Genomic DNA, 113347 nt, shown 5'->3' with positions numbered 1-113347 from the left:
GGCGGCGAGGCCCGAATCAAGAGCGACGAAGAGCAGGTCCATCTCGTCCTCGGCTTTCCCGGCCAGCCCTTCAGCAATGGCGCACATTACCCGCTGCAGATCTTCTCCTCGGTGCTCGGCGGCGGGCTGTCGTCGCGGCTGTTCCAGCAGGTCCGCGAGCAGCGCGGCCTCGCCTATGCGATCGACGCCTTCCATTGGCCCTTCTCGGATTGCGGCGTGTTCGGCATCAGCGCCGGCACCGCGCCCGAGGATGTCGGCGAACTGATCGACGTCGCGCTCGCCTGCCTGCGCCAGGCGGCCGAGGACGTCAGCGAAATCGAGGTCGCGCGCGCCCGGGCGCAGATGAAGGTCGGGCTTCTGGCCTCGCTTGAAAGCCCCGGCGGCAAGCTTGAGCAGATGGCGCGACAGGTGCTGCTCTTCGGCCGCGCCATTCCGCGCGAAGAGCTTGCCGCGCGGCTCGATGCGGTGACCCTGGAAGACGTCCGCGCCGCCGGGCGCTCGCTGCTCGGCCACCAGCCGACGGTCGCGGCGGTCGGACCGCTGCAGGGCCTGCCGCCGGCCCAGCGCCTGCTCCACGCAGCCCGCGTCCCGGACTGAACCGCGATGGCGCTCTTCCGCTTCTCGACGGATCCACCGACGCGCCCGCTGATCCGCACGCAAAACCTCGTGCTGCGCGCGCCTGTTGCAACCGACTACGCCGCCTGGGCCGTGCTGCGCATGGAAAGCCGCGAATTCCTGACGCCCTGGGAGCCTGTCTGGAACGAGGACGACCTGACGCGCACCTCCTTCCGCCTGCGGGTCAAGCGTGCCGCCCGCGAGATCGCGACCGACGAGGCCTATTCGCTCTTCATCTTCGACACGCGCTCGGAAATCCTGCTCGGCGGGCTGACGCTCGGGCTCGTCAGGCGCGGCGTCGCCCAGGCCTGCACGCTCGGCTACTGGATGGGCGAGCGCCATGCCGGCAAGGGCTACATGACCGAAGCCGTGCGCGGCGCCTTGCGCTTCGCCTTCCAGGATCTCGCGCTGCACCGCGTCGAGGCCGCCTGCCTGCCCAACAACGAACCGTCGAAGCGCCTGCTGGAACGGGTCGGCTTCCAAAGCGAGGGCATGGCGCGGGCCTATCTGCGCATCAACGGCTCCTGGGCCGATCATCTGCTCTATGCTGCCCTGTCCAGCGACCGTCTGCCGATGGAAAAGTGACGGTGGGCTGGCCGATTCCTCGCCTTGCCCTCGCCATGAGCCGCCGATACGACTGGTTACTAGATCACGTCGCATTCGGACGGTTCCCTCCGAATGCGACGTGATCGCTTCTAAAAGTTTAGAGCATTGCTCATGCGAAAAACCGGTACCCACTTTTTCGCGCAAGGCTCTAGCATTCGAATGATCGCTTTCCGTCCCAGCTCCGAGCCGCGCTTGTCCCTTCCTGATCGACTTCTCCGGATTGGCCTCGCGCTTGCCGGCCTCGCGCTCTGGTTCGCCGTCGAGACGGCGAGCCCGGCGCTTGCCGTCGAAGCCGTGCGCGTTCCCGTCGACACGCCGGTGATCGACCTGACCAATGTGGTCGAGCGCAACAAGTCGGACGGCGACGTCATCCAGATCTCGACCGCGCCGGGGCCCGACGGCATCGTGCGCCGCATCGCGGTCAGGGCGCGCGAATCCGGTGCGCGGCCGGATTGGATCGTCTTCGCGCTGACCAATGATTCCGACGAGCAGATCGACCGGCTTTTGGTCGCGCCCTTCCACAGGCTGATCGGCTCAGGCGTGATCTGGCCCGATCTCGGCGACCGCCGCATCGAGGCTGTGACCGCGAGCCAGGGCCTCTCCCCCGACCGCGAGGCGAGCCCGGATGCCGACGTCTTCCTGATCACGCTCGACCCCGGCACGACGGTGACCTTTGTCGCCGAGCTGAAATCGCCGAACCTGCCGCAGCTCTATCTCTACGAGCAGGAGGCCTATCGCCAGAAGACCAACGGGCTGACGCTCTACAAGGGCATCATCATCGGCATCGCCGGCCTGCTGGCGCTGTTCCTGACCATCATCTTCGTGGTCAAGGGCGCGGTGATCTTTCCGGCCGCGGCTGCGCTCGCCTGGGCCGTGCTCGCTTATGCCGGGCTCGATTTCGGCTTCTTCCAGCGCATCTTCCCACTGACTCCCGCGATCGAACGCATCTATCGCGCCGGGGCGGAGGTGGTGCTGGCGGCGACGCTGCTCGTCTTCCTCTTCGCCTATCTCAATCTCGCGCGCTGGCATGTGCGCTACAGCCACGTCACCATCGTCTGGATCCTCGGCCTTGCCGGGCTCTTCGGCCTTGCCGTATTCGACGCGCCGATGGCCTCAGGCATCGCGCGGATCTCGATCGCCGCGGTCGCGGCAGTCGGCTTCGTTCTGATCCTGCATCTGGCGACGCATGGCTATGAGCGCGCCGTGATGCTGATCCCGACCTGGTTCCTGCTCGCGGTCTGGGTCACCGCCGCCGGCTTCACCGTAACCGGGCAATTTCAACGCGATCTGGTCGCGCCTGCCTTGTTGGGCGGCCTGGTGCTGATCGTGCTGCTGATCGGCTTCACCGTGATCCAGCATGCTTTTGCGGGCGGCGCGGTGTCGCAAGGCCTGGTCTCGGATACGGAGCGGCGGGCGCTCGCGCTCTCGGGCGCCGGCGACCTCGTCTTCGACTGGGACGTCACCGCCGACAAGATCTTCGTCTCCCCGCAGATCGAGTCGCTGCTCGGGCTGCCGCGCGGCTCGCTCGAAGGCTCGGCCGCGCGCTGGCTCGAACACATGCATGTCGCCGACCGCGATCGTTACCGCGTGACGCTCGACGCGGTGCTGGAGCAGCGCCGCGGCAAGCTCAACCTCGATTCCCGCCTGCGCTCGGCCAATGGCGCCTATCACTGGTTCAACCTCAAGGCGCGGCCGGTCATCGGCTCCGACGGCGAGGTCATCCGCGTCATCGGCACGCTGTCTGATGTCACCGAGCAGCGCACCGCGCAGGAGCGGCTGCTGCACGACGCGGTCCACGACAACCTTACCGGCCTGCCCAACCGCAAGCTCTTCCAGGACCGGCTGGGCGCGATCTTCGGCTTCTGCCGCGCCGACGAGAACATCCGCCCCACCGTGCTCGTGATCGATATCGACCGGTTCAAGCAGGTCAACGAATCCGTCGGCTTCTCCGCCGGCGATTCGATCCTACTGACGCTGGCGCGCCGGCTCGGGCGATTGCTGCGGGCGCAGGACACGCTCGCCCGCATCGGCGGCGACACCTTTGCGATGATCCTGGTCTCGGAGCGCGACCCCGAGCGCATCCTGGCGCTGGCCGAGCTGGTGCGCCGCGCCGTCTCGACGCCGGTGACCTTCGCGGAGCGGGAGATCTTCCTGACGCCCTCGATCGGGCTCGCCCTGTTCGACCCGGCGCCCGCTGCGCGCAAGGACGATGCGCTGAAGAACGCCGAGCTCGCCATGGCCCATGCCAAGCGCCAGGGCGGCAACAAGATCGAGGTCTTCGTGCCGGCGATGCGGACCGACCGCAACGACCGGCTGGCACTCGAAAGCGATCTGCGTCGCGCTATCGAGCGCGGCGAGATCCAGGTGATGTACCAGCCGATCGTCCGGCTGGAAGACCGCACCATCGCCGGCTTCGAGGCGCTGGTGCGCTGGGACCATCAGCGCGAGGGGCGGTTGATGCCGCAGGACTTCCTCGCCATCGCCGAGGAAACCGGGCTGATCGTCGATCTCGGCGTCTATGTCATGGACCGCACGGCGCGCGAGCTGGAAGCCTGGCAGGCGGCGCTCGAGGTCGACCCGCCGATCTTCGCCAGCGTCAACGTCTCCAGCCGGCAATTGCTGCGCCACGACCTGCTGCATGACGTCAAGACCGTGCTCGGCCGCCGGCGCGTGCTGCCCGGTACGCTCAAGCTCGAAATCACCGAGAGCCTGGTGATGGAGAACCCGGAATACGCCGCCCAGATGCTCAGCCGCATCCGCGATCTGGGCGCGGGGCTGTCGCTGGACGATTTCGGCACGGGCTACTCCTCGCTGTCCTATCTGCAGCGCTTCCCCTTCGACACGATCAAGGTCGACCAGAGCTTTGTGCGCCAGATGGGCAACGGCAAGCCGCCGGTGATCCTGCGCTCGATCGTCCAGCTCGCCGCCGACCTGCACATGGACGTGGTCGCCGAGGGCGCAGAGAGCGAGTCCGACGCGATCGAGCTCTACCAGCTCGGCTGCCAATACGCGCAAGGCTACATCTTCGGCCAGCCGATGAGCGCGGCCGAGGCGAGGCGCCTCGTCGGGGCTGCCGCCGCGAGCTCGTCCGAGGCGGCTTGAGGCACGCGCGTCATGCTCGGGCTCGACCCGAGCATCTCGTGCCAGAGATTCTCGGGTCGGGCCCGAGAATGACGGTGAGGCTCAGGCGTGCCCGGCCTGGCTCGACAGGAAGGCCGGGTCGATGCCGATCTTGCCGAGAGCGCGGTGATATTTCGTCTCGATGCCGTCGTCGAAGAGCAGCTCCGGGTCAGCCGCGCAATGCAGCCAGCCATTCGACTGGATCTCGCTCTCGAGCTGGCCTGCAGCCCAGCCGGCATAGCCCAGCGCAAGGATCGCGTTCTCCGGCCCGCTGCCGATGGCGATGGCGCGCAGGATGTCGAGCGTCGCCGTCAGGCAGATGCCGTCATCGATCGGCAGCGTCGCCGATTCCAGGAAGAAATCAGCGGTGTGGAGCACGAAGCCGCGCTTGGTTTCGACCGGCCCGCCGCGCAGCACCTGCATGCGCTCGGCCTGGCTCGGCAGGCGGATCAGCTCGTCCGAGGGAATGACGTCGAGCTGGACCAGGAGGTCCGGGAACTTGGTGTCGGCGGCCGGCTTGTTGACGATGATCCCCATCGCGCCATCCTCGGAATGGGCGCAGACATAGATGACGCTGCGACTGAAACGCGCGTCGGTCATACCGGGCATTGCGATCAAGCATTGCCCGTCGAGATAGCTGCGGCCGCTGACGCGCTGATTTGAGCCAATCTTCATAAGCCCATGCTAGATCACTTTCCCCCGCGCTGGGAACCGGGGGGCGCGCATGAAAATCGGAGATCGCGATTGCGCCCCAATCATGCTGCATCCACTGCACGCATGCACTTCACGCAATCGTTGCCGAAAATGAGTGGACGGTATTCGCTATTTCGCGCCGGAACACATAAGTCAGCATCGTGAAACTCGTTTTGACCTTGCTCGCGATCGCCGCTTCGGCGCTGAGCGCCCCTGCCCTCGCGCAGGAGGCGGTGATGTCGTCCTGGTCGAAGGGCGACAATGCGTCGCTGCGCCTGATCGCGGGCGCGACCGCGCCGTCCGGCAAGCAACGCGTCGGCATCGAGATCGCGCTGGCTCCCGGCTACAAGACCTATTGGCGCAGCCCAGGCGACTTCGGCGTGCCGCCGGTGTTCGACTGGAGCGGCTCGGACAATGTCGGCGGCCTCGACGTGCGCTGGCCGGCGCCCGAACGCTTCCCCGACGGCGTGGGCTATTCGCTGGGCTATGTCGGGGAGGTCGTCATCCCGGTCTCGGTGCAGCCGGTCGACCCGGCCAAGCCCGTCATGCTGATGCTCAAGCTCGACTATGCCGTCTGCGACAAGATCTGCATTCCCACAAAGGGCGAGGCCCGGCTCTGGCTGGAGCCCGGTGTCACATCCGTGACCTCACCACGGCTGGAGCAGTTCGAGGCGCGTGTCCCGGTGCGCGCCAAGCTCGGCGAGCACAAGGACATGCTGTCGATCGCCGAGGCGCGGCTGGATGAAACCTCGCCGGTACAGGGCCTCAAATTCGTGTTGCGCACCCCGCCCGACGGCAAGGTCGAGGATGTCTTCGTCGAGGGGCCCGGCATGTGGTCCTTCGGCAAGGCCATGCTGTTCCCGCAGGCCGACGGAACCGTTCTCGCCAAGGTCAGGCTCAAGGACAGGCCCAAGGGCGCCTCGGGGCCGACGCCGTTCATCGTCACAGTGCGCGGCTCGCCGAATGCGGTCGAGACGCGGCTGGAACTCGACATCCCCGCCGCCAAGCCCTAATTCGTGAACCTCGCGGCGCAAGCCGCAGGCTTCACGGAGAACAGGCGCTATGACCATCAAGGTAGGTGACAAGCTTCCCCAGGCGACGTTCCGGGTGATGACCGCGGACGGCCCCGCCGCCAAGACGACCGACGATCTGTTCAAGGGCAAGAAGGTCGTGCTGTTCGCCGTTCCCGGCGCCTTCACGCCGACCTGCCACAAGAACCATCTGCCGGGCTATCTCAACCACGCCGCCGACATCAAGGCCAAGGGCGTCGACGCGATCATGGTCACCGGCGTCAACGACGTCTTCGTCATGGACGCCTGGTCGAAGGCGACCGGCGGCGCGGGCGTGATCGAGTTCCTCTCCGACGGCAATGGCGACTTCGCCAAGGAGATCGGCCTCTCGCTCGACGGTTCCGGCTTCGGCCTCGGCACCCGCTCGCAGCGCTATTCGATGATCGTCGAGGACGGCGTCGTGACCTCGCTCAACATCGAGGAAGGCCCGGGCAAGGCCGAGATCTCCGGTGCCGAGAATCTGCTGACGCAGCTCTGAGCCTCCCCTGGCCGCGCAGATGCGAGCCCGCGACGCACCGCGTCGCGGGCTTTTTCATGCAGCGGATTCGGGCGGGCTCCTGCCGGACAAGGCTCGGGCCGTTTCGATGCCCATGCCGCGCTGATCGATGCGATCTCGCCTTGTCATGAGACAGCTCCCGAGGAGCGCGCTAGCCTTCGCACCTATCTTGGGGGTCGAGCCATGTCAGACATCACCATCCGCCCGCTCGTTGCGAGCGACCGCGCCGCCTGGGAGCCGCTCTGGCAAGGCTATCTGACCTTCTACAAGAGCGCCCTGTCGCCGGAACTGTACGACCTGACCTTCGCCCGCCTCACCGGCGGCACGGAGCCGATGGGCGGCTTCATCGCCGAGCGCGACGGCAAAGCGCTCGGGATCGTCCACTGGGTGCTGCACCGCACGACCTGGAGCGCGAAGGACATCTGCTACCTGCAGGACCTCTTCACCGTGACCGAGGCGCGCGGCAGTGGCGTCGGGCGCAAGCTGATCGAGGCCGTGCGCGAGATGGCCCAGGCCAAGGGCGCCTTCCGGGTCTACTGGCAGACCCATGAGACGAACCTGCAGGCGCAGGAGCTTTACGACAAGGTCGCGGACAAATCCGGCTTCATCGTCTATCGGCAGGCGCTGAGCTGACGAACTCCGCACGGCTTGTCGCCGTCCCTGCCGCGACCGCGCCAGCCAAGACCGCGCCAGCCAGGACTGCACCGGTCAGCACTGCGCCGGCGCATGGGGGCGTGTGCGTGCATGCAACCCTGGCACTGCTGCGGCCCATTATATGAGGGACACATCCGTCGGACGGCATGGTGCCCGCGCCAGCCGCTCGGACATCCCTCTTTCCGCGGAGCGCAGCTGCGTTCGCGGGCAGCGACAGGCGTCGAGCCATGAAGACAATCGGTTTCCTCTCGTTCGGGCATTGGACGCCCTCGCCGCAATCCCAGACGCGTTCGGCGGGCGACACGCTGCTGCAATCGATCGATCTTGCTGTTGCAGCCGAGGAGCTGGGCGCGGACGGCGCCTATTTCCGCGTGCACCATTTCGCGCGCCAGCTCGCCTCGCCCTTCCCGCTGCTTGCCGCCGTCGGCGCCAGGACGAGCCGCATCGAGATCGGCACCGGCGTCATCGACATGCGCTACGAGAACCCGCTCTACATGGCGGAGGATGCCGGTTCCGCCGATCTCATCGCCGGCGGGCGCCTGCAGCTCGGCATCAGTCGTGGCTCGCCGGAGCAGGTGATCGATGGCTGGCGCTATTTCGGCTATGAGCCGGCGCAGGGCCAGAGCGACGCCGATATGGGGCGCAGGCACGCCGAGGTCTTCCTCGACCTGCTGCGGGGACAGGGTTTCGCCAAGCCCAACCCCCGGCCGATGTTTCCCAACCCGCCCGGTTTGCTGCGGCTCGAGCCCTATTCCGAGGGGCTGCGCGAGCGCATCTGGTGGGGCGCCGGTTCCAACGCCACCGCAATCTGGGCCGCCAAGCTCGGCATGAACCTGCAGAGTTCGACGCTCAAGAACGACGAGAGCGGCGAGCCCTTCCACATCCAGCAGGCCAAGCAGATCCGCGCCTATCGCGCGGCCTGGAAGGAGGCCGGACATGCGCGCGAGCCGCGCGTCTCGGTCAGCCGCAGCATATTCGCGCTGGTGGATGACCGCGACCGCGCCTATTTCGGCGGCGGCAACCAAAGCGACGATCAGGTCGGATTCATCGACGACAGCACCCGCGCGATCTTCGGGCGCAGCTACGCGGCCGAGCCGGACAAGCTGATCCAGGAGCTGGCGCAGGACGAGGCGATCGCTGAAGCCGATACGCTGCTGCTGACAGTGCCCAACCAACTCGGCGTCGCCTACAACACCCATGTCATCGAGATGATCCTGAAGCATGTCGCGCCGGGGCTGGGCTGGAGGTGAGGCTCAGCCATCGCCGTCATTCCGGGCTTGCCCCGCGATCCACCGGAGGGCTCCCGCGCTCTACGAAGGCTTCCGAAGCGGCGCGGCTTCGCCGCTCCGGAATGACGGTCTGTTTCCGTGGATAATCAGCGTGCTCTATACGCCCTCGACGATGCGGAGATCGCGCTCCGCTCCGCCGGCGAGCGCGGCCAGGGCTTCCTGATAGGCCGGGCTGTCATGGGTCGCCTGCGCCTGCGCGACGCTGTCGAACTCGATGAGCACGGTGCGCTCCTGGAGCCCGGCCTCGTAGACCTGTGCCGGCAAGCCGCGCGCCAGGAACCTGCCACCGCCGGCGGCAATGGCCGGGCCAGCCAGCTTGGCATAGGCCGCGAGCGCGTCGGGATTGCTGACCGAGCGATAGGAACTGAGCCAATAGGCTTTGGGCATCGCGAGACTCCGTGGACATGAACCGTTCAGGCCGACGATCCTCTCACAACCTGGTCCGAGCTGGGAAGGGGCGGCGCCATGCCCGTGCGCCCTACCGACCCGGCTTGAATGGCGCCATGCCGGCACGGGCGAGCGCGTCGGCGCGCTCATTCATCCGGCCCGGCATAGCCCTTGACTCGTTTGCACTCGATCTTGTGGCGGCCAAGCGCGCTTCCCCCACTACAGCTCCGAGAGCGAGCCCCAATGCGGCACATGCGCCGCGAGCTTGTCGAGCAGACGGTCGAACTGCTCGCGCTCTGCCGGTGACAGGCAGGACAGCATGGCCGCCTCGCGGGTGCGCAAGGCGGGCGCATAACGCTGATAGAGCGCACGGCCGGCATCGGTGATGAACAGGCGCTGGCGGCGGCTGTCGGCGCTGTCGGCCTGGCGGCGAATGAGCTGCTTCCTCTCCAGCGCTATGACGGCCCGGCTGACGCCCGCCTTGAGATGGCCGGAGAACTCGCAGAACTCGGCCGCCGTGATCCCGTCGCGAAAATGCAGGGCAAGCAGGATGACGATCTCCGGCCGTGTCAGCCCGAACTCCGCCTCGATCCGGCGGAATGACGGCTCGCGGTAGAAGTTCAGGATGTAGCCGATCTTGTATGCGGTCGGGATATCGGTGCCGTTGAGGATGGCCCGCAGCCCATCCTCGCCGTGGCCCGCATCATCGGGTTCTGAAATAGGTCTCATATGAGACTTTTTTGTTGCTGTCATGGCGCGGCAGTCCTACCATCCCCGGCAATGAGAGGACATCGCCTCGTAGCGATCTCCCGGGGAGGATCGCATGAACGTCACGGCTCCTGCCGATTCCCACGTTGTCGCGCCGCCCATCCTGTATGGCCGCGCCTTCTTCAGCGGCACGCCGGCGCATCCGATCTATGTCGACCATCTCCCGGCCATGACGGCGCCGCCTCGCCTGCCGGTCGTCATGGTCCATGGCGGATGCCATACCGGGCAATGCTATCTCGCAGCGCCCGACGGCCGCGAAGGCTGGGCGGCCCATTTCACGGCCGCCGGCCATGACGCCTTCGTCGTCGACTGGCCGGGACATGGGCGCTCTCCGGCTTGCAGGGACCTAGCGCGGCTGTCGACCCGCGACATCGCCGAGGCTCTGCTTGTTCTCCTCGACAGGGTCGGCCCGGCCATCCTGCTCGTCCACTCCGCCAGCGGGCCGATGGGCTGGTGGATCGCGGAGCGCGCGCCACATGCGGTTGCCGCCCTCATCGGCGTCGCGCCGGGGGCTCCGGCCAATATCCTGCCGGTCTTGCCGGACGATCCCGCCGCCGTCGCCCGGCTGAGCCAGGATGTCAGCCTCGGCTGCCCGGTGATGCTGCCGGAGGATCGCCCCGTCACGGTCGATGATGCGTTCATGCGCAGCTTCTGGGCCAATGCGCCGCGCTTCCCGCACGAGGCCTTCGCGCAATATCGGCTCTCGATCGTTCCCGAGAGCGCCCGGCTCTTCAACGAGCGCTTCAACATCGGCGGACGCGGCCTGCGGATCGCCGACCCGGCCGCGCTTGCGCGCGTCCCGATCCTCATCGTGACGGGCGAGCACGACCCGCGCCATCCACGCGCCATGGACGAGGCGACGGCCCGCTATCTCGGCGCCGAATTCGTCTGGCTGCCGGATGAGGGCATCACCGGCAACGGCCATATGCCGATGATCGAGGACAACAGCGACGTCGTCGCCGACCGGCTGATCGGCTGGCTGCGCGGCCGCGGCCTCTGAAAACCGCACTCAATCGAGACGCCGCGGCAAGCGGCCGAAAAAACGGGGAGAAACACCATGAAGACCACTCTGCTGGCCGGAGCGCTGCTGGCGCTGACCGGCCTGGGCACCGCACAGGCGCAGGTCAGCGACGATGTCGTCAAGATCGGCGTGCTCACCGACATGGCCGGCGTCACCGCCGACATCACCGGCAAGGGCTCGGTCGTGGCGGCCGAGCTCGCCGTGAAGGAATTCGGCGGCACTGTGCTCGGCAAGCCGATCCAGATCATCGCCGCCGACCATCAGCACAAGGCCGATCTCGGCACGACGATCGCGCGCCAGTGGTTCGATATCGACAAGGTCGATGCGATCGTCGACGTGCCCAATTCCGCCGTGGCGCTGGCCATCCAGTCGCTCGCCCGCGAAAAGAAGAAGATCGTGATGTATTCCGGCGCCGGCACGACGGCGCTGACCAACGAGCAATGCTCGCCTTACGGCTTCCACTGGACCTACGACACCTATGCGGTGTCGCACGGCACGGCCGCGGCGGTGGTGAAGGCCGGCGGCAGCTCCTGGTTCATGCTGGCCTCCGACTACGCCTTCGGCCACCAGCTCCAGAAGGACGCGACCGATGTGGTGGAGGCCAATGGCGGCAAGGTCGTGGGCTCCGTGCGTCACCCGCTGAACAACGCCGACTTCTCGTCCTTCCTGCTGCGGGCCCAGAGCTCCGGCGCGAAGGTGATCGGCATCGCCAATGCGGGCAACGACACCATCAACGCGATCAAGCAGGCCGGCGAATTCGGGCTGACGGAACAGGGGCAGAGCCTGGCGGCCTTGATCTTCTTCCTGCAGGACGTCCACAGCCTCGGGCTGAAGGCGACCCAGGGCACCTATCTGACCACCGCCTCCTATTGGGATCGGGACGAGGCCTCGCGCGCCTGGTCGAAGCTGTTCATGGAGCGCACGGGCATGATGCCCTCGATGCTCCATGCCGGGGTCTACGGTTCCGTGCTGCACTATCTCAAGGCGATCAGGGAAGCGGGCACCGACGATCCCGATAAGGTCGCCGCCGCGATGAAAGCCATGCCGATCAACGACGCCTTCACCAAGGGCGCGACGATCCGCGGCGACGGCCGTGTCTTGCGCGAGATGTATCTCGCCCGCGTCAAGAAGCCGGCGGATTCGAAGGGGCCCTGGGATTATTTCGAGATCGTCCGGACGATCGCTCCGGAGGAGACTGTCTGGCCGCTATCCGAGAGCAAATGCCCGGCTGTGGCGAAGCCATAGGCGGCACAGGCACGCCTACTCAGCTCACCGCCCCGGCTTGAACGGCGCCATGCCCGCGCGCGCCAGCGCATCGGCGCGCTCGTTCATCTCGTTGCCGGCATGGCCCTTGACCCATTTCCACTCGATCTTGTGGCGCCCGAGCGCAACGTCGAGGCGCTTCCAGAGCTCCTCGTTCTTGACCGGCTTCCGGTCGGCGGTCTTCCAGCCGTTCTTCTTCCAGCCATGGATCCAGGCGGTGATGCCCTGGCGCAGATACTGGCTGTCGGTGTGCAGCGCCACGGTGCAGGGCCGCGTCAGCGTCTCCAGGGCGGAGATCGCGCCCATCAGCTCCATGCGGTTGTTGGTGGTCATGGCCTCGCCGCCCGACAGCTCCTTCTGCATGCCCTTGAAGGAGAGGATCGCGCCCCAGCCGCCGGGGCCGGGATTGCCCGAGCAGGCCCCGTCCGTCCAAACTTCGACCACGTCGCTCATCGCTTCAATCCATAATCCCGTGCATCCGTCACGCGCTGGTGGAAGGCGAGCTTGCGATCATATTCGAGCGGATCGAGCGGCTTCACCAGGGCGCCGGGCGGCACGTTCAGCCAGTCGACCAGTCGCGTCACCAGGAAGCGCAGCGCCGAGCCGCGGCAGAGCTGCGGCAGCGCCCCAACCTCGGCCGGCGTCAGCGTGCGGACGCTCTCATAGCCGGCCAGCAGCGCCTGGCCCTTGGTCAGGTTGAAGGAGGCGTCGGCCTCGAAGCACCAGGAGTTCAGGCAGATGGCAAGGTCGTAGGCAAAGGCGTCGGTGCAGGCGAAATAGAAGTCGATCAGCCCCGAGAGCCTGTCCTTGATGAAGAAGACATTGTTGGGGAAGAGATCGGCATGGATGACGCCGCGCGGCAGGTCCTGCGGCCAGGAACGCTCATGCGCCTCGATCTCGGCCATCACGCGCCGCCCGAGCCCCGGCGAGACCGTGTCGGCCGCCGCGCCAGCCTGCTCGGCGAGAGGCCGCCAGCCCGGCACCGCCAGCGAATTCACCCGCTCCATGCCGAAATCCGCGCCGGCCTGGTGCAGCAGGGCGAGTCCACGCCCGACCTCGGCGCAATGCGTCACGTTGGGGCGGCGCACCGAAATGCCGTCGAGGAAGGTGACGATCGCGGCCGGGCGGCCCGCAAGCTGGCCCACTGCCTGCCCGTCCCGATCCTTGACCGGCAAAGGGCAGATCAGCCCGCGCCTGGCCAGATGCTCCATCAGGCCGATGAAGAAGGGCAGGTCGCCGGCATCCACCCGCTCCTCATAGAGCGTCAGGATGAAGAAGGCCTGCGTCGTGTGCAGCAGGAAATTCGAGTTGGAGACACCCTCGGCGATGCCCTTGACGGCCAGCAGATCGCCAATGCCGTAGCGCGCCACGAAGGCGGCCAGTTCATCATCAGGTACTTCGGTATAGACGGCCAAAGCTCGCTCTCTCTTGCTTGCGCTCACTCGGCCGCGGTCGGCGCCGCTTCGCCACGCAATTCGCGCGGCAGCGGGAAAAACACGTTCTCATCGGCCGTCGAGACCGTCTCGACACGCACGTCGTAACGCTGCGCGAAGGCATCGATGATCTCTTCGACCAGCACCTCCGGCGCACTCGCGCCGGCCGTGATGCCGAGGCTGCGGATGGCGCCGAAGACCGACCAATCGATCTCGTCGGTGCGCAGGACGAGCCGCGCCGCCGGGCAGCCGGCGCGCTCGGCGACCTCGCGCAGGCGCTGCGAATTCGAGGAATTGGGCGAGCCGACGACGATCAGCGCATCGACCTGCGGCGCGACGCGCTTGACCGCCTCCTGGCGGTTGGTCGTGGCGTAGCAGATATCTTCCTTGTGCGGCGCGATCAGATCGGGAAAGCGCGTCTGCAAGGCGGCGACGATCTCGCGGGTATCGTCCACCGAGAGCGTCGTCTGCGTGACATAGGCAAGCGGCTGGCCGACCGGCGGTTGGAGCGCGGCGACATCGTCGAGCGTCTCGATCAAGGTGATCGCGCCCGGGGGCAATTGCCCCATGGTGCCGATCACCTCGGGATGGCCGGCATGGCCGACGAGCAGGATGTGGCGGCCGCGCTTGTGATGCACCTCCGCCTCGCGATGCACCTTGGTGACCAGCGGACAGGTCGCGTCGATGGCGAAGAGATTGCGCGCGCCCGCTTCAGCTGGAACCGATTTCGCCACGCCATGGGCGGAGAAGATCACCGGCCGCGTCGCATCGGGCACCTGCGACAATTCGGAGACGAAGACCGCACCTTTCCGCTTCAGCGATTCGACGACGTATTTGTTGTGCACGATCTCATGGCGGACATAGACCGGCGCGCCATGCAGGATCAGCGCCTTCTCGACCGCGTCGATGGCGCGCACAACCCCGGCGCAGAAGCCGCGGGGGGCACAGAGCAGGATGTCGAGCGGCGGTTTCACGCGCGGATATCGTTCCAGAGAATGAGCGCCTTCTTTCGGGGTGAAAGGGACGATGTCAAGGAAACCGCTCAACGGCGACCGCATAGCCGGGCAGCCATCGCAGCGGGCACGGCCTGTTGACATATAAGTTGATATCAACCTCTTTTTCGTCGCATGCTGGCTGCGATGATCCCGTTCGAGACGACCCTGACGGTCCGTGACCGTTGCCTGTGCCTGCACGCGCAGCGCGCGGCACGCGTTCTGGCGCGGCGCTTCGACGAGGCGTTGCGCCCATACGGCCTGACCAACGAGCAATTCTCGTTGCTGATGGCGCTCAACCGCCCGGTCGCCGCTTCGATCAGCCAGATCGCCAGCGTGCTCGGCGCCGACCGCACGACCTTGACCGCCGCCCTGAAGCCGCTGATGCGCGACGGGCTTGCGACGATCCACGCCGATACCAGGGACCGCCGGGCTCGCCGCGCGGCCCTGACGCGAGCCGGCCATGAGCGGCTCGCGGCCGCACTGCCGGTCTGGCTTGCCATGCACGAGGCTCTGGAAGCGACGCTCGACGCTCCAGACCCGGCACAAACGCGACACGGTCTCACCCTCCTGGCCAGTTGGCCGGGCATGACTTGGCCGGGCATGACCGCAAGTTCGCACAACCAGGAGAGAACGTCATGACGCCCCAGGTCTCCACGCCCCATGTCTCCGCCTTTCGCTGGGTTCCGTCCTTCGCGCAGGGCCATGTCCGCGACCTGCGCGTGCGCTGGGCGCTTGAAGAAGCCGGCATCCCCTATGAGGCGACGCTGATCGGCCGCGACGACCAGACGTCCGAGGATTATCGCGCCTGGCAGCCCTTCGGCCAGGTGCCGGCCTATCGCGACGGCGGCGTCGAGATGTTCGAATCGGGCGCGATCGTGCTCTACCTGTCGCGGAAATCTTCGGCGCTTGCGCCCGTGGACGAGGCCGGCCGCGCCCGCGTGACGACCTGGGTCCTGGCGGCCTTGAATTCGATCGAGCCGCATGTCTCCGGGCTCGCCAGCACCGACATCTTCCACAAGGGCGAGGCCTGGACGATCGAGCGCCGCCCACAGATCGTCGAGATGGTGGTGATGCGCCTGCAGGCCCTGAGCGACTGGCTCGCCGGCAAGGACTATCTCGACGGGCGCTTCACGGCCGGCGATCTCATCATGGCGACGGTGCTGCGCGATGTGCCCGACGACATCCTCGCGCGCTTCCCCACGCTCGAAGCCTATCGCGCGCGCTGCCTCAATCGCCCAGCCTTCGCCCGCGCGCTGGAAGCGCAGATGGCGCCGTTCCGCCAGAACGCGCCGGCCGCCGCCTGACCGGCCGCGGGCGCAGCCTTGGCCTTGCGAGACATCATGGTCGAGGGCGCACGGCCCTCCCCGGCTCGCCATCGGCCAAGTGATCGGGGCTGCCGGCGTGAGCGCGGCGTGTCAGGGCAACGCCAAGCCACATCGGCGGAGCCGACATAGCGCGGCCGGTGCGACGCATATTGCGGCCTCGTGGCGAAAGGTCGATAGGATCGCGACCGAATTCCTGCGGCACGGAACCAGGCTGTGCCCCCTCACTAACCCCTCGCAGAAACGAACGGGCGACCTTAGATTGTCCGCAGGCCGGTTCCGCATGCGGGCGCAGGCCCCATCCCGCCCGCGACGAGTACCTCATGGCCGACGTCTCCCATACCAGCTATCTGCCGCCGATCCTCACCTTCTGCGCCGGCGCCGTGATCGCTGTGCCGCTGTTCCGGCGGGTCGGGCTTTCGGCGGTGCTGGGCTATCTCGCAGCCGGCATCATCATCGGCCCCTCGGTGCTGGCGGTGATCAAGGACCCCGACGCGATCCGCGGCACAGCCGAGATCGGCGTCGTGCTGCTGCTCTTCCTGGTCGGGCTCGAATTGCAGCCGTCGCGGCTCTATTCAATGCGCAAGGACATTCTCGGCGCGGGCCTGGCCCAGATGGCGCTGAGCGCAGGCGTCATCGGCGCGGCGGCCTGGTGGTTTGGCCTGTCCGTCGGCGGGGCGGTCGCGGTCGGGCTGGCGCTGGCGCTGTCTGCGACCTCGATCGCGCTGCAATTGCTGGAGGAGCGCGGTGACGGCAACGAGCCCTATGGCCGGCGCACCTTCTCGATCCTGCTGTTCCAGGACATCTCGATCGCGCCCGCTCTGGCGATCCTGCCGCTGCTGGCGACGACGACCGAGGCCAAGCCCGGCGGCGCCGGCCAGGCCCTGACGGGTCTGGGGATAGCCTTCCTCGCCATCGCCGTGATCGTGCTGGCGGGGCGCTATGTGCTGAACCCGTTCTTCCGCATCCTGGCCAAGACCGGCGCCAAGGAGGTGATGACGGCAGCCGCCCTCTTCATCGTGCTGGGTGCGGCGCTGCTGATGGAACATGTCGGGCTCTCCATGGCGATGGGTGCGTTCCTGGCTGGCGTGCTGCTGGCCGATTCGCATTTCCGCCATGAGCTGGAAGCAGATATCGAGCCGTTCCGCGGCGTGCTGCTCGGCCTGTTCTTCATGGCGGTCGGCATGTCGCTCGACTTGAAGCTCGTGCTCGACAACTGGCTGCTGCTGGCCTTGGCCGCGCCTTTGCTGGTGCTGTTCAAGATCGCGGTCGCGGCCTCGATCCTGCGCGCGTCCTGCTCCTCGATGACGGAGGCCGTGCGGGCCGGCGCCCTGCTCTCGCCCGCCGGCGAATTCGCCTTCGTGCTGCTGCCGCTGGGCGTCTCGCTCGGCCTGCTCGACGAGCGTCAGGGCGCGATCGCGACGGCGCTGGCGGCGATCTCGATGCTGATCGGCCCGGTCGTCGCCAAGCTCATCGACGGCGTCCTGCTCTCGCGCGCCGCGCCCGAGACGATGGAGGAGGATTTCGAGGGCGTGGACGCGCCCTCCGTCGTGGTCATCGGTTTCGGGCGCTTCGGCCAGATCGTGACGCAGGCGCTGCTGCTGCAGCATGTCGACGTCACCATCATCGATTCGGATGTCGAGCGGATCCGCTCCGCCGCAAAGTTCGGCTTCAAGATCTATTATGGCGACGGCACGCGGCTCGACGTGCTGCGCGCGGCGGGGACGGGCAAGGCCCGCATCCTGTGCGTCTGCATCGACAACAAGGATGCAGCCCTGCGCATCGTCGAGATGGCCAAGGCCGAGTTCCCGAATGTGCGCCTGCATGCGCGCGCCTATGACCGCATCCACGCCATCGACCTGATGAAGGCCAATGTCGACTACCAGATGCGCGAGACCTTCGAATCCGCGCTCGGCTTCGGCCGCGTCACGCTCGAAGGGCTCGGGCTGAACTATGACGAGGCGAGCCTGGTGATCGACCATGTCCGCGACCGCGACGCCCAGCGCATGGAGATCCAGTTCACCGAGGGCATCGCCGCTGCGCTCAACAAGGTGCCGCGCGTCACGCCCGAGCCGCTGGTCCAGCCCAAGGGCAAATCCAAGGCGCTCACGCCCGAGACCCAGGAGGTCATCGAGGATGGCGGAGCCGAGGTCGCTGTCGGCGGCGTCGGCGAGCCCGAGCGGTGAGCCCGCGCCCGGCCGGGCCGCAGGCGGTCTTCGTCAGCGGCCCGATCATGCGCCATGTCGCGGTGATGACCGCGACCAGCTCGGCCGGGCTGATGGCGGTCTTCGTCGTCGACCTGCTCTCTCTGCTCTACGTCTCCTGGCTCGGCCGGCCGGAGGCGACGGCGGGCGTCGGCTATGCCACCATCGTCCTGTTCCTGATGATCTCGATCAATATCGGGCTGATGATCGCGGTCACGGCCCTGACGGCGCGCGCGCTCGGCGCAGGCGACCGCGGCAGCGCAAGGCGCCTCGCCGGCTCGACGCTTGCGCTGATGGCGCTGGCGGCGTTGGCGCTGAGCATCATCGTCCTGCCCGGACTGCCCTGGCTGCTGCGCACGCTCGGCGCCCATGGCGAATCCTATGTGGTGGCCTATTCCTTCCTCTGGATCGTATTGCCGTCGAATGTGCTGATGGCGCTCGGCATGGGCTTTTCCGGCGTGCTGCGGGCCGTCGGCGATGCGAGACGCGCCATGTTCGTGACGCTCGGCGGCGGGCTGGCGACCGCAGTGCTCGACCCGCTCTTCATCTTCGGCCTCGGCCTCGGCCCCAATGGCGCGGCCTGCGCCATCGTTCTGGCGCGCATCATCATCGCGGCGGTCGGCTTCCATGGCGCGGTCAAGGTTCACGACATCGTCGCCAGACCCACCTATGCCGCGCTTGCGGAGGATACGGGAAAGACCATGGCGATCGCGGGGCCCGCGATCCTGACCAATCTGTCGACGCCGATCGCCAACGCCGTCTTCGCCGGGCTGATGGCGCGCTTCGGCGATGCCGCGATCGCGGCGCTGGCGATCATCGACCGGCTCGTCCCCGTTGCCTTCGGCGCGCTGTTTGCGCTGTCGGGCGCGGTCGGACCGATCCTCGGCCAGAACTGGGGTGCCGGCCGCTTCGACCGGATGCGGCGCGGCCTGACCGACTCGGCGCTCTTCGCGGTCGCCTGCGTCGTCGTCGCCTGGCTCCTGCTCGTGCTGCTGCGCGGGCAGATCGTCACGATCTTCGGCGCGACGGGACTGACGGCGGAGCTGGTGGCATTCTTCTGCCTGATCGCGGGCCCGATGTGGATCTTCGTCGGCCTGCTCTTCGTCGCCAACGCCGCCTTCAACAATCTCGGCATGCCGCTGCTCTCCACGCTGTTCAGCTGGGGCCGGGCCACGCTCGGCACGATACCGCTCGCCTTCGTGGGAGCCCATTATGCCGGGCCGAAGGGCGCCCTGGTAGGCTGCGTCTTCGGCGCCGTCGTCTTCGGCGTCATCGCGCTCGTCTTCGCCTATCGCGGCATCGCCCGGCTGGAGCGCGAGGGCGCGTCACGGGCAGGCTCGCTTGCCTCGCGAACTGGCGCTGCTATCGTTCCGCTCCAGGCGGCGGCAGACCGCAGATAGATCATCGCATCGCTCCCGCATTTCCGGCGCGATGCCTGAACCGGAGGCGCGCCATGATGAACCTGTTCGAGATGATGCAGCAGGCCCAGAACGGGCAGGCCATGCAGAACATCGCCCGGCAATACGGGCTCAGCCAGCAGCAGACGCAGTCGGCGATCGAAGCCTTGCTGCCCGCCTTCTCGATGGGGCTGCAGCGCCAGACGCAAAATCCCCAGGCCTTCCTGAACCTCGCGCAGATGATGACCGCGACGCCCTTCGGCCAGATGTTCGAGACCGGCGGCGGTGCCATTCCCGCCCATGCCCAGACGATGGGCAACGATGTGCTGAGCCAGCTCTTCGGCTCCAAGGAGATCAGTAACGCCGTCGCCGCGCAGGCAGCCGCGACGAGCGGCGTCGGCCAGGCCATCCTCAAGCAGATGCTGCCGGTGATCGCCTCCATGGTGATGGGCGGGCTGTTCAAATCGGCGAATAATCAGGGCCTCGGCGGCATCCTGGGCCAGTTCACCGAGATGATGCGCGGGCAGATGCCGGGCCAGCAGCCCGCATCGCCCCCGCCCCAGCAGGCGCCCGCCAACCCGCTCGACACCATCCTCGGCGGGCTGTTCGGCAACCAAGCACCGACGGGTCAGGCCCAGGGGGGCGGCCCCTTCGGCGGCGGGCAAATGCCGGGCGGTCAGGCCAGCGGCAACCCGCTCAACCCGCTGGATGGCGGGCTTCTCGGCCAGATCCTGACCGGCATGCTGGGCGGCGCGCAGCAGCCGGACGCCGAGCCCGCGCCGGCCCCGACGAGCCGCAACGCCCAGGCCCAGCCGCAGGAGCAGCCCGACGACGCGCCACCACCCTCCTCGGCGACCGGACCAGGCTCGATCGGGCTCGATGCGTTGAACCAGATGTTCGAGCATGGCCGCCAGGTGCAGGACAGCCACCAGGACGCGCTGAAATCGATCCTCGACGGCATGTTCGGCGGTCCGGGCCGGCGCTGACCTCACCAGAAAGGACGGGCGCCGCCCTGCCGGTCTTGGAACCGAGGCTCGTCAGGCGACGCGGCGCGACTGCCAGTTCGCGTCCTCGCGCGTCATGACCGCGGCGAGCTCGCGCAATCCTTGGGTATCGGCATTGGTGCGGAAACTCGCGACCAGCGCGTTGAGGCGTCGAATCTGATCCGACAAGGCCGTGGCCGAGGCCGCGCTTTCCTCGGCGAGGGCCGCATTCTGCTGGGTCATCTCATCCATATGCGCCACGGTCTGGCTCATCTCGTCGATGCCGTTGGCCTGTTCGGCCGACGCAGCCGAGATGTCGGAGACGGTGGCGGAAACCTTGCGCGAGGCCTCGACGATGCGCTCCAGAACCTCGCCGGCGGAGCGGACGAGACCGACGCCCTGCGCGACCTCCGCGCCCGATTCGGTGATCAGGGCGGTGATGTCCTTGGCCGCTGCCCCCGAGCGCTGCGCCAAGGTGCGGACCTCGGAGGCGACGACCGCAAAGCCCTTGCCGGCATCGCCGGCGCGAGCGGCCTCGACCGCGGCGTTCAGCGCCAACAGGTTGGTCTGGAAGGCGATCTCGTCGATGACGGAGGTAATGTCGGAGATCTTGCGGGAGGCGGCCTCGATCCGCGCCATCGCGTCGACGGCCTCGCCAACGATCACCCCGCCCTTTCGCGCCACGTCCATCGCCTCGTCGGCGAGCGCAACAGCCTGCCTGGAGGCCGTCGCCGAGGCCTTCACCGAGGCCGCGAGCTCCTCCGTGGTGGCCGCCGTCTCCTCCAGCGAGGAGGCCTGTTCTTCCGTCCGCTTCGACAGGTCGTCGGCACCCATATTGATCTCGCGCGCCGCATTCCCGACATCGCCGGATGTCGCCTGGATCGTCCTGACCGTCTCGGACAGATGGCCGACGGCGAGGTTGAAATCGTCGCGCAGCTTCTCGTATTCAGCCGCCACCTCGGCATCGATGCGATAGGTGAGATCGCCCTGCGAAAGCAGATCGAGCCCGTTCGCCAGCAGATCCATCACCTGCCGCTGCTCTGCCGCCAGCCGCTCCTGCTCGCGCGCATGCTCGGCCCGCTCCTGCTCGATCTCCACGCGCTGCGCATCCGAAGCTTCGCGACCTTCCGCCGTTTCGGCCTCGAGGCGCTGGACCGCCAGGCCATTGTCCTTGAAGATCTGGACGGCGCGCGCCATCGCGCCGATCTCGTCCTTGCGGGTCTGGCCGTCGATGGCGATCCGGTAGTCGCCGCCGGCGAGATCGCCCATGCGCTGCTTCAGCAGGTCAAGCGGCCGCGTGATCGACTGACGCACCAGCACCATGGCTCCAACCAGGCCAAGCAGCATGCCGAGCGCCGACAAGGCGAGCACGAGCTGATTGAGCGTCTGGGCCTCGGCGTCGAGCTGGCCGGAGGTCGTTTCCGTATCGGCCTTGACGCTGTCGTTCAGCGTGTCCGCCGCCGTCACGATCTCGCTGATCATCTTGTCGAGCTGCGACATCACGGAGAGGGCGGCGAGATCCTCGTCGCGCCCCGCCATGGCGACGATATCGTCGACCTGCGCCTTCAACGCCGTGAAATTTCGCGCCAGCGCGTCGAAATCCGCAGCCTTCTGCGGAAAGCTGATCTTCGCGTCGGTCAATCGAGCCAGCGCACGATCATAGGACTTGCGCACGTCCTCGATCGCGGTGGTGTTCTGCTTCATGTAGTCGGGATAGGCGATCGACTTGTAGAGATCGCGCGAGATGTCGCTCATCGCGCGGGTGGCGCGGGCCGCATCGAGGATCGCGGTGGCGCGCTGGGAAATCAGGTCGGAATAGGTCTTCTGGATCCGGCCATGTTCGCGACCGCCATAAATGGCGGTCGCCAGGCTGATCGCCCCGATGATGATCAGGGGGATGGCGATTTTCGTCCGAATGGCCAGATCCTGAAGGCGCACCGAAAACCGCATGTCCGACATCCCCGCATCGCAATGATACGCGCTCTCCCGGCGCGGCATGGACAGGAGAGTTTGCCGAGTTTGGTGAATTTTGAGTTAGTCTTGGCTTCTCGGCCGCACAAAAGCGCTCAAATCAGCAGGAAATCAATCAAGCGGCACAAGCATCGGCACGTACGCCGCCGCGGAGGTAGGAATTGCACCCAGGGACGAGACCGGGATGACGCGCCGCCTGCGGCCCAGACACGAAAAAGGGCGGAAGCACGAAGCCTCCGCCCACAGGAACGCGCAGCCCCAAGGGGTCAGGCGCTGCACGCAACCGCTTGCTTGGCGACTGGTTGCCTGGCGACCGGCCCGGCCTTCATGGCGGGAGCCTTCACCTGAGCCTGCCGAACCCCTTCCGCGCGCCGCGCCGAGGCGACGCCCGAACGCGCACCGGAGCGGGCGGCGAGAATGGTCGAGGGATCGTCGAGCCAGGAGGTGGCGAGCGCGCCTTCGACATCGGAACGGACGAGGCCGATATCCTTGAGGCCGCGTTCGTCGAGCTCAGTCAGGCGCAGGACCTCGCGGCGATGGATGATCGCTTTCGTGAGCGACGTTACGCCGGCAAACCCTCGCGCAGCGATGCGCGCAACGACACCCAAAACGGACGCGAACGGCTTCGTGGCAATGGTCAAGATCAGCATAACGACCTCCTAAGGGTCCAAATAACGGGTATTCCCAAGCCCCGCCCGGACGCACCGCTGGCAAGACCTCGAAACTGACCAAAGGATAGCTTTCCGCTGGTCATCAGCCAAACGAATGCTTATGATGCTTTGCAGCACGGATATTGATGATCCAGTTTGGGGGCCGCCATGGCGCATGTGCTCGACGCCGACCAGCTCAAGACCTTCGTCGCCATCGCCGATACCGGCTCCTTCACCCGCGCCGCCGAGATCGTATTCAAGACGCAATCGGCCGTCTCCATGCAGATGAAGCGGCTCGAGGAGCGCGTCGGCCGGCCGCTCTTCGGGCGCGACGGCCGTCATGCCAAGCTGACCGAGGATGGCGAGCGCCTGCTCGACTATGCCCGCAGGATCGTGCGGCTGAACCTCGAATGCGTCGCGAGCTTCACCGATGCCGACCTCAAGGGCCGCATCCGGCTCGGCGTGCCCGACGACTATGCCGACCGCTATTTGCCTGAAATTCTCGCCCGCTTCGCCCGCTCCAACCCGCGCGCCGAGGTCACCGTCGTCTGCGAGCCGACGCCGATGCTGGCCGATCGGATCGCCACCGGCGACATCGACCTCGCCATCATCACCCATGTCGAGAGTCGCGGCCAGGGCGAGATCATCCGCATCGAGCCGCTGCTTTGGGTGACCTCGGCACGCCATGGCGTGCATGAGGAGGACCCGCTGCCGCTGGCGCTCGGCCGCCCGACCTGCAACTGGCGGCAGGCCGCCGTCGAAGCGCTGGAGACCAAGGGCCGGCGCTTCCGAGTGCTTTATGCGAGCTGGAATTCGACGGCGGTGGGCGCGGCGGTGATCGCAGGGCTCGCCGTCTCGGTCCTGCCGGAAAGCGCGGTCAGGCCCGGCATGCGTATCCTGGGGCCGGCAGATGGCTATGCGACGCTGCCATCCTGCAAGATCGGTCTGCTGCGTACGCGCTTTGACCCCTCGGTTCTGTCCAATGCGCTGGCCGAGCACATCATCCAGAGCCTCGACAATCTGCAGAGCTTCAAGACGGCGGCGGAGTAAAGACCGCCGCAACGGTCAAGGTGCCGGTCGAAAGCCTGAGCGATTCCCTCAGGGAGTGGTCAAGCCGGCGGCGACCGACTGGAAGAAGCCGAGCACGGACTGGCCGATCTGCGTCGCCCAAACCACGATCGTGAGCGAGATCAGGCTCACGACAAGGCCATACTCGATCGCCGTTGCGCCGCGCGCATCGCTGGCAAAGTCGGACATGGCCATTCTGATCCGTTCCATGTCTCCGAAATACCGAATAAATTCGGCCAATTCGTTAACATGACTGCCGAAACTGACTGGAATGCCTTACAGCGCAAGCGCCGAGAACAGGGGCGCGATCTCGCCCGACCACTCGCCCTCGAAGCGTGATGCGAGTTGCTGCGCAAGCGTGCGGTCCTGCGCGACGATCGCATCGAGCGGCGCGAGGAAACCCGTCTCGTCCCTACCCGCACCATCCAGCCGGGCCCGCCGGGCGAGGCCACCGCGCGCCAGCGCCAGCACCTCCCGCGCCAGATCGCGTAGCGTGCGGCCGCCGATGCGGGCGGAGAGGCCGGCTTTCGGCACCACATCGCGCAGCGCCTGGCGCTCCTCGGCGCTCCAGCCCCTGACCAGATCCCAGGCCGCATCGAGCGCGACCTGGTCGTAGAGCAGGCCGACCCAGAAGGCCGGCAGAGCATTCAGCATTTCGGGCGGCCCGGCATCGGCGCCGCGCATCTCGAGGAAGCGCTTGAGCCTGACCTCGGGGAACAGCGTCGAGAGATGGTTCGCCCAATCGGAGATCGTGGCGCGCTCGCCCGGCAGTTGCGCAAGCTTGCCGGCAAGCAGGTCGCGGAAGGAGGCGCCGGCGACGTCGTGATAGACCGCGCCGCGCTTGACGAAATACATGGGAACGTCGAGCGCCCAGTCGACATAGCCCTCATAGGACATGCCCTCGTCAAAGGCGAAGGCAAGCATGCCGGAGCGCGCCTTGTCGGTATCGAGCCAGATTTCCGAACGCACCGACTGGAGGCCGTTGAGCTTGCCCTCGGTGAAGGGCGAGGCCGCGAACAAGGCGGTGGCCAGCGGCTGCAGGGCGAGCGAGACCCTGAGCTTCCTGACCATATCGACCTCGGTCGCGAAATCGAGGTTCACCTGCACGGTGCAGGTGCGGAACATCATGTCGAGGCCGCGCGTGCCGACCTTGGGCATGTAGTTCGCCATGATCTTGTAGCGGCCCTTGGGCATCACCGGAGTCTGGGCGCGCGTCCAGAGCGGCGAATGGCCGAGCGCGACGAAGCCGATGCCATGGGGCGCGGCGACCGCCTTGACGTCGGCGAGATGGCCGGCGAGTTCGTCGGCGGTATCGTGCAGCGTTTCGACCGGCGCGCCTGAGAGCTCGAACTGGCCGCCGGGCTCCAGCGAGATCGCGCCGCCGCCTTCGGGGCCGGCAAGGCCGATGATGTGGCCGTCATCGACGATCGGCTCCCAGCCCAGCCTCTCCTGCATGCCTTCCAGCAGATGGCGGATGCCGCCCCGTCCATCGCGTCCCTCATAGGGCACGGGGGAAAGGTCATGCGCATAGAACGGGAACTTCTCGTGCTCCGTCCCCATCCTGAACGCGGAGGCCGGCTTCTCGCCGGCAGCGATCCAGGAAATCAATTCGTTCTTGGAACCGATCGGGGTCGAATCGGACACATCGCGAGCCATGGGCGCTCCGGCAGAGTAAGGCATGCAGCCATGCGGCCGCCCGCGCATTTCGGCGCGGGCGGATCAGGCTCGGGAGCGCCAGACATAGGCGAGCCTCAAGCGCTCGACAACGACCCCCGTCACGCATTGATGCAAGAGTGATCCCCGCGCCAACGCAAGGCGGCGCGGCGCGCCCGGTCGTTAGAGCAGGATGCGAAGAAGTGGGCACCGGTTTTTCGCTTCGATCCTGCTCTCACTTTCAGATGAGAGCCGGATTCAGATTTCAGCTGGGATCACCTTGTGATTGCATCTGAAATCATCCGGTTCTGGCGGGCGTTCGTCAGGCTGCGCCGCGCATGGCCGGCTGCCAGCCCGGCGAGAGGGCGACGCCATCGAGACGGGTCTCGGAGGCCAGCCAATCGACCACGGCGGCAAGCCCCGCGGCCTGCCCCCCTGCCCTCCCCCTAGCCTCCTCGAAGACAGCTAGCTGGACGTCAGCGCTGGTGCCATTCGCCGCCAGCCTGCGGCAATATGCGAGCTCGGCCCTGCAGCCCAGCGCGGCGGCGTCATCGGCCAGGTCGCCGAGCAGCTCGTCGATCAGGCTCGGCACGGAGCGCATGGTCCGGCTCTGGGCGCAGATCAGCCCGCCGTGGATGCCGTAGCGCTGCGCGCGCCAGATATTCTCCGAGGCAATCGCACGCGCCGCCGGCGTGAGCTCCGCATTCAGCCCGCGATGGCGCTGCAGATGGCGGATCAGGCAGCGATACAGCGCAGCGATGGCGAGCGTGTCATCAAGCCTCGTGCAGCTGTCGGCGATGCGCAGTTCGAGCGTCGGATGCTTGTCGGAGGGGCGGATCGCCCACCAGATATAGCTCGCATCCTTGATCGCGCCAGCTGCGACCAGGGTCTCGACATAGCTCCGGTAATCGGCCGCATCGGTGAAGAGTTCGGGCAGGCCGGTGCGCGGCAATTCGGCATAGGCCGAGAGCCTGTAACCCATCAGGCCGGTGCGCTGTCCCTGCCAGAAGGGCGACGAGGTCGACAGCGCCAGGAGCAGCGGCAGGAACGGCAGGATGCGCACCATCAACCGGATGCGCTCGTCCTCATCCTCGATCTCGACATGGATATGCAGGCCGCAGAGCTGGTTGCGGCTGCCGAGCATCTGCAGGTCGCGCATGATCTGGTCGTAACGCGTGGCCTCTGTCGCGCGCTGGCGCGACCAGACGGCGCTGGGATGCGTGCCGCAGGCCAGCAGCAGCATCTCATGTTCGAGCGCGAGCCCCGCCAGACCCTTCCGCAAGGTCGAGAGCGAATGCCGCGCCTGCGCCATCGATTCGCAGATCGGCGTCGCGACCTCGATCTGCGATTGCAGCATTTCACGCTGCACCTCGTCGGGAAAGGCGTCCTGGACCGCGGCGAAGAACTTCGGAGAAACCTTGCGGGCGATCCCGCGGCTGCCGGCATCGGACAGGAAATATTCTTCTTCGATGCCGAAGCGGTTGGCTTCGTTCATGGCGTCATCCTCGTCGGGCAAAGGGCTGCAGGCCGTGCGGAGGGGTGGGCTTGCGCCATCGCGCCCCTCGGCAGGAATCGCGCCACAGCCTGGCGGCCAATGAGTCGAGAATACGGCTCCCTTCGCACAATCGCGAAAACGTCCGAGACGCCCTGGCGTTCCCGACCGCCTGCAGCGCCAAAGCGCCTTCGAGCGAAGCGGCCACCGGCTCGCGTGAAGAAAACGCGTGCCGACAAAGAACTAAAGGCCGTCATGACCCCACCGGCATCAACGACCGGATCGTACATTGCCCTAGCCGCGCGGCCAGTCGCCCAAAACCGCCTGGACGAGCGCGAGCGCCGCAACGGCGGCTGTATCGGCGCGCAAGATGCGTGGTCCCAGCGAGATTCTCAGCGTTTTCGGTCGCGCCAGGATGCGCACGCGCTCGGCCTCGTCGAAGCCGCCTTCAGGGCCGATCAGCACGGCCAGTGGGCCGGGCGCGGCGGCAGCCAGCGCTTTGACGGGGCTCTCCTGCGCCATCGCCTCGTCGCAGAAGATCAGGAGCCTTTCGGGTTCGAGCGCCTCGAGCGCCGCGTCCAGCCCGCATTCGCCCCGGATCTCGGGCAATGACAGGATGCCGCATTGCTCGGCCGCCTCGATCGCATTGGCGCGCAGCCGATCGAGATTGAGCCGCGACACCTGCGTCCTGCGGGTCAGAACCGGCTGCAGCAGGCCCGCGCCCATCTCGACGGCCTTCTGCGCGATATAGTCGAGCCGCGCATGCTTCAGCGGGGCGAACAGGTAATGCAGATCGGGGGCTTCCGGCTGCGGGCGCGTCTGCCGGAGCAGGCCGAGGCTTGCCTGCTTGCGCCCTTCCGCGGTCAGCGCCGCGAGCCATTCGCCGTCGCGGCCGTTGAACACGATGATGGTGTCGTCACTCTTCAGGCGCAGCACGTTGAGCAGGTAATTCGCCTGTTCGCGCGCCAGCGGCAGGCGCTTGCCAATGGCGAGATCGTCGGCGACATAAAGCCGGTAGCGAGCAAAATCGGGGGCGGACATCGGCGCGGTCATCTCCTGTCACCCGCCGCCGCGCCGCCGAACCAGCGCGAAAACCGCCACAATCCAGGCGTAACGGCAAGTGGACTCGCATAGGCGCTTGGCGCTAACACGGTGCGGCTGTTATGAACATTCCGGAGCGGAAGCGCTCCCAGCACGAACAATTCGGAGCAAGACATATGCGGCGCATGAGGACTTCGAGCAAGATCGCTTCGGGAGTGATCGCGACGCTCGGTCTGGCGGCGGTATCGTTGCTCGACGCCGCGCCGGCCGCGGCGCAGGCTTCCGGCTGCGAGCAGATCCAGAAGCTGCTGGCGGAGCGCCAGTCGATCGTGGCCTCGCTGAACTCGTCGTCGAAATCCAAGAAGAAGCTGACCCCGGCGCAAGCCTGCAGCACGCTCGGCCGCCTGGTCGGGAATGGCAATGCGGCGTTGAAATTCGCCAGTGCGAACCAGGACTGGTGCCAGATTCCGGCCAGCTTCGTCGATGGCCTGAAGGCCGACAACGACAAGGCTGCCGGCATCCGCAACAATGCCTGCAACGCGGTCAAGCAGCAGGCGGCGATGCAGAAGCGCGCCCAGCAGCAGGCGCAGCAGCAGGGCGGCGGCAGCCCGTTCGGCGGCGCCGATTCGATCACCGGCGGATCGCTGCGGATTCCCCAGGGCGCGCTCTGACCGCCTTGTAACCTTCGCTCCTGACCCGGCACGGTGCATGGCTTCGACGAGGGATGTGGCTTCGACAGCGGATGCTCCGCTTCCCGACGCCTTGACGGACCATTGGGTCGATACGCGGGCGCCGCGACGTTTCAGGCCCTATCTCAAGCTTGCGCGAATCGAGCGCCCGATCGGCTGGCAGCTTCTGCTTCTGCCCTGCTGGTGGTCGGCGGGCCTCGCGGCGATCACCGACAGACAGGCCTTCCCCAACCCCTGGCACTGCCTGCTGTTCCTGATCGGCGCCGTGGTGATGCGCGCCGCCGGCTCGACCTTCAACGACATCGTCGACCGCAAGCTTGACGCGCAGGTTGCGCGGACACGCGGCAGACCGCTCCCCTCCGGCCAGGTCTCGGTGCAGGCGGCGGCGCTGTTCATGGTCGGGCTCTCGCTTGTCGGCCTGCTCGTGCTGCTCCAGTTCAACCGGTTCACGATTCTGACCGGCATCGCCTCGCTGGCGATCGTCGCGATCTATCCTTTCATGAAGCGCATCACCCAGATGCCGCAATTCGTGCTCGGCCTGGCCTTTTCCTGGGGCGCGCTTCTCGGCTGGAGCGCGGTCTTCGGCCGGCTCGATGCCCCGGCCTATCTGGTCTATGCGGCGGCGATCCTCTGGACCATCGGTTACGACACGATCTACGCGCTGCAGGACATTGAGGACGACATCATCGCCGGCATCAAGTCGAGCGCGCGCTATTTCGGGCGATATGGCCGGGAGGCGATCGGAGCCTGCTTCGGTTTCGCCGCGCTGCTGATCGCTGTCGCGACCTGGCTGGTCGGCGGCGGCGTCTTCGCCTGGCTCGGCGTCGCGGGCTTCGCGGCTCATCTTGGCTGGCAGGTTTCGCAGATCAGCGCCGTGACGCCGATGCTGGCGCTGCGCCTGTTCCGCTCGAACTGGCACGCCGGACTGCTGCTGGCGGCCGGCTTCGCGCTCGATGCGCTGGTTCGGTTCGGCCTGTGAACGCCCCGCGCTTTACCGCGCTGGCGATGCTGGATCGCCGGCGATCACGCCCTCGACGATGATACGGCATGTCTGACGTTGCCCTGCGCGACATAACCGCGGCGACGGTCCGCGCGATCTGCGCGCTGGAAGTCCGGCAGGATCAAAAGGGCTTCGTCGCGCCCAATGCCATCTCGATCGCGCAGGCGTATTTCGAGCCCGCGGCGCGCTTCAAAGCCATCTACGCCGCCGAAACTCCGGTCGGTTTCCTGATGTGGCGCCCGGGTTCCGAATCCGGCGTCTGCTATCTGTGGCGCTTCATGATCGACCACAGGCACCAGAGGAACGGTTACGGCAAGACGGCGCTGAAGCTGCTCTTTCAAGCGCTGCGCGACCAGAGATTCCACCTGCTGAAAACGAGTATCGTGCAGGGGAGCGCGGGGCCCCTGGAGTTCTATCGCTCGCTCGGATTCAGGGAGACGGGGGAGACCGTGCCAAACGGCGAGAGCCTGCTGCTGCTTTCACTGTTGATGCATGGAGGGCCCGGCCGGGCCTTCAATCCGTCAGGCGCTCACCGGCGACGACGACCGGGCGTTCGCCGAGACGGCCGGTCTTGCGCCGCACCAGGAAGCGCGGCCGGCGACCGTTGAGGAAGGAATGACGCCGCCTGATCCGCACCGGGCCGAGCGCGAGCCGGCCAAGCTGCGGATAGGGCTCCGAGATCACCCCATCGCTGGTCTCGATCAGCAAGGGCAGGCCGCTGGCGCGGCCGCAATCGCGCCAGAGCGCCACCACATCGTCCTGATCCAGCACCGCAACCGTGATCGAGCGGCCGTCGCCGGCCGTCAGAGCCAGTTCGAAGCGCTCGTCCTCGCGTGCGGTATTCGTCATGCGCATCGCGATGCCGCGCCATCCGGCGCCGCCGCGCAAGATCCTGACCGAGGCGATGCGTTCGACCCGCGGCGCGTCTGGCTGCGCCGGCATCGGGTTTTTCGGAACGGTGGTCGTGTGTGTCGGGCGGCCGGAGAGACCTGACGCAAAGCCGGTCTCTCCGGCAGCCGGCGTGACGCTGGCCATCGGTATAACGCCTCTCTATGTCCCTGCCGCTACGGAGCCCTCTGTGCAGTCCGGGGCTCTCGTGCTTGCAGGTCGAGATTGCGTCCAAGCTCTCTCCGAGCGCTTAAGCGGTTGGGTTAAAGGAGCGTGTTTCTCGGCCTGAATGCCGCCGAATGGCCTGTTTCATGCATGATGATTGACGGAATCTTTCGGTGCGCGAGCGCATTTTCGGCTTGTGTCCGCAGGCTCCGCATTCGATACGGAAAGCATCATGAACAGGCTCCCGATGCCCATCGCCTCAGATCTCCTGCCGGCGGTTCGCGCAAGCTGCATCGCAGCGGGCGAGATCGCGCTCGCGCTGTTTCGACCCGGCGAGAAGACCGCGGCGCGGACCTGGTCTAAGAGCGGCGGCTCGCCCGTCACCGAAGCCGATATCGGCGTCGACACCTTCCTGCGCATCCAGCTCTCGGTCCTGCTGCCCGACGCGGCATGGCTCTCCGAGGAAACCGTCGACGATGCCCTGCGGCTGTCGCGCCGCTTCGTCTGGGTCGTGGATCCGATCGACGGCACGCGCGCCTTCATGGGCGGCTCGCCGGATTGGGCCGTCTGCGTCGCCCTGCTCGACGAGGGCGTGCCGATCCTGGGCGCGGTGCATGCGCCGGCCTGCAACGCAACCTATACCGCCATAAGCGGCGCCGGGGCCTTCCTGAACGATGCGGCAATCTCGGTTTCGAAAGTCGCGAGCCTGAAGGAGGCGCGCATTGCCGGCCCCAAGCCGATGCTCGACGCGCTGGCGAGGCTGGAAGCCTTCGAGCCCGCCGACAAGATTCCTTCGCTCGCGCTCAGACTCGCGCGGATCGCCGACGGCACGATCGATGCCGGACTGATCTCGCCCGACGCGCGCGATTGGGATCTCGCCGCAGCCGACCTGATTCTGAATGAGGCCGGCGGCCGCATGACCGGCGGCGAGGGCCAGCCTGCTATCTACAACCGCGAGACGCCCGTTCACGGCATGCTCGTCGCCAGCAGCAACGGCCTGGCGGAGCCGCTGCTGAGCGCCTTGCAGCGCCTGCGCGACGGACAGCCGCAGCGCATCTGACCTTCAAGCAGTCTAGAGGCTGTTATGAGCCATGAGGCCGATTTGATGAGGTCAAAACGGCGGAGATGGGAGGAGCATTGCGCCGGCGCTACCGTTGGTATCGGCAAGCGATGCGACGCTGCAGCTCCGTCGTTTTCACCTCACCGCAGGGCGCGGCGCTTTTGCGCGACTGCGGCGGCGTTCTTCCTGGCAAGCCGGAGGGCTTGCGCCCTCGAACTCCTGACATTCGCGCAAAATCGCCTGCGTCAAATCGGCCCCATGGATCACAACGGCCTCTGCGGACCGGGAATTGCAGAACGCAGGCCGTTCGGCACTCGCGCCATCGGCGTGAATGGCTTATCTGGTGCCGCAATCGGACGCACATGGCTGCAGGAATCGATATGGAACAGGAACAGAAACAGCTTCTCCATCTCGTCTTCGGCGGCGAGCTGAGCTCGCTCGAAGGCATCACCTTCAAGGATCTCGCCAAGGTCGACGTCGTCGGCGTGTTCCCGAACTATGCCAGCGCCCATGCCGCCTGGAAGGCGAAGGCACAGGCGACCGTTGACCAGGCGCAGACCCGCTATTTCATCGTGCACCTGCACCGCCTGCTCGATCCCGAACCCGCCAAATCCTGAACCGTCAGGCAGCGACAGGCGCGCTAGAGCCGGATCAATGCAAAAAAGCCGGTTCCCGCTTTTTCGCATCCTGCTCTGGCGTTCCTGGTCAGATCGCGGCCTCAATCTTCCCTTATCGGTTCAATCATCAGCAATGGGCTTTTCCCTTCTCAAGACACGCGCGGCGCAAGAGACGCTCGGCCGGCTCCTGGCCGGCTATCTCAAGCTCGTGCGCCGCACGAACCGGTTCGTCGTCGAGCCGGCCGACATCTATGAGAAGGTGCGCCCCGAACTGCCATTGATCATTGCGATGTGGCACGGCCAGCACATCATGATTCCGTTCTCCCGGCCGGACTGGATGCCGGCCTGCTCCCTGGTCTCGCGCCATGGCGATGGCGGCTTCAACGCTGTCGCGTTGCGCCAGCTCGGCATCGGCGCGATCCGGGGTTCGGGCGCCCTCGGCAAGAAGATCCGGGAGAAGGGCGGCGCCAGCGCCTTCCTGGCCATGATGCGGCGGCTGGCCGCCGGCGAAACCATGGTGCTGACCGCCGACATTCCCAAGCGCGCCCGCATCGCCGGCCCCGGCATCATCGCCCTGGCGCGCGCATCGGGCCGGCCGATCCACCCGATCGCCGTCGTCACCAGCCGGCGCATCGATTTCAAGAGCTGGGACCGCGCCTCGATCGGCCTGCCCTTTGGGCGCGGCGCGATCGTCGTCGGCGAGGCGATCCGCGTCGAGCGGGAGGCGGATGAGGCGACCTGCGAGGCCGCGCGCCTCGCCCTGGAAGCCGGGCTCGACGCCGTTCATGCCCGCGCCTATGCGCTCATCGGCGCGCGCGACCCTGGCGAAGGGCTGAGGCAGGCGCAGCCGGCCGCACGGGCGACCGCAGGCGAAGCAGCATGATCGGCAAGGGCTCCATCCTGCAGAGCTACCGCGTGATGAGCGCGCTGCTCGAGCCGGCGGCGGCCGGGCTGCTGCTCTGGCGGCGGCGGCGCGGCAAGGAAGACCCGACGCGTTTTGCCGAGCGGCGCGGCTATCCAGGCGTCCGGCGCCCCGACAAGACCCTGGTCTGGCTGCATGGCGCCAGCGTCGGCGAGACGGTGACGCTGCTGCCATTGGTCGAGAAGCTGAAGCGGCGCGGGCTCGCGGTGCTGGTGACCTCGGGCACGGTGACCTCTGCGAAACTGCTCGCCGCGCGGCTGCCGGCCGGCGTGATCCATCAATATCTGCCGCTCGACGTGCCACGCTATATGCGCCGCTTCCTCGACTATTGGCGGCCGGAACTCGGCCTGATCTGCGAGTCCGAGATCTGGCCCAATCTGATGATCGAGGCGCGCAAGCGCGCGATCCCGCTGGTCCTGGTCAATGCGCGCATGTCGGAGCGCTCCTTCAAGCGCTGGTACAAGCTGCCGCAGACCTCGCGCTATCTGCTCTCCTGCTTCGAATCCTGTCTCGCCCAGTCCCAGGGAGACGGCGAACGCCTGGCGCAGCTCGGCGCACCCCGGGTCAGCATCGCCGGCAATCTGAAATTCGACGTGCCCGCCCCGCCCGCCGATGCCGACACGCTGGCGATCCTCGACGGGTTGACCACCGGGCGGCCCGTCTGGATCGCGGCCAGCACCCATCCGGGCGAGGACGAGCAGGTGATCGCGGCGCATCTCGGCCTCAAGGCGCATCTGCCGAAGCTGCTCACCATCATCGCGCCGCGCCACCCCCAGCGGGGCGCCGAGATCGACGCGCTGGCGCAGGCCAACGGCATCGCGACGGCGCAGCGCTCGCAAGGCGGCATGCCGGAGCGCGATGTCGAACTCTACATCGCCGACACGGTCAACGAGCTCGGCCTGTTCTACCGCCTCTCGCAAGTGGCCTTCATCGGCGGGTCGCTCACGCCCGTCGGCGGCCATAATCCGATCGAACCGGCCAAGCTCGGCTGCGCCCTGCTGCACGGGCCCTATGTCCATAACGCCTCCGACGTCTTCGCGGCCTTCGACCGCGGCGGCGGCGCTCGCGAGGTCGCCGATACGCAGGCGCTGGCCGGCGCGGTGCATCGCTGGCTGAGCGACCCTGCCGCGGCCCGGCAAGCGGCGCGCGCGGCGGCCCAGACCAGTCACCAGCTCGGCGGAGCGCTCAACCGCACGATGCAGACGATCGAGCCCTTGCTGATGCGCGTCGCGATCGGCCAGCGCGAGACGGCGTCCTGATGCGTTCGCCGGAATTCTGGTGGCGGCCACGCCCCGGAGCGCCGGCGCGTCTGCTCCAACCTTTCGGCTGGCTCTATGGCGCGATCACGCGCCTGCGCATGTGCAGGCGCGGTGCGAATGCCGGCATCCCCGTCATCTGCGTCGGCAATTTCGTCGCTGGCGGCGCCGGCAAGACCCCGACCGCAATCGCATTGGCGGCGCTGCTGCGGAGCCTGGGCGAGACGCCCTTCATGCTGACGCGCGGCTATGGCGGCGCGCTTGCCGGGCCGATCGAGGTCGAGCCGCGCCACGGCCCCCACGATGTCGGCGACGAGGCGCTGCTTCTGGCCGCTCAAGCACGCACGATCGTGGCGCGCGAGCGAGCCGCCGGCGCGGGCCTCGCCAAGCGGCTCGGCGCCAGCGTCATCGTGATGGATGACGGGCTGCAGAACCCCTCGCTCGCCAAGGATCTGCGGATCGCCGTGGTCGATGGCGCGAGCGGGGTCGGCAACGGCCTGTGCGTTCCCGCCGGGCCGCTGCGGGCGCCGCTCGCCGGCCAGTTCGCGGCGACCGACGCCATCCTCATGATCGGCGACGGCGCGGCGGGAGACGCCGTGGCGCTCGCGGCGCAAATGGCGGGCCTGGAGCTGTTGCGGGCCCGGCTCGAGCCGTCGCGCGAGACAGCCTCGCGATTGGAGGGACATCCGGTCATCGCCGTTTCCGGCATCGGCCGGCCGGAGAAATTCGCCGCGACCCTTCTCGCGGCCAAGGCCAAGATCCTGTCGCAACGCGCCTTTGGCGATCACCATCCCTATAGCGCGCACGATGTCTCCAGCCTGATCGCCGAGGCGCGGAGGCTGGGCTGCCTGATCGCGACGACCGAGAAGGACATGACCAAGCTCGGCCCGCTCTGGCCCGAGACCGAGCGGGAGCGGCTCGTCGTCGTGCCGGTCGCGCTCGTCTTCGAGGATACGGCGCGCCTTGCGGGCCTGGTGAGGAGCGTGTTGGCCTCAGCTGCGGCCGGCGCGGCGCAGCCTTAATTGCACGGCCTCCGGCGAGACATAGGCTTCCTGCCATTCGACCGACCAGTAACGCAGATCGTCGAGACGGATCGGCGCACCCGTGACCGCGCAGCGCACGAAGGCGCCGGGCCGCACGACGCGGAATTCGCCATGGCCGTAATCGATGGCGGCCTCTGGCCCAGGCATCGGGGGACGTTCGCTGATATTCATCTCGAATGCATCGAAACCGTTGATCGGAAAACGGATTATCGAAATAATCCTCCCTCTGTGATAGCGTGCCCGTCAATGATGTCCAGCTTGATGCGTCTCCTCGATCACGTCGCCTTCGGACGTTTCCGTCCGAAGGCGAAAAACGTGATCGATTCTAAGAGCTCAAAGCATTGCTCAAGCGAAAAACCGGCATCCATTTTTTCGCGCAATGCTCTCGCAGCCCTGACCGGAGTTGCACTGCTTCTGTCTTCGGCCGCTTCAGCCGGCGGTTACGAGCATGTGCGCATTCCCAATGACGACGGGCAGATCGACGCCGTGCTCTACAGGCCGGCGGGGCCGGGACCGTTTCCGGCTGTCGTGGCGCTGCATGGTTGCAACGGTTTATGGCGCGACAACGGCACATTGTCGCTGCGGCATTCCGACTGGGGCGAGCAACTCGCGCAAGCCGGGCTGATGGTCCTGATGCCCGACAGCTACGGCTCACGCCGGCTCGGCTCGCAATGCGGCGTCAAGGACGTGACCGTACGCCCAAGCCGGGAACGCGTTGCGGACGCGGCCGCCGCACGCCGCTGGCTGCAGACGCGCGAGGATGTCCGAGCGGATATGATCGCACTGATGGGCTGGTCGGGTGGCGGATCGGCCGTCTTGGCGGCGATCCGCAAGGACCGTCGGCCCGCCGACGGCAAGCCGGACTTCGCCCGCGCGGTCGCCTTCTATCCGAGCTGCCGCCTGCAATCGGAATCGGCCAGCTTCGCCGCGAGGCTGCCGGCGCTGATCCTGGCGGGCGAAGCCGATGACTGGACACCGCCCGCGCCTTGCGACTTCCTGGCGAAAGCCGCGCAAGCTCGCGGCGAAAAGATCGACCTCGTGGTCTATGCCGGCGCCCTGCACGATTTCGACCATCCCCGCCTGGAGGTGAAGGAGCGCTCCGACATCGCCTATTCGGCGACAGGGACGGGCAAGGCCATGGTCGGCACCAACCCCGCCGCGCGCGAGGATGCGCTCAAGCGCGTAAAGGCCTTCCTGAAGGGGCTCTGACCCCGTGAGGCCCCGTTCCACGCGAAATCGAGCTAAAACAGATCGCCCTGCCCCCCCTGCGGCGCCTCCTTGCGCAGCGGGCGCGCGGGCCGGGGTGGCGGTGCATCCCCTCCTCCCGAGACCGTGACAGCGAAGCGGCCATCGCTGACCTGAACGCTCAGGCCCTGGCCGGCATGCGCCTGCGCGACGCCACGCACCAGCGCTCCGGCCTCATCGCGCACCAGCGCATAGCCGCGCGCCAGGACGGAGTCCGGCCCCAGCGAACGCATCAGCGCCCAGAGCGAGCCGAGCCCGTCGCGGCGGCGCGTGACGCCTTGGGCAAAAGCACGGCGGGAGCGCTGGGCGAGATCGCCGACGCGCTCCCTCGCGCGCAAAACCCGCAGTTTCTCAGCGCGCAGCAAGGCATCGCGGCCGGCACGCAAGCGGTTCGACAAGCCATCGAGCCTGGCTGCATAACCGGCCAGGCGCGCAGACGGGGAATGCCGACCGAGCCGCTGCGCAAGGCCAGCCAAACGCATTTCGTGGGCGCGGGCATTGCGCGCCAGCGCCGGTGCGAGCCGCGTCGCCGCGAGATCGAGCCGCTGGCGCGGCCCCGACAGCACCGCCTCCGGCGCCGGCAAGGCGCGGGCGAGCGCGCGCAGATCGCTGCGGCGGCGATCGGACAGGCGGCGCATCGCGCCTGCCTGCCGGCGCGACAGGTCAGCGACCAGGCTCATCAGTTCGGAGCGAACCGGCACGACCTTCTCGGCCGCGCCTGTGGGCGTCGGCGCGCGCAGATCGGCAGCATGGTCGATCAAGGTCCAGTCGGTCTCGTGACCGACGGCCGAGACGAGCGGAATCTGCGAGGCGGCGGCCGCGCGCACCACCGCCTCCTCGTTGAAGCCCATCAGGTCTTCGAGCGAGCCGCCGCCGCGCGCCACGATGATGACGTCGGGACGCGGAATGCGACCGCCCCGGGGCAGTGCATTGAAACCGGCGATGGCTGCGGCCACTTCGTTGGCGCTGGACTCACCCTGCACGCGCACCGGCCAGACCAGGACATGGCGCGGGAACCGATCCTCCAGCCGGTGCAGGATATCGCGGATGACGGCGCCTGTCGGTGAGGTGACGACGCCGATGACACCCGGCAGATAGGGAAGGAGCTGCTTGCGCGCCTCATCGAACAGGCCTTCCGCCGCGAGCGTCTTGCGACGCTCTTCCAGCAGCGCCATCAGGGCGCCGATGCCGGCGGGCTCCAGCGAGTCGATGATGATCTGATAGCTCGACTTGCCGGCGAAGGTGGTGATCTTGCCGGTGGCGATGACCTCCAGCCCCTCCTGGGGCCGCGTCTTCAACCGGCCGAAGACGCCCTTCCAGATCACTGCGTCGATCTTGGCGTTCTGGTCCTTCAACGAGAAATAGACATGACCGGAGCCGACCGGGCCGCGATAGCCCGAGATCTCGCCGCGCACGCGCACAAAGCCGAAGGCGTCCTCCAATGTGCGCTTGAGCGCGCCCGACAGATCGGAAACCGACCATTCCGGTGTGTTGGAGGGTTTTACGTCAGGCGATTCGATATCCATGGCGCGAGCATAGCGGCGTGGATGGCCGAGCAGAAGCGTTGCCGTCTGCGCGCCCGGCGGCTATTGCCGCCTTCAGATCTTAGATCCGGAACCAGTGCGGGTCTTCCCGGACGGAGCGAAGCGCAGATCCGGGATCCATGCCTGAACCGTTCCGGCATGGATCCCGGGGCTCGCGGAGCTTGCCATCGGGCCGGCTGAAAGCCGGACCCGGTGGGTCGCCCGGGGTGACGACGGTGGACGGACGTCCACACGCAAGGAGACCACGATGAACATCCTTCTGATCGGTTCGGGCGGACGCGAGCATGCGCTGGCCTGGGCGATATCGGGTTCGCCGCTCTGCGACCGGCTCTACATCGCCCCGGGCAATCCCGGCACCGCGCAATGCGGCGAGAATGTCGTGCTCGACATCGCCGACCATTCGGCCGTCGCGGCCTTCTGCAAGCTGCACGGCGTCGATCTCGCCGTTATCGGCCCGGAAGGCCCGCTGGTCGACGGCATCGCTGACGATCTCATCGCCGCCGGCATCAAGACCTTCGGCCCCTCGAAGGCCGCAGCCCAGCTCGAGGGCTCGAAGGCCTTCACCAAGGAGCTCTGCGCCGAATTCAGCATCCCGACCGCCGGCTTCGGCCGCTTCACCAATGCGAACGAGGCCAAGGCTTATGTCGCGCGCCAGGGCGCGCCGATCGTGATCAAGGCCGACGGGCTTGCCGCCGGCAAGGGCGTGGTCATGGCGGAAACGCTGGCCGAGGCGAACGAGGCCATCGACATGATGTTCTCGGGCGGGCTCGGCGCGGCCGGCGCGGAGGTCGTGATCGAGGAGTGGATGATCGGCGAGGAAGCGAGCTTCTTCGCGCTTTGCGACGGAGCACATGCCATCGCGATGGCGTCCGCCCAGGACCATAAGCGCGTCGGCGACGGCGACACCGGCCCCAATACCGGCGGTATGGGCGCTTATTCGCCCGCCCCGGTGATGACACCGGCGCTGGAGGAGCGGGTGATGGCCGAGATCATCCGGCCGACGCTCGCGGGCATGATCAAGCGCGGCATGCCGTTCAAGGGCATTCTCTATGCCGGCCTGATGATCACGGCGCAGGGGCCGAAGCTGATCGAATACAATGTCCGCTTCGGCGATCCCGAATGCGAGGTGTTGATGCCGCGCCTGAAGAGCGACATCGTGCCGGCGCTGCTCGCTTCCTGCGACGGCGTGCTCGCATCCTTCGACCTGCGCTGGTCGGAGGAGGCGGCGCTGACCGTCGTTCTGGCGGCAAAGGGTTATCCGGCCAAGCCCGACAAGGGCAGCGTGATCAAGGGCGTCGAAAAAGCCGCGGCGCTGGACGATGTGCTCGTCTTCCATGCCGGGACGAAGCAGACGGCCACCGACCTCGTCGCCGATGGCGGGCGGGTGCTGAATGTCGTCGGCCTCGGCAAGACCGTCAGCGAGGCGCAAGGCCGCGCCTATGCGGCGGTCGATCTCATCGACTGGCCGGGCGGCTTCTGCCGCCGCGACATCGGCTGGCAGGCGGTGAAGCGCGAGCGGCAAGGCTGAGATCGCGACACGCCGCAGCGTCCGATTGCGCACGGCTGCTGCCATGATCGTTTCGCGAAGCTGGTAAAAGGAGCCATGCTTGCAGCCGTAGCGGCACGGTCGCCGCTCATCGGAGTATCGAAACATGAGCAATCTCGATTCCCTCTTTCCCGGCTTCAAGGCGCATTGGATCGACGGGCCGGTCGGCAGGATCTTTGCTCGCGTCGGCGGCGAGGGGCCGCCGGTGGTGCTGATCCACGGCTTTCCGCAGACCCATGCCGAATGGCACAAGCTCGCGCCGGAACTCGCCAAGACGCATACCGTCATCTGCCCGGATCTGCGCGGCTATGGCTGGTCGGCGGCGCCGCATGGCGATGGCGGCAGAGAGACCTACAGCAAGCGCGGCATGGGCGAGGACATCGTCGCGGTCATGCAGGCGCTCGGGCATGTCCGCTTCGCCGTCGTCGGGCATGATCGCGGCGCGCGCGTGGCATACCGGCTGGCGCTCGACCATCCCGGCCGGGTCGAGCGCCTGGCCCTGCTCGACATCCTGCCGACGCTCTCGATGTGGGAGGGCATGAATGCGGCACGCGCCATGCAGGTCTATCACTGGACCTTCCTGGCCCAGCCCGAGCCGGTTCCGGAGAACCTGATCAAGGCCGACCCGCTCGGCTGGCTCGACCACACCATCGCAAGCTGGACCCGCGCCAAGGACCTCAAGCTCTTCGACCGGCTCGCCCTCGCCTCCTATGGCGAATCCTTCAACGACCCTGCCCGCATCCATGCCGCCTGCGAAGATTACCGCGCCGGCGCGACGACCGATCTCGCCCAGGACCAGGTCGATTTCGCAGCCGGTAAAAAGATCCTCTGCCCCGTGCTGGCGCTCTGGGGCGAGGCCGGCATCCCGGCCAAGGGAGCAAGCCCGCTCGAGATCTGGCGCACGACCTTCGCCCCGCAGGCGGAGGGGCTGGCGGTCGAGAGCGGCCACTTCCTGCCCGAGGAGAACCCTTCGGCCACGCTCGCGGCCCTGCTTCCGTTTTTGTCCAAGCCCGCCGCCTGACCGCCTGCGAGGAATGGCTGGGCGTCGCCGGATCGGGGTTCCTCGGCCGGCATGGCTGCCCTACAGCATCGGCCTGTCCCGAAAACCGGTTCCCACTTTTCGGGCCGATGCCCTAGTGATCATGCATCGGCCTGTCCCGAAAACCGGTTCCCACTTTTCGGGCCGATGCCCTAACCTCCGCCGCATTCCGATCAGGAGCTTTCGATGAAACTGACCGATTTCAAAGCCCTGACCTTCGATTGCTACGGCACGCTGATCGATTGGGAGAGCGGGATGGTCGCGGCGCTGCAGCCGCTCGTCAGCAAGGTCGCGCGGCCGCTGAGCCGCAATGACGTGCTCGAGGCGCATGCCCGGCACGAATCGCGCCAGCAATTGCAGACGCCGGGCAAGCTCTACCGGGAGCTTCTCGCCGTGGTCTACAAGCGGCTGGCGGAAGAATGGAACGTGACGGTGAGCTGGGAGGAGTGCCTGGCTTATGGCCGTTCGGTCCGCGACTGGCCGGCCTTTCCCGACACGGTCGAAGCCTTGCGCGAACTCAAGCAGCACTATCAGCTCGTCATCCTGTCCAATGTCGACAACGAATCCTTCGCCTTCAGCAATGCCAGGCTCGGCGTGGCCTTCGACGCGATCTATACGGCCGAGGATATCGGCAGCTACAAGCCGGCGGCTGCCAATTTCGACTACATGCTGACCTCGCTTGCCGATCGCGGCATCGCCAAGGCCGACATCCTCCACACCGCCGAGAGCATGTTCCACGATCACAAGCCGGCGAATGCGATCGGCCTCGCCTCCTGCTGGATCTATCGACGCCATGCCGATGAGGGTTTCGGCGCCACGATGAACCCGGGCGCGATGCCGCATTACGATGTCCGCTTCACCAGCCTTGGCGATCTCGCAGCAGCGGTGAAGGCCGAGGCGGGGCGCGCCTGAGGCGCCGGCATGTCGCGGCTACCCTCACCCACGCCGTCCCGGCCCGCTTCCGGCGAACCCGAACTCGTCCTGGTGCTCGGCGCGGGCGGGGCGCGAGGGTTGAGCCATATTCCCGTGCTGGAAGCGCTCGATGAGCTCGGCGTCAGACCCGCTCTGATCGCCGGCTGCTCGATGGGCGCGATCGTGGGAGCAGCCTATGCGGCAGGGCTTTCGGGCAAGGAGCTGCGCGAGCATGTCGCACTGACCTTCCGCGACCGTGCCCGGGTGATCGCAAGGCTGCTGGACGCCCGCATCGGCAAGTTCACCGATTTGATGCGCGGCCTCGGCAACCCCGTGCTGATCGATGGCGAGCGCATGCTCGACCTGTTCTGGCCGGAAGCCGTGCCCGACCGCTTCGATCAATTGCAGATCCCCTTCGCGGCGCTTGCCACCGACTATCACCTCCATGCCGAGGTCCTGCTGCGCGACGGGCCATTGACGCCGGCGGTCGCGGCTTCGCTTGCGATCCCGGGCTTGATCCGGCCGGTCGTCATCGACGGCCATGTGCTGATCGATGGCGGCGCGATCAATCCCCTGCCCTATGACCGCCTGCTGGCGCCGGGTCGCATCGTCATGGCGGTCGATACCAGCGCGCCCGCAACCGTCAGCGAGACGCGCATCCCCGAGCCGCTGGAAGCGATGCTCGGCGTCAGCCAGATCCTGACGCGGACGATCGTGCAGCGCATGGTCGAGCGCCAGCCGCCCGATATCCTGATCCGCGCCGGCGTCGACGGCATCGGCGGGCTCGATTTCTTCAAGGCGCAAGCGATCCTGGAAGCCTCCGCCCCGGTCAAGGATGAGGTCAAACGAAGGCTGTCTCAGGCGCTCGAACGGCGGGGCTGACAACCTCCGGTTCGTCGCAGCGGAAGCCCGGCAGCGCCGTGCCCAGGGCTGCCCTGCCCTCTTCGGTCAGGACCACGGCGCGGCTGTCCTTCTTGCGGCGCACCCAGCCGGTCTCGAAGCAGCGACAGGCCAGAGCGGCGGCAAGGCTGCCGGCGAGATGCGGCTTGCGCTCGCTCCAGTCCAGGCAGGGGCGCAGGGCAGCGCGGCGCCCCCTCGGCAGCGCGGGATCGACGCCGAGCGCGGCGAACACCGCCTCACCGGAGACACTGAGGCCATAGCCGCCATCGGCGACGTTGAGATGCCCGCCCGCGACGAGCGCGTCATGAATGCCGATGCCCAACCGACCGGCAAAATGATCGTAGCAGGTACGGCCCCGGCTCAACTCCTCGCCGACGCGCGAAGGCAGGCGGCGATTGGTGGGCTGCGTGCCGGCCAGTACCATCAAGCCTTCCAGCGCGGTCGCGACCTCGGCGCTTGCCAGCCGGTAATAGCGATGGCGCCCTTGCGCGGCGACGCCGAGCAGGCCGCCCTGCATCAGCTTGGCGAGATGGCCGCTCGCGGTCTGCGGCGCGACGCCGGCGAGATAGGCCAGTTCCTTGGCGGTCAGGGCCCGCCCATCCATCAGCGCGTGCAGCATGTTGGCGCGGGCGGGGTCTCCCATCAGATGGGCGATCTCGGCGAGATAAGGACCGTGCGTGCTCATGCCGGCATCTTGCTCCTCGGCGCGGGCAGGACCAAGCCGGAATGCTACGGCCGCGACCGTAGCATCGAGCGACGACAGGACGCGGCAACAATGCCAGAAAGCCGGCCATGGAAAACCTGCACCTCATCCTCTTCATCACCGCAACCTTCCTGCTTGCCGGCTTCGTCAAGGGGGTCATCGGGCTCGGCCTGCCGACCATCGCGGTCGGCATTCTCGGTGTGGTGATGGCCCCGGCCCAGGCCGCCGCCCTCCTGGTGGTTCCCAATCTGATCACCAATGGCTGGCAGATCGCCACCGGCCCCGGCCTGAACACCATCCTGCTTCGACTCTGGCCGATGCTGGCGGGCATCTGCATCGGAACCTGGGCTGGTGCCGGGCTTCTCCAGCAGCAGAAGGACGGCTCGGCCACGCTCTGGCTCGGTATCGCGCTGGTGCTCTATGCGCTGGTTGGCCTGAAGGCCGCCAAGCTACGCGTGCCCGCCCATGCCGAACGCTGGCTCGGACCCATCATCGGTATCGCGACCGGTGTCGCAACCGCCGCCACCGGCGTCTTCGTTCTGCCGGCCGTGCCCTATCTGCAGGCACTCGGCCTCGACAAGGACGAGCTGATCCAGGCGCTCGGCATTTCCTTCATCGTTTCGACGCTCGCCTTGTCCTTCGGGCTGCTCGGCGCCGGCACACTGAATATGGGCGTCGCCTGGCACTCGCTGCTGGCGCTGGCTCCAGCGATCGCCGGGATGGCCCTCGGCACCGCGATCCGGCTGCGGATCTCGGCTTCGACCTTCAAGATGTGCTTCTTCGCAGGGTTGCTGGCGCTGGGCTGCTACCTGGTCGCCAGGACGCTCGGCTGAGGGACACTTGCCCGAGCGCCCTGATCCGGGAGCCGGCCAGGGCGCCTCCAGGCCGAACCGTCATTGCGAGCGTGAGCCGAAGCAATCCAGGGGCCATCGGGCGAGAGCTGCTGGATTGCCTCGTCGCTACCGCTCCTCGCAACGACGTCGAGAGGCGACGGCGTAAATCTCTAGCCGAGCTCCAGCGTGGTCACGCCGAACACTTCAGGCGCGAGCGGGATCGGTTCGCCCCGATACATGCGCGTCGTCTCAAAGCCCGGCCGAAGCCCTGCATGCGTCAGCAGATCGATGAATTGCTGTCGCGCGGCAGGCACGTCGATGAAGACCTCGCCTTCGACGGAGGACGCAAGATGCGCAACGAGCGCAACAGCGGTCGCGTCATCCAGCGCCGATAATCCGCCGATCTTCCAGCCTTCGCGACATTTCCGGACCACGCCATAGCCTGTGACCGCGCCCTGCGAGGTCGTAACGCAAGCAAGATGCGGCATCGCGAGCCAGCGGGCGAGGAAGGCCTCCCGTGCTGCCGGAAAGCTCCTGCGATCGAAGGCCATGACTTGAGGCAAGAGCTCGGACGTGACGACGCGCAGATCCCGTCGCTCCACCGGCGCGCCGGCAAAGACGCCGCCGAAACGGATGGTGCGGTAGGCCGGGGCAAAACCTTTCCGGCGGTAATTCTCGAACTGCTCATCGACCCCGTCGAGCCCGATCGTGCGCCCCGCGAGCCGCGCCATCCCGGCATCCCAGACGGCCTTGCCATGGCCTTGGCCCCGCATGCCCGCGCGGCTGATATAGAGCCCGATGAAACCGTAGCTCGGCCCATAGGCGACCGCCGCGATGCCGGCGACCATCTCGCCATCGACGAAGGCGCCGATGAACCCCTCCGGGTCGCTCGCGCGAAAGGCAGCGGCGTCATCGAGGCCGGGATTCCAGCCCTCGGTACCAGCCCAGTCGATGAGCTGCCCGACCTCTGCCAATGCGAGCGTGCGGATGAGGCGCTCGCTCATGCGGCCGGCCGCGGTTGGGAAATATGCATGAAGCCATTCTAGAGCGTTTTCGCGCGAAGTGGACAGCGGTTCGGGCGAAGAAAACGCGTTGAAACGAAGAGCCGGAGCCGTTGAAGGTTAAGCGCTGCGCCGGCGGCCCGTCGGCCTTCGGCGAGCCCGTTTCAAGTCCGGCTCGGCTTTCAGAGGCGTGCATGACACACCACCAAGCTCAGAGCGATGATCGTGCCGGGGGCCTGGATCTGCACTGATAGCCACTGTCCAACAGACAGGCTTCGACCTCGTCAGCCTTCATGATCGCCTGCGCGGTGGTTACGGCCAGCCGGGCGGTGTGCATACGCATGAGCGCGTTCTGGGCGCTGAGTGCGCTTGTCTGAAAGAGCGCCCGTGTGGCGATCGCCGCCGCGTCGGCGGATTGGCTGAAGCGCGCGCTTTCGTAGAGACTTGTTTCGCGCCGCAGCCTTTCCAGCGCCTTGTCATGCTCGATCAGGATCATGCCCAATGCCTGCTGACAGATTTTCAGTCTTTCCGTGTCGTCCATGAAGCACCCCTATTTCAGTCCAGCGAGACAAGGCGCACAGTCGGCGGGCGGCCAGCCTGCTCAAGGTTCAAAACTCTTGCCAGCCGGCGTCGCCGGCGTGCCGCCCGACTGCGCCGCCTCCATCGCCTCGGTTGCGATCGCGGCTGCCTGCTTCGATGCTTGGGCGGAGGCCTTCACCGAGGTGATATCCTTCCTGACCTGCTGGACGAACAGCACAGTGAGATGCCCTATAGGAAGCATCAGAAGTGCCATGATCACCGCGATCTTGGTGCCGACGCGCCAGGAAACCGGCTTGAACAATGACGGTGGCGTGGCAGCTATCATTAGAGTTATTCTTGATTATGGGCCCGCGCCCTTGTCCAACTACCACCCCAAGCTCTTAACGATCGGTATTTCCGCTACTAGACTGGAGCGGCATTTGATCTAAATCAAACGCCTTCGGCCGACCGACGCGATCGCGGCCTGAATGAACTCAGCCTGGGGTCTTCCATGCCCCCCAAAAGGCCGCATCCGGAGGCTTCCGCCTAGACCGCCGGCCGATCGACCTACATGAACGTGACGCTCCCGCGTCAAATGCTCGGGACAGATGCAGCCGGCGACTGGAGAAGCGTTCGCTCCGTCTCGCTCGACCCAACCGGCTATCTCCGCTCCCTGAAAAACTCCCGCAACAGCCCCGCAGCCTCGCTCTCGCTCAAGCCGCCATAGACCTCCGGCGCGTGGTGGCAGGTCGGGCTGGCATAGAGCCTGACCCCATTCTCGACCGCGCCGCCCTTGGGGTCGCCTGTACCGAAATAGAGCCGGCGGATGCGGGAAAAGGAGATCGCGGCGGCGCACATCGGGCAGGGTTCGAGCGTGACGTAGAGATCGCAGCCGATCAGCCTCTCGCTGCCGATTTCCGCGCAAGCCAGGCGCAGCGCCAGCATCTCGGCATGGGCGGTCGGGTCCCTCAGCTCCAGCGTGCGGTTTCCCGCGCTTGCCAGCACGACGCCCTCGCGCAGGACAACCGCCCCGACCGGAACCTCGCCACGTGAGGCGGCCGCCCGTGCCTCCGCCAAGGCGAGCGCCATGCCGTCCACGCCATTTGCCTTTGCCCGCACCATCAAAAACCCTGCTTTACCGCTCGCGAGCGGCAAGGCGCTCTGCTACAAGCGCCGGCTATCAGTCAGCGTTCCGTCCGGCTTGATTGGGCCGGTCGGGGACGCGCGCGACATCAAATATTTGAGCATCGGCCTTTCGCGAAAGTGCACTCCACTTCTGCGGACCATGCTTCGGAGCGATCATGAGCGACGACAACAACCAGAAAAGCCGTGGCCCGCGCAAGGGCGGCGGTGCCGGCGGCCGCAGTGGCGGACAAGGCGGCGGCAAGGATGGCGGCTCTCGCGGCGGCGGTTTCGGACGCGATGGTGCGGGTCGCGGACCTGCGCGCTCCGGCGCGCCAAGTGGCGAGCGCAAGCCGTTCCGCAGCCGCTCCGAGGGTGGCGAGCGTCCGGCCCGGGTCACGTCCGAGGGTGGTGAGCGCCCACAGCGTCGTTTCGACAAGCCGGCCGGCCAGCGCGATGGCGCTCCGCGCCCGCCGCGCGCCGGTGGCGAACGTCCGTTCCGGGCCAGGCCTGAGGGCGAGCGCGCGCCTTATCGCGAGCGCGGCAGCGACGATCGTCCGAGCCGCAGCGCAGGCAGCGGGGCCGAGCGGCCCTTCCGCGCCAGGCCCGAGGGCGAACGCAGCACGAGCCGGCCACCACGCGAGGGCGGCGAGAGGCCGTTCCGCGCCAGAGCCGAGGGTGAGCGCAGCTCCAGCCGTCCGCCCCGCGACGGCGCCGCGCCGAGTGGCAAGAGCTTTGGCGGCAAAAGCTTCAGCCAGCGTGACGATAAACGCAACGAACGGCCGCGCCGCGAGGACGCCGCCGCCGAGCCCAAGCTTCTCGCTTCGCTTGCCGCGCAGGAGCCCGAGCGCATCGCCAAGGTGATGGCGCGGGCCGGCGTCGCCTCGCGTCGCGACAGCGAGGCGATGATCGTGGAAGGCCGCGTCAGCGTGAACGGCAAGGTGCTGGAAAGCCCGGCGCTCGATATCGGCCCCAATGACGTCGTTCTCGTCGATGGCGAGCCCTTGCCGGCGCGCGAGCGCACGCGGATGTGGCTCTATCACAAGCCGCGCGGGCTGGTGACGACGAACCATGATCCGGAGGGGCGGCCGACCGTGTTCGACTCGCTGCCGGAAGAGCTCCCGCGCGTGCTCTCGATCGGCCGGCTCGACATCAACACCGAAGGCCTGCTGCTGCTCACCAATGACGGCGGTCTCGCGCGCATGCTGGAGCTGCCGGAGACCGGCTGGCTCAGGCGCTACCGTGTGCGCGCCTTCGGCTCGGTCACGCAGGACAAGCTCGACACGCTGCGCGATGGCGTGACGATCGAGGGCGTGAGCTATGGCCCGATCGTCGCCCGCTTCGAGCGCCAGCAGGGCTCGAACACCTGGCTCGTGGTCGATCTGCGCGAAGGCAAGAACCGCGAGGTCAAGACGGTGCTCGAGCATCTCGGCCTCGACGTGAACCGGTTGATCCGGGTTTCGTTCGGGCCGTTCCAGCTCGGCGACCTGCCCGAGGGGGAGGTCGACGAGATCCGTTCGCGCGTGCTCAGGGACCAGCTCGGCGAAGATCTGATCGCAAGGGCCGGCGTCGATCTGGAGGCGCCGCGCCGCGACGAGATGCCGGCCGCCCCCCCGCGCGCGCCCAGCGGCGACGACCGGCCGCGCCGGCGTGAGGCAGGCGACCGCGACGGCAAGCCCGAGCGGGAGCGCTGGCAGAGCGACGCCGTGCGCACGCCGTCCAAGGACGACCGCAGCGACAAGCCATGGAAGCGCACCGTCTGGCGCGACGCCGAGGCCGAGCCGCAGCGCGAGCGCAAGGCGCCGCCGCGCCGTGGCGCCGACCCCAAGATCGAGCGCCAGGCGCGCGAGGCCACCGGCGAGGTGGTCCGCCGCCGAGACAAGGCGATCGAGGATCCCAATGGCCGCCGCGTGCTGGTCGAGCGCGTCAGCGCCGCATCCCGCGAGGAGCGCCCGGCCCGCGAGGGCGTCAACCCCAAGCGCCGGCCCGACCGCCTGCCACGCAGCGAGCGCGGCGCGGCCGGGGGGCGTCCGCCACGCACACAGGAGCGCGCGAGCAGCGGCGAACGTCCGCCTCGCCGCCCGCGCGAGGAGGCCGCTGGCCGCGACCGCGCCTCCGAGCGTCCCTGGCAGGATGCAGCGCCGCGCAGCGAGCGGCCCGACCGCGCGCCGCGCGAGGGAGCGGAGCGCCCCGCGCGCCGCTTCAGCGAGCGCAGTGGCGATGAACGGCCGCGCAGCCGCAGCTTCGGTGACAAGCCGGGCGGCGCGCCCAAGAGCTATGCCGCGCGCTCGAGCGAGCGGCCGGCCGGTCGCAGCGCAGGCGGCGAACGCAGCGGCGGCAAGCCGTTCGCGGGCAAACCTTCCGGAGCCAAACCCTCCGGGGGTCGCCCCTTCGGCGGCAAGCCCGGCGGCGGTCGCCCGGGTGGCGGCGGCAAGGGTCCGCGTCCAGGCGGTGCCGGGCGCGGCAAGCGTGACTAAGGCAAACGTGACTGGGGCAATGGCGACTGAGGATTAAAGCGATGAGGATCGTCGGCGGACGCTTCGGCGGGCGGCCGCTCGCCGGCCCCAAACCGGGAATCGGGACCATTCGCCCGACCTCCGACCGTTTGCGGGAATCGCTCTTCAACGTGCTCGCCCACGCCTATGACGATGTGGTCGATGGCGCGCGCGTGCTCGATCTCTTCGCCGGAACGGGCGCGATGGCGTTCGAGGCGCTCTCGCGCGGAGCGGAGTTCGCATTGCTGGTCGATGACGGCACCGAGGCGCGCGGCCTGATCCGCGAGAACCAGATGAATCTCGGCCTCGCCGGCCATAGCCGCGTCTTCCGGCGCGACGCCACCAAGCTCGGCCCGGCGAGCCCGATGCCGCCCTTCGGGCTGGTGTTCTGCGACCCGCCCTATCGCAAGGGCCTGGGCGAAAAGGCGCTTGTCTCGGCCCAGCTCGGCGGCTGGCTGACGCCGGACGCGCTCATCGTGCTCGAGGAGGCGGCAGGCGTGGAGATCGCCGTGCCGGAGGGCTTCGCCGTGGTCGAGCGCCGCGACTATGGCGAGACCCAGGTGGTTCTGCTGCGGGCGGGATAGGACGTCGGCCCGCGGGGGCGACCTTGTACCGGAAGCTGGAGCGCTTCAGCCTGTGGACGCAACTTGACCTCTTCCAGGTCGGTCCTCAGGAGAAGCCAGATTGAGACCGTCTCGGATTGCGAGGTCTGGATGCTGCGACTTCATTATTACCCCGGCTTTATCAGCCTCGCCGCCCATATTGTCCTTGAGGAAATCGGCGCGGAATACGAACTTTCCTTCGTCAATTTGCACAAAGGCCCGAGCAACAACCCATCCTATCGCGCCTTGCACCCAGATGGGCTCGTGCCTGTGCTGGAAAGCGACGGCCTCTCTCTTTACGAGAGCACGGCCATCATCCTTCATTTGCTCGAGTTGAAGGGAGGGGCAGCGCTCATACCTGCGCAAGGCAGCGTGCTCAGGCCGCAATTTTACAAATGGCTTATGTGGCTTGCGACCGCGCTGCACGCGAACTTGTCGCTCTACCTGCATCCCAACAAGGTCGCCGTCTCCGTCGCGGCCCAGGCGGAGATCAAACAGGCCTCGGAGCAGCGGGTGAACAGCCAGTTCGACCGCCTGGAAGGCGAGCTGGCGCGTCATGGCGGCCCGTGGTTCCTGGGCGATACTTACTCCGCCGTCGACGCCTATGTGTTCACCCTCGCGCGCTGGTCTCGCGCCATGCCCCGGCCCGCCACCAGCCGAGCGCATTTGGGCGCGTATTTACGACGCGTGCTCGAGCGGCCAGCCGTCCAGCGTGCCCATGCACAAGAACACATACCGCAGCCATGGCTATGAGACCGAGGCGCGCATGACGCCAGAGGCGTCGTAGCGGTCTCATGAGATCGCCACCTGATCCTCACCTTCGCCCGAACAGCTTCTCGATATCGGCGAGCTTCAGTTCGACATAGGTCGGTCGGCCATGGTTGCACTGGCCCGAATTCGGCGTGATCTCCATTTCGCGCAGCAGCGCGTCCATCTCCTCCGGCCGCAGCCTGCGACCGGCGCGCACCGAATTGTGGCAGGCCATCGTCGCCAGCACATGGTCGAGCCGGCGCTCCAGCGAACCCGGAATCGAGGAGATCTGGCCGTGCTCGGCCAGTGCGTCGGCGACATCGCGCACGAGCTTCTGGAGATTGCCGCCGGCGAGCTGGGAAGGGGCCTCACGCACCAGCACCGCACCGGGCCCGAAGGCCTCGATGCCGAGCCCGAGCGTCGCGAGTTCGTCGGAGGCCGCATTCAGGCGATCGGCATCGACAGGGTCGAGTTCGACGACCTCCGGCAGCAATAGCGCCTGCCGGGCGATGCCAGACCTGGCGCGCTCGGCCTTCAACCGCTCATAGACCAATCGCTCATGCGCAGCGTGCTGGTCGACGATGACGACGCCCTCGCGCGTCTGGGCGACGATATAGGTCTCGTGCAATTGCGCCCGTGCCGCGCCGAGCGGCCGGTCGAGCGCATCGGCGGCTGGCTCGGCGGCATGGGCGCGCGCATCGGCGGAAGGGGTCGCGAAGCTCTCGAAACCTGCCTGGGCCGGCTCGGCGAAGCCGGCTGCAGGCCGGGGCCAGGCCGGCGTCTCGGGAAAATGCGGACGCGGGATGGAGGCCACTCCATTGCCCGCAAACACCGCGCGAAAGGCCTCGAGTGTCCGCGCCCCGCCGGTCGTGGTGGCGCGATGGCCGGCCTCGGCCAGGGCCGCCTTCAGCCCGGAGACGACGAGGCCGCGCACCAGAGCGGGATCGCGGAAGCGGACCTCGCTCTTGGCCGGGTGGACGTTGACGTCGACGAGGCGCGGCTCGCAGGCGACATCGAGGAACAGCACCGGATGCCGGTCGGAGGGCACGACATCGGCATAGGCGCCGCGCACGGCCGAGAGCAGCAGCTTGTCCCGCACCGGCCGGCCGTTCACCGCCAGATGCACCCCGGCGGAGGTGCCGCGATGGAAGGTCGGCAGGCCGGCAAAGCCCGTGACGCGGAAGCCCTCGCGCGCCACGTCTAGCGGCAGCGCGTTCTCGGGGAAATCGCGCCCAAGGCCGCGCGCCAGCCGGCGCAGCATGCCATCCTCACCATGCGCCTCCGCCGGCCAGTCGAACCCGGTGACGTGATCGCCATCGAGCGCGAAGCGGATCGTGGGATGGGTGATGGCGAGCCGACGCAGCATCTCGGAGACGGCCTGCGCCTCGGCGCGATCGCTCTTCAGGAATTTGAGCCGCGCCGGAGTGAAGGCGAAAAGATCGCTGACCTCGATGCGCGTCCCGGCCGCGGCAGCGACCGGCCGTACCACCCCCTTCTCACCAGCCTCGACGACGAGTCCATGGCCATGGGCGGAATCATGCCGGCGGGTCGCGATCGAAAGCCGCGCAACCGAACCGATCGAGGGCAAGGCCTCGCCGCGAAAACCCAGCGACTTGATCGCGAAAAGGTCGCCGTCGGGCAGCTTGGAGGTGGCGTGGCGCTCGACCGACAGCGCCAGATCCTCAGGCGACATGCCGGAGCCGTCATCGACGACGCGGATCAATTCGCGGCCGCCGGCTGCGATCGTGACCGAAATCGTGCGCGCGCCGGCGTCGATCGCGTTTTCGACCAGCTCCTTCACGGCAGCGGCCGGCCGCTCGATCACCTCGCCGGCGGCGATGCGGTCGACGAGAACGGGATCGAGGCGGCGAACGGTCATGACGCTCCATTAGTCATTCCGGGGCGGCTCGCAGAGCCGAACCCGGAACCCACGACCGGACGAACCGGCCGTCAGCGGTCCCCGATCCCCCCGTCAGGGGCTCCGGGTTTTTCGCCAAGTCTATCCTTGGGCCGACCGAAGGTCGGACCCCAGGGCGAAGGCCCGGACCGACAGGGCGACTCAGCTGCGCGCTTCGGCAAGATAGCGCTTGGCGAGGAGTTTCGCTTCCTCGACCGCCGGCTGGTCGAACGGGTCCACTCCCATGGCATAGCCGGTCAGGACCGTCTCCAGCATGAAGTGCATCAGCACTTCGCCATGGATGGTTTCGTCGATCTCATCGACATGGAAGCGGCGCACCGAGCAGCCATTCCTGGCGAAGGTGTCGATCATCGCGACGCCCTGAGCGGCGACCAGGTCGCCGATCGTCTTGCCGGCGAAATCGTCCTGGCCGATCTTGCCGGCGAGTTCGGCATCGATCCTGGGCCCCTTGCCCTTGGCGCCCACCGTCAGCACCGTGAAGAACTTGTCCTTCGGGCCGGCGAGATAGAGCTGCTGCTGCGAATGCTGATCGACCGGGCCGAGCGCACCGACAGGCTGCGTGCCCTGCCCGTCCTTGCCCAGGCTCTCGGCCCAGAGCTGCATCCACCAGCGCGTCAGCAGCGCGAATTTATCGGCATAGGGCATCAGAACCGCGATATTCTTGCCTGAGCGCATCGCGGCGAGATGCAGCGCGGCACCGACCGCGGCAGGCGTCTCGCGCACACTCTTGCCCGCCAGGACCGGCGCCACGGCCTTGGCCGCGCCGGCGCGCAGAGCCTCGACGTCGAGACCGAGCGCGGCGGCCGGCAACAGGCCGCAATTGGTCAGCACAGAATAGCGCCCGCCGACCCCGGTGTGGTGCTCGAGGAAGGGCACGCCGAAGGGCTCCAGCAGCGCGCGCAGCGGATGCAGCTTGCCGGGGATCGCTGGCTCGGACAGGCCCTGGAAACGCTCGCCGATCTGCGCATCGCTGAAGCCTGCGGCGCGCAGGGCGCTGATCACCGTGATGCTCTGCAGCAGGGTCTCGCCGGTGCCGCCCGATTTCGAGATAGCGACGAATTTCGTCGTCTCGAACGGCAGCTTGGCGAGCAGCTCCGAATAGGTCTCGGGGTCGAGATTGTCGATGAAGTGGACGCGTGGCTCAGGCGCGAAGCGCGACAGGCCGGAGATGCCGTAGTCGGCGAGCTGCGCCAGCGTCTGGCCGCCGAGGCTGGAGCCGCCGGTGCCGAGCACGAGAATGTCGGTCGCGCCTGCCTTGAGGCGCTTGGCCGCGGCATGGACCGGCGGCAGATCGGCCGTGTCGGCGGGCAGGCCGAGCAGCGGCAGCGAATGATCCCGCGCCTGGCCCTGCAGCCGCGCTAAGGCGGGAGCAAGATCGGCCAGTGCCTGCTCGAAAGCGGCATCGGGAATGCCCCCCTTGCCGACACCGGATTCGAGCGCGAGATCGAAGCTTTGCTGCAGCATGGTGATGAGGTCCGTCGCGGTGCCTAAGGGAAAGGACGAGAGGGTTCAGACGAGGCCGACCGGCCGGCCGACAGCCTGCACCAGCAAGCGCGGATCGCCGAACAGACGCTTGGCCACACGGCCGATATCGGCGAGCGTGACCTCGGCAAAGAGCCGGTTGCGCTCGCTCAGGAACTCCGGCTCGAAGCCGTTGACGGCGAGGCTGAGCAGTTCGGCGGCGATCTTGGGCGAGGTGTCGAAGCGCAGCGGATAGGAGCCGATGATGTAGCGCTTGGCCTCCTCGACCTCATGCTCGCTGGGCCCCTCATCTGCGAGCTTGGCCATCTCCTCGCGGATGACGGCAAGCGATTCCGCCGCGCGGTCGTTGCGCGTCGCGGTGCCGCCGACGAGCATGGCGCTCTCGCGCAGGGGCAGCAGGCTGGAGGAGACGCCATAGGCGAGGCCGCGCTTCTCGCGCACCTCGAGAAAGAGGCGGGAGGTGAAGGCCGAGCCGCCGAGGATATGGTTCAGCACGCTGCCCGCGATGAAATCGGGATCGTTGCGCATCAATCCCGGGCCGACGAAGCGCAGCACCGTCTGAGGCACGTCGAGATCGATGACATGGGTCTGGCCCAGCCCCTGGATCGGCAGCGGCGTGCCCGGCAAAGCGCGCGGCTTGCCCTCGGGCAAGGCGCCGAAGATCTGGTCGAGACGCTGCGCCAGCTCGTCGGCGGTGATGTCACCGACCACGACGATCTTGAGTCCGCCGCGGCTGAGCAGATCGCCGGTGAGCGCCTTGAGCCCCGCGGCCTGCAGTTTCGAGACGCTGTCGATATCGCCCTTCTCGGGCCGGCCATAGGGGTGGCCGGGATAGGCCGCCGCATAGAGCGCATTGCGGCAGAGCGTCTCGGGATTCTGTGCCTGGCGCTGCAGCCCGGCGACGATCTGCGACTTCACCCGCGTGACCGCGTCCGCATCGAAGCGCGGCGCGTTGAGGGCCAGCGCCAGCAATTCGAAAGCGGTATCGCGATGGCGCGACAGGGTCTGGAGCTGGCCGTGGAAATCGTCGCGGCGCGCATCGAAGCCGAGGCTGATGGCATGATCGGCCATCTTGCCCTGGAAGGCCTCGGCATCGAGATCGCCAGCGCCTTCGTCGAGCAGGCCGGAGATCGTATAAGCGCTGCCGCCCGCGTTCTCGGGGTCCCGGGTCGCGCCCCCGTCGAAGGCGAAGTCGATCGCGATCAGGGGCAGGCTATGCTCCTCGACCAGCCAGGCCTCGACGCCGGCGGCGGAGCGAACCTTCTGCACCGCCACGGAGGGGCCAGTGATCGCGGAAAGGGCAACGGGGATGGGCGCGTTCATGTCGCTTCCTGAAAGCGGGGCGTGACACCTCCGCCCGGTTGAAAGGAGGGCAGGCGGTCAGGCGACCGGTAGCAAAAGGCCGGTGACCGAGCGGTCGGGCCGGAGATAACGGCGCGCTGCCTCGACGACCGCCTCGCGCGGAACCGCCTCGATGCGCTCAGGCCAGGTCAGCACATCCTCGACGGTCTCGCCGACGGCAAGCGAGGCCCCGAAGATGCGGGCGAGCGAAGACTGGCTGTCGCGGGCGAAGATCGTCTCGGCAACAAGCCGGGTGCGGGCGCGCGTCAGCTCGACCTCGCTGGGCCCCTCCGCCAGGAAGGTCGCAAGTGCGGCATCGAGGCCAGCTTCGAGTACCGCCATCTCCACGCCCGGGCGCGGGCTGACCGAGAGCTGGAAAGCCGAGCGATCGACCATCGAGCCCATGAAATAGGCGCTGGCGCCGGCGGCGAGCTCCTGCTCGACGCAAAGGCTGCGATAAAGTCGCGATGTGGTCCCCCCACCCAGGATCTCCGCAGCGATCTCCAGTGCGAAGACCTCGGTCCGATCGCCGCTGAGATAGGTCGGCGTCAACCAGCCCCGGCGCAGCGAAGGCTGGTGCACGCGCGGATCGCTCAGCGTGACGCGCCGCGCCGCACGCGGATCGGGTTCGGCCGGGCGCTTGCGGGAGGGCGCCTCGCCGCGTGCGGCGATCTGGCCATAGGTCGCCTCGGCGAGCTCGCGCACCTCCTTCGCCTCGACATCGCCGGCAACGACCAGGATCGCATTCTCGGGCGTGTAGAAGCGCTGGTAATAGGCGAAGGCGTCGTCGCGGTTCAGCTCCTCGATCTCGTGCTCCCAGCCGATGATCGGCGTGCCATAGGGGTGATGCACGAACAGCGCCGCGGAGAACTCCTCGCTGAGCTGGGCCGCCGGATCGGAATCGACGCGCATGCGGCGCTCTTCGAGAACGACGTCGCGCTCGGGCCCCACGACGCTCTCGTCGAAGGCGAGCCCGGTCATCCGGTCGGCCTCGTAATCCATCATGGCGCGCAAATGCTGCTTCGGCACGCGCTGGAAATAGGCGGTGTAGTCGTAGGAGGTGAAGGCGTTCTCCTGCCCGCCGAAACCGGCGACGATCTTGGAGAATTCGCCGGCCGGCCAGCGCGCCGTGCCCTTGAACATCAGATGTTCGAGGAAATGGGCAATGCCGGACTTGCCCGCCGGATCATCGGCCGAGCCGTTGCGGTACCAGACCATATGGGTGACGACCGGGGCGCGATGGTCGGGCACCACCACGACCTCCAGTCCGTTGCCGAGCCGAAACGACTCGACAGGCGCGCTCATGCGGGTCGGCGGGATATGGATCGTCATCGCGGGACCGTGGGTTGGCGGCGGGGCATCCACCCCATATAAGCCGCCATCCCCCGGAGAACCAGACGCGACGCCCGTCTCAGTTGAGCGCGGGCAGGGTCGGCATGGGCGTACCCTGAACGAATTCTTTCTGCCCCACGGCCTGCGTGTCCTCGCGCGGGCCATTCCGGCCAGGTCCGACCGGCGCCGTCCCGGCCGGGCGACGATAGCCGACCGGCGGCTCGTAGAGATATTTCCGCTCCGGCTCGCTGCCATAGGTCAGGCTCGCCAGATCCTCGGCATTCTTGCTCGCGGCAATGTCGCGGCCGGTCCGGATCGGGGCGATGTTTTCCTCATAGGTCTTCGACTGCTGCGGCTGGAACGGCCGGCTGTTGCGGCCGGCGACACGGCCCTTCTGCAGCTCTTCCTGGCTCAGCAGCGGGCGCTGATTGTCCTTGTACTTCTCGCGTTCAGTCGCGGGCACCAGCGCGCGCGCATCCTCGGCGCGACGCTTTGCGATGTCGGGATCGTTCGGCCAGGCGGCATTGCGCGTGCTCGCCGGGTCCTGCGGCCGCGGCAGGGTCGAACCGGGAGGCACCACGAGCGGCGGCCGCTGCCGGTATTCGATGTCGTTATTGCCCTTGCCGCCGATGACGCCCTCCATCAGATTCTTGAAGAGCATGCCTTCCTGCGCGAAGGCGGGCGAGGCCGCAAGCAGCAGCCCACCGGCCAGGAGCCAATGCGTCACGCGGATGCGGTGAGCCATCTCAAACCTCCCTCGGGATTTTTTCATCCCTACTTCAACCTCAGGCGCGCGGCAAAACGATGGCGAAGCGCCCATCATGCCGGCTTATCCGAGCTGGAACGGAAGGACTCATATAGCAGAGCGGCCACGCCGACAACGATCGCCGCATCGGCGATGTTGAAGATGTACCAGCTGAAGCTGCCGTGATGCAGGTGCACGAAGTCGACGACGGCGCCGTAGACCGCACGGTCGAGGCCGTTGCCCAGCGCTCCGCCGACGATCAGAGCCAGGCTGACGACGGTCAATCGCCGCGTCTCGCGCAACATCCAGCGCCCGAGCCAGATCGCGGCAACGAAGGAGATCACGACCAGGAGCCAGCGGCCGAGGTCGCCATCCTGCTGGAACAGGCCATAGGAGATGCCGCGATTCCAGGCGAGCACGATCTCCATGAAGGGCGCGACCTCGAAAGGGCCGGTCTCGGCCAGCCGAACCCCGAAGAGCAGCCAGAGCTTGAGCGCCTGATCGAGCCCGAAGACCAGAGCGACGATGAAGATGCCGAGGCGGCGCGCCGGCATCATCGCGCGCGCTGCCCAAGCTCGCGCAAGGCCTTGGCGTCGCGCGGCGTCACCTCCGGATAGGCCGGATCGGCCAGGGCGGGATCGAAATACTTCCAGGAGCGGGCGCATTTGACGCCCGGCGCCCGCGCGGAGACGACCGCGACGCCCGGCACGTCGGGCAGGCGGAAGGCGTCTTCGGGGCCCTCGCCCGCGCTGATCGCGATGCCCGAGGTGATGCTGATCTCGGCGAGATCGACGCCCGAGAGCGCAGCCCTCAGATCGGGGTCGTCGATATAGACCTGGGGCGCGGCCTCCAGCGAGGAGCCGATGCGCTTGCCCGCCCGCTCCAGCTCCAGCGCGCCGGTGACGACGCGGCGGACGCGGCGGATCTTGCTCCAGCGCTCGGCGAGCTCGGGATCGAGCCAGCCTTCGGGCGCTTGCGCGAAGAGTTCGAGATGCACCGAGCCGTCCATCGCCTTCTGCTCGGGATAGCGCTCCAGCCAGGCTTCTTCCGTGGTGAAGACCAGGATCGGCGCGAGCCAGGTGGCCAGGCAACGGAAGAGATGGTCGACGACCGTCAATGCGCTCTTGCGGACATGGCTCGACAAGGGATCGCAATACAGCGCGTCCTTGCGGATGTCGAAATAGAAGGCCGAAAGCTCGGTGTTCATGAACTGCGAGAGCAGGTTCACCACCTTCTTGTAGTCGTAGGTGCGATAGGCCTCCTCGACCTGCGGCCCGAGCTCGGCGAGCCGATGCAGCATCAACCGCTCCAGCTCCGGCATAGTCTGCGGCTCGTTGACCCGGATATCCTCGCTGAAATGGGCGAGCGTGCCGAGCATCCAGCGCGTGGTGTTGCGCAGCTTGCGATAGGTCTCGACGAAGGTCTTGAGGATCTCCTTGCCGATGCGCAGATCGTCGGAATAATCGGCCGCAGCGACCCAGAGGCGCAGGATGTCGGCGCCCGAATCCTTGATGATGTCCTGCGGGGCGGTGACGTTGCCCTTCGACTTCGACATCTTCTCGCCCTTCTCGTCGAGACAGAAGCCGTGGGTCAGGACGATGTCGAAGGGCGCCCGGCCGCGCGTGCCGCAGCTTTCGAGCAGGCTCGAATGGAACCAGCCGCGATGCTGGTCAGAGCCTTCGAGATACATCACCCGGTCATTGCCGCCATCGCCGCGCCGGCGGGCGCGCAGATCCGGCCGCTTCTCCAGTGTGAAGGCGTGCGTCGAGCCTGAATCGAACCAGACGTCGAGCACGTCGGTGACGCGCTCGTAAGCAGCCGGGTCGTAGCCGAAGGGCTTCAGGAAGCGTGCGCCATCCAGGTCGGTAAACCAGGCGTCGGCGCCTTCCAGCTCGAAGGCATCGGCGATCGCGGCATTGACCTTGGCATCGACCAGGATCGCGCCGGTCTCCTTCTCGACGAAGACGGTGATCGGCACGCCCCAGGCACGCTGGCGCGAGACCACCCAGTCGGGGCGGTTGGCGATCATCCCGTTGATGCGGTTCTCGCCGGCGGCGGGCACCCATTGCGTGTCCTTGATCGCGCCGAGCGCAACCTCACGCAGGGTGCGGTTGCCGAGCGCCTCGACCGCCTTGTCCATGGCGATGAACCATTGCGGCGTGTTGCGGAAGATGACCGGCTTCTTCGAGCGCCAGCTATGCGGATACTGGTGCTTCAGCCGGCCACGCGCGACGAGATGGCCGCTCGCGGCAAGGGCCTTGATCACGGCTTCGTTGGCGTCGCCCTTCTCGCCCTTGTCGGTGATGACCTGCTTGCCCTCGAAGCCCGGCGCATCCTTGGTGAAGCGGCCATCGGCATCGACGGTGTAGGGAATTAGCGTTTCGATGCCGCGCTCGGCCAGCATCCGGCCATTGGCCATCCAGACGTCGAAGTCCTCGCGACCATGGCCGGGCGCGGTGTGGACGAAGCCCGTGCCGGCATCGTCGGTGACATGGTCGCCGTCGAGCAGCGGCACGTCGAAATCATAGCCCTGACCGCGCAGCGGATGAGCGCAGGTCAGGCCGGCAAGCTCATGGGCCGATACATCCGAAACCAGCTCGAAAGCGTCCACCTTCGCCGCCTTGAAGACGCCTTCCGCGAGGTTCTTGGCGAGGACGTAGGTCGCGCCGACCTTGGCCCAGTTGCCTTCCGGCGCTGCGGTGATGCGGTAGAGCCCATAGGCGATCTTGTTGTGGAAGGAGATCGCGCGGTTGCCGGGGATGGTCCAGGGCGTGGTCGTCCAGATCAGGATCGAGGCATCGGCGAGACTGCCGGCGGGTGCGACGACGGGGAACGCCACGAACACCGTGTCGCTGACATGCTCCTCATACTCGACCTCGGCCTCGGCCAGCGCGGTCTTCTCGACCACGGACCACATCACCGGCTTGGAGCCGCGATAGAGCTGGCCGGTCTCGGCGAACTTCATGATCTCGCGGGCGATCTGCGCCTCGGCGGGATAGGCCATGGTGAGATAAGGATCGGCCCAATCGCCCTCGACGCCCAGGCGCTTGAACTCCTCGCGCTGGATATCGACCCATTTCTCGGCGAAGGCGCGGCATTCCTTGCGGAATTCGACGACCGGCACATCATCCTTGTTGAGGCCCTTGGCGCGGTACTGCTCCTCGATCTTCCATTCGATCGGCAGGCCGTGGCAGTCCCAACCCGGCACGTAGTTCGAATCGAAGCCGAGCATCTGCTGCGAGCGCGCGACGAGATCCTTCAGCACCTTGTTGAGCACGTGGCCGATATGGATGTTGCCATTGGCGTAGGGCGGGCCGTCATGCAGCACGAAGCGGTCGCGCCCCTTCGCGGTGGCGCGCAGCTTCTTGTAAAGGTCGATCCTGGCCCAGCGGGAGAGCAATTCCGGCTCGCGCTGCGGCAACCCCGCGCGCATCGGGAACTCGGTCTGGGGCAGGAACAGCGTCTGGGAATAGTCGACGGTTTCGGTCTTGTCGGCGGCTTTGTCGGTCATCTCGGGTCCGGCTCGGGCAATGCGGACAAGCGGGCCATTCGAGGCTGGCGCGGCGCTGGTCCATCGTGAAACTGGGAAGCGATGGTCACCCGGCTTGCGCAAGCGCCCGCGCGTCAGCGCAGGGCGGCAGCCGGGCCCGTAATTCGCCGGAGGTCTATGAACGTGGCGCGATCAGCAAGCATCTGCGGCTTCTAGCAAACGCGGTCTACGGAAGGAAGGGCGGCGTTTTCGCCAAGATGTCGCGCGCCGCCACGCAATCGGCGTCCATCTGCACGATCAGCGCCGCGAGCGTGTCGAACTTCGCCTCGCCGCGCAGCCAGGAGACGAGCGCGACATCGACCTGCTTGTCATAGAGGTCGCCGGAGAAATCGAAGACGAAGGTCTCCAATCGCGGCGCGCCGTCATCGAAGGTCGGGCGGCTGCCGAAGCTGGCGACGCCGTCATGCCAGGCGTCGTCGATCTTCATCCTGACCGCATAGATGCCGTAGCGCAGCTTGCAATCGCGGGCGAGGTGCATGTTGGCCGTCGGATAGCCGAGATCGCGCCCGCGCTTGTCGCCGTGAGCGACAACGCCACGCACGAACCAGGGCCGGCCCAGGAAATCCGCCGCGCGGGTGACATCGCCGGCCTCGAGCGCGATGCGGATCAATGTCGAGGAGACCGGCTCGCCAGCCCAGGCATAGGGCGGTACGACCGCGACGGGCACGCCCCGCACGCCTGCGCGCGCCTGCAGCATCTCGGGCGAACCGGCGCGGCCCCGGCCGAAATGGAAGTCATAGCCGCAGACGAGCCCGGCCGCGCCCAGCTTGCCGAGCAGCAGGTCATCGACGAAGGCCTCGGCGCTGATCGCCGCGACGCCACGGTCGAACGGCAGGACGAAGGTCAATGGCAGGCCGGCCTGGCAAAGCAGCTCCAGCTTCACGGCCGGCGGCGTCAAACGAAACACCGGCTGGTCGGGGCGGAAGACGCTGCGCGGATGCGGTTCGAAGGTCAGTGCGGCGGCTTTCGCGCCATGCTCGGCCGCCATCGCGACCGCGACATGGGCAAGCTCGACATGGCCGCGATGGACACCATCGAAATTGCCGAGCGCCAGGACCGCGCCGCGCAAGGCATCGGGAACCGGTTTCTCGATGTCGAGAACGAAGGCGGCATGCGCTTGGGAAGGCTGCACGTCGGCAGGCGGCGCATCGGCGGGAAAGGTCATCGATCGCAAGCGTCCGGGCGCCCGAGGAGCCCGGGCCGGAGCAGTGTTTGGCCTCAAGGCCGCAGAGGCGTCAAGACCAAGAGCGAGACCGTCATTCCCGGGCGAAGCAAAGCGCAGGCCCGGGAACCTTGTTCAAGAAGGGGCTTTCCTGCTTGAGATGGCCGGGTCAAGCCCGACCATGACGCGAAAGCATGCTCAGACCTTAAAGCATGCTCAGACCTTCGACCGCGCAGGAGGCAGCGCGACCCAGGCCTCGCCCTCCAGCACGGCCTTGCCGTCGACCAGGCATTCGCAGAACAGCCGCGCCCGCCTGCGCTCGGCCACCAGCTCGACCACCTCGACGCGCGCAGTGACGACATCACCGATCTTGACAGGTGCGAGGAAGGTCAGCGTCTGCGAGAGATAGACCGCGCCCGGCCCGGGCAGGCGCGTGCCGAGCAGTGCCGAGACGAGGCTCGCGGTCAGCATGCCATGGGCGATGCGCTGGCCGAATTTGGTGCTGGCGGCATAGCGGTCACAGAGATGGATGGGATTCGCATCGCCCGAGAGATCGGCAAAAAGCGAGATGTCGCGCTCCATCACGGTGCGCATCAGGCTCTCGTTCTGCCCGATCGACAGATCCTCGAAGGCATGGACCTGATAAAGAGAGCTGGTCATCGTCCTGGTCGTCCCGGTGCTCCAGGCCAGCGCGTCGGCGCGACCCGGTCTTTATCTCGCATCTGCGAAAGCCTGTCACAGCCACCCGGTTTCGACCATTGAACTTTGGTGATCGCCGGCGATTGCTGCCGGCCGAACGGATAATGCCCTTAGGTCACTTCCGCATTGGATTAACCGCTTTGAAACGCCGCGGGCCTAAGAGAGTTGATCCATGGCAGCCCGTCAGAGACGGCACGCGGCCTGGGTATCGCCCCGCCCTGCGAATTTGATGCTTGGAGCACCATAATGGCTCTCGACCCCTCCATGCCGATCCTGGTGGTCGATGATTATCAGACCATGGTCCGAATCATCCGCAATCTCCTGAAGCAGCTTGGCTTCGAGAATGTCGATGATGCGTCCGACGGCTCCGCAGCGATCGCCAAGATGCGCGACAAGAAATACGGGCTGGTGATCTCGGACTGGAACATGGAGCCGATGACCGGCTTCGAATTGCTGCGCCGCGTGCGCGAGGAAGACGCGTTGTCGCAGACGCCGTTCATCATCGTGACCGCCGAATCCAAGACCGAAAACGTCATCGCCGCCAAGAAGGCCGGCGTGAACAACTACATCGTCAAGCCGTTCAACGCCCAGACGCTGAAGACCAAGATCGAATCGGTCTGCGCCGCCTGAGCGCGCGCCTCAGGGTGAGGGCCGCATGGCGGCGCCCTCTCACCACACTAGATGCGGCAATGCGAAGTCCGGCCGGTGGCTCTGCTCGGCGAACCAATCATGCCTGTGCTCCCAGGACGCCTCGAGCAGGTCCTGCGCATGGATCCCGGCCAGCACCATGACGCTCGTCGCGCCAAAGCCATTGGCTCCGGCGATGTCGGTGCGGATCGCATCGCCGATGCCGCAGATGCGCGATCGCTCGACCGGGGCGCCACGCTCGCGCTCCATGATCGCCACCGCCACCTCGTAGATCGGCTGGTGCGGTTTGCCGGCATAGATGACCTTGCCGCCGACCTCTTCATAGGCGAGCGCGATCGAGCCCGCGCAAGGCACGATGCGCCCTCCCCGATCGACCACCAGATCGGGATTGGCGCAGATCAGGGTGAGTTCGCGCCGGGCGAAATCGGCCAGCATGCCGGCATAGCTCCCGGCCGTCTCGGTCTCGTCATCGAACAGGCCGGTGCAGAGCACGTAATTCGCCTCCGCCGGCCCGACACGCGGAGCATCCAGCCCGGCGACCAGCGGCAGGTCGCGGTCGGGGCCGAGCATGAAGACAGGCTCGCCCGCGCGCTCCTGGATCAAGGCGCGGCAGACATCGCCGGAGGTCACGATCGCGTCCCAGGCGTCTTTGGGCACGTTGAAGCCCGCGAGCTGGCGCTCGATCTCGGCGCGCGGGCGCGGCGCGTTGGTGACGAGGACGACGAAGACGCCGCGCTGCCGGGCAGCAACCAGCGCCTCGACGGCATCGCGATGCGCCACGACGCCGTTATGGACCACGCCCCAGACATCGCAGAGGCAGAGATCGAAGCGGTCGGCGATCTCGGAAAAGCCGGTCAGGGCCGTGGTGGCTTTGCTCTTCGATGGCGGCAAATCTTGGTCACTCAAATCGCGGTCACTCCGGATGGCGTCGGCAGGTTCTATCGCCTGAAAAAAGATTCTACCGACCGAAGGAAAAGCATGATGCCGGAAAATGACAACCGCTTCTCGGCACCGAGCTCCCATGCATGCATCGATGAGACTTGCACCGATGAGGCACGCAGGCCCAAGGCCCATGCCGACGCTCAGGCGCTGGCGCGGCGCAGTACGGACCGGAACGACTGACGCTCGGGTTTGGCCTCGTCCTGCGCCGGGCTCGCCGCCGGCGGCGGATAGCCAAGGACCTCGGCGGTCGGGCGCGCCAGTGCGGCTTCGCTTTCGGCAGCGGGCGGCGCGACCTCCGGCTCGGCGAAGACCTCCGGCTTCACCGGGCGCGGCGGCGAGAAGATCAGGCCCTGCGCATAGGTGATGCCGAGCTCGATCATGTCGGCGACTGTCGGATTGTCGGCGATCTCGTCCGCGATCAGCGCGATCGAGGCCCGCGCCATCATCGACGCCAAATCACCAGCCGCGATGTCGAGCGAACCCTCGCCGGCCATCTCGGCCTGGAACAGCGTCGCGGGCGCCTTGACGAAGCGAATGCCGCGATCGAACAGAGCAATCGGGTCGAACCGCAGATCGGCGACCTGATCGAGCGCGAAACGCACGCCATTGGCCGACATCGCACCAAGCAATCCCAGGCTCGCCGGGTCGAGCGCGCGGAAGACGCGCTGCGGCATCTCCACCACGAGATGGCCATTGTGCTCGCGATATTTGTCGAGAATGCGCGACAGCGTCGCCAGCGCCTTGGACGAGCCCCAGGTCGCGTCGCTGAAATTGCAGGAGACGAAGAGCCCGCCCTGCTTCGTGCCGAGATGGCGCGCAATCGCCAGAGCGCGCGTCAGCACCAGCGCATCGAGCGTCGGACCGAAGCCGCGCTGCTCGACGATCGCCAGGAAATCCTCGGGCAGGAGCAGCGTGTTCTCATCGACCCGCAGGCGCACCAGCGCCTCATAGCCACGCGTGCGCCGCTGCGGCAATTGCACGATCGGCTGCAGATGCACCTCGACCTTGCCCTCGGACAAGGCCGTGCTGATCACGGCAGCGCGCTTGTCGGCGGCGCGACGTTGGGCGGCGCGCTCGGCCTCCTCGCGTTCGGCCGCGATCGCGTCGAGCCGCGCCTGGCGCGCGGCCTCCGGATCGATCACCGGAACCGGCGCCGGCTTGGCGGGCGGCGCCTGCCGCGCTTGCGCCACGGTCAATTGGGCATCGTGGTCGGCGAGCGTGGTCGCGACCTGATGGATGAGATCGCCGAGCAGACCGACCTCGGCTGTCAGTTCGTTGATCGCCGCGCGCGCCGGCGCCGCGTCGGCCTCGCGCATCGGCATCTGCTCGACGCGCTGCGACAGGTTATCCAGCCGAATGGCATTGGTGGCGAGCCTGACCTTGACCTCGCCAAGGCCGGCGAAGACCTGCTCGCGCTGCGCCAGCAGGCGCCGCTCATAGAGCCGGGCCGTACCGATCAACCCGCCGCCGCAGAGCAGCAGCCCCGCAGCCGCGCCCAATCCACCCGGCAGCAGCAAAGTCGTGATCGCGCCGGCCGAAACGCCTGTGACGGCTGCGGCGAGAGGGTGCAATGCATTCAGGCGGACAGGGGCCAAGGCAGCATTCGCGCGTTGGGTTGATCGGGACGAATCGGCGAATCACGGGTGTTCCGCAACCTTAACCATAGGTCGGACGGCTTGCGAGCGCCGGGTGGAGGCTTTGCGGCCGTAAACGCGGGAAAAACAGTGGATCGCGCCACCAGGACAGATCAGGGGCGCTTGATCAGGTCCAGGATCGTCGGTCCCAGATCGCTCATGATCCGTTCTATGACCGGAGGGCTGAAACCCCGGCGCTCGAGGAAGAGGCGCGGATCGACGCGAAACAACGGAGACGCCTCGGCGAGACCGGACACCGCGGCTGCGAATCCAGCCTGGTCTCCGGCTCCCGCATAATGCAGCGCGCGCCCAAGCAGGCTCAGCGGCCCTTCATTGGCCAGGAGCCGGGCGGCATGGCTTTCGGCATGTTTGCTGGCGCCGGTCAGCCGCGCGCCCAGAAAGGCGAAGAAATCATACCAGGGCGGCCGGCCGCTGCTGAGCGAAACTGCACGTTCCAGCAGGGGCAGGCCTTCGGCCGGGCGGTTGAGCTGGACGAAACGCGCCCCGAGATCGGCCATGATGTCGGGATCGTAGGGGTTGCGCGTCAAGGCCTCGCGGCCGGCCGCCAGCGCCTCGTCGGGCTGCCCGCGCGCGAAGAGCACATCCATCATCGCCTGCTGGGCCCGGGCGCTGGACGGCGCCAGGCGAACTGCGTTCAGCGCCGCACTCAGCGCCCGGTCGAGCGGCGGGCCGGGCTGCAGATTCAGGCCGGCTGTGTATTCGTCCAGGGTCAGGAGGGCTAGCTGCGACCAGGCCGCGTGGAAGTTCGGATCCTTCTCGAGCACACCCTCCAGGCAGATGCGCGCCGCCAGATGGTCCTCGGCCTTCATCGTCAGGCGGAAATCGAGCGCCCGGAAGATACAGCGCATCGCCGGCGACATGATCGAGGACTGCCTGAAATCGGCATGGATGACGCCGAACGGCTCGGCCAGGCGGATCGCCAGGCGCCGGGCGATGTCCGGCAATTCGGGATCCTCTGCATTGAACCGGAACTTCCTGTTGCTGGAGCCGGTCCAGACGATGCGCCCATCCTTCACCGCGCGCAGTCTCGCCGCGCTCTCGGTGACATCGCCGAAACGCGTCGCGCTCAGCTCAAAGACGTAGTCGGCATCGACCGTCGTCGCACGTGGGTCGAGCGGGGCCTTCACGGTGACGAGATCGTCGAAACCGGCGATCGCGTCGGCCAGAAGCGTCACGAACCGGCGCGCGATCTCGTTCGCCATGGGGTCGGGCGGCAACTCGCCGATCACGATCGCCAGGACGGGCAGATGCGCTGCAGCGGTGGACGTCGTCGGCTTCACCGCCCGCTCGACCGGAACACTCTGCTGCAAAACGCTTTGCTGCAAGACACTTGGCTGCAAGGATCGCGAGCCGGGCACCGGGGGTTCATCGTCCCGGATACGATACCACGAGGCCAGCGACGCCAATCCGAGCAGGAGCGCCAGGCCGGCCCCCAGCAGCCAGCGGCGCGATACGGCGGCATCGGGACGCCGGGGCGCCTCCTCCGGCGCCACGACATCGCCCGCAGTCGCCGTCGCGGGCTCGGCTTCGGCCATAGCGCGCTCATCGACCTCGAATGCCGGCACATAGGCGCCGACCGGGATCGTGATGCGGACCGGGTCGTCGACACCCTCGCCGAGATAATATTGCCCGAGCGCCTTGCGCAGGCGGCCCGCCTCGACGCGGACGATCGGGTCCGATTGCGGATCGAAATCGGGCGGGCGGCCGAAGGCCTCCACCGCCACGGTGTATCCCTTCAGCTCGGCGCTGCGCCCATCGAGCGCGCGATCGACGATGAAGCTCAGAAAGGCGGAAAGCTGAGGCGCACCGCGGAACAGGTCCGAAGCCAGGACGCGATCGAGCCCCGCGCGAATCAGTGCGGCTCTCTGCTCGTCCAGCCTGACGCCGGATTGACCGCTTGAGACCATTGGGGTCTGGCCCAGTTTGTCGCCCCCCTTGTTCAGGTTAGCTCAAAGCCGACGTAACGTCATCTGACACGGAATGACGGGGCGACTCTCGTGGCGCGCAGGGATGCCCCGACGCGACGGCGATTTACACCCCGGATCGTACTGTTAGGTTGAGAGACGCTTAACCCCACGAGGACGCCTTGATGACATCCGCCACGCAGCCGCTGGGCACGCCGAACAATCTCGAAGCCTTCTGGATGCCGTTCACGGCCAACCGCTCGTTCAAGCAAAATCCACGCATGATCGCGCGCGCCGAGGGGATGTTTTATTACACGCCGGAAGGAAAGCCGGTAATGGATGGAACGGCAGGCCTGTGGTGCTGCAATGCCGGCCACGCCCGCAAGCCGATCATCCAGGCTATCCAGGCCCAGGCCGAGGAGCTCGATTACGCACCTTCCTTTCAGTTCGGCCACCCCAAGGTCTTTGCGGCGGCCGCCCGCATCGCCTCCCTGGCGCCGGGTGATCTCGACCATGTCTTTTTCGCCGGCTCCGGTTCGGAAGCCGCGGACACCGCGCTGAAGATCGCGCTCGCCTATTGGAACGTCACCGGAAAGGGCTCGAAGACCCGACTGATCGGCCGCGAGCGCGGCTATCACGGCGTCGGCTTCGGCGGCATTTCGGTCGGCGGCATGGTCAACAACCGCAAATTCTTCGGCAGCCTGCTCGCCGGCACGGACCATTTGCCGCATACCTATGATCGCGAGAAGCAGGCCTTCAGCAAGGGCGAGCCGGATTACGGCGCGCATTTCGCCGATGATCTCGATCGCATCGTCGCACTGCATGACGGCTCGACCATCGCCGCCGTGATCGTCGAGCCGATGGCCGGATCGACCGGCGGGCTGCCGGCCCCGAAGGGCTATCTCAAGCGCTTGCGCGAACTCTGCGACAAGCACGGCATCCTCTTGATCTTCGACGAAGTCATCACCGGCTTCGGCCGCCTCGGCTATGCCTTCGCCGCCGAGCGCTACGGCGTCATTCCCGACATGATCACCTTCGCCAAGGGCGTGACCTCGGGCACCGTGCCGATGGGTGGCGTGATCGTGCGCAAGCACATCTACGACGCCTTCATGAACGGCCCCGACAATGCCATCGAGCTGTTCCACGGCTACACCTATTCCGGCCATCCGCTGGCGGCCGCCGCCTGCCTGGCGACGCTCGACGTCTATCGCGAGGAGGGACTGTTCGAGCGTGCCCGCGAGATGGAGCCAGCCTGGGCCGACGCCATCATGAGCCTGAAGGGCGAACCCAATGTCGTCGACATCCGCACCGTCGGCATGGTCGGCGCCATCGATCTTGCGCCGCGGGCCGACGGCGTCGGCAAGCGCGCCTTCGAGGCGATGGACCGCCTCTTCCGCGAGGAAGGGCTGATGGTGCGCACCGCGGCCGACACGATCGCCTTCTCGCCGCCGCTGATCATCACCGAAAGCCAGGTCGGGGAGCTGGTCGACAAGCTGCGCCGGGGGATCCGGGCAGTGGCAGCCTGAGCGCTTTCCGTTTCCCCATCAGGATCGGGCTTGCCCGATCCCTGGCAAAATTCATGTCCCTGTCGGACACATCCGGCAGGGGTGGGAGAAGCCGCCGAACACAGCGAAGCAAATGAGAAAAGGGTCGCTCGCGCGACCCTTTTCTTTTTCTGTCGAGAGTCTTCGCTGATCCGAAGGGAGGAGGCTCAGGCCGCCTTCTTCGCCGTGCCGTAATAGCTCTCGCCCATCTTGGCCATGCGCTTGAGCTGCTTGTTCGGCTTGAAGCGCTCGCCATGCTTCTTCGCCAGGGCCTCGCAGAGCTTCACGAAGGCGGCCGCGCCCATATTGTCGATATAGCTCAGTGTCCCGCCCGAATAGGGCGCAAAGCCGAAGCCGATGATCGAGCCGACATCGGCCTCGCGCGGATCGGTGACGACCCCCTCCTCATAGGTGCGTGCCGCCTCCAGGGCCTGCGTCACCAGGAGGCGGTGCTTGAGCTCCTGCATGTCGATGCTCTCGGGGTCGAGACGCGTCGCAACCAGATCCGCCAGCCCCGGCCAGAGCCGCTTCGGCCCGGCTTCGGGATAATCGTAGAAGCCTTTCTTGTTCTTGCGGCCGAGCCGGCCATGCGTCTCGACCATCTCGGTCAGCAGCTTCTCCTGCGCCGGATCGACCGCGCCCTCGCCAAGCTGCGCCTTGGTCGCCTTCAGCACCTTGTAGGCGAGATCGACAGCGACCTCGTCATTCAGAGAGAGCGGGCCGACCGGCATGCCGGCCTGCTTGCCCGCCTGCTCGATCATCGCCGGCGGCACGCCTTCCATCAGCATCAAATGGCCCTCGCGGATGTAGTTGCCGACGCAGCGATTGGCGTAGAAGCCGCGCGTGTCGTTGACCACGATCGGCGTCTTCTTGATGGCGCGGACGAAGTCGAGCGCCATGGCGAGCGCCTTCTTGCCGGTCTTCCTGGCCATGATGATCTCGACCAGCAGCATCTTCTCGACCGGCGAGAAGAAGTGGATACCGATGAAATTCTTCGGCCGCCCACTGTGCTCGGCCAGCCCCGTGATCGGCAGGGTCGAGGTGTTGGAGCCGAAGATCGCCTTGGGGCCGATCACGGCCTCGACCTTGGCGATGACCTCGGCCTTGACCTTGGGATCCTCGAATACGGCCTCGACGACCAGATCGCAGCCCTTGAGCGCGGCATAGTCGGCGGTGGCGTGGATGCGCCCGAGCAGCGCGTCGCGGTCGGCCGTCTTGGCGCGGCCCTTCATGATCTGGTCGGAGACCAGCTTGTGCGAATAGGCCTTGCCCTTGTCGGCCGCCTCCTGGTCGCGGTCGACCAGCACGACCTCCAGCCCGGCCTGCGCCGTGACATAGGCGATGCCGGCGCCCATGAAGCCGGCGCCGACGACGCCGACCTTCTTGAGCCTGCTCGGCGGCACGTCGGCGGGGCGGCGCGCGCCCTTGTTCAGCTCCTGCATCGAGACGAAGAGCGAGCGGATCATCGAGGCCGCCTCCTTCGTCCGCAGGATTTTCGCGAAGTAGCGGCTCTCGACCTTCAAAGCGAGATCGATCGGCAGCTGCAGCCCTTCATAGACCGCCGAGAGGATGGCGCGGGCCGCCGGGTAATTGTCGTTGGTCTCGCGGCGATAGATCGCATTGGCTGGCGGCCAGATCTGCATGCCGGCCGGCGAATAGACCTTGTTGGAGGGCAGCTTGAATTTCGGATCGTCCCAGGGGGCCTTGGCCTGCGGATTGGCCTTGAGCCACTCCTTCGCGTTGGCGACGAGCTGGTCGCGCGGCACGACGGCGTGGACGAGGCCGGTATTGCGCGCGGGCAAGGCTTTGATCTGCTCGCCCTTGAACATCATCTGCAGCGCGTCCCCGGTCTGCATCAGGCGCGAGACGCGCTGCGTGCCGCCAGCGCCGGGGAAAAGCCCGACCTTGATCTCGGGCAGGCCGACGCGGGTCGAGGCGTCGTCCGAGACGACGCGATACTGGCAGGCGAGCGACAGCTCGAAGGCGCCGCCCAGGCAGATTCCATGGATTGCCGCCGCGAAGGGTTTCCCGCAGGTCTCGAGCTTGCGGTAGAGCAGAGAGAGCTTGCGGCTCTCGTCGAAGAAGCTCTGCATCGCGACCTGCTCGCCCTTCTCCTTCGCCAGCTTGACGAAGAGATCGCGCAGGCCCTGCAGCATGGTCAGGTCGGCGCCGCCGGAGAAGCTTTCCTTGCCGGAGGTGATGACACAGCCCTTGATCGCCTCATCGCCCGCGACCTTGTCGATGATCTGGTCGAGCTCGCCCATCAATTCGGGCGTGATGACGTTCATCGAGCGGCCGGGCATGTCCCAGGCCGCGGTGGCGATGCCGTCGGAATCGGTTTCGAAGCGGAAATTGGTGAGGTTCATGGTTTCTCTCCCCTTCGCCGATCAGACGCGTTCGATGATGGTTGCGACGCCCATGCCGGCCGCCACGCACAAGGTCACCAGCGCGGTGTTCTTGTCGGTGCGCTCCAGCTCGTCGAGCACAGTGCCGAGGATCATCGCGCCGGTGGCGCCGAGCGGGTGCCCCATCGCGATCGCGCCGCCATTGACGTTGAGGACTGCGTCATCGATGTCGAAGGCCTGCTGATAGCGCAGCACCACGGAGGAAAAGGCCTCGTTCAGCTCGAACAGGTCGATGTCCTTGATCGTCATGCCGGCCTTGCGCAGCACGAGCTCGGTGACATCGACCGGACCCGTCAGCATCAGGGCGAGGTCGGAGCCGATAGTGGCAAAGGCCTTGATGCGGGCGCGGGGCTTCAGGCCCGCCGCCTTGCCGCCCTTCTTCGAGCCGACCAGCACAGCTGCCGCGCCATCGACGATGCCCGAGGAGTTGCCGGCATGGTGGACGTGGTTGACGAATTCGACATCGGGATGCGCCGCGGTCGCGACCGCATCGAACCCGCCCATCTCGCCCATCTGGACGAAGGAGGCTTTCAAGCCAGCCAGCGTCTGCATGTCGGTGTTGGGGCGGATGGTCTCGTCGCGATCGAGCAGGATCAGGCCGTTGACGTCCTTGACCGGGATCACCGAATTCTTGAAACGCCCGGCCTCCCAGGCAGCGGCGGCGCGCTTGTGCGAGCGCACCGCAAAGGCATCGACATCATCGCGCGAGAAGCCGTATTTCGTCGCGATCAGATCGGCCGAGACGCCCTGCGGCATGAAATAGGTGTCGATCGCGACGCTGGGATCGACCGCGATGCCGAAGCCGGAGGCGCCCATGCCGACGCGCGACATGCTCTCGACGCCGCCACCGATCGCCATCTCCTTCTGGCCCGACATCACCTGCGCGGCGGCGAGGTTCACCGCATCCAGCCCGGAGGCGCAGAAGCGGTTGATCTGCACGCCCGGCACTTCCTTGCCGTAGCCCGCCTTGAGCGCGACGGTGCGCGCGATGTCGGCGCCGGCCTCGCCGACGGGATCGACGCAGCCGAAGACGACGTCCTCGACCAGCCTGGTGTCGAGGTTGTTGCGCTGCTTGATCGCGCGCAGCGTCTGCGTGCCGAGCTCGATCGCGGTGACCTCGTGCAGCGAGCCGTCGGCCTTGCCCTTGCCGCGCGGCGTGCGGACGTGGTCGTAGATGAATGCATCAGCCATCAAGGGCCTCCCGGGTTCTTGTTGTTCGGGCAGTCGGCAATAGGCAGTAGGCAGTCGGGTTTCAGTGGGTCCGACTGTCTACCGCCGACTGCCTATTGCCCTTCAAAACTGCTCGGCGCTCAGCGCCATCGTCGAATCGGCGCCGGCGGTGATCCGGGCCAGATGCGCCGCCGTCTCCGGCAGGCTGCGTTCCATGAAGAAGCGCGCCGTCACCAGCTTGGTGTTCATGCGCTCGGTCGCGCCATTGGCGCCTGCCTTGAGCTTGTCCTGCGCGACCTTGGCCATCTTCGCCCACATATAGCCGAGCGAGACGAGGCCGAGCAGATGCATATAGTCGGTCGCGCCGGCACCGGCATTGTCGGGCTTGGCGAGGGCGTTGTTCATGAACCACATCGTCGCCTGCTGGAGATGGCCGAGCGAGAGCTGGAGCGGCCCGAGCAGAGGCTTCAGCCCTTCATCCTCGGCATTGTCCTTCAGGAAGCCTGCGACCTCATTGAAGAAGGCCATGATGGCGCGGCCGCCATCGCGGCCGAGCTTGCGGCCGACGAGATCCATCGCCTGCACACCATTGGCGCCCTCATAGATCATGGCGATGCGGGCATCGCGGACGAATTGCTCGACGCCCGTCTCGGCGATGTAGCCATGACCGCCGAACATCTGCTGCGCCTTAACCGCATTGTCGAAGCCGATATCGGTCAGCACGCCCTTGAGCACCGGCGTCATCAGGCCGAGCTGGTCATCGGCCGCCTGGCGCTCGGCGGCATCGCTGGAGCGATGGGAGATATCGGACTTGATCGCGTTCCAGATCACGAAGGCGCGGGCGGCTTCGTTGAAGGCCTTGATCGACATCAGGGTGCGGCGCACATCGGGATGCACGATGATCGGATCGGCAGCCTTGTCGGGGCTCGTCGCGCCGGTCAGCGCGCGACCCTGGATGCGGTCCCGGGCGTAGACGACGGCGTTCTGATAGGCGACCTCCGACTGCGCCAGCCCCTGGATCGCGACGCCGAGGCGCGCCTCGTTCATCATCACGAACATGGCATTGAGGCCCTTGTTCTCGGTGCCGATGAGCCAGCCCTTCGCCCCGTCATAGTTCATGACGCAGGTCGAATTGCCGTGAATGCCCATCTTGTGCTCGATCGAGCCGCAGGAGACGCGGTTGTTCTCGCCGACGGAGCCATCCTCGCCGATCGTGTTACGCGGCACGACGAAGAGCGAGATGCCCTTCACGCCGGCCGGGGCGCCCTCGATGCGGGCGAGCACGAGATGGATGATGTTGCGCGTGATGTCCTGCTCGCCGGCCGAGATGAAGATCTTGGTGCCGTTGATGGCATAGGAGCCGTCGCCATTGGGCACGGCCTTGGTCTTGATCAGGCCGAGATCGGTGCCGCAATGCGGCTCGGTCAGGTTCATGGTGCCCGACCACTCGCCCTCGATCATTTTCGGCAGATAGGTGCGCTTCTGCTCGTCCGAGCCATGGACGTAGAGCGCGGCGATCGCGCCCATGGTCAGGCCGGGATACATCGCGAAAGCCATGTTCGCCGAGGAGGCGAACTCGTTCATGACGGCACCCAGCGTGTAGGGCAGGCCCTGGCCGCCATATTCGGGGTCCATGGCAAGGCCGATCCAGCCGGCGCCGGCATAGGCCTCATAAGCCGCCTTGAAGCCCTTGGGCGTCGTCACGGAGCCGTCGGCGTTGCGCGTGCAGCCTTCCTGGTCGCCCGAGTGGTTCAATGGCTGGAGGATCTCCTCGCAGACCTTCGCGCCTTCCGCCAGCACGGCCTCGACGACATCGGGCGTGGCGTCGGCAAAGCCCGGCAGGTTGTTGTAGCGCTCGATATTGAAGACGTCGTTCAGCAGGAAAAGCGTGTCTTCGACGGGTGCCTTGTAGACCGGCATGTTCATCCTCCCTCTCGTCGCGACGCCGGCCCGCCAGATCGTTGCGGGGCCACATCAGAATAGTTCACATATAAACTATTTGGACAAGCTTGGCAAGGCGAGTCCGGAAAAGAGGCAACTGCCTCATGCGCAATCGGACCACCCTTCCGCCTGGCGTGCAACAACCGCCAGACAGCGAAAAGCCCCGGGCGGCTGCCCGAGGCTTCTTGCGGAGAGACGGAATTCCCTGAAGGCTGGCTGCTGCGAAAAATCGGCCCCCACTTCTCGCATGCAGCCCTGCAAAGACGCCGCGTATCCTGATCGACGACGCTCAGGCCTTGCGGAAGCGAGCCTGCGTCGCTTCCAGCTCGGCGATCGCTTCCTCGATCTCCTTGCGCTGGCTGCGCAGCAATTCGAGCTGCTCCGTGACCTGCTCATGGCTGAGCTGCAGGCCACCGACCGATGCCGAATCCTCGGCTGCCTCGCCCTTCTTCTCTTCATTGGCGAGCATCGCGCGGATCTCGACCAGGGTGAAGCCGAGCTGCTTGCCCTTCAGGATCAGGGCCAGGCGAGCGCGGTCGCGGCTCGAATAGATCCGGGTCATGCCGGAGCGGGCTGGGGCGAGCAGGCCGCGCGACTCATAGAAGCGCAGCGTGCGCAAGGTCACATCGAAATCGCGGGCGAGATCGCTGATGGTAAAGCCACCGGCGGATTCGGTCTCGGTGGCGGCGGGGTTGGACGAGCGGCCTTCATGAGTCGAAGCAGCCGCCAAAGCGAAGCTTGGGCGCGACATAAGGGTGCATTCCTTGCGGGTTGGGTCTCGGGAACGCCGACCATGCAGGCGGCGATCATCCGTTCGCCGACAGGTAGCCGGCTGCTTCCCCTTGCGTCAGGTAATGTGACGCTTCCGTCAGGTAAGTTACGGTTATACGCGCCCTGCCCGGACCGGCCTCAGCGCCCGTTCGTAAAAAATTAACTCCCGACCCCACAATCTTAACTGACTGTTTACCACGGTCGCCAAAAGTCTGCTCTGCGGATCGGCGTCCCGTCAGCAGCAACGTAATCTTCACGGATCGCCACATTCGCAAGGAAAGCAGCGGTGTCAGGGGCCCGCGCCTTTCCGATGAGGACGAGCCCCGTAGGCGAGCGACAACATGGCCACTAGCTTGCCCTGGAGCGTCAAGGGCGTTGATCCGCGCACCCGCGATGCAGCGAAAGCCGCAGCCCGCCGCGCCGGCATGACGCTTGGCGAATGGCTCGACAACAAGATTCGCGAAGAGGCCGCCGAGGCAGAGCCAGAGCAGGCCGCCCCCGAGCAGCTCGACATCGCAGCGCTTTCGGAACGTCTCGCCAAGCTGTCCCAGGGGCAAATGGACACCTCGCCGCGCGCGGCCGCCAGCGTCGCCCAGCAGGGCACCAGCGAGCTCTCGCGCGGCGAGATCGACGCCGTGATCAATCAGGCGGCCGCCGTCGAGCGCCTGACCCGCGAATCCAGCGCCAAGACGGCCGGTGCGCTCGACTCGATCACCCGCTGGATCGAGAAGACCGAAAGCCGCATCACCTCCAGCGAGCGCGCCGCCGCCGAGCGCCAGGAGCGCGCGACCAGCGTCATCGCCGATGCGATCAAGACCATGGGCGAGCGCCTCGTCGAGATGGAACGCAGGGCCGGCGAAGCGCAGCAGGCCCAAGCCCAAGCCCAGCCCAAGGCAATGCCTGCCCCGCGCCTGGCCTTCAGCCGCGACGGCCTGGCCGAAGCCGTGAACGACATCCGCACCCGCCAGCGGGCCCTCGACGTCGACGGACAAGCCCAGCCGGCGCGCCACTCGGTCCCGGAAAGCCGGATCGCGGCCTTGCGTCAGGATCTGCGCGAGCTGAGCAACCGGATCGTGCCCGCCTCACCGGAGGCGGAGGCGCCGCTTCAGCGCATGAGGACCACACCGGACCAGCGCCCGGCGCCTGCGTCAGCCCCGATCCAGGGCAACCCGATCGAAGCGATGCTGGCCGATCTCGGCGCACGGCTCGACAAGCTCGACAAGCAGGAGCGCCTTGACCCGATCATGAAGCCGCTGGCGCGGATCGAGTCGGACGTCTCGCGCCTGTCGCAGGAACGTTCGGCCGAGAGCTATCAGCGCTTCGAGCTCGAAATCGCCCATCTCGCAGCCAAGGTCGACGCGCTCGTCGCGCGCGGCGGCGACCGCAACGTCATTGCCCCTGTCCTGCGCGATATCGCCGAATTGCGCGACATGGTGCGGGCGCCGGCCGCCGACCCCCGCATGGACGCCCTTTCGCGGCAGATCTCGTCGCTGTCCACGGAACTGGCGCAATTGCGCGAAGCGCAGCCGGACGGGCGCGAGATCCGCGGTCTCTCGCAGGCCATCGAGGATGTGCGCGACGCCATCCTGTCCGACCGCGCCCATGATCGGCAGGCCGACCCCACGCAGCTGACCTCGCTGTCGCGGCAGATCGAGAATCTGGCCGACAAGATCGAGACCTTGCCGGCGATGCGGCCCGAGGTGATCAACGCCCAGGCAGAGCTGCTCGCGGCGCGGCTCAGCGAAATGGACGCCTCGGGACGCGGTGTCTCGCACGTCCTGTCCGATCGCATCGAGGCACTGGTTATCCGGCTCGAGGACATGGCCGGCAGACAGCCCGGCCAGCTCGAGAGCCGCATCGACGCCCTGCAGGAGAGCATCGAGACCCTGGCCGAGCAGGGCCCGGTCGCCGTGACACGGCAGATCGAGGCCCTGGCCGGCCGCATCGAGAGCCTGGCTGCGGCGAGCAACCTGTCCCAGATCATCAGCGAGGGCAAAGGCCCGCAAGTCGCCCGCGTCGATCTGCGCCCGATCGAGGACATGCTGCGCGGCCTCGCCGAGAAGATCGACGAGGCTGGCCGCCCCGGCGCGGAAACCGATGCCTTCGATGCGCTGGAGCAGCAGATCTCCGGCCTCGCCCAGCGGCTCGACGCCGCCGCGGCGACCCGCTCCGCCGAGACCGGCATCGAGCGGACATTGCAGGACCTCGTCGTCCATCTGCAGACGCTGCGGCAGGACACCACCGCCGCCGCCGAGCGCGCGGCGCGCGCCGCCATGGCCGATATGGGGACCAAGGGCGGGCCGGCCAGCGGCATCGCCGAGATCAGCAACCTGCTCTCGGGCCTGCGCGACACCCATGTCTCCTCCGGGCGCGAGACGCAGGACGCGATCGGCGCCGTCCACCAGACGCTTGAAACCGTAATCTCGCGGCTCGCCAGCATCGAAGCCGAGCTTGCCGCCGAGCGGCAAGGCCCGGCCCCGCGCCCGGTGATGCCGCCCCGCCATGCCGAACAAGCGCAATCCGCCGCCCGTACGCCCGAGCCGGCCGCAAGCGTCAGCATCGCCGAGGGCGACCGCATCGTCGCCGAGCGCCCGCGCGCGGGCCAGCCCGAGGCATCCTCGCCGATCGCAGCCTCGCTCGACCTGCCGCTGGAGCCCGGCTCGGGCCGGCCGCGCGTCAGCACCGCCACCGCGCCGCATGACGCGCAATCGGTCCGCCAGAGCCTGATCGCCGCGGCAAGGCGCTCCGCCAAGGCCGCGACCGAAGCCGCCACCACGGCGCCAGCCGCGACGAGCGAGCCCACCAAGGGCAGTGGCCGCCTGAAGGAGATCATGGAGAAGCGCCGCAAGCCGCTTCTGCTTGGCCTCGCCGCGATCGTACTCGCCATGGGCACCGCCCATGTCGTGACCGGCGCGCTGCAAGGCGGCGGCGGTACGGCGAAGCCGGTCAGCGCCGAGGCGGTCGACATTCCCGCGGCGCCGACGACTCCCGTCCCGGCGACGCCGACGCCCGCCAAGGACCAGACCTCCGCCCTCCCGCCCGTGCCTGCTCCGACGATCAGCACGGCGCCCTCCTTCGTGAGCCCTGCCCAGGCCGCCATCACCATTCCGGAAACGGCTCCGGCTGCGGAACCGCTTGCGACCGCTTCCGCGCCTCCCGCCCAGACCGCCGTCCTGACGGTCACGGGCATCGACGACCTCCCGACGGGGCTCGGCAGCGTGGGCCTGCGCAAGGCCGCGCTCGCGGGCGATGCACGTGCGGTCTATGAGGTCGCCAGCCGCGCGGCAGACGGCCCGGGCCCCGGCCGCGACCCCAAGTTGGCGCTGCGCCTGTTCGAGCGCGCCGCCGTGGCCGGGCTCGCCCCGGCCCAGTTCCGCCTCGGCAATATGTTCGAGAAGGGCATCGGCACCACGCGCGACGCCTCGCTGGCGCGGGTCTGGTACACGCGCGCCGCCGAGCGCGGCAACGCCAAGGCGATGCACAACCTCGCCGTGCTGCATGCCGAAGGCGCCGCCGGCAAGCCCGACTACGCCACCGCGACGGAATGGTTCCGCAAGGCCGCGGAACTCGGCGTGCGCGACAGCCAGTACAATCTCGCCATCCTGCTCGGGCGCGGCCTCGGTGCACCGACCGATCTCGGCCAATCCTATCTCTGGTTCGCCATCGCCGCCGCCCAGGGCGACGAGGATGCCAGCCGCAAGCGCGACGAGGTCGCCCAGCGCCTGAGCCCCGGCGATCTCGCCACCGCCAAGGCCGCCGCCGAGAGCTGGAAGCCGAAGGCGCTCGAAGCCGCCGCCAACGACGTGACCCCACCCTCCAAGGGCTGGGACGAGGCGCCGAGCGCGACCACCAAGAAGCCCGCCAAGCCGGCGCACGGCTGAACCGACGACATCACAGGCGCGAAAGCGCCTGTTTTCGCGTTCAATGTCACGGTTTCGACGCGTTGGAGCGCCATGACAGGACGAGGCCTCCAGTCACCGGCCGGGACAAAACTCCCTTTTTCGCAACGATAAGGATTTGTCTAACCCGATTGGTGCAATCTGGGACGATCCGGCGCCGGGCTTCAGCAAGAGCGCGCCGGGACGCGAGGACCAAGGGTGCAGATCTACCTTCCGATCGCCGAACTCCCGATCAGCATCCTGATGGTGCTGGGCCTCAGCGGCGCGGTCGGCTTCATTTCCGGCCTGTTCGGCGTCGGCGGCGGCTTCCTGCTGACGCCGCTCCTGATCTTCCTCGACATTCCGCCCGCCGTCGCGGTCGCGACCGTCGCAGCGCAGGTCGCCGGCTCCTCGACCACCGGCGTCCTGACCTATTGGCGCAGGCGCGCGCTCGACTTCAAGCTCGGCGGCGTGCTCGTCGCCGGCGGCATATTGGGCACAGTGCTCGGCGTGCTGTTCTTCAACCTGATGCGCAGGCTCGGCCAGCTCGAGCTCGTCATCACCCTGTCCTATGTGACCCTGTTCACGATCATCGGCGGCCTGATGCTCTACGACGCCCTGCGGGCGATGTGGCGCGTGCGGGCGGGCAGGCCGGCGCGGTTGCGGCGGCGGGCCGGGACGCATCCCTGGTGGATGGGCCTGCCGCTGCGGATGCGCTTCTACCGCTCCCAGCTCTATGCCAGCGTGATCCCGATAGCACTGCTTGCGGTCGTGATCGGCTTCATCGGCGCGGTGCTGGGCGTAGGCGGCGGCTTCATCCTGGTGCCCGCGCTGATCTATTTCTTCCGCATCCCGACCGCCGTCGTCGTCGGCACCTCGCTGTTCCAGATCCTGGTGACGATGACCGGCGCGACCATCCTGCACGCGCTGACCAACCAGTCGGTCGACCTGATCCTGGCGATTTTCCTGCTGCTGGGCGGCGTCATCGGCGCGCAGTTCGGCGGGCGGGCGGCGCGCAACCTCAATGTCGAATCCTTCCGCCTGCTGCTGGCGCTCCTGATCCTCTCCGTCGGCCTGCGCTTCGCCATCGAATTGTTCATCGCGCCGACCGAGCCCTTCTCCGTGATCGTGACGGAGGGCATCCGATGAGACGCTCCCGTGCAATCCTGCTGCTGGCGACACTGGCCGCGCTCACGGCCGCCTCGGCGCACGCCGAGACATTGATCGCGGCCATGTCGAGCCATCAGATCCAGATCAACTCCAACTACACCGGCGACCAGCTCACGGTCTTCGGGCTGGTCGAGCGCGACGGGCGCACCGCCGCGCGCGGCGATCCCTACGACATCATCGTCACCGTGCGCGGCCCGCGGCGCATGCTCCTGGTGCGCGAGAAGGAGCGGCTCGGGCCGATCTGGATCAACCGCACCCAGCGGCGCTTTCCCGACAACTCGATCTTCCTGGCGGTGGCGAGCAACCGGCCGATCAACGAGATCATGAGCGAGGAAACCGCGCGGCGTGAGCGCATCGGCCTCGAGAACGCCCAGAGCCTCCCCGGTTCGGGGCTCGATTTCGGCCGCACGACCGCGCGCTTCAAGACGGGCATGATCCGCATCCTCGAGGAGAAGGGGCTCTATTCCCAGGAGGCGCGCGGCGTGACCTTCCTCTCCAACACGCTGTTCAGCGCGCCGATCCCGGTGCCGGCCACGGCTCCGACCGGCTCCTACGAGATCGACATCGTGCTCTATGCCGGCGGCGTGCCGCTGGCCCGCCAATCGACCAATTTCGAAGTGGTCAAATCCGGCATCGAGCAGCGCCTCGCCACCGGCGCCTATGAACATTCCCTGCTCTACGGCCTCGCGACCGTTGCGTTGGCGCTGTTCTTCGGCTGGTTGTCCAGCGTCGTCTTCCGCAAGGATTGAGCGCTGAAGCAGGCTTTTCAAGCGCGGAGACGTGCAGTCCCTCACGTGATCGACTCTAAAAGTTTAGAGCATTGCTCCAGCGAAGAACCGGTCCCCACTTTTTCGCGCAAGGCTCTAGCCGATCAGCAGGCCATAGGCGAAGAAGGGCGCGGTCGCCCCCTCTTCGATCCGCGTCAGATCCTCGGCGAGTTCGACCAGCCCGTCGGTGCGGGTCAATGAGGTCAGGACGCCGGCCCCGTCCTGCGGGTGCTTGCGCGCGACCATGACGCCGTCAGGCGCAGGCGTCAGCGAAACCCGGACATATTCGCGCCGGCCCGCTTTCTTGGCGTAGGGAAAGCCGAGCCGCACCGGCAGCGGCGTCGGTGCGACGTAATGGGCGCCGGCAAGCCGCGCGAGCAGCGGCCGCGCGACGAAGGCGAAGGTGACGAAGACCGCAACAGGATTGCCGGGCAAGCCGATGAAGGGGGTGGTCCCGACGAGCCCCATCGCGACGGGCCGGCCGGGCTTGATGCCGATGCGCCAGAACGCCAGCGAGCCGGCGCGCTCGACCGCCGCCTTGACGTGATCCTCCTCGCCGGTCGAGACGCCCCCCGAGGTGAGGATGAGATCGCAGGACGCGGTGGCCTCGGAGAGGCGCCGCGCCAGGCTGATGGGCTCGTCGCGCAGGATGCCGAGATCGACGACCTCGGCTCCGGCGCGAGCGACCATCGCGCGCAGCAGGCTGCGATTGGCGTCGTAGATCGCAGCGGGCGCGAGCACTTCGCCCGGCTCGGTCAGCTCGTCGCCGGTCGAAAAGATCGCGACACGCGGCCGGCGATGAATGCTCACTTCGATCAGTCCAAGGGCCGCCAGGAGCGCGAGATCCTGCGGCCGCAGGCGCTGGCCGGCCTTCAGGGCGGTTTCGCCACACGCGATATCCTCTCCCGCCGGGCGGGCATTCGCGCCGATCTTCAGCCCGGCCGGCAGCCTGACGAAGCCGTCGTCGAGCCCGACATCCTCCTGCATGAAGACGGTATCGGCGCCCGGTGGCATCGGCGCGCCGGTAAAGACCCGCACCGCGACGCCCGCCGTCGCGGTGCGGGACGCATCCGCCCCCGCAGCGACCCGGCCCGACAGGCGCAGGCGGCTCTCGCCAGCGGCAGCCAGATCGGCGAAGCGCACCGCATAGCCATCGACAGCGGAATTGGCGAAAGGCGGCAGGTCAAGCCTCGCCACGACATCCTGCGCCAGGACGCGGCCATCGGCCTCGGCAAGCGCGATAGTCTGCGCCCCGGCCAATGGCGCGACCAGCGAGCCGGCGCGCTCGGCCGCCTGCTCCACGCTCATCAATGCGCCGAAGGCTTCCTCGTCCTTGCTGAGCTGGGCCATGACGTCCTCACCCTTACCCCTGTCGCCGCGCCAGCACGGCAGCGAGCGGCTCGGCCGCCGCCAATGCGATATCGGCAACTGCCGCAATGTCGTCGAGAGCAACCACCGGACGGCCCGCTTCGGGAAAAGCGCTGTCGCTCGCAACTGCCACGATGCTTGGATCGTCGGGATGCAAGGGCGGCTTGCCGTTGGCCACGCGATAGATCTCGATCTTGGCGTGCGGGTCGCGCTTGAAGCCCTCGATGATGACGAGATCGACCGGCGACAGCCGCCCGAGCAATTCGCCGAGCTTCGCCTCCGGCTCGCCGCGCAACTCCCGCATCAGCGCCCAGCGTCGCTCCGAGGAGATCAAGACCTCGCGCGCGCCGGCCTGGCGATGCGCGTAGGAATCCTTGCCGGGCGTGTCGAGATCAAAGGCATGATGGGCGTGCTTGAGCGTCGAGACGCCGACGCCGCGACGGCCGAGTTCCGGGATCAATCGCGTCAGCAGCGTCGTCTTGCCCGCTCCGCTCCATCCCGCCAGACCGATCACGCGCATCGAAGGCCATGTCTCCAAACAAAAGCCGGTCTCCAAAGAAAAACCGGGCGCGAAAGCGCCCGGCTGTCATCTTTCAGATTGCCTCTCGCGGTCAAGCAATCCGTCTTGGCCAGGACAGTCTTGGCCAGGACAGTCTTGGCCAGGACAGGCTTGGCCAGGCCAGGCTTGGCGAGAACGGGCTCACTCCGCCGGCTGCAGCGCCGGGGCGCCCGGAACATGGCCTTTCCGCATCTCCTCGGCGACCCAGAGCGAATGGTGCGCCTTGGCCCAGTTGAGATCGACCTCGCCGGAACCCATCGCGTCGAAGGCACCCTCCATGCCGATCGTGCCGATATAGATATGCGCCATGATCGCGGCGACCATCAGCACGGCGACGATGCCGTGCACCACGTTCCAGAACTGCATGGCCAGCACGCCGCCGGAGAAGAACGGGAACAGCAGGTTGAGGCCAGACAGCGAGAGCGCCGTGCCGCCAACCACCACCGTCCAGAACATGATCTTCTGGCCGCCATTGAAGCGCTTGGCCGGCGGGTGCCCCTTGCCGACGATGCCGCCGCCGGCGGCGAGCCAACGGAGATCGACCATGCCGGGGATGTTGTCCTTGATCCAGACGACGAACATCAGCGCGATGCCGAGCATGAACGGCCAGGCGAGATAGTTATGAGCCCATTTCGCCACGACCGAGATATTGGTGAAGGTCTGCGGCCCGACCAATGGCAGCAGCAGCAGTTTGCCGAAGGTGACGTTGAGCCCTGACAGCGCCAGCACGATAAAGCACGCGGCCGTCAGCCAGTGCATGAAGCGCTCGAAGGCGTTGAAGCGCGTCAGCGTGCGGCCCGACAGGCCGGACTCGAGCCGGATGCGGCCCCGCACCAGGTAGAACACCGCCAGCAGAAGCAGCATGCCGAGCACCGCGACGGCACCGACCTTGACCATGGTGCCCTGATGGAAGGCGCGCCAATCGCGCCCGGCGGGCCGCTCCAGCGTGGCGGCCTTGCCGTCGGGAATGGTGATGCGGCCCTTGAGCTCGGCCGAAGGGTCGGCCTTCAGGGCGTCGAGGAATTGCTGCTCCTTGACCGAGTCCGCGGTCGGGTTGACCTGCTGCGCGAAAGCCGGGACCGCCAGCGCGACAGCGAAGGTCAGCAGCAGGCCGGTGACCAGGAGACGAAGGTGAGCGCCGAGACGCATTGCGAAATTCCTCTCGCGAGATGAACCGGACATCCTGCTCGGGGGAACGCGCCCAACCTTGCGGCCGAGACGCGTCCCTCCCCCGAGCTGGTTCTTCACGAAGCATGTTGTCGAAAACCGGGACCACCTTTCGGCATCATGCTCATTCGTCTCGGAGCATGATGTCGCCCGAAAACCGGGACCATTTCTCGGCATCATGCTCAGATGGCGATCGTTTCCTTGTAGGCGGTCTGCCAACCCCAGGCGCCTGAGCCATAGCCGCGCTTGACCACCCGCTCCTTGTAGATCTGGGCGATGATCTCGCCGTCGCCGGCGAGCAGCGATTTGGTCGAGCACATCTCGGCGCAGAGTGGCAGCTTGCCTTCGGCCAGGCGGTTCGAACCGTATTTCTGGAACTCGGCCGGGGAGAGATCGACCTCCGGGCCGCCCGAGCAATAGGTGCATTTGTCCATCTTGCCGCGCGAACCGAAATTGCCGACCTTGGGATATTGCGGCGCCCCGAACGGACAGGCGTAGAAGCAATAGCCGCAGCCGATGCAGAGGTCCTTGTTGTGCAGCACGACGCCGTCGGCGGTGTTGTAGAAGCAGTCGACCGGACAGACCGCCATGCAAGGCGCGTCCGTACAATGCATGCAGGCCATCGAGATCGAGCGCTCGCCCGGCTTGCCGTCATTGATGGTGACGACGCGGCGCCGGTTGATGCCCCAGGGTACTTCGTTCTCGTTCTTGCAGGCGGTGACGCAGGCATTGCATTCGATGCAGCGGTCGGCGTCGCAGAGGAATTTCATCCGGGCCATGGTTCAGTTCCTCTTCACGCCGCGGCGATCTGGCAGAGCGTGACCTTGCCTTCATGCATGGCGGTCACCGGGTCGTAGCCATAGGTCGTGAGGGTGTTGACGGACTCGCCGAGCACGATCGGATCCAGCCCCTTGGGGTAGTTCCCGCGCTGGTCGACGCCCTGGTAGAAGCCCCCGAAATGGAAGGGCATGAAGGCGACGCCCTTGCCGACGCGCTCCGTCACCAGCGCCTTGACCTTGGCCTTGGCGTTGTTCTCCGGCCCGGAGACCCAGACGAAGGCGCCGTCCTTGATGCCGCGCTCGGTCGCATCAGCCGGGTTGATCTCGACGAACATGTCCTGCTGCAATTCGGCCAGCCATTTGTTCGAGCGCGTCTCCTCGCCGCCGCCCTCATATTCGACGAGCCGGCCCGAGGTCAGGACGATCGGGAAGGATTTCGCGACGCCGCGCTCCACCGCCGCCTTCTGCATGGTGGTGTGGAGGTTGGGGATGCGCAAAGTCCGCTCGTCAGGACGCGCCGGCCATTTCGCCACGAGATCGACGCGCGGCGAGTAGATCGGCTCGCGGTGGGTCGGGACCGGATCGGGCAGGTTCCAGGCATTGGCGCGGGCCTTGCCGTTGCCGTAGGGCACGCAGCCATGGCTGAGCGCGACGCGCTGGATGCCGCCCGACAGATCGTTGGCCCAGTTCACCGTGTCGACCGCGTTGCCGCCGATCCAGGTGATGGTCGCGATCTCGGCCGGCGTCAGGTCCTGATCCCAGCCGAGCTTCTTCAGCATGCCCATGGTGAATTCAGGATAGCCGTCCTTGATCTCCGAATTCAGCGAGTAGGAACCGTTCTCGGCCAGCAGCGTGTCGTTGACCTTGCTGCCATCCGGCAAGGTGCGCTCGCGCGTCAGGCCGAAGCGCGGGCGGAAGGTGCCGCCGCCATTATTGGCCTCGAGCGCCGTGTTGTAGAGGATATGCGTGCCGGGATGCTTCAGTTCCGGCGTACCCCAGCACGGCCAGGGCAGCCCGTAGAAGTCGTTTTCGACCGGCGAGCCCTTGGCGCCGCGCAGCGAGACCACGTCGAACTTGTCCTGGTGCTGCATGTGCAGCTTGAGGCGCTCGGGCGACTGCCCGGTATAGCCGGTCGACCAGCCGCCCTTGTTGATCTCACGCAGGATCGATTCCGCCGAGGGCTCCGGGCCGTATTTGCCCTGCACCAGCTCGAGCGTCTTGAACATCGGTTCGGCGAAGCCGAGCTTCTGCGCCAGCTTGTAGATGACCCAGTAGTCATTGGCCGATTCGAAGATCGGATCGACGACCTTCTCGCCCCATTGCACCGAGCGGTTGGAGCAGGTGCGCGAGCCCGAGCATTCGAACTGCGTGCCGATCGGCAGGAGATAGGTGCCGTTCTTGCGCTGGCCGAGCGAGACGAAATTGGTCGGGTGCGGGTCGGCCACGACCAGCAATTCGAGCGTCTCCAGCCCCTTCACGGCGTCGGGCATGCGCGGGATGGTGTTGCCGCCATGGCCCATGACGATCATGGCCTTGAGATTGTCCTTCTGGTCGACCTGCTCGGCGGGCATGTTGGCCGCGTCGAACCAGCGCGTCGAGGTGTGGCCCGAGGTTTCCATATTGGCTTTGGCCGTGCGGGCGGGGCGGCCGCCCTTGGCGGGCACCGCATCGAAGCGCGTGACGAAATAGTCGTAATCGACGCCCCAGACGCGGGCCCAATGGCGCCAGGCGCCTTCGACCAGCCCGTAATAGCAAGGCAGATTCGAGACATCGAGGCCGAAATCGGTCGCGCCCTGCACGTTGCAATGGCCGCGGAAGATGTTGGCGCCGTTGCCCATGCCGCCGACATTGCCGGTGGCGAGCAGGAGGTTGCAGATCGCGCGGACATTCGCCGTGCCGACCGAGTGCTGGGTCACGCCCATGCACCAGATGAAGGTCGCCGGCTTGACCTTGGCGAAGGTCTCGGCGGCTCGCTTCAATTGCGCCTCGGGGACGCCGGTGATGTCCTCGACGGTCTTGGGGTCGTATTTCTCGACCTCCTTGCGGACATCGTCCATGCCGTAGACGCGTGCGGCGAGGAAGTCCTTGTCCTCCCAGCCATTTTTGAAGATGTGCCACATCATGCCCCAGATCACCGCGATGTCGGTGCCGGAGCGGATGCGGATATAGTCGGTCGCATGCGCCGCCGTGCGGGTCAGGCGCGGATCGAAGACGATGACATTGGCGCGGTTGATCTCCTTGCCGCTCAGGATGTGCTGCATCGAGACCGGATGGGCCTCGGCCGCATTCGAGCCCATGAACAGGATCGTCTTGGAGTTGCGGATGTCGTTGTAGGAGTTCGTCATCGCGCCATAGCCCCAGGTGTTCGCGACACCTGCAACCGTGGTGGAGTGACAGATGCGCGCCTGGTGGTCGACATTGTTCGTGCCCCAGAAGGCGGCGAACTTCCGCAACAGATAGGCGCCCTCGTTGGAGAACTTGGCCGAGCCGAGCAGATAGACGGAATCGGCGCCCGACTTGGCCCGGATCTGCATCATCTTGTCACCGATCTCGCTGATCGCGACATCCCAGCTGATGCGCTGCCACTGCCCGTCGACCAGCTTCATCGGGTATTTGATGCGGCGGTCGCCATGCGTCAGCTCGCGCACCGAGGCGCCCTTGGCGCAATGGCTGCCCCGGTTGATCGGGCTTTCCCAGGCCGGCTCCTGGCCGACCCAGACGCCGTTGGAGACCTCGGCCTTGACGGTGCATCCGACGGAGCAATGGGTGCAGATGTTCTTGACGATCTTGGTGCCGCTCGCCGGGCCCAGCCCCTCCGCCGCATCCGCCTTGCGGACGGAGCCGATCTGGAGCGCGCTTGCGGCCGCGACGCCGCCGGCGACGAGACCCGAGCGCCGCAGGAAGGTGCGCCGGTCCATCACGCCCGAGGACAGGCCCGCCATGGCGGCCCGGAGCTTGCCGCGCTGAACATCGGCCGATTTGCGCTTGATGAGCATGGTGTTGCGCCTTCAGTAGCGGTTGACGCGGTAGTAGTCCTTGACGTGCTCCGACTCCTGGTAGCGCGCCCTGGTCTCTTCCTTGCCCGGATCGACGGCTGCCGCCGGCGTCACCATGGCAGGCGTCGCGGCCACCGCCGCGCCGGCGCCGAGCGCCTTGAAGAAGCTGCGGCGGTCGAAGGCCGGCGTCACGGTCTCTTTGGGCTTTTGCGACATCGTCGCCTCCTCCGCGCCGGGCAGACTGGCGGACGTCATGACGGCAGCCTTCCGGCTTCCGTCTCGATGGACAGGAACAGGCTGCCGACACGGCCGACGGCCCGGTAGAATTTCGAGGCCTTCGCGACCTCCAGATCGGCGAAGAGGCGCTCGCCCCAGGGCTCGATATGGCGCGCATAAAAGGCGCCCGCATCGACGCCCTCGCCCGCGAAGGCGCCGCGGATCAGGTTGGCCATGATGTCCATCAGGATGGCGATATGGTCTTCCGGCTCGCCGGCGCGCTCGGCCCGGGCGATGCCGAGCCTGCCCATGTCCTCGCGCACCAGCGCCAGCGGGCGCTCATGCAGGAAGCCGGTCAGGTAATAGGAAGCGTAGGGCAGGATCTCGCCACGGCCGACGCCGATGAAGAGTTCGAAGAATTCGTCGCGCGCCGCTTCCGGCGTGAGCTCGGCGGCGGCCTCGGCCAAGGCGAAATGGGCCATGCCGAGCGGCGAGGCGTCACCGCGCAGGCCTTGCAGAACAGCCAGCGTCTCGGCCGTCGGCGCCCGCCAGAGCAGCGCTCCGATCAATTGGTATTCCTGGGCGCGCGCCTCGTCGATCTCATCGATCGCCAGCGACGAACCGCCGTTCATCGAAGCGGGCTGGTGCAGCGCGGTCTCCATGGGATAAAGATCGGGGCGCAGGTCGGAGCGTGGCACGCCGGTATTGGCTTCGACGGAGAGCACGCGGTCGGCGGGAACGCGCCTCCAGCTCGAGATCGCTGGCTGCGACACGCCCAGGCTGCGCGCCAATGCACGCACCCCGCCGGCAACCCCGATTGCTCTCTCGAGTGCCGGATCACGCATCGTTTGCGGCGTTCCTCTCATCGCGCGACGTTCCTTCGCCGCTGCCCGCTTCAATCCGGTGATAATGAACGCTTATCGCCCCAGAATACAAGCATTCCAATCTAGGGTCAGACTGGAACGGCTCCGCCTCTGCGCTTGCGGATCCGCATGGAACGCATATCCGGCTCAGGATTATTTTGCGCCGCAGCATAGACTCGATCCGGCGCGATCCGGCCTGTTTCAGCCTCTTCCACCGGGTTTGCGCCAGCCTCGCTCACCCTGACAGATCCGGCTGAGGTCGCCGCAGGCTGTTCATCTTGCAGCGCAGCGTCAGACTTGCGACTTTCGTCATGCGACGAAAGTGCATGCGACATGCTGTCGCCGGCGCTCTTATCCACATCCGACAGGGCCATCCCGGGCTCCGGAGCGTCGCCGAAGATGCCGCGCACCATCGCCTCGACATCATCCGATTCCGTCAGTGGGCCGTAGCCCGGCGCGCCGCCCGGCGTGTTCCAGTCGAGCGCATAGTCGCGCGCCGGATTCTCGAAATCGCGGATCGTCGGATCGCTCTCCCAGGCCCGCCGCATCGCCGCGAGCTTCCAGCTTTCGGGCACGTTCTGCTTGAGCCAGTGGGCGACGTCGAAATCCTTGTCGATCAGGTCGAGCGAGGGCGGCTCGACCATTTCGAGCTGAGCTGCGTCGGCCTGCGGCTCAACCTCCGCCGGCAGGGCTTCGCTCACAGGCGATGGCGGCAGAACCTCGGCCTGCTCCGCCGCGGCGCGCTTGCGCCGCGACCAGCGCGTCAGGAAGCCTTCCTCGTCGAGATCGCCTGCGCGCGGGCTCATCGCTCGCCCTCGCCCCGACGCAGGCCCGGCTCGGGACGCGGCCCGCCGCCCTTGCGCGGATCATGCTCGCTGCGCTTGCGCTTGATGAATTCGCGCTCGACATGATGCGCCTCGAAGAAGGCGAGCACCTGTTCGGCGATCAGGGCCGGCATCGGCAGGGCCTCGACGATGTCTCCGACATTCTCTGCATAGACCTCGCCCTCGAACGGGTCGGCGGTGACGCCGACGAAATCCAGCTCGGGCTCGATCCCGGTCGGCCGGATCGCGACCCAGAGCTTGGCGCGGCCGGTCTGGAAGTTCTCGCGGAAATGCGCGGTGTCGACCGAATGCAGCGTCAGCGTCGCCGGGCCGAGATAGACGCTGCGCCGGCCGGGCTCGCTGGCAAGTTCGGTCCAGGGCGCGAGCGCCGGCGGCTCGGGCAGCACGGCGAGCGGGCTCCAGGCATGGTCGGCCCAGGGCGAATCGATCGCGCGCCGCTCGACCACGATCCCGACCTCGATGTGCGCTTGCGTCATGTCGCGATCCTCAGTTCGTCATCGCGTTGCCCGACAGGGGCAGGCCGGTCACAAGATTTTGCGGCTTGAGGCGCAGGATCTTGTCGGCCGACATCGCCATGATGAGATAGATGGGCCTTGCCTGCGCCGCCGCCAACACCGGCACATCGGGCGGCAACGTCATCCTGTAGAGCGCCAGCACGCGCGACAGCTCCGGCTCACCGACGCTCTTGCCCTGCCAGAGCGCGTTGCCGATCGCCGTCGCCTGCGCATCGAGCCCGACAAACCAGCGCCAGTCGGCATCCCTGAGGTTCTCGATCGGCTCGATCGCGACATCGAAACCGTGAAGGGCGTGCACCCAATGGCGCAGCGCCGCCGCCAGCGCCCCACGCCCCGATGGCGAACCGCCGAGATCGAGCACCATGTCGAAGCCGTCCGAACGCTGCCAATAGCGCTCGGCATTGGCGGCTTTGAGGATGTCGAGCGAGGTCACGGCCGGACCGCCCAGCATAGCGAGCAGGGGCGAGGCATGACGATCCGCCTCATGGCCCTCAATGATCTCGGCATCGGCCAGCAGGATGGTGTTCTCGTGCAGGGTGACGCGCTGCGGCCGGAACAGGCACTCGGCGGCGCGCACCACATAGGGATCCTCGACCTCATCGAGCGCGCCACGCAGGATGACATGGACGAGCTGGTCTAGAAACAAGGGCGGCACGCCCGCGACGCCCTCGCGGATGATCCGCGCATAAGCCGCCTCCAGCGTCGGCGCAGCCAGCAAGCGGTCGCGCCAGCCGATGAGGAAGCGCCAGTTCTCGCGGGCATCCTCGTCTGCGATCGCTGCGATCTCGGCCGCCGCCACCTCGGCCTGGGGCGTCGCCATCAGCTTGGCGTGCAACGCGCGCTCATCCGCGCAGGCCTCCTCCGGCGGCAGCACTTCCGGCCGCGCCAGATAGGCCTTGAGGAAATCATCGGTGACGACGAGCCCGCCGCCGGCGGCGCGGTCCAGCAGGACATGGCCGGAGGTCGCCCAGAAATGCATCATGATGCGTCCGTCTTCTTTCCCGATACCGGCGTCTTGCCGAGCGCCAGCAAGTCGACCTCATCCTGCGGCCCGTCCTCGCCCTCGACCTCCATAAATTCGAAGGCACGGAAGCCCGTAGCGTCCTGCTCGCCGCGCGGGGTGAGCGTGCGGAAACGCTCGCGGATTTCGCCATCCTCCAGAGTGCGATGCAAGGCGATCAGCGTCTGCGCCGGATGGTCGCAGAGCGAGGCGGCGAAGGCGACCTCCTCGGCCGCAGCAGCGCGCGCCATGGCGAGATCGGGCGCGCCGAGTTTTGCGACGAGATGGCCGGCGAGCTGCGCGATCGCGACCTCGCGCTCCTCCTCCGTCGCCTCGCTCACCACGGCCAGCGTGCTCCAGCCGAAGCTCGCAATGCCGAGGAAGCCGGAGCGGAAGGCTGCGCGCCCCTTGGCGTCGAGCGCCGCGATCCCGGTGGGATCGAACAGAAAGGAGCCGGTCACCAGCCATTCGCCGGGCTCGGCGGCGCGGCGGAAGACGAAGCTGTCCGACGGGTCGAGCCTGATGGCGCGCGGCAGTCTGAGTGCGCTCACAGCTTGGGCCCGCCGCTGTCGCGGTCGAGCCAGTCGGCCCGGCCGAGTGCCTCGACCAGGCTCCGGCGCTCGATGCCGCTCTGCGAGGTCGCGATGAGATCGCCATTCGCCTCGATGCCGTGGCGGGTGCCGACGACCTTGTCGAGCCGGTCGAGCCAGCGGCGGGCCGCGGCCTTGGGACCATCGCTTTGCCAATACGTGACGCCGAGCATGAGATGACGCGCGAAGGATTCAATCAGATCGACCGCATCGACCTCCTCGAAACCTTCCTCCGCCATGCCGACGCCGGTCTGCCCCATCGCGAAGGGCGCCATGGTGGTGGCGCGCAGCATCGCGCCGAAGACGAGCCAATCGGGCACATCACCCTCGCCGCAACCCTGCGGCCAGGCGAGCCGCCCGCCGCCGATCAGGCCATGGTCGTAGATCAGCGCGTCAGGCCAGCGGAACAGGACCGGCCGCTCCGGCGGACAATGCACGGCCAGCGCGTCGGCCAGCGCATTCATCGCAAGATAGTGGGCGAGGCGCGCCTCGCCGAGCACGACGTCTGGCTCCAGCACCACGGCGAACTCGACGATATCGAAGCGGCGCACCCAGACCAGCGTCGCAGCCCCCGCCTCGGCGGCGATCGCCTGAGCATGGGCGAAGGCGTCGCCGGCTTCGCGCAGGGTCACGAGCGAGAAGCCCGGCGGCAGGACAGGCTCCCGCCGCAGATCGTCAGGGCGCGGGACATTCACCGCCATCGACCTCCTGCTCCCCGGTGGCGCGACGAATTGCTCATCGCCGGTTTCTTTTGAACCTGTCCAATTCCATATAAGCCTCGATACTCGCAAGGGAGACGAAAAGACGCTCCCGGCGGATCGGCCAAGGACGAGAACGCGATGACCGGCACCGCACGCACGCTGATGGTCTGCTCCTGCGAGGACACCATGCCGCTCGATGGCGAGGCGCTGGCGCGTGGTTGCAAGGGCGGCGAAATCAGGACGGCGCGGCATCTCTGCCGCACGCAGACGGAGATCTTCACCAAGCTGCTCGGCGAGCGCGACGCCATCACCGTCGGCTGCACGCAGGAGGCCCCGCTTTTTGAGGAAATCGCTGCGGACCTCGACTACTCCGGCGATCTCGTCTTCGCCAATATCCGTGAGACCGGCGGCTGGGCGCGCGAGGCGAAGTCGGCCGGCCCCAAAATGGCGGCTCTGCTGGCGGCCGCTGCCGAGCCGATGCCGCCGGCGAGCTTCACCACACTGGAAAGCAAGGGCGTGGCGCTGGTCTATGGCCATGACGACGTCGCGCTCTCGGTCGGGCAGAGGCTGGCAGACCATCTCGACGTCACCATCCTGCTCTCACGGCCCGGCGAGATCACGCCGCCGCGCGTCTCCGACATCCCGGTGCTGAAGGGTATGATCGTCGCAGCGACCGGCTGGCTTGGCGCCTTCGATCTGACTGTCAACGATTACGCCGCGCCCTCCCCCTCCTCGCGAAGCAAGCTCGTCTTCGGCGAAGCGCGCAACGGCGCGAACTCGCAATGCGACATCGTCATCGATGTATCCGGAGGCGCGCCGCTCTTCCCGGCCGGCGATTTGCGCGCCGGCTATCTGCGCGCCGACCCGCGCGACCAAGCGGCGGTCGAGCGCTTGATCGGACAGGCCAGCCATCTCGTCGGCGAATTCGACAAGCCGGCCTACGTCCGGCTGAATCAGGATCTTTGCGCCCATTCGCGCTCGTCCAAGACCGGCTGCACGCGCTGCCTCGAGCTCTGTCCGACCGGTGCGATCACGCCAGCGGGCGACCATGTCGCGATCTCGGCCGAGATCTGCGCCGGCTGCGGCGCCTGCGCGGCCGTCTGCCCGACCGGCGCCGTGACCTACGCCCTGCCGCCGACCGACGCGCTGCTGCGCCGCCTGCGCACCCTGCTGACCACCTATACTGAGGCCGGCGGCCGCGAGGCCGTGCTGCTGCTGCATGATGGCGAGCATGGCGAGGCGCTGATCGACGCGCTCGCCCGCTTTGGCGACGGCTTGCCGGCACGCGTGCTGCCGCTGCGCGTCAACGAGATCACGCAGATCGGGCTCGAGACCCATGCGGCGGCGCTGGCTTTCGGGGCCTGCGCCATCCGTGTGCTCGGCCGTGCCAAACCCAAGCACGACCTCTCCGGCCTGACCCGCAATCTCGACTACGCCAACGCGCTCGCAGGCGCGCTCGGTTATGGCGAGGGCCGCGCCGGGCTGATCGAGACCGACGACCCCGACCAATTGGCGCAAGCGTTGGCGCGGATCGCACCCGGCACGACGGGCGCGACGCCGGCCCGCTTCCGCCCGATGGGCGATGGCCGGCCATTGCTGCGCCAGACGATCGGGGAACTGCACGCTGCCGCACCGGCGCCGATCGCGGCCGTGGCGATGCCGCCGCTCGCCCCTTTCGGGACGATCCATGTCGATAGCGAGGGCTGCACGCTTTGCCTGGCCTGCGTCTCCGCCTGCCCGGCGCAGGCCCTCTCGGACAATCCCGACCGCCCGACGCTCGCCTTCCAGGAAGACCTTTGCGTGCAATGCGGGCTCTGCGCCGCGACCTGCCCGGAAAAGGTGATCACGCTGGAGCCGCGCATCGATTTCGACGCCTGGTCCGGCGGCAAGCGCGTGCTGAAGCAGGAGGAACCCTTCCACTGCATCAACTGCGCAAAACCCTTCGGCGTCAGGAGCACGATCGAGAAGATCGCGGCCAAGCTGGAGAACAAGCACTGGATGTTCTCGGGCGACGCCGCCAAGCGCATCTCGGTGATCAGGATGTGCGAGGATTGCCGCGTCGAGGTCGTCGTCAATGAGAGCTTCGACCCGCATCTCTCGCCGCAGCGCCCACCGGTGCGCACCACGGACGATTACCTGCGCGAGCGGGCCGAGCGGGGCGAGGATCCGTTGCAGTAGGAACGCGGTCTGTCATTCCGGGGCGCGGCAATGCCGCGAACCCGGAACCCACGACTGGGTGTGCCCTGGCTCCGCTGTTGTGTGCCGCTCGCCCGGTCGTAGGTTCCGGGTTCATCGCGGAGTCTATCGTTGGGCCGACCAAAGGTCGGACCCGAGGGCGATGGCACGGAATGACAGACGGCTCACCGCGTCACCTTCTCCAGCCACTCCACCAGGGCCTGCCGATCCTCGGCCGAGCCGATCGTCTGCTCCGGCATCTTGGTTCCCGGCGTGTAGGCATTCGGCCCGAGCTCGAAGAGTTTCGCCACCGTCTCCTTGCTCCAGACGATGTCCATCGTCTTGAAGGCGTCGGAATAGGCGTAGCCGGGCGCGGTCGCGATCCTGCGCCCGAAGAGGCCATGCAGCGTCGGCCCTGCACGATTGCCGTCCGCCGGGGTGAGGGTGTGGCAGGCGGCGCAGGCGCGGAAGAGCTGCGCGCCGCGCTCGCCCTGGAAGGCCGCCAGCACGTCCGCGCCGGCACGCGGAACCACAGTACCGATGTGCTCGCCGGTAACCGCGTTCCAGCGCCGGACCAGCCGGTCCGCGCCGCCCGAAAGCAGTTCCTCGCCACCGGGCAGGAAGGCCAGCGACCAAACGGGCAAGCCGGGCCCGAGCAGTGTCGCCCGGATCGCGCGCGTCCTGCGCTCGATCAGCGCGACCTGCCCGCGCAGGCCGCCCGTAGCGATCGTCGCGCCATCGGCTGAAAGCGCCAGCGCGATCAACGGCGTCTGCCCGATCTCGATCTCGGCGCGGGCCTCGCCCTCCGGACCGAACAGCCTGAGCCTGCCATCGGCGGCAGCGACCGCGATCTCGCCATCGGGCGCGACCACGACGCCGTTCAGCGGTGCCGGCAGCATGATGACCTTCGGTACGCCGCGTCCCGCCGGCCAGATCCGCAAGGTCGCGTCGTAGCCGGAACTGACGACGGCCCCGCCGGGCGCGAAGGCGACGCCGTTCACCGGCCCCTTATGCCCCTCCAGCACGCGCACGGAGCCATCCGCGAGCGAGGTCACGCGCAGCGTCTCGTCCCAGGAGGCAGAGGCGATGCTCGCGCCATCGGGCGAGACCGCGAGCGCCGCAACCGGCCCCTTATGCCCTTCGATCACCCGCGCCGGCTCGTTCGCCTCGCCTTGCCAGAGCGCGATGCGGCCATCCTCCCCGCCCGTGGCGAAGCCGAGGCCGGTCACGGTCGCAGCCGCATTGACCGCGCCCCGGTGGAAGCGCAGCACCTTTTCGGCACTGCCCGTGCTCAACCGCCAGAGGATCGCCGACTGGTCGAAGGAGCCCGTCAGCGCGAACTGCCCGTCAGCCGAGACCGCAACCGCGCGCACCGGTCCGCCATGGCCGCGCAGCTCCTGGGCGGGGACGGGTGCGGCAAGCATTGCAAGACCGAGGCAGGCGAGACCGATGGAGCGCATGCCGTTATCATGTAACGGCGAAGCGGATTGGCAAGGCGCGCAGTTGCCCCAGCCCGATCAGCCATCATATGAAGCGCAGCCCTTTCGCCGAGCTCCGAGTTCCATGACCCCGATCCCGCTCAATCTGCGCGGCCTGAAATGCCCCCTGCCCGCGCTCAGGGTGCGCAAGGCGCTGAAGGGCGCCGAGGCCGGGGCGCTCTTCGTGGTCGAATGCACCGACCCGATGGCGGCGATCGACATTCCCAATCTGATGCGCGAGACCGGCGACGCGATCGAACGCAGCGCGAGCGAGGGCGACCTCCTCGTCTTTCATATTCGCAAGGCGGCGGCCTGACGCCGCCCCGACTGGAGTTGCCGAATTGGCCCTGACCCAAGCCGACATCCTGCGCGCGCTCGAACTGGTGAAGCTGCCGGCGAGCGGGCAATCGCTCTCAGCCTCCGGCCGCGTCAACAACATCCTGATCGACGGCGGCAAGGTGATCTTCGCGATCGGCATCGACGCGACCGAGGCCGATGCGATGGAGCCGGTGCGCAAACAGGCGGAAAGCGCCGTCTCCGGCCTGCCGGGCGTGACGCAGGTGCTGGTCGGCCTCACCGCCGACAAGGCGCCTGCCTCCGCAGCCGCGCAAGCACGGCAGCAAGCGCATCGCCCCGCACCCGGCCCGGGCGGGCCGCCTCCCAAGGCCGCCGGCGTTCCCGGCGTGAAGCAGATCATCGCGGTCGCCAGCGGCAAGGGCGGCGTCGGCAAATCCACTACGACCGCCAATCTCGCTGTGGCGCTCAGCGTGCTCGGCCTCAAGGTCGGCGTGCTCGACGCCGACATCTACGGCCCCTCCGTGCCGAAAATCTTCGGCATCACCGGCAAGCCGAAGCTGATCTCGGGCCGCACGCTCGCGCCGATGGAAGCCTATGGCCTCAAGATCATGTCGATCGGCTTCCTGATCGACGAGGAAACGCCAATGATCTGGCGCGGGCCGATGGTGATCTCGGCCATCACCCAGATGCTGCGCGAGGTCGCCTGGGGCGAGCTCGACGTGCTCGTGGTCGACATGCCGCCGGGCACCGGCGACGCGCAGCTCACCATGGCGCAGCAGACGCCGCTGGCCGGCGCCGTCATCGTCTCGACTCCGCAGGATCTGGCGCTGCTCGATGCGCGCCGCGGCGTCGCGATGTTCCGCAAGGTCGAGGTGCCGATCCTCGGCGTCGTCGAGAATATGAGCTATTTCATCTGCCCGGAATGCGGCCACCGCTCCGACATCTTCGCCCATGGCGGGGCGCGGCATGAAGCGGAACGCCTCGGCGTGCCCTTCCTCGGCGAGGTGCCGCTGGCCATGTCGATCCGGGAGACCTCCGATGGCGGCCGCCCGATCGTCGCCAGCGACCCCGACAGCGCCCATGCCAAGGCCTATCTCGCCATCGCGCGGCAGGTGCAGGCGGGGCTCGGCGGCGCCGCCAGGGCGGCGCCCCGCATCGTCATCGAGTGAGTGAGTGGCACCAACGTCATAGCGTAGCCCCACAGCCCTCATCCTGAGGAGCGTCGAAGGCGCGTCTCGAAGGATGCTCCAGGGGGCGGCACCATCGCGATCTGGACCATCCTTCGAGACGCAAGGCTCACGCCTTGCTCCTCAGGATGAGGGCTGGAGAAGCGGATCCCGTTTTCCTGCCGGGTCACAGAGTGGTTGACAGATAGCTCATGATGTTCTTCTTTTGTTCTTTGCGAACTGAAGGAGCGGCCCATGTCCATGAGCCAGGCGCGCCATATCGGGATCGGTATCGATCGTCCCGCGGACGAGGTCTATGCCTTCCTGGCCGAACCGCTGAACTTTCCGAAATGGGCCGAGGGGCTCGGGCATAGTTTCAGCCATGTCGAGGGCATGACCTGGATCGCCGAGACGCCGATGGGCCGGATGCGGATCCTGTTCAGCGAGCCCAACCGCTACGGCGTGCTCGACCATGCCGTCATTCCCGACAACGGCAAGGCCATGCATAATCCGATGCGCGTCATGGCCAATGGCGAGGGCAGCGAGGTCGTGTTCACGCTGTTCCAGCGCGACATGTCCGACGACGAAATGGCGCGCGATGCAGGCATGGTGGCGCGCGACCTGGCGGCGTTGAAGGCGCTGCTGGAGGGTTAGAGCGTTTTCGAGCGAAGCGGACACCGGTTCGCGTGAAGAAAACGCGTTAAAACAGGGAGCTAGAGCATTTCCGCAGTCCCGAGAAACGCGGAAATGCTCTAGAGCCTGACGCTGCCGGTCGAATAGGCTGTTTCCACAGGCTTCTGGAAGAAGTCGTTCAGCACGAGGCTCGCTCCGAAAGCGGCGACCATGGCGAAGATGACGGCGGCAACGAATGATTTCACGATCTTCCCCCAAGGCGCGGCAGCGATAAGCTGTCCTTATTCCTATGAGAGATAGCGAGCGGCGCGGTCCGTATCAAGCAGACCGAGGGGTGGCGGAAGGCCGCTCCCCGGAGGCCTCGCAAGCGCCGCCGGGGGCGTAGCCTCAGGACGAGGGCTGAAGATCCTTGTCGTTCAGGCCAGCGAAAAGCCGCTCGGCCTCGGTCAGATCCTCCGGCCGGTTGGCATTGAAGAACGGATCGACCGGATCGACCGGCCATTCCGTGCCGGCGCAGCCATGGCGCGCCGTCCAGCGGTCGATCTTGCGCTCGTCCTCGACGGTCAGCGCATGGCGCAGCTCCTCGCGCAATGCCAGCGGCCAGAGTCCGATGACGGGGTGCATCCAGCCACCCGATGCCGCGCAGGCAAGCGGAACATTCAGCTCGGCGCGGGCAAGGTGCAGGCGGGCGACGAGATCGCGCGGGATGAAGGGCGTGTCGGCGGCGACGCTGACCATCCAGCTCGATCCGGGCCGGTGCTGCGCCATCCAGTCGAGCCCGGCGAGGATGCCGGCGAGCGGGCCGGCGAAATCCGGCACGCTGTCGGCGACGACCGGCAGGCCGTAATCGGAAAAGCGCGCCGGATCGCCATTGGCGTTGATCAGCAGGCTTTCGCATTGCGGGCCGAGCCGCTCGACGACATGGGCGAGGATGGTCCTGCCCGCGATCGTCCGCAGCGGCTTGTCGCCGCCGCCCATGCGGCGCGCGAGACCACCGGCCAGCAGCAGCCCGAGGGTGGGGGGTGTGTTCATGTGCATCCACCCCTGTCATTCCGGGGCTTCGCCCTCGGGGCCGACTTTTGGTCGGCCCAAGGATAAACTCCGCGAAGAACCCGGAACCCACGACCGGGTGAGACCGGTCGTGCAGACATTGTTTCGGGGCGCGCCCAGTCGTGGGTTCCGGGTTCGCCGCTTTGCGGCGCCCCGGAATGACAGGGGGACGTTGGGTCAGTCATCACGTTCCGCCCCCTTCCGCCGGCTCTTGCCGCCCTCCTCCTCGACGCTCTCTGGGTCCTGGTCGAAGACGATGTTGGCCTCACCGGCAAGAGCGACGAAGCGCTTGCCGCGCGCCCGGCCGATCAGGGTCAGCCCGGCCTTGCGCGCGAGCTCGACGCCCCATTCGGTGAAGCCGGAGCGCGAGACCAGCACGGGGATGCCCATGCGCACGGTCTTGATCACCATCTCCGAGGTCAGCCGGCCGGTGGTGTAGAAGATCATCCTGCCGGGATCGACATCGTGGCGGAACATCCAGCCGGCGACCTTGTCGACGGCGTTATGGCGGCCGACATCCTCCATATAGACCAGGGGCCTGTCGGCCTCGCAGAGCACGCAGCCATGGATCGCCCCGGCCTCGAGATAAAGCGAGGGCGTGGTGTTGATCTTGCGAGTCAGCGCATAGAGCCAGCTCGTGCGCAATTGCGCCTTCGGCAGCTTGATCTCGTCGATCGCCTCCATCAGGTCCCCGAAAGCGGTGCCCTGAGCGCAGCCGGAGGTCAGCGTCTTCTTCTTCAGCTTCGCCTCGAAATTGGTGCGCTCCGGCGTGCGCAGCACCACGACTTCGAGCTCCTCGTCATAATCGACCGCCTCGACGACATCGCCGCGCTTCAGCATGTTCTGGTTCAGGAGATAGCCGAGCGCGAGATAGTCGGGATGATCGCCGATCGTCATCATGGTGACGATCTCCTGGGCGTTCAGATAGAGCGTCAGCGCCCGCTCGGTGACGACGCGGGTCTCGACGCTCGCCCCCGTCTGGTCGATGCCGGAGACGCTCGCGCCCAGCCGCGGCGCAGCAGGGTCCGGGCGCACCAGATAATCGTCGAGAAAGCTCATATCCTGCGCCACGGCGCTTGCTCCGGCGGTTTCGTCAGGCCGCGATGCGCGCTTGCGCAGCGGCCCAGGCCTCGACGACAGCCTCCTCGGGCGCGAGCTCGACCCAGTCCTCGCCGGCGAAATCGCGCCAGGCCGGCAGGAAATCACGGCGGACGGCGATGAGCAGCGGCAGGCCGGCCAGCAAAGCGGCGGCGATCTCCTGCCGCAGGCCCTGGCCTAGCATCTCCTGCCGTCCGAATTTGTTGACGATCACCAGTTCGGCCCCGCCAGCCAGCGCCGACGCCATCGCACCGCCGGCAGCCGCGAGCCCGGTCGCGTCGAGCCTGCAACCGGCCGAGCCCGAGCCGCGAGCTTCGCTGATCGGAAAATGCCGGCCGCTCGCCAGATCCTCCAGCATCATCGCCGCGCAACCGCTCTCGCAGTCATCGGTGTTGAGCTGCACGACGCCGCCGAGCCTGACGCCACGATCCTTCAGGCGTCGCGCCAGGCCGGCCATGAAGCCGTCGATCGGGAAGCCCTGGGAATAGGGAATGGCCGCAAGCAAAGTCATGCCGATTCATCCCACGAAAGGCCCGTCCAAGGCCAGCGTGCTTTCGTCGCAGAGCGATCAGCCCGACTGAGCCGGCTTTCGCGATGCCGGCCGAGATGCCGGCTTAGTGTTGCGCCGCACCTACAGCCGCATGCGCGGCGGCCCGCTAGGGTGCGGACAGGTTGATGTCCGGCGCTTTTTCCGGATGAGGCTGGCCGCTGGTTTATCGTCATGATCCGCCCTAATGCTCAAGGACCTCGCGACCCCGCCGTGGACGCCGCGGTGCTGCTGCGCCGGATCGGCTTCGCGACGCTGGCGCTCGCGCTGCCGCTCGCCTCGCTGGTGTCGCGCCGCGCCGCAGTCGTGCTCGTGCCGATCGGCGTCGTCCTGCTCGTCATCTCCTCGCTGGTCGAGGAGCCCGGCTGGTTCACCGGCACGCTCAAGCGCGCCCTGCTGAGCCGGCCCGGCATGATTCTGGTCGGCCTCGTCGCCTGGTCGGTGCTCTCGCTGATCTGGAGCCCCTATACCTCCTCGGCGACGGAGAAGGCCGGCAATCTCGTGCTCGCTGTCACGCTCGGTTTCTGCGGCACCTCCGCGCTGCCCGAGCGCATGCGCGCCTCCAACCTCAATCTCGCCGCGCTCGGTACGGGCCTGGCCGCCATCTTCGCGCTCGCGCTCATCGTCGTAGCGGCCCTGCGCCGCTCCGATGCGGAGATCGGCAGCGTCGAGCGCGGCATCAGTGTCGTGCTGATCATGGCCTGGCCGGCGCTGGCCTGGCTTTTGTCGCGCGCCCGCGGCTTGAGCGCGCTCGGGCTTGCCCTTGTCGTCGGCCTGCTCGCGCTGACGCGCTTCGAGGATGGCGAGGCCGTCGCGATGATCTGCGGCGCGGTCGCCTTCGGCGCCGTCAGCGCCAATCGCGAGAAGGCCGTCCCGATCATCGCCGCGCTGATCGGCGGCGTCATGCTGCTCGCGCCGATCCTGCCCTTTCTGCTGATCCCGATCGTCTCGCACTTTCCCGAGAGCACCAGCGACTTCGTTCAGGCGCTCGGCGTCTGGGCCGACGTTGTCGGCCGCGAGCCGGTCCAGTTGATCACCGGCCACGGACTCGACACGGTCCTGCGCAGCCGCGTGACCGGCGCCCTGCCGACGACGACGCCGACGACGCTGCTCTTCGAGACCTGGTACGAGCTCGGCATCGTCGGAGCGGCTGCGGCGGCGGCCTGCCTGTATTTCGCCATCCGCGCCGCCCGCCACATGCCCGTCGCGTTGGCGGCGGGCGGCGTCGCGGCCTATACGACCGCCTTCGCGCTGACCGCGCTCGGCTTCGCGACGCTGCAGCCCTGGTGGCTGATGACGCTGGCGGCAGTGGTCTTGCTGTTCGCGGCGATCGCGCGCGGACAATACCGCACCGAGCGGCCGGTCGCGCCCTTGCCGGCCGAATTGCAGAACCGGCGCAAGAACGACAGACCGCTGGCGCCCGCTCCCGAGAACTGAGCCGGCTTAAACCGTCATTGCGAGGAGCGTGAGCGACGAAGCAATCCAGGAGGGCTCGCTCGACGGCCCCTGGATTGCTTCGCTGCGCTCGCAATGACGGGAGAGGCCGTGCGGAAGATCCCAGTTCAAGCCGCAGCAATGCGGCCCTGATTGACCGCGTGGCAGGCCACCCCGTCGATCACCGGCGGGCTCTCGATGCGGCAGCGCTCGAAGACCAGGGGGCAGCGCGGGTGGAAGGTGCAGCCCGAGGGCGGGCTGATCGGATTGGGGATCTCGCCCTTCACACCCTCGCGCGCCTTGCCGACCATGGCGAGGTCGGGCACCGCGTCGAGCAGCATGCGCGTATAGGGATGGCGCGGATGCGAGAAGAGCTGCTTGCCCTCCGAGACCTCGACGAGGCGGCCGAGATACATCACGCCGATGCGCGTCGCCATGTGCCTGACGACCGCGAGGTTGTGCGAGATGAACAGATAGGTCAGCCCGAATCTCTGCTGCAGATCGCGCATCAGGTTGAGGATCTGGGCCTGGACCGAGACGTCGAGCGCCGATGTCGGCTCGTCGCAGACGATGAACTCGGCATTGGCGGCGAGCGCGCGGGCGATCGCGATGCGCTGGCGCTGGCCACCGGAGAATTCATGCGGGAACTTCCCGGCGTCGTCGGGATGCAGGCCGACCAGCGTCAGCAACTCGCCGACGCGGCCGGTGATGTCCGCCTCGCCATGGACGATGCCGAAGGCGCGGATCGGCTCGGCGATGATCCGCCCGACGCGCCAGCGCGGATTGAGGCTGGCATAGGGGTCCTGGAAGATCATCTGGATGCGCCGGCGCAGGCGCTGGCGCTCCTGCGCCACATTGACATCGTTCATCGAGATGCCGGCGATCGAGACCGTGCCGTCCGAGGGCGGCAACAGGCCGACGACCATGCGCGCCACGGTCGATTTTCCCGAACCGGACTCGCCGACCAAGGCAAAGGTCTCGCCCCGGCGTATGTCGAAGGAGACGCCGTCGACCGCCTTGAGATATTGGCGCGGCGCGCGCTCCAGCACACGGTTGAGCCATGGCTTCGAGACGTCGAAGATGCGGCGCAGGTCGCGGGCCTGGACGAAGGGGCGCTCGGGGGGACCTTGGCTCATTCAGGACCTCGGCTCATGCTGCGATCCCCGCCTTGTCCCGCGAGGATTGCGGCTGGTCGTAGAGATGGCAGGCGACCTGGCGATCGCCGAGCTGGACCAGTTCGGGCCGCTCGGCATGGCAGCGCGCGAACGCCTTCTCGCAGCGCGGATTGAAGGCGCAGCCCGGCGGGATCGCCTGGAGACGCGGCATCGCGCCCGGGATCTGCACCAGGCGCTCGGCATCGCCCTCGAGCGAGGGGATCGCGCCCATCAGTCCCTTGGCGTAGGGGTGCAGCGGCTGCTTGACCACGTCGCGCACCGAACCGATCTCGACGATGCGCCCGGCATACATCACCGCGACCCGGTCGGCAGTCTCGGCGATGACGCCCATATCGTGGGTGACGAGCATCACCGAGGTGCCGCGCTCCTGACAGAGCCGCTTGATCAGCGCGATGATCTGCGCCTGCACGGAGACGTCGAGCGCCGTCGTCGGCTCGTCGGCGATGATGAATTCGGGTTCGGCGCAAAGCGCGAGCGCGATCACCACGCGCTGGCGCATGCCGCCGGAGAACTCATGCGGATAGCCGTCGATGCGGCGCTCGGGCGCGGGAATGCCGACCTCGTCGAGCAAGGCGATGGCGCGCTTGCGGGCGTCGGCCGCATCGAGATCGGTATGGGTGCGGATCGTCTCGATCAATTGCTCGCTGATGCGGTAGAGCGGGTTCAGGCTCGTCAGCGGATCCTGGAAGATCATGCCGATGCGCTTGCCCCGGACCTTGCGCATGGCGTCGGGCGGCAGATTGTCGATGCGCTCGCCCGACAGAACCACCTCGCCGCCGGCGATGCGGCCGGGCGGATCGATCAGGCCGATGATGGCCGAGCCGGTGACCGATTTGCCGGCGCCGGATTCGCCGACGACGCCAAGCACCTCGCCGCGCGCGATGTCGAAGGAGATGGCGTCGAGCGCACGCAGGGTGCCGCGCCGCGCCATGAATTCGACCGTGAGGTCGCGGACGGAGAGGACGGGGACGGTCATCTGGCCTCCGGACGCGAGCGGCTGCATGGGGCCATGATCACCTCAGCCTTGGATTGAGGGCGTCACGCAGCCAGTCGCCGAGCAGGTTGACCGCCAGCACCAGCGCCGCCAGCGTCACGCTGGGAAAGGTCACGATCCACCAATCGCCCGAGAACAGGTATTTGTTGCCGATCGAGATCAACGTGCCGAGCGAGGGCTGCGTCGCCGGCAGGCCGACGCCAAGGAAGGACAAGGTCGCCTCGGTGATCACGGCGAGCGCGAGGTTGATCGTCAGGATGACCAGCACCGGCCCGATGACGTTGGGCAGGACATGGCGCAGCATGATCAAGGGCGCCGGCAGTCCCACGAGACGGGCCGCCATGACATAGTCCTTGTTGCGCTCGATCAGCGTCGAACCGCGAATGGTGCGGGCGTACTGCACCCAGAAGCTTAAGCCGATCGAGATCACCAGCACATAGATCGCGGTGTCCTCGCGCGAGGCCTTGGGGAAGACGCCGCGCACGACGCCGTCGATCAGAAGCGCGATCAGGATCGCCGGAAAGGTGAGCTGGACATCGGCGATGCGCATGATGAACGCGTCGGTGCGGCCGCCGAGATAGCCCGCGAGCAGCCCCAGCGTGATGCCGATCGAGGCCGCCAGGAGGCAGCCGAGCCCGCCGACGACCAGCGAGACGCGCATGCCGTAGAGGATCGCGGAATAGAGGTCGCGGCCCTGGTCGTCGGTGCCGAGGATGAAGCGCGCCTCGCCGCCATCCTGCCAGGCGGGCGGGATCATCGAATCCGCCAGGAAGACGGTCGCAGGATCGAACGGATTGGTCGGCGCGAGCCAGGGGGAGAAGGCCGCGCCGAGGAAGAGCAGCAGCACGACGAGGCCCGCGACCATCGTCACCTTCGATTTCAGGAAACTCGCCAGGATGTCGCTGTCGCGGAAGCGGCTCCAGCGCGAGGGGGCGGCGGCAGGTGGGGGGATCATGCTCATTCTCTCGCCCTCCCCACTCACGCGCCGACCGTGGCGCGCAGGCGCGGATCGACCAGCGCATAGAGCAGGTCGACCGCGAGATTGATGCTGACGAACAGAAAGGAGATCAGCATCAGATAGGCCGCCATGATCGGGATATCGACGTTCTGCACCGAGCGCAGGAAGAGCTGGCCCATGCCCGGCCACTGGAAGACGGTCTCGGTGATGATGGCGAAAGCAATGATCGAGCCGAGCTGCAGGCCGGCGATGGTGATGACCGGCACCAGCGTGTTCTTCAGAGCATGGCCGAAATGGATGGCGCGGGTCGTCAAGCCCCGCGCCCGGGCGAATTTGATGTAGTCGGCGCGCAGCACCTCCAGCATCTCGGCCCGGACGAGTCGCATGATCAGCGTCATCTGGAACAGGCCAAGCGTGATCGAGGGCAGGATCAGCGCCTTCAACCCCGAGCCGGTCAGGAGCCCGGTCGTCCACCAGGAGCCGATCTTGACGACCTCGCCGCGCCCGAAGGAAGGCAGCCAGCCGAGCGTGACCGAGAACAGGTAGATCAGCAGGATGCCGATCAGGAAGGTCGGCAGGCTGATGCCGACGAGCGAAATCGCCTGGAAAAGCTTGGCGAGCGGGCTTTCGCGCCTCAGCGCCGTATAGACGCCCATGGGAATGCCGACCGCGAGCGAGAACAGCGCCGAACAGAAGGCAAGCTCCAGCGTCGCCGGGGCGCGCTCGCCCAGAAGCGAGATCACCGGCAGGCGGAACTGATAGGACACGCCGAATTCGAGCCGCGCCGCATTGTAGATGTAGCGGGCGAACTGGACGAGGAAGGGATCGTCCAGCCCAAGCGAGCGCCTGATCTCGGCGACCTGGGCCTGCGGCGTGTCGATCGAGACGATCTGGTTCACCGGGTCGCCGACGAAGCGGAACATCGCAAAGGCGATCAGCGCCACGCTCAGCATGACGATGAGCGACTGGAAGAGCCGGCGCAGGATGAAAGCGAGCATGAACGCCTTGAAAGTCTAAGGTTTGATGGTTCGCAACCGAACCTCCGCGTCATCCCGGACGGAGCGAAGCGGAGATCCGGGATCCATCGAAGGGCGTCTGAGCTCTAGGATGGATCCCGGATCAGCGCCGCTGCGCGGCTTGTCCGGGATGACGATCGCGTGGGGCAACCGGACGGGCAAGACACGCAGCTCGAACACTGCGCTCCCGTTCACTCCTTGATAGCGTATTGGAAGTTCACCGCATTGTCGGCGCGCTGCGGCAGCTTGACCTTCTTCGAGACGCCCCAGGCCAGCGCCTGCTGATGCAGCGGGATGTAGGCGAAATCGTCGATCGAGAGCTGGAAGGCCCCGCGGATCATCGCGTCGCGCTTGGCCTTGTCCACCTCGACGAGGATCTTGTCGGTCAGCGCGTCCAGCTTCTTGTTGCAGTAGCCGCCGACATTGGACTCGCCACGCGAGGAGGCGGGGTTGTCGCGGCAGCCCATGATGTCGAAGAGCACGTTGTGGGCGTCGCTGGTGCCGGGCGTCCAGCCGAGCAGATAGAACGAGGTCTTGTAGCCGCCGGGCTTCAGCACCTTGGCGAAATACTGGCCCTTGGGCTGGGCGTTCAGGTTCACCTTGACGCCGATGCGGGCGAGCATGCCGACCACCGCCTGGCAGATCGCGCCGTCATTGACGTAGCGGTCATTGGGGCAGTCCATGCCGAGTTCGAAACCGTCGGGATAGCCAGCATCGGCCAGCAGCTTCTTGGCGGCGGCGCTGTCGAACTTGGCGCGGGTGAAGCCGGTGCTGGGGAAGAGTTCCGGCGCGATCATCAGGGGCGATGGCGTGGAGAGACCGCGCATGACGCGGCTTTTGATCGTCTCGATATCGATCGCCTGATAGAAGGCCTGGCGGACCCGGACATCCTTGAACGGGTTCTTGCCCTTGACGCTGGACTCAAGCAATTCGTCACGAGCCTGGTCCATGCCGAGGAAGATCGTGCGCAGTTCCGGCCCCGTCAGCACCTGGGCGTTGCCGGAGGCGTTGACGCGCTGGATGTCCTGGATCGGCACCGGCTCGATCACGTCGACCTCGCCCGACAGCAGCGCCGCGACGCGCGTGGCGTCCGAGGCGATCGGCGTGAAGATGATCTCCTTGAGATTATGCTCCGGGTTCTTGTTCCACCAGTTCTCGTTGACCTTGAAGACGGTCTTGACGCCCGGCTGATGGCTCTCGACCTTGAAGGCGCCGGTGCCATTGGCGTTGAGCGAGGCGAAGGTCGGGGTGGTGGCGTTGGCCGGGGTCGGCTGGGTCGAGTTGTTCGCCTCGGCCCATTTCTTCGACATGATGTACCAGGTGTCCCACTGGTAATGCAGGATCGGGTTGGGCGAGGGCAATTGGAAGTCGACGGTGTAGTCGTCGATCTTGACGACCTTGGCGCCGGTGGGAACGCGGGTCTGGACGTTGGAGCCCGGCGCGCGCGAACGGTCGGCCGAGAACACCACGTCGTCGGCGGTGAAATCCTCGCCGCCATGGAACTTCACGCCCTTGCGCAGGAAGAAGCGCCAGGTCAGGCCGTCAGCCGAGACCTCCCATTTCTCGGCGAGGCCGGGCAGGATCTCGAGGTTCTTGCCGCGCCGGATCAGCCCCTCATAGGGGTGGCCGAGATGGGCATGCGTCGTCGTCTCGTTGACGGTGTAGGGATCGAGCGATTTGAGCTCGCCCTGGTTGGCGTAGCGCAAGGTCTGAGCTTGCGCGGAGCCGCAGATCAGCGCCATGGCGGCGACAGCGGCAAGGCAATGCGTCTTGAACGACATGATCGGTTGCTCCCCTCTGGTTGAGAGCCCCGAATGGAACCGGAGCTCCAAGACGCCCACCCCTCCCGGGAGCGGTTTTCCGACCGTCCACATGCGTTGGCAGACGATCGAAGAAGACGACAGCTTAGAGACGCCCTGGCAGCGGCGTCCAGCCTGACGCCGCCTTTTCGTTCCAGATTGAACTTTTATTTGAGAGTCCCGGCCACCGCCCTTGCGTTGCCGGCGATGCAAGGGCCATGCCTTGGGGTCAGCGCGAGAGATCGGCGATCAGGCCGCGCACGAAGGCCGTGCCGGCCTCGAGCTGGGCTATCGTGATGAACTCGTCGGGCTGATGTGCCTGGGCGATGTCGCCGGGGCCGCAGACCACGGTCGACCAGCCCTCGCCTTGGAACAGGCCGCCCTCGGTGCCGTAGGCGACGACATGGCTGCCATTATCGCCGGTCAGGCGGCGCGACAGCGCCTCGGCCGCGCCGTCCTGCTCCGGGGCGAGCGGCGGCGTGGCGGAGGTGATCTCGACGGTGATGCCCGTCTCGGGCGCGATCGCCTTCATCTCGGCTTCGATCTCGGCGACCCTGGCCTTGTAGCGCCCGACGAAATCGACGCCCTCATCGCCGGGAACGACGCGGACCTCATGGCTGAACACGCAATGCTCGGCGGTGATGTTGACCGCCGTGCCGCCCTGGACGACCCCGACATGCAAGGTGCTGTAAGGCGGCTCGAAGGGGTTCTCGTTGCTCGCCCGCGCCTTATTCTCCGCCATGGTCTGGTTGTGCCACTCGATCAGCTTGCCCGCGATCATGACGGCGGGCACGCCGACATCGACGCGGCTGGAATGGACGGCATGGCCCTTCACCGTGGTGCGCATCCGGGTGCCGCCCTTGTGGCCGGTGACGACCTGCATCATCGAAGGCTCGCCGACGATCACCGCCGCGGGCTTGATGCCGGCCGCCGCCATCGCCTTGACCAGGATGCGCGCACCCAGGCAGCCGACCTCCTCGTCATAGGACAAGGCGATATGGACCGGGCGCTTCAGCGGCGCCTTGAGCATCTCCGGCACGAGGGCGAGCGCGATGGCGTCGAATCCCTTCATGTCGCAGGCGCCGCGGCCATAAAGCTTGCCGTCGCGCTCTGTCAGCGTCCAGGGATCGGAGGTCCAGTCCTGGCCTGCGACCGGCACGACATCGGTATGGCCCGACAGCACGACGCCACCCTCGACCTTCGGCCCGACCGTTGCGTAGAGATTGGCCTTCTCTCCGTCCTCGCTTGGCACCAGCGTGCTCTCGACGCCGAGCGAGGCGAGATAGTCGCGGCAGAAATGGATCAGCTCGAGATTGCTGCGCTGCGATTCCGTGTTGAACGAAACCAGTTTGGCGAGCATCTCCTTAGGCGTCAGGGTCACGGGTCACAGTCTCCAAAGGTCGGGCGAGAGGCAGGTTTCGTGCCGGCAGGCTACGCTGCTGGAGCGCCGGGTCAATCATGCGCCGCGGCGGGCGGGGCCGAGCCCGACGCAGGGATCAGGTCCTGCCCGGCGAGACCCGCTCGAAATGGGCGTCCTCGCCGGCATAATCGAAGAGATCGCGCGCATAGCTGGCCAGAACGGGAAATGCCTCTCGCCAATCGGCGGGCGCGGTTTTCACCAGCCAGTCGCAGGCGGCCTTGCTTGCGTCCCGATAGGTCGCGACGGGCCTGTAGCCCAAGGCGAGAGCAGCGCTGGTGTCGAGCGTGAACGGCGCGGGAACCGACCATGGCGTCGCCCCGATCAGCGGCGGATAACTGTCGTCGTCCACGGGCAGCAGCCGCCCTCGGTAATCGAGATGGCCCGCGATCGTCGTCGCGATCTCGGCGACGGTCGGTGGCGAGGGATCCGCCGCGTTGAGGATGCGCGTGCCGGGAACCTCCAGCGCCCTGCGAACCAAAGCGGCGAGATTGACGACAGCCGAAGTGTGGAACCGGCTCTCGCCGCGATAGGCCAGCGGGATCGCGCCTCGCCCATCGAGCATGCGCTTGACGAACCACCATTCGCGCGGATGCACGGAATGCGGGCCGTGAATGGCGCATGGCCGCAGGACCGTCACCGGCTGCCTGGCATGGTCGAGCAGGCGGCGCTCCAGCGCGACCTTGCGGGTCGAATAGGTTTTTGGACCGGGATCGACCGTCGGCTGGTCTTCCGTCATGGCCAAGGGCAGGTCCGGAAAGCCACCTGTGCGGGCCTCGTCGAGCGTCCGGCCGGCCGCGTCGCAATAGACACTGCAGGACGAGATGACGACGAAGGCGCCGGTGCTCCGCTCGATCTCGAGCAATTGGTCGGCATGCGCGTCCGTATAGGCGATCGTATCAATGACCGCATCCGCGCCCGCTGCGAGCGCGCGCGCCAGGGCTCCCGGCTCATCGCGATCGAGCACGGCCTGCTTCGCCCCCCTCGCCGCCATCTCCTCGGGAAGCAGGCGGTGGCCGCGATGGGACAGGATCACTTCCCAGCCATGCGTGAGCAGCTCATCGGCAACCGCGCGGCCGATCTGGCCGGTTCCACCGATAATGAAAGCGCGCCGAGACATGGTTTTCCCCGAATCCGGCTCTGCTCCGGGGTCCATGATTATCCCGGCCGAATCGGAGCCATCCGCGTGATCTTTGCATGGCTTGGCGCGTGGCCGCTCGTGGCAAGCCGGCCGCGCACCGACGCGCCGGCTCAGTCGTGCAGTGCGTGAGCGACCTGCAAATGCCCCCTCGCCCGCAGCCGCTGATCGCCTATAACGGCAGCAGCCCAGCAAAAAGGCGGATGCCCATGAATTTCGACGTCACCCTCGCAGACATCCAGGCCGCAGCGACCCGGATCGCCGGCAAGATCCGGCGCACCCCGACCTATCACAGCGCGGGCCTGTCGGCCCGGCTCGGGGTCGAGACCGTGGTCAAGGTCGAGGCGCTGCAGCTTGGCGGCTCGTTCAAGGTGCGCGGCTGCTTCAACAAGCTGATGGGCATGAGCGAGGTGGAGCTCGCGCGCGGCGTCGTCACGGTCTCGGGCGGCAACCACGCCATCGCCGTCTCGATGGTCGCCCGCGCGATGGGCGCACGCGCGCTCGTGCTGATGCCGAAGGACGTCGCGCCGCTGAACATCGCGCTGACCAAGGGCGCCGGCGGCGAGGTCGAGCTCTGCGAGGACGCGATCGAGGCTTTCGCCAAGGCGGCCGACTATGCCGCGCAGGGCATGACCAACATCCATTCCTTCGACGATCCCGCCATCATCGCCGGCCATGGGACGCTTGGGCTCGAACTCGCCAGCGACGCCAGCGGGCGGCTCGACCATGTCTTCATCTCGATCGGCGGCGGCGGATTCTCGGCCGGCGTCGGCGCGGCGCTGAAAGGGCTCGACCCGGCCGTGCGCATCCATGGCGTCGAGACCGAAGGCGCCACGACGATGACGCAGGCGCTTGCGGCGGGAAAGCCCGTGCCGCTGCGCCCGACCTCGATCGCCCGCACGCTGAACGCCCCCTTCGCGACCGAACGGACGATGGCGGCGGCGCGGCAGTTCCTGGAGGACATCGTCGTCGTGCCCGATCTCGAGGCGGTGCGCGAGATCGTCTGGGTGCTGCAGAACGGCCGCGTCCTGCTCGAGCCGGCGGCGGCCTGCGTCGTCGCCGCCGCGATCGCCAGCAAGGACAAGTTCAAGCCGGGCGAGCGGGTCGGCCTCGTGCTTTGCGGCTCGAACGTCGCGCTGGAGGACATCGCGGCCTGGCGGACGCAGTTCGGGGTGTGAGATCAGGCGTCGGTTTTGGGCCGACCCGACCAATCAGCTGGATTGCTTGCGATGGCAGCTCTGGCGTAGGGAGCGGAAGTTGTCGATCGACAGCTTCCGTTTATTCTGAGCATCCAACGGTCGCTGCAC

General features: G+C 67.2%; 103 protein-coding genes (1 of these 103 only partly in view). 43 read left to right on the top strand and 60 right to left on the bottom strand.

What is annotated here, in order from left to right:
• The 3 genes from CYD53_RS18845 to CYD53_RS18835 form a co-directional block, all read left to right on the top strand.
• Positions 1–597, top strand: the end of a protein-coding gene (locus CYD53_RS18845) for a M16 family metallopeptidase (RefSeq protein ID WP_103719663.1). The gene continues 684 nt to the left of window position 1, outside the view; 597 of the gene's 1281 nt are visible here — the last part of the coding sequence; its start codon lies beyond the left edge, outside the window; it ends in the stop codon at positions 595–597.
• Between the two features lie 6 nt (positions 598–603).
• Positions 604–1200 carry a GNAT family N-acetyltransferase gene (locus tag CYD53_RS18840; RefSeq protein ID WP_103719613.1) on the top strand — a complete coding sequence of 199 codons (597 nt, stop codon included), beginning with the start codon at positions 604–606 and terminating at the stop codon, positions 1198–1200.
• Positions 1201–1380: 180 nt separating this feature from the next.
• A complete protein-coding gene (locus tag CYD53_RS18835; RefSeq protein ID WP_103719612.1) occupies positions 1381–4323 on the top strand; it encodes an EAL domain-containing protein in 2943 nt (980 codons plus the stop codon).
• 81 nt (positions 4324–4404) lie between these two features.
• Here CYD53_RS18835 and CYD53_RS18830 read toward each other — a convergent pair whose 3' ends face one another.
• On the bottom strand, positions 4405–5016 hold the full coding sequence (locus CYD53_RS18830; RefSeq protein WP_103719611.1) for a YqgE/AlgH family protein: 612 nt from the start codon (positions 5014–5016) through the stop codon (positions 4405–4407).
• Positions 5017–5195: 179 nt separating this feature from the next.
• Between CYD53_RS18830 and CYD53_RS18825 the strand changes: the two genes are divergently transcribed.
• The 4 genes from CYD53_RS18825 to CYD53_RS18810 all read left to right on the top strand — a co-directional run bounded on the left by CYD53_RS18825 (position 5196) and on the right by CYD53_RS18810 (position 8504).
• Complete coding sequence (locus tag CYD53_RS18825; RefSeq protein WP_245928321.1) at positions 5196–6047, top strand: protein-disulfide reductase DsbD domain-containing protein; 852 nt, start codon at positions 5196–5198, stop codon at positions 6045–6047.
• Between the two features lie 49 nt (positions 6048–6096).
• The gene (locus CYD53_RS18820) at positions 6097–6582 is read left to right on the top strand and encodes a peroxiredoxin (RefSeq protein ID WP_103719610.1); all 486 of its coding nucleotides are present in this window, start codon (positions 6097–6099) and stop codon (positions 6580–6582) included.
• Between the two features lie 201 nt (positions 6583–6783).
• Positions 6784–7233, top strand: coding sequence for a GNAT family N-acetyltransferase (locus CYD53_RS18815; RefSeq protein ID WP_103719609.1), 450 nt, complete (start codon positions 6784–6786; stop codon positions 7231–7233).
• Positions 7234–7481: 248 nt separating this feature from the next.
• Positions 7482–8504, top strand: a complete 1023-nt coding sequence (locus CYD53_RS18810) for an LLM class flavin-dependent oxidoreductase (RefSeq protein WP_103719608.1) — start codon at positions 7482–7484, stop codon at positions 8502–8504.
• 135 nt (positions 8505–8639) lie between these two features.
• On the opposite strand, the gene CYD53_RS18805 is transcribed toward CYD53_RS18810, so the two are convergent.
• Both CYD53_RS18805 and CYD53_RS18800 read right to left on the bottom strand, forming a co-directional pair.
• Complete coding sequence (locus CYD53_RS18805) at positions 8640–8930, bottom strand: DUF1330 domain-containing protein (RefSeq protein ID WP_103719607.1); 291 nt, start codon at positions 8928–8930, stop codon at positions 8640–8642.
• 219 nt (positions 8931–9149) lie between these two features.
• On the bottom strand, positions 9150–9659 hold the full coding sequence (locus CYD53_RS18800; protein WP_245928320.1) for a MarR family winged helix-turn-helix transcriptional regulator: 510 nt from the start codon (positions 9657–9659) through the stop codon (positions 9150–9152).
• A gap of 94 nt (positions 9660–9753) precedes the next feature.
• Between CYD53_RS18800 and CYD53_RS18795 the strand changes: the two genes are divergently transcribed.
• Positions 9754–10698, top strand: a complete 945-nt coding sequence (locus tag CYD53_RS18795) for an alpha/beta fold hydrolase (RefSeq protein WP_103719605.1) — start codon at positions 9754–9756, stop codon at positions 10696–10698.
• Between the two features lie 57 nt (positions 10699–10755).
• A complete protein-coding gene (locus CYD53_RS18790; protein ID WP_103719604.1) occupies positions 10756–11964 on the top strand; it encodes an ABC transporter substrate-binding protein in 1209 nt (402 codons plus the stop codon).
• Between the two features lie 24 nt (positions 11965–11988).
• Here CYD53_RS18790 and rnhA read toward each other — a convergent pair whose 3' ends face one another.
• The 3 genes from rnhA to ispH are packed head-to-tail and all read right to left on the bottom strand — an operon-like array spanning position 11989 to position 14389.
• A complete protein-coding gene (rnhA, locus tag CYD53_RS18785; protein ID WP_103719603.1) occupies positions 11989–12435 on the bottom strand; it encodes a ribonuclease HI in 447 nt (148 codons plus the stop codon).
• The gene (locus CYD53_RS18780; RefSeq protein WP_103719602.1) at positions 12432–13397 is read right to left on the bottom strand and encodes a homoserine kinase; all 966 of its coding nucleotides are present in this window, start codon (positions 13395–13397) and stop codon (positions 12432–12434) included. Before CYD53_RS18780 ends, rnhA begins: the two co-directional genes overlap by 4 nt.
• A gap of 23 nt (positions 13398–13420) precedes the next feature.
• Entirely contained in the window at positions 13421–14389 is a 969-nt protein-coding gene (ispH, locus tag CYD53_RS18775; protein WP_245928319.1) for a 4-hydroxy-3-methylbut-2-enyl diphosphate reductase, read from the bottom strand.
• A 165-nt stretch (positions 14390–14554) separates the two neighbouring features.
• Here ispH and CYD53_RS18770 point away from each other — a divergent pair, with 165 nt between their 5' ends.
• The 5 genes from CYD53_RS18770 (at position 14555) to CYD53_RS18750 (ending at position 20319) form a co-directional block, all read left to right on the top strand.
• Positions 14555–15049 (top strand): MarR family winged helix-turn-helix transcriptional regulator, encoded by a 495-nt coding sequence (locus CYD53_RS18770; RefSeq protein WP_245928318.1) that lies wholly within the window; start codon positions 14555–14557, stop codon positions 15047–15049.
• Positions 15046–15714, top strand: a complete 669-nt coding sequence (locus CYD53_RS18765) for a glutathione S-transferase family protein (protein ID WP_103719600.1) — start codon at positions 15046–15048, stop codon at positions 15712–15714. Before CYD53_RS18770 ends, CYD53_RS18765 begins: the two co-directional genes overlap by 4 nt.
• A gap of 341 nt (positions 15715–16055) precedes the next feature.
• Complete coding sequence (locus tag CYD53_RS18760) at positions 16056–17918, top strand: monovalent cation:proton antiporter-2 (CPA2) family protein (RefSeq protein ID WP_103719599.1); 1863 nt, start codon at positions 16056–16058, stop codon at positions 17916–17918.
• A complete protein-coding gene (locus tag CYD53_RS18755) occupies positions 17915–19336 on the top strand; it encodes an MATE family efflux transporter (protein ID WP_245928317.1) in 1422 nt (473 codons plus the stop codon). The genes CYD53_RS18760 and CYD53_RS18755 overlap by 4 nt, the downstream gene beginning before the upstream one ends.
• 53 nt (positions 19337–19389) lie before the next feature.
• Positions 19390–20319: a DUF937 domain-containing protein gene (locus CYD53_RS18750; protein WP_103719598.1), complete on the top strand. Its 930-nt coding sequence runs from the start codon at positions 19390–19392 to the stop codon at positions 20317–20319.
• Between the two features lie 51 nt (positions 20320–20370).
• On the opposite strand, the gene CYD53_RS18745 is transcribed toward CYD53_RS18750, so the two are convergent.
• Entirely contained in the window at positions 20371–22266 is a 1896-nt protein-coding gene (locus CYD53_RS18745; protein ID WP_181011931.1) for a methyl-accepting chemotaxis protein, read from the bottom strand.
• 287 nt (positions 22267–22553) lie between these two features.
• Positions 22554–22937 (bottom strand): YjiS-like domain-containing protein, encoded by a 384-nt coding sequence (locus tag CYD53_RS18740; protein ID WP_103719596.1) that lies wholly within the window; start codon positions 22935–22937, stop codon positions 22554–22556.
• Between the two features lie 168 nt (positions 22938–23105).
• On the opposite strand from CYD53_RS18740, the gene CYD53_RS18735 reads away from it, so the two are divergent.
• Positions 23106–23987 carry a LysR substrate-binding domain-containing protein gene (locus tag CYD53_RS18735; protein ID WP_103719595.1) on the top strand — a complete coding sequence of 294 codons (882 nt, stop codon included), beginning with the start codon at positions 23106–23108 and terminating at the stop codon, positions 23985–23987.
• Between the two features lie 48 nt (positions 23988–24035).
• Here CYD53_RS18735 and CYD53_RS18730 read toward each other — a convergent pair whose 3' ends face one another.
• From CYD53_RS18730 to CYD53_RS18715, 4 genes are all read right to left on the bottom strand, one after another.
• Positions 24036–24194, bottom strand: coding sequence for a Flp family type IVb pilin (locus CYD53_RS18730; RefSeq protein WP_245928316.1), 159 nt, complete (start codon positions 24192–24194; stop codon positions 24036–24038).
• Between the two features lie 87 nt (positions 24195–24281).
• On the bottom strand, positions 24282–25661 hold the full coding sequence (locus CYD53_RS18725; RefSeq protein WP_103719593.1) for a glutamate--cysteine ligase: 1380 nt from the start codon (positions 25659–25661) through the stop codon (positions 24282–24284).
• Positions 25662–25980: 319 nt separating this feature from the next.
• A complete protein-coding gene (locus tag CYD53_RS18720) occupies positions 25981–27153 on the bottom strand; it encodes a carboxylate-amine ligase (protein ID WP_103719592.1) in 1173 nt (390 codons plus the stop codon).
• A gap of 291 nt (positions 27154–27444) precedes the next feature.
• Entirely contained in the window at positions 27445–28191 is a 747-nt protein-coding gene (locus tag CYD53_RS18715; protein ID WP_103719591.1) for a 16S rRNA (uracil(1498)-N(3))-methyltransferase, read from the bottom strand.
• A gap of 185 nt (positions 28192–28376) precedes the next feature.
• Here CYD53_RS18715 and CYD53_RS18710 point away from each other — a divergent pair, with 185 nt between their 5' ends.
• From CYD53_RS18710 to CYD53_RS18700, 3 genes are all read left to right on the top strand, one after another.
• Positions 28377–28862, top strand: a complete 486-nt coding sequence (locus tag CYD53_RS18710) for a hypothetical protein (protein ID WP_103719659.1) — start codon at positions 28377–28379, stop codon at positions 28860–28862.
• Between the two features lie 37 nt (positions 28863–28899).
• Complete coding sequence (gene ubiA, locus CYD53_RS18705; RefSeq protein ID WP_103719590.1) at positions 28900–29859, top strand: 4-hydroxybenzoate octaprenyltransferase; 960 nt, start codon at positions 28900–28902, stop codon at positions 29857–29859.
• A 68-nt stretch (positions 29860–29927) separates the two neighbouring features.
• Complete coding sequence (locus tag CYD53_RS18700; protein WP_103719589.1) at positions 29928–30488, top strand: GNAT family N-acetyltransferase; 561 nt, start codon at positions 29928–29930, stop codon at positions 30486–30488.
• Here the strand turns inward: CYD53_RS18700 and CYD53_RS18695 are convergent.
• Positions 30394–30915 (bottom strand): DUF6101 family protein, encoded by a 522-nt coding sequence (locus tag CYD53_RS18695; RefSeq protein WP_146055951.1) that lies wholly within the window; start codon positions 30913–30915, stop codon positions 30394–30396. The two genes, CYD53_RS18700 and CYD53_RS18695, sit on opposite strands and share 95 nt — an antisense overlap.
• A 265-nt stretch (positions 30916–31180) precedes the next feature.
• Here CYD53_RS18695 and CYD53_RS18690 point away from each other — a divergent pair, with 265 nt between their 5' ends.
• The 5 genes from CYD53_RS18690 to lpxK all read left to right on the top strand — a co-directional run bounded on the left by CYD53_RS18690 (position 31181) and on the right by lpxK (position 35810).
• Positions 31181–31993 carry a 3'(2'),5'-bisphosphate nucleotidase CysQ gene (locus CYD53_RS18690; RefSeq protein WP_103719658.1) on the top strand — a complete coding sequence of 271 codons (813 nt, stop codon included), beginning with the start codon at positions 31181–31183 and terminating at the stop codon, positions 31991–31993.
• 380 nt (positions 31994–32373) lie between these two features.
• Positions 32374–32610, top strand: coding sequence for a DUF4170 domain-containing protein (locus tag CYD53_RS18685; protein ID WP_103719587.1), 237 nt, complete (start codon positions 32374–32376; stop codon positions 32608–32610).
• 133 nt (positions 32611–32743) lie between these two features.
• Complete coding sequence (locus tag CYD53_RS18680) at positions 32744–33493, top strand: lysophospholipid acyltransferase family protein (protein WP_103719586.1); 750 nt, start codon at positions 32744–32746, stop codon at positions 33491–33493.
• Positions 33490–34791, top strand: a complete 1302-nt coding sequence (locus CYD53_RS18675; RefSeq protein WP_103719585.1) for a 3-deoxy-D-manno-octulosonic acid transferase — start codon at positions 33490–33492, stop codon at positions 34789–34791. Before CYD53_RS18680 ends, CYD53_RS18675 begins: the two co-directional genes overlap by 4 nt.
• Positions 34791–35810 (top strand): tetraacyldisaccharide 4'-kinase, encoded by a 1020-nt coding sequence (gene lpxK / locus CYD53_RS18670; protein WP_103719584.1) that lies wholly within the window; start codon positions 34791–34793, stop codon positions 35808–35810. The genes CYD53_RS18675 and lpxK overlap by 1 nt, the downstream gene beginning before the upstream one ends.
• Here lpxK and CYD53_RS18665 read toward each other — a convergent pair.
• Positions 35781–35978, bottom strand: a complete 198-nt coding sequence (locus tag CYD53_RS18665; protein WP_244546383.1) for a DUF2093 domain-containing protein — start codon at positions 35976–35978, stop codon at positions 35781–35783. The genes lpxK and CYD53_RS18665 overlap by 30 nt on opposite strands.
• Before the next feature lie 303 nt (positions 35979–36281).
• Between CYD53_RS18665 and CYD53_RS18660 the strand changes: the two genes are divergently transcribed.
• The gene (locus CYD53_RS18660) at positions 36282–37040 is read left to right on the top strand and encodes a dienelactone hydrolase family protein (RefSeq protein ID WP_245928314.1); all 759 of its coding nucleotides are present in this window, start codon (positions 36282–36284) and stop codon (positions 37038–37040) included.
• A 32-nt stretch (positions 37041–37072) separates the two neighbouring features.
• Here CYD53_RS18660 and xseA read toward each other — a convergent pair whose 3' ends face one another.
• A complete protein-coding gene (gene xseA, locus CYD53_RS18655; protein WP_103719583.1) occupies positions 37073–38602 on the bottom strand; it encodes an exodeoxyribonuclease VII large subunit in 1530 nt (509 codons plus the stop codon).
• Positions 38603–38867: 265 nt separating this feature from the next.
• Here xseA and purD point away from each other — a divergent pair, with 265 nt between their 5' ends.
• From purD to CYD53_RS18635, 4 genes are all read left to right on the top strand, one after another.
• Positions 38868–40148: a phosphoribosylamine--glycine ligase gene (gene purD, locus CYD53_RS18650; protein WP_103719582.1), complete on the top strand. Its 1281-nt coding sequence runs from the start codon at positions 38868–38870 to the stop codon at positions 40146–40148.
• A gap of 124 nt (positions 40149–40272) precedes the next feature.
• Positions 40273–41187, top strand: coding sequence for an alpha/beta fold hydrolase (locus CYD53_RS18645; protein WP_103719581.1), 915 nt, complete (start codon positions 40273–40275; stop codon positions 41185–41187).
• A 204-nt stretch (positions 41188–41391) separates the two neighbouring features.
• Positions 41392–42117 (top strand): haloacid dehalogenase type II, encoded by a 726-nt coding sequence (locus CYD53_RS18640; RefSeq protein ID WP_103719580.1) that lies wholly within the window; start codon positions 41392–41394, stop codon positions 42115–42117.
• 9 nt (positions 42118–42126) lie between these two features.
• Positions 42127–42999 (top strand): patatin-like phospholipase family protein, encoded by an 873-nt coding sequence (locus tag CYD53_RS18635; protein ID WP_103719579.1) that lies wholly within the window; start codon positions 42127–42129, stop codon positions 42997–42999.
• On the opposite strand, the gene CYD53_RS18630 is transcribed toward CYD53_RS18635, so the two are convergent.
• Positions 42959–43702 carry an ArsR/SmtB family transcription factor gene (locus CYD53_RS18630; protein ID WP_103719578.1) on the bottom strand — a complete coding sequence of 248 codons (744 nt, stop codon included), beginning with the start codon at positions 43700–43702 and terminating at the stop codon, positions 42959–42961. The two genes, CYD53_RS18635 and CYD53_RS18630, sit on opposite strands and share 41 nt — an antisense overlap.
• Before the next feature lie 107 nt (positions 43703–43809).
• On the opposite strand from CYD53_RS18630, the gene CYD53_RS18625 reads away from it, so the two are divergent.
• Positions 43810–44553: a sulfite exporter TauE/SafE family protein gene (locus CYD53_RS18625; protein WP_103719577.1), complete on the top strand. Its 744-nt coding sequence runs from the start codon at positions 43810–43812 to the stop codon at positions 44551–44553.
• A 170-nt stretch (positions 44554–44723) separates the two neighbouring features.
• Here CYD53_RS18625 and CYD53_RS18620 read toward each other — a convergent pair whose 3' ends face one another.
• From CYD53_RS18620 to CYD53_RS18605, 4 genes are all read right to left on the bottom strand, one after another.
• Positions 44724–45557: a GNAT family N-acetyltransferase gene (locus tag CYD53_RS18620; RefSeq protein ID WP_103719576.1), complete on the bottom strand. Its 834-nt coding sequence runs from the start codon at positions 45555–45557 to the stop codon at positions 44724–44726.
• Positions 45558–45765: 208 nt separating this feature from the next.
• On the bottom strand, positions 45766–46095 hold the full coding sequence (locus CYD53_RS18615; protein WP_103719575.1) for a hypothetical protein: 330 nt from the start codon (positions 46093–46095) through the stop codon (positions 45766–45768).
• Between the two features lie 60 nt (positions 46096–46155).
• Positions 46156–46419, bottom strand: coding sequence for a hypothetical protein (locus CYD53_RS18610; RefSeq protein WP_146055950.1), 264 nt, complete (start codon positions 46417–46419; stop codon positions 46156–46158).
• Positions 46420–46733: 314 nt separating this feature from the next.
• Positions 46734–47162: a nucleoside deaminase gene (locus CYD53_RS18605; RefSeq protein WP_181011938.1), complete on the bottom strand. Its 429-nt coding sequence runs from the start codon at positions 47160–47162 to the stop codon at positions 46734–46736.
• 212 nt (positions 47163–47374) lie between these two features.
• Here CYD53_RS18605 and CYD53_RS18600 point away from each other — a divergent pair, with 212 nt between their 5' ends.
• From CYD53_RS18600 to CYD53_RS18590, 3 genes are all read left to right on the top strand, one after another.
• Positions 47375–49672, top strand: a complete 2298-nt coding sequence (locus CYD53_RS18600; RefSeq protein ID WP_181011930.1) for a pseudouridine synthase — start codon at positions 47375–47377, stop codon at positions 49670–49672.
• Positions 49673–49713: 41 nt separating this feature from the next.
• Positions 49714–50274, top strand: coding sequence for a 16S rRNA (guanine(966)-N(2))-methyltransferase RsmD (rsmD, locus tag CYD53_RS18595; protein WP_103719572.1), 561 nt, complete (start codon positions 49714–49716; stop codon positions 50272–50274).
• A gap of 129 nt (positions 50275–50403) precedes the next feature.
• Positions 50404–51045 (top strand): glutathione S-transferase family protein, encoded by a 642-nt coding sequence (locus CYD53_RS18590; RefSeq protein WP_103719655.1) that lies wholly within the window; start codon positions 50404–50406, stop codon positions 51043–51045.
• Between the two features lie 61 nt (positions 51046–51106).
• Here the strand turns inward: CYD53_RS18590 and mutL are convergent, their stop codons facing one another.
• From mutL to CYD53_RS18545, 9 genes are all read right to left on the bottom strand, one after another.
• Positions 51107–52921, bottom strand: a complete 1815-nt coding sequence (gene mutL, locus CYD53_RS18585) for a DNA mismatch repair endonuclease MutL (RefSeq protein ID WP_103719571.1) — start codon at positions 52919–52921, stop codon at positions 51107–51109.
• A gap of 180 nt (positions 52922–53101) precedes the next feature.
• On the bottom strand, positions 53102–54424 hold the full coding sequence (locus tag CYD53_RS18580; protein ID WP_103719570.1) for a glucose-6-phosphate isomerase: 1323 nt from the start codon (positions 54422–54424) through the stop codon (positions 53102–53104).
• A gap of 45 nt (positions 54425–54469) precedes the next feature.
• Positions 54470–55765 (bottom strand): M16 family metallopeptidase, encoded by a 1296-nt coding sequence (locus CYD53_RS18575; protein WP_103719569.1) that lies wholly within the window; start codon positions 55763–55765, stop codon positions 54470–54472.
• A gap of 57 nt (positions 55766–55822) precedes the next feature.
• Positions 55823–57115, bottom strand: coding sequence for a M16 family metallopeptidase (locus CYD53_RS18570; RefSeq protein ID WP_103719568.1), 1293 nt, complete (start codon positions 57113–57115; stop codon positions 55823–55825).
• Positions 57116–57194: 79 nt separating this feature from the next.
• The gene (locus tag CYD53_RS18565; RefSeq protein ID WP_103719567.1) at positions 57195–57860 is read right to left on the bottom strand and encodes a hypothetical protein; all 666 of its coding nucleotides are present in this window, start codon (positions 57858–57860) and stop codon (positions 57195–57197) included.
• Between the two features lie 74 nt (positions 57861–57934).
• A complete protein-coding gene (gene lspA / locus CYD53_RS18560) occupies positions 57935–58414 on the bottom strand; it encodes a signal peptidase II (protein WP_210202374.1) in 480 nt (159 codons plus the stop codon).
• Positions 58414–61371 carry an isoleucine--tRNA ligase gene (ileS, locus tag CYD53_RS18555; protein WP_103719565.1) on the bottom strand — a complete coding sequence of 986 codons (2958 nt, stop codon included), beginning with the start codon at positions 61369–61371 and terminating at the stop codon, positions 58414–58416. The genes lspA and ileS overlap by 1 nt, the downstream gene beginning before the upstream one ends.
• Positions 61372–61576: 205 nt before the next feature.
• Positions 61577–62575: a bifunctional riboflavin kinase/FAD synthetase gene (locus CYD53_RS18550; RefSeq protein ID WP_103719564.1), complete on the bottom strand. Its 999-nt coding sequence runs from the start codon at positions 62573–62575 to the stop codon at positions 61577–61579.
• Positions 62576–62788: 213 nt separating this feature from the next.
• Positions 62789–63232, bottom strand: coding sequence for a MaoC family dehydratase (locus CYD53_RS18545; protein WP_103719563.1), 444 nt, complete (start codon positions 63230–63232; stop codon positions 62789–62791).
• 285 nt (positions 63233–63517) lie between these two features.
• On the opposite strand from CYD53_RS18545, the gene CYD53_RS18540 reads away from it, so the two are divergent.
• Positions 63518–63901: a response regulator gene (locus CYD53_RS18540; protein ID WP_092169732.1), complete on the top strand. Its 384-nt coding sequence runs from the start codon at positions 63518–63520 to the stop codon at positions 63899–63901.
• Between the two features lie 39 nt (positions 63902–63940).
• Here CYD53_RS18540 and CYD53_RS18535 read toward each other — a convergent pair whose 3' ends face one another.
• The 3 genes from CYD53_RS18535 to CYD53_RS18525 all read right to left on the bottom strand — a co-directional run bounded on the left by CYD53_RS18535 (position 63941) and on the right by CYD53_RS18525 (position 68423).
• Entirely contained in the window at positions 63941–64825 is an 885-nt protein-coding gene (locus CYD53_RS18535) for a TIGR01459 family HAD-type hydrolase (RefSeq protein WP_245928313.1), read from the bottom strand.
• A gap of 176 nt (positions 64826–65001) precedes the next feature.
• The gene (locus CYD53_RS18530) at positions 65002–66456 is read right to left on the bottom strand and encodes an EAL domain-containing protein (RefSeq protein WP_103719561.1); all 1455 of its coding nucleotides are present in this window, start codon (positions 66454–66456) and stop codon (positions 65002–65004) included.
• 152 nt (positions 66457–66608) lie between these two features.
• A complete protein-coding gene (locus tag CYD53_RS18525) occupies positions 66609–68423 on the bottom strand; it encodes a tetratricopeptide repeat protein (RefSeq protein WP_103719560.1) in 1815 nt (604 codons plus the stop codon).
• Positions 68424–68605: 182 nt separating this feature from the next.
• Between CYD53_RS18525 and aptA the strand changes: the two genes are divergently transcribed.
• The gene (aptA, locus tag CYD53_RS18520; protein WP_245928312.1) at positions 68606–69946 is read left to right on the top strand and encodes an omega-aminotransferase AptA; all 1341 of its coding nucleotides are present in this window, start codon (positions 68606–68608) and stop codon (positions 69944–69946) included.
• A gap of 185 nt (positions 69947–70131) precedes the next feature.
• Here aptA and CYD53_RS18515 read toward each other — a convergent pair whose 3' ends face one another.
• From CYD53_RS18515 to CYD53_RS18500, 4 genes are all read right to left on the bottom strand, one after another.
• A complete protein-coding gene (locus tag CYD53_RS18515; protein ID WP_103719559.1) occupies positions 70132–72330 on the bottom strand; it encodes an FAD-dependent oxidoreductase in 2199 nt (732 codons plus the stop codon).
• Positions 72331–72351: 21 nt separating this feature from the next.
• The gene (locus tag CYD53_RS18510) at positions 72352–73560 is read right to left on the bottom strand and encodes an acetyl-CoA C-acetyltransferase (protein ID WP_103719558.1); all 1209 of its coding nucleotides are present in this window, start codon (positions 73558–73560) and stop codon (positions 72352–72354) included.
• A gap of 102 nt (positions 73561–73662) precedes the next feature.
• Positions 73663–75459: an acyl-CoA dehydrogenase C-terminal domain-containing protein gene (locus CYD53_RS18505; protein ID WP_103719653.1), complete on the bottom strand. Its 1797-nt coding sequence runs from the start codon at positions 75457–75459 to the stop codon at positions 73663–73665.
• Between the two features lie 310 nt (positions 75460–75769).
• Entirely contained in the window at positions 75770–76231 is a 462-nt protein-coding gene (locus CYD53_RS18500) for a MerR family transcriptional regulator (protein WP_103719557.1), read from the bottom strand.
• 361 nt (positions 76232–76592) lie between these two features.
• Between CYD53_RS18500 and CYD53_RS18495 the strand changes: the two genes are divergently transcribed.
• The 3 genes from CYD53_RS18495 to CYD53_RS18485 all read left to right on the top strand — a co-directional run bounded on the left by CYD53_RS18495 (position 76593) and on the right by CYD53_RS18485 (position 82048).
• Complete coding sequence (locus CYD53_RS18495; RefSeq protein WP_103719556.1) at positions 76593–80132, top strand: SEL1-like repeat protein; 3540 nt, start codon at positions 76593–76595, stop codon at positions 80130–80132.
• 216 nt (positions 80133–80348) lie between these two features.
• Positions 80349–81278: a sulfite exporter TauE/SafE family protein gene (locus CYD53_RS18490; RefSeq protein WP_103719555.1), complete on the top strand. Its 930-nt coding sequence runs from the start codon at positions 80349–80351 to the stop codon at positions 81276–81278.
• Positions 81275–82048: a TIGR02186 family protein gene (locus tag CYD53_RS18485; protein WP_103719554.1), complete on the top strand. Its 774-nt coding sequence runs from the start codon at positions 81275–81277 to the stop codon at positions 82046–82048. Before CYD53_RS18490 ends, CYD53_RS18485 begins: the two co-directional genes overlap by 4 nt.
• Before the next feature lie 114 nt (positions 82049–82162).
• Here the strand turns inward: CYD53_RS18485 and CYD53_RS18480 are convergent, their stop codons facing one another.
• From CYD53_RS18480 to CYD53_RS18425, 12 genes are all read right to left on the bottom strand, one after another.
• On the bottom strand, positions 82163–83416 hold the full coding sequence (locus CYD53_RS18480) for a molybdopterin molybdotransferase MoeA (protein WP_103719553.1): 1254 nt from the start codon (positions 83414–83416) through the stop codon (positions 82163–82165).
• A 13-nt stretch (positions 83417–83429) separates the two neighbouring features.
• Complete coding sequence (gene mobB, locus CYD53_RS18475) at positions 83430–83954, bottom strand: molybdopterin-guanine dinucleotide biosynthesis protein B (RefSeq protein WP_103719552.1); 525 nt, start codon at positions 83952–83954, stop codon at positions 83430–83432.
• 180 nt (positions 83955–84134) lie between these two features.
• Positions 84135–85142 (bottom strand): formate dehydrogenase subunit gamma, encoded by a 1008-nt coding sequence (locus CYD53_RS18470; RefSeq protein ID WP_103719551.1) that lies wholly within the window; start codon positions 85140–85142, stop codon positions 84135–84137.
• A 200-nt stretch (positions 85143–85342) separates the two neighbouring features.
• The gene (gene fdh3B, locus CYD53_RS18465; protein ID WP_069690071.1) at positions 85343–85939 is read right to left on the bottom strand and encodes a formate dehydrogenase FDH3 subunit beta; all 597 of its coding nucleotides are present in this window, start codon (positions 85937–85939) and stop codon (positions 85343–85345) included.
• Positions 85940–85953: 14 nt separating this feature from the next.
• On the bottom strand, positions 85954–88935 hold the full coding sequence (locus CYD53_RS18460; RefSeq protein WP_103719550.1) for a formate dehydrogenase subunit alpha: 2982 nt from the start codon (positions 88933–88935) through the stop codon (positions 85954–85956).
• Positions 88936–88947: 12 nt separating this feature from the next.
• Entirely contained in the window at positions 88948–89190 is a 243-nt protein-coding gene (locus CYD53_RS18455) for a formate dehydrogenase (protein WP_425428318.1), read from the bottom strand.
• A complete protein-coding gene (locus CYD53_RS18450; RefSeq protein ID WP_103719549.1) occupies positions 89187–89996 on the bottom strand; it encodes a molecular chaperone TorD family protein in 810 nt (269 codons plus the stop codon). The genes CYD53_RS18455 and CYD53_RS18450 overlap by 4 nt, the downstream gene beginning before the upstream one ends.
• Before the next feature lie 107 nt (positions 89997–90103).
• On the bottom strand, positions 90104–90820 hold the full coding sequence (locus tag CYD53_RS18445; RefSeq protein ID WP_103719548.1) for a DUF3306 domain-containing protein: 717 nt from the start codon (positions 90818–90820) through the stop codon (positions 90104–90106).
• The gene (locus tag CYD53_RS18440) at positions 90817–91335 is read right to left on the bottom strand and encodes a DUF3305 domain-containing protein (protein WP_103719547.1); all 519 of its coding nucleotides are present in this window, start codon (positions 91333–91335) and stop codon (positions 90817–90819) included. Before CYD53_RS18440 ends, CYD53_RS18445 begins: the two co-directional genes overlap by 4 nt.
• A 10-nt stretch (positions 91336–91345) precedes the next feature.
• Entirely contained in the window at positions 91346–92356 is a 1011-nt protein-coding gene (locus tag CYD53_RS18435; RefSeq protein WP_103719546.1) for a DUF6352 family protein, read from the bottom strand.
• Positions 92353–92925 (bottom strand): DUF6505 family protein, encoded by a 573-nt coding sequence (locus CYD53_RS18430; protein WP_103719545.1) that lies wholly within the window; start codon positions 92923–92925, stop codon positions 92353–92355. The genes CYD53_RS18435 and CYD53_RS18430 overlap by 4 nt, the downstream gene beginning before the upstream one ends.
• On the bottom strand, positions 92922–93665 hold the full coding sequence (locus CYD53_RS18425; protein ID WP_103719544.1) for a biotin/lipoate--protein ligase family protein: 744 nt from the start codon (positions 93663–93665) through the stop codon (positions 92922–92924). Before CYD53_RS18425 ends, CYD53_RS18430 begins: the two co-directional genes overlap by 4 nt.
• A 138-nt stretch (positions 93666–93803) precedes the next feature.
• Between CYD53_RS18425 and CYD53_RS18420 the strand changes: the two genes are divergently transcribed.
• The gene (locus CYD53_RS18420) at positions 93804–95843 is read left to right on the top strand and encodes a 4Fe-4S binding protein (RefSeq protein ID WP_103719543.1); all 2040 of its coding nucleotides are present in this window, start codon (positions 93804–93806) and stop codon (positions 95841–95843) included.
• A 182-nt stretch (positions 95844–96025) separates the two neighbouring features.
• On the opposite strand, the gene CYD53_RS18415 is transcribed toward CYD53_RS18420, so the two are convergent.
• Positions 96026–97300, bottom strand: coding sequence for a c-type cytochrome (locus CYD53_RS18415; protein ID WP_103719542.1), 1275 nt, complete (start codon positions 97298–97300; stop codon positions 96026–96028).
• Between the two features lie 103 nt (positions 97301–97403).
• On the opposite strand from CYD53_RS18415, the gene CYD53_RS18410 reads away from it, so the two are divergent.
• The 3 genes from CYD53_RS18410 to CYD53_RS18400 all read left to right on the top strand — a co-directional run bounded on the left by CYD53_RS18410 (position 97404) and on the right by CYD53_RS18400 (position 99435).
• The gene (locus CYD53_RS18410) at positions 97404–97634 is read left to right on the top strand and encodes a sulfurtransferase TusA family protein (RefSeq protein ID WP_092169792.1); all 231 of its coding nucleotides are present in this window, start codon (positions 97404–97406) and stop codon (positions 97632–97634) included.
• Between the two features lie 25 nt (positions 97635–97659).
• A complete protein-coding gene (locus CYD53_RS18405) occupies positions 97660–98784 on the top strand; it encodes an Mrp/NBP35 family ATP-binding protein (protein WP_103719541.1) in 1125 nt (374 codons plus the stop codon).
• Between the two features lie 252 nt (positions 98785–99036).
• The gene (locus CYD53_RS18400; RefSeq protein WP_210202373.1) at positions 99037–99435 is read left to right on the top strand and encodes an SRPBCC family protein; all 399 of its coding nucleotides are present in this window, start codon (positions 99037–99039) and stop codon (positions 99433–99435) included.
• A gap of 98 nt (positions 99436–99533) precedes the next feature.
• Here the strand turns inward: CYD53_RS18400 and CYD53_RS30890 are convergent, their stop codons facing one another.
• The 4 genes from CYD53_RS30890 to CYD53_RS18385 form a co-directional block, all read right to left on the bottom strand.
• Positions 99534–99659, bottom strand: coding sequence for a hypothetical protein (locus CYD53_RS30890; RefSeq protein WP_281261266.1), 126 nt, complete (start codon positions 99657–99659; stop codon positions 99534–99536).
• Positions 99660–99801: 142 nt separating this feature from the next.
• Positions 99802–100452, bottom strand: a complete 651-nt coding sequence (mobA, locus tag CYD53_RS18395) for a molybdenum cofactor guanylyltransferase MobA (protein WP_103719540.1) — start codon at positions 100450–100452, stop codon at positions 99802–99804.
• A gap of 189 nt (positions 100453–100641) precedes the next feature.
• Positions 100642–101523 carry a formate dehydrogenase accessory sulfurtransferase FdhD gene (locus CYD53_RS18390; RefSeq protein WP_103719539.1) on the bottom strand — a complete coding sequence of 294 codons (882 nt, stop codon included), beginning with the start codon at positions 101521–101523 and terminating at the stop codon, positions 100642–100644.
• Between the two features lie 34 nt (positions 101524–101557).
• On the bottom strand, positions 101558–102073 hold the full coding sequence (locus CYD53_RS18385) for a DUF2478 domain-containing protein (RefSeq protein ID WP_103719538.1): 516 nt from the start codon (positions 102071–102073) through the stop codon (positions 101558–101560).
• A gap of 249 nt (positions 102074–102322) precedes the next feature.
• Here CYD53_RS18385 and CYD53_RS18380 point away from each other — a divergent pair, with 249 nt between their 5' ends.
• On the top strand, positions 102323–103546 hold the full coding sequence (locus tag CYD53_RS18380) for a peptide ABC transporter permease (protein ID WP_103719537.1): 1224 nt from the start codon (positions 102323–102325) through the stop codon (positions 103544–103546).
• Positions 103547–103671: 125 nt separating this feature from the next.
• On the opposite strand, the gene CYD53_RS18375 is transcribed toward CYD53_RS18380, so the two are convergent.
• The 7 genes from CYD53_RS18375 to CYD53_RS18345 form a co-directional block, all read right to left on the bottom strand.
• Positions 103672–104679, bottom strand: coding sequence for an ABC transporter ATP-binding protein (locus tag CYD53_RS18375; protein ID WP_103719536.1), 1008 nt, complete (start codon positions 104677–104679; stop codon positions 103672–103674).
• 13 nt (positions 104680–104692) lie between these two features.
• Entirely contained in the window at positions 104693–105694 is a 1002-nt protein-coding gene (locus tag CYD53_RS18370; RefSeq protein ID WP_103719650.1) for an ABC transporter ATP-binding protein, read from the bottom strand.
• Positions 105695–105731: 37 nt separating this feature from the next.
• The gene (locus tag CYD53_RS18365; RefSeq protein ID WP_103719535.1) at positions 105732–106673 is read right to left on the bottom strand and encodes an ABC transporter permease; all 942 of its coding nucleotides are present in this window, start codon (positions 106671–106673) and stop codon (positions 105732–105734) included.
• Between the two features lie 17 nt (positions 106674–106690).
• Complete coding sequence (locus CYD53_RS18360) at positions 106691–107668, bottom strand: ABC transporter permease (RefSeq protein WP_103719534.1); 978 nt, start codon at positions 107666–107668, stop codon at positions 106691–106693.
• Between the two features lie 209 nt (positions 107669–107877).
• Complete coding sequence (locus tag CYD53_RS18355) at positions 107878–109467, bottom strand: ABC transporter substrate-binding protein (protein ID WP_103719533.1); 1590 nt, start codon at positions 109465–109467, stop codon at positions 107878–107880.
• A 247-nt stretch (positions 109468–109714) separates the two neighbouring features.
• On the bottom strand, positions 109715–110866 hold the full coding sequence (argE, locus tag CYD53_RS18350) for an acetylornithine deacetylase (protein WP_245928311.1): 1152 nt from the start codon (positions 110864–110866) through the stop codon (positions 109715–109717).
• 115 nt (positions 110867–110981) lie between these two features.
• The gene (locus CYD53_RS18345) at positions 110982–112022 is read right to left on the bottom strand and encodes an NAD-dependent epimerase/dehydratase family protein (RefSeq protein WP_103719531.1); all 1041 of its coding nucleotides are present in this window, start codon (positions 112020–112022) and stop codon (positions 110982–110984) included.
• A 227-nt stretch (positions 112023–112249) separates the two neighbouring features.
• Between CYD53_RS18345 and CYD53_RS18340 the strand changes: the two genes are divergently transcribed.
• On the top strand, positions 112250–113218 hold the full coding sequence (locus CYD53_RS18340; RefSeq protein WP_181011929.1) for a threonine ammonia-lyase: 969 nt from the start codon (positions 112250–112252) through the stop codon (positions 113216–113218).
• The last annotated feature ends 129 nt before the right edge of the window (positions 113219–113347 follow it).

It is taken from the genome of Allobosea psychrotolerans (assembly GCF_002917105.1).
Taxonomy (GTDB): domain Bacteria; phylum Pseudomonadota; class Alphaproteobacteria; order Rhizobiales; family Beijerinckiaceae; genus Allobosea; species Allobosea psychrotolerans.
This window is presented reverse-complemented; position numbering and strand designations above follow the sequence as displayed.

What these genes read in the sequence shown, in the direction of transcription:
- mobA (WP_103719540.1), bottom strand. Translation starts at nt 100,452, where the DNA reads ATGCACATGAACACACCCCCCACCCTCGGGCTGCTGCTGGCCGGTGGT.
- CYD53_RS18610 (WP_146055950.1), bottom strand. Translation starts at nt 46,419, where the DNA reads ATGATAGCTGCCACGCCACCGTCATTGTTCAAGCCGGTTTCCTGGCGC.
- CYD53_RS18525 (WP_103719560.1), bottom strand. Translation starts at nt 68,423, where the DNA reads ATGGTCTCAAGCGGTCAATCCGGCGTCAGGCTGGACGAGCAGAGAGCC.
- CYD53_RS18415 (WP_103719542.1), bottom strand. Translation starts at nt 97,300, where the DNA reads ATGCGCTCCATCGGTCTCGCCTGCCTCGGTCTTGCAATGCTTGCCGCA.
- CYD53_RS18510 (WP_103719558.1), bottom strand. Translation starts at nt 73,560, where the DNA reads ATGGCTGATGCATTCATCTACGACCACGTCCGCACGCCGCGCGGCAAG.
- CYD53_RS18420 (WP_103719543.1), top strand. Translation starts at nt 93,804, where the DNA reads ATGACCGGCACCGCACGCACGCTGATGGTCTGCTCCTGCGAGGACACC.
- CYD53_RS18675 (WP_103719585.1), top strand. Translation starts at nt 33,490, where the DNA reads ATGATCGGCAAGGGCTCCATCCTGCAGAGCTACCGCGTGATGAGCGCG.
- CYD53_RS18735 (WP_103719595.1), top strand. Translation starts at nt 23,106, where the DNA reads ATGGCGCATGTGCTCGACGCCGACCAGCTCAAGACCTTCGTCGCCATC.
- CYD53_RS18710 (WP_103719659.1), top strand. Translation starts at nt 28,377, where the DNA reads ATGAGGACTTCGAGCAAGATCGCTTCGGGAGTGATCGCGACGCTCGGT.
- CYD53_RS18760 (WP_103719599.1), top strand. Translation starts at nt 16,056, where the DNA reads ATGGCCGACGTCTCCCATACCAGCTATCTGCCGCCGATCCTCACCTTC.
- mobB (WP_103719552.1), bottom strand. Translation starts at nt 83,954, where the DNA reads ATGCGCGTGATCGGTCTGGCGGGATGGAGCGGAGCGGGCAAGACGACG.
- CYD53_RS18700 (WP_103719589.1), top strand. Translation starts at nt 29,928, where the DNA reads ATGTCTGACGTTGCCCTGCGCGACATAACCGCGGCGACGGTCCGCGCG.
- CYD53_RS18725 (WP_103719593.1), bottom strand. Translation starts at nt 25,661, where the DNA reads ATGGCTCGCGATGTGTCCGATTCGACCCCGATCGGTTCCAAGAACGAA.
- CYD53_RS18695 (WP_146055951.1), bottom strand. Translation starts at nt 30,915, where the DNA reads ATGGCCAGCGTCACGCCGGCTGCCGGAGAGACCGGCTTTGCGTCAGGT.
- CYD53_RS18600 (WP_181011930.1), top strand. Translation starts at nt 47,375, where the DNA reads ATGAGCGACGACAACAACCAGAAAAGCCGTGGCCCGCGCAAGGGCGGC.
- CYD53_RS18455 (WP_425428318.1), bottom strand. Translation starts at nt 89,190, where the DNA reads ATGACGTCCGCCAGTCTGCCCGGCGCGGAGGAGGCGACGATGTCGCAA.
- lpxK (WP_103719584.1), top strand. Translation starts at nt 34,791, where the DNA reads ATGCGTTCGCCGGAATTCTGGTGGCGGCCACGCCCCGGAGCGCCGGCG.
- CYD53_RS18795 (WP_103719605.1), top strand. Translation starts at nt 9,754, where the DNA reads ATGAACGTCACGGCTCCTGCCGATTCCCACGTTGTCGCGCCGCCCATC.
- CYD53_RS18680 (WP_103719586.1), top strand. Translation starts at nt 32,744, where the DNA reads ATGGGCTTTTCCCTTCTCAAGACACGCGCGGCGCAAGAGACGCTCGGC.
- ileS (WP_103719565.1), bottom strand. Translation starts at nt 61,371, where the DNA reads ATGACCGACAAAGCCGCCGACAAGACCGAAACCGTCGACTATTCCCAG.
- lspA (WP_210202374.1), bottom strand. Translation starts at nt 58,414, where the DNA reads ATGCCGGCGCGCCGCCTCGGCATCTTCATCGTCGCTCTGGTCTTCGGG.
- CYD53_RS18770 (WP_245928318.1), top strand. Translation starts at nt 14,555, where the DNA reads ATGATCCCGTTCGAGACGACCCTGACGGTCCGTGACCGTTGCCTGTGC.
- CYD53_RS18360 (WP_103719534.1), bottom strand. Translation starts at nt 107,668, where the DNA reads ATGCTCGCTTTCATCCTGCGCCGGCTCTTCCAGTCGCTCATCGTCATG.
- CYD53_RS18565 (WP_103719567.1), bottom strand. Translation starts at nt 57,860, where the DNA reads ATGGCTCACCGCATCCGCGTGACGCATTGGCTCCTGGCCGGTGGGCTG.
- CYD53_RS18800 (WP_245928320.1), bottom strand. Translation starts at nt 9,659, where the DNA reads ATGAGACCTATTTCAGAACCCGATGATGCGGGCCACGGCGAGGATGGG.
- CYD53_RS18645 (WP_103719581.1), top strand. Translation starts at nt 40,273, where the DNA reads ATGAGCAATCTCGATTCCCTCTTTCCCGGCTTCAAGGCGCATTGGATC.
- fdh3B (WP_069690071.1), bottom strand. Translation starts at nt 85,939, where the DNA reads ATGGCCCGGATGAAATTCCTCTGCGACGCCGACCGCTGCATCGAATGC.
- CYD53_RS18485 (WP_103719554.1), top strand. Translation starts at nt 81,275, where the DNA reads ATGAGACGCTCCCGTGCAATCCTGCTGCTGGCGACACTGGCCGCGCTC.
- CYD53_RS18480 (WP_103719553.1), bottom strand. Translation starts at nt 83,416, where the DNA reads ATGGCCCAGCTCAGCAAGGACGAGGAAGCCTTCGGCGCATTGATGAGC.
- CYD53_RS18630 (WP_103719578.1), bottom strand. Translation starts at nt 43,702, where the DNA reads ATGAGCACGCACGGTCCTTATCTCGCCGAGATCGCCCATCTGATGGGA.
- CYD53_RS18425 (WP_103719544.1), bottom strand. Translation starts at nt 93,665, where the DNA reads ATGGCGGTGAATGTCCCGCGCCCTGACGATCTGCGGCGGGAGCCTGTC.
- CYD53_RS18370 (WP_103719650.1), bottom strand. Translation starts at nt 105,694, where the DNA reads ATGACCGTCCCCGTCCTCTCCGTCCGCGACCTCACGGTCGAATTCATG.
- CYD53_RS18605 (WP_181011938.1), bottom strand. Translation starts at nt 47,162, where the DNA reads ATGGCGCTCGCCTTGGCGGAGGCACGGGCGGCCGCCTCACGTGGCGAG.
- CYD53_RS18815 (WP_103719609.1), top strand. Translation starts at nt 6,784, where the DNA reads ATGTCAGACATCACCATCCGCCCGCTCGTTGCGAGCGACCGCGCCGCC.
- CYD53_RS18615 (WP_103719575.1), bottom strand. Translation starts at nt 46,095, where the DNA reads ATGGACGACACGGAAAGACTGAAAATCTGTCAGCAGGCATTGGGCATG.
- CYD53_RS18740 (WP_103719596.1), bottom strand. Translation starts at nt 22,937, where the DNA reads ATGCTGATCTTGACCATTGCCACGAAGCCGTTCGCGTCCGTTTTGGGT.
- CYD53_RS18355 (WP_103719533.1), bottom strand. Translation starts at nt 109,467, where the DNA reads ATGTCGTTCAAGACGCATTGCCTTGCCGCTGTCGCCGCCATGGCGCTG.
- rsmD (WP_103719572.1), top strand. Translation starts at nt 49,714, where the DNA reads ATGAGGATCGTCGGCGGACGCTTCGGCGGGCGGCCGCTCGCCGGCCCC.
- CYD53_RS18450 (WP_103719549.1), bottom strand. Translation starts at nt 89,996, where the DNA reads ATGCGTGATCCGGCACTCGAGAGAGCAATCGGGGTTGCCGGCGGGGTG.
- CYD53_RS18750 (WP_103719598.1), top strand. Translation starts at nt 19,390, where the DNA reads ATGATGAACCTGTTCGAGATGATGCAGCAGGCCCAGAACGGGCAGGCC.
- CYD53_RS18570 (WP_103719568.1), bottom strand. Translation starts at nt 57,115, where the DNA reads ATGACGATCCATATCCCGCCGACCCGCATGAGCGCGCCTGTCGAGTCG.
- CYD53_RS18505 (WP_103719653.1), bottom strand. Translation starts at nt 75,459, where the DNA reads ATGCCGGTCTACAAGGCACCCGTCGAAGACACGCTTTTCCTGCTGAAC.
- CYD53_RS18445 (WP_103719548.1), bottom strand. Translation starts at nt 90,820, where the DNA reads ATGAGCCCGCGCGCAGGCGATCTCGACGAGGAAGGCTTCCTGACGCGC.
- CYD53_RS18840 (WP_103719613.1), top strand. Translation starts at nt 604, where the DNA reads ATGGCGCTCTTCCGCTTCTCGACGGATCCACCGACGCGCCCGCTGATC.
- CYD53_RS18790 (WP_103719604.1), top strand. Translation starts at nt 10,756, where the DNA reads ATGAAGACCACTCTGCTGGCCGGAGCGCTGCTGGCGCTGACCGGCCTG.
- CYD53_RS18515 (WP_103719559.1), bottom strand. Translation starts at nt 72,330, where the DNA reads ATGAACCTCACCAATTTCCGCTTCGAAACCGATTCCGACGGCATCGCC.
- CYD53_RS18345 (WP_103719531.1), bottom strand. Translation starts at nt 112,022, where the DNA reads ATGTCTCGGCGCGCTTTCATTATCGGTGGAACCGGCCAGATCGGCCGC.
- ubiA (WP_103719590.1), top strand. Translation starts at nt 28,900, where the DNA reads ATGGCTTCGACGAGGGATGTGGCTTCGACAGCGGATGCTCCGCTTCCC.
- xseA (WP_103719583.1), bottom strand. Translation starts at nt 38,602, where the DNA reads ATGGATATCGAATCGCCTGACGTAAAACCCTCCAACACACCGGAATGG.
- CYD53_RS18545 (WP_103719563.1), bottom strand. Translation starts at nt 63,232, where the DNA reads ATGACCAGCTCTCTTTATCAGGTCCATGCCTTCGAGGATCTGTCGATC.
- CYD53_RS18590 (WP_103719655.1), top strand. Translation starts at nt 50,404, where the DNA reads ATGCTGCGACTTCATTATTACCCCGGCTTTATCAGCCTCGCCGCCCAT.
- CYD53_RS18550 (WP_103719564.1), bottom strand. Translation starts at nt 62,575, where the DNA reads ATGACCTTTCCCGCCGATGCGCCGCCTGCCGACGTGCAGCCTTCCCAA.
- CYD53_RS18580 (WP_103719570.1), bottom strand. Translation starts at nt 54,424, where the DNA reads ATGCTGCAGCAAAGCTTCGATCTCGCGCTCGAATCCGGTGTCGGCAAG.
- CYD53_RS18500 (WP_103719557.1), bottom strand. Translation starts at nt 76,231, where the DNA reads ATGTCGCGCCCAAGCTTCGCTTTGGCGGCTGCTTCGACTCATGAAGGC.
- rnhA (WP_103719603.1), bottom strand. Translation starts at nt 12,435, where the DNA reads ATGAGCGACGTGGTCGAAGTTTGGACGGACGGGGCCTGCTCGGGCAAT.
- CYD53_RS18690 (WP_103719658.1), top strand. Translation starts at nt 31,181, where the DNA reads ATGCCCATCGCCTCAGATCTCCTGCCGGCGGTTCGCGCAAGCTGCATC.
- CYD53_RS18805 (WP_103719607.1), bottom strand. Translation starts at nt 8,930, where the DNA reads ATGCCCAAAGCCTATTGGCTCAGTTCCTATCGCTCGGTCAGCAATCCC.
- CYD53_RS18410 (WP_092169792.1), top strand. Translation starts at nt 97,404, where the DNA reads ATGACCCCGATCCCGCTCAATCTGCGCGGCCTGAAATGCCCCCTGCCC.
- CYD53_RS18730 (WP_245928316.1), bottom strand. Translation starts at nt 24,194, where the DNA reads ATGTCCGACTTTGCCAGCGATGCGCGCGGCGCAACGGCGATCGAGTAT.
- CYD53_RS18390 (WP_103719539.1), bottom strand. Translation starts at nt 101,523, where the DNA reads ATGAGCTTTCTCGACGATTATCTGGTGCGCCCGGACCCTGCTGCGCCG.
- CYD53_RS18830 (WP_103719611.1), bottom strand. Translation starts at nt 5,016, where the DNA reads ATGAAGATTGGCTCAAATCAGCGCGTCAGCGGCCGCAGCTATCTCGAC.
- CYD53_RS18460 (WP_103719550.1), bottom strand. Translation starts at nt 88,935, where the DNA reads ATGCTCATCAAGCGCAAATCGGCCGATGTTCAGCGCGGCAAGCTCCGG.
- CYD53_RS18375 (WP_103719536.1), bottom strand. Translation starts at nt 104,679, where the DNA reads ATGAGCCAAGGTCCCCCCGAGCGCCCCTTCGTCCAGGCCCGCGACCTG.
- CYD53_RS18575 (WP_103719569.1), bottom strand. Translation starts at nt 55,765, where the DNA reads ATGAACGCGCCCATCCCCGTTGCCCTTTCCGCGATCACTGGCCCCTCC.
- CYD53_RS18440 (WP_103719547.1), bottom strand. Translation starts at nt 91,335, where the DNA reads ATGACGCAAGCGCACATCGAGGTCGGGATCGTGGTCGAGCGGCGCGCG.
- CYD53_RS18340 (WP_181011929.1), top strand. Translation starts at nt 112,250, where the DNA reads ATGAATTTCGACGTCACCCTCGCAGACATCCAGGCCGCAGCGACCCGG.
- mutL (WP_103719571.1), bottom strand. Translation starts at nt 52,921, where the DNA reads ATGACCGTTCGCCGCCTCGATCCCGTTCTCGTCGACCGCATCGCCGCC.
- CYD53_RS18835 (WP_103719612.1), top strand. Translation starts at nt 1,381, where the DNA reads ATGATCGCTTTCCGTCCCAGCTCCGAGCCGCGCTTGTCCCTTCCTGAT.
- CYD53_RS18365 (WP_103719535.1), bottom strand. Translation starts at nt 106,673, where the DNA reads ATGAGCATGATCCCCCCACCTGCCGCCGCCCCCTCGCGCTGGAGCCGC.
- CYD53_RS18495 (WP_103719556.1), top strand. Translation starts at nt 76,593, where the DNA reads ATGGCCACTAGCTTGCCCTGGAGCGTCAAGGGCGTTGATCCGCGCACC.
- CYD53_RS18400 (WP_210202373.1), top strand. Translation starts at nt 99,037, where the DNA reads ATGTCCATGAGCCAGGCGCGCCATATCGGGATCGGTATCGATCGTCCC.
- CYD53_RS18720 (WP_103719592.1), bottom strand. Translation starts at nt 27,153, where the DNA reads ATGAACGAAGCCAACCGCTTCGGCATCGAAGAAGAATATTTCCTGTCC.
- CYD53_RS18665 (WP_244546383.1), bottom strand. Translation starts at nt 35,978, where the DNA reads ATGCCTGGGCCAGAGGCCGCCATCGATTACGGCCATGGCGAATTCCGC.
- CYD53_RS18820 (WP_103719610.1), top strand. Translation starts at nt 6,097, where the DNA reads ATGACCATCAAGGTAGGTGACAAGCTTCCCCAGGCGACGTTCCGGGTG.
- CYD53_RS18765 (WP_103719600.1), top strand. Translation starts at nt 15,046, where the DNA reads ATGACGCCCCAGGTCTCCACGCCCCATGTCTCCGCCTTTCGCTGGGTT.
- CYD53_RS18620 (WP_103719576.1), bottom strand. Translation starts at nt 45,557, where the DNA reads ATGAGCGAGCGCCTCATCCGCACGCTCGCATTGGCAGAGGTCGGGCAG.
- CYD53_RS18385 (WP_103719538.1), bottom strand. Translation starts at nt 102,073, where the DNA reads ATGACTTTGCTTGCGGCCATTCCCTATTCCCAGGGCTTCCCGATCGAC.
- CYD53_RS18685 (WP_103719587.1), top strand. Translation starts at nt 32,374, where the DNA reads ATGGAACAGGAACAGAAACAGCTTCTCCATCTCGTCTTCGGCGGCGAG.
- CYD53_RS18810 (WP_103719608.1), top strand. Translation starts at nt 7,482, where the DNA reads ATGAAGACAATCGGTTTCCTCTCGTTCGGGCATTGGACGCCCTCGCCG.
- CYD53_RS18470 (WP_103719551.1), bottom strand. Translation starts at nt 85,142, where the DNA reads ATGCGTCTCGGCGCTCACCTTCGTCTCCTGGTCACCGGCCTGCTGCTG.
- purD (WP_103719582.1), top strand. Translation starts at nt 38,868, where the DNA reads ATGAACATCCTTCTGATCGGTTCGGGCGGACGCGAGCATGCGCTGGCC.
- CYD53_RS18715 (WP_103719591.1), bottom strand. Translation starts at nt 28,191, where the DNA reads ATGTCCGCCCCCGATTTTGCTCGCTACCGGCTTTATGTCGCCGACGAT.
- CYD53_RS18745 (WP_181011931.1), bottom strand. Translation starts at nt 22,266, where the DNA reads ATGCGGTTTTCGGTGCGCCTTCAGGATCTGGCCATTCGGACGAAAATC.
- CYD53_RS18625 (WP_103719577.1), top strand. Translation starts at nt 43,810, where the DNA reads ATGGAAAACCTGCACCTCATCCTCTTCATCACCGCAACCTTCCTGCTT.
- CYD53_RS18640 (WP_103719580.1), top strand. Translation starts at nt 41,392, where the DNA reads ATGAAACTGACCGATTTCAAAGCCCTGACCTTCGATTGCTACGGCACG.
- CYD53_RS18435 (WP_103719546.1), bottom strand. Translation starts at nt 92,356, where the DNA reads ATGATGCATTTCTGGGCGACCTCCGGCCATGTCCTGCTGGACCGCGCC.
- aptA (WP_245928312.1), top strand. Translation starts at nt 68,606, where the DNA reads ATGACATCCGCCACGCAGCCGCTGGGCACGCCGAACAATCTCGAAGCC.
- CYD53_RS18635 (WP_103719579.1), top strand. Translation starts at nt 42,127, where the DNA reads ATGTCGCGGCTACCCTCACCCACGCCGTCCCGGCCCGCTTCCGGCGAA.
- CYD53_RS18540 (WP_092169732.1), top strand. Translation starts at nt 63,518, where the DNA reads ATGGCTCTCGACCCCTCCATGCCGATCCTGGTGGTCGATGATTATCAG.